Annotated in this window: 96 protein-coding genes (1 of these 96 cut by a window edge); 39 read left to right on the top strand and 57 right to left on the bottom strand. The window is 39.2% G+C overall.

The features are described from left to right. Positions 1–298 precede the first annotated feature (298 nt). Positions 299–1,912, top strand: a complete 1,614-nt coding sequence (locus tag KIT27_00935; GenBank protein ID MCW5588203.1) for an ATP-binding protein — start codon at positions 299–301, stop codon at positions 1,910–1,912. 283 nt (positions 1,913–2,195) lie between these two features. Here the strand turns inward: KIT27_00935 and KIT27_00930 are convergent, their stop codons facing one another. Further along, positions 2,196–3,371 (bottom strand): flagellar hook-basal body complex protein, encoded by a 1,176-nt coding sequence (locus KIT27_00930; GenBank protein ID MCW5588202.1) that lies wholly within the window; start codon positions 3,369–3,371, stop codon positions 2,196–2,198. A 239-nt stretch (positions 3,372–3,610) separates the two neighbouring features. Then, positions 3,611–3,883 (bottom strand): hypothetical protein, encoded by a 273-nt coding sequence (locus KIT27_00925; protein MCW5588201.1) that lies wholly within the window; start codon positions 3,881–3,883, stop codon positions 3,611–3,613. Positions 3,884–4,401: 518 nt separating this feature from the next. Here KIT27_00925 and KIT27_00920 point away from each other — a divergent pair. Both KIT27_00920 and fliD read left to right on the top strand, forming a co-directional pair. Further along, positions 4,402–5,919 carry a flagellin gene (locus KIT27_00920; GenBank protein MCW5588200.1) on the top strand — a complete coding sequence of 506 codons (1,518 nt, stop codon included), beginning with the start codon at positions 4,402–4,404 and terminating at the stop codon, positions 5,917–5,919. Between the two features lie 100 nt (positions 5,920–6,019). After that, the gene (gene fliD, locus KIT27_00915) at positions 6,020–7,723 is read left to right on the top strand and encodes a flagellar filament capping protein FliD (GenBank protein ID MCW5588199.1); all 1,704 of its coding nucleotides are present in this window, start codon (positions 6,020–6,022) and stop codon (positions 7,721–7,723) included. A gap of 41 nt (positions 7,724–7,764) precedes the next feature. On the opposite strand, the gene KIT27_00910 is transcribed toward fliD, so the two are convergent. Together KIT27_00910 and KIT27_00905 are read right to left on the bottom strand one after the other, a co-directional pair. Next, positions 7,765–9,867, bottom strand: a complete 2,103-nt coding sequence (locus tag KIT27_00910; GenBank protein MCW5588198.1) for an EAL domain-containing protein — start codon at positions 9,865–9,867, stop codon at positions 7,765–7,767. Between the two features lie 362 nt (positions 9,868–10,229). After that, entirely contained in the window at positions 10,230–11,258 is a 1,029-nt protein-coding gene (locus tag KIT27_00905; protein ID MCW5588197.1) for a sigma-54-dependent Fis family transcriptional regulator, read from the bottom strand. A gap of 170 nt (positions 11,259–11,428) precedes the next feature. Here KIT27_00905 and flgA point away from each other — a divergent pair, with 170 nt between their 5' ends. The 24 genes from flgA (at position 11,429) to KIT27_00785 (ending at position 32,926) form a co-directional block, all read left to right on the top strand. Beyond that, positions 11,429–12,133, top strand: a complete 705-nt coding sequence (flgA, locus tag KIT27_00900; GenBank protein ID MCW5588196.1) for a flagellar basal body P-ring formation protein FlgA — start codon at positions 11,429–11,431, stop codon at positions 12,131–12,133. 176 nt (positions 12,134–12,309) lie between these two features. Then, complete coding sequence (gene flgM, locus KIT27_00895; protein ID MCW5588195.1) at positions 12,310–12,648, top strand: flagellar biosynthesis anti-sigma factor FlgM; 339 nt, start codon at positions 12,310–12,312, stop codon at positions 12,646–12,648. Next, complete coding sequence (locus KIT27_00890; protein ID MCW5588194.1) at positions 12,629–13,084, top strand: flagellar protein FlgN; 456 nt, start codon at positions 12,629–12,631, stop codon at positions 13,082–13,084. Before flgM ends, KIT27_00890 begins: the two co-directional genes overlap by 20 nt. 161 nt (positions 13,085–13,245) lie before the next feature. Beyond that, complete coding sequence (locus KIT27_00885) at positions 13,246–14,202, top strand: FliM/FliN family flagellar motor switch protein (GenBank protein MCW5588193.1); 957 nt, start codon at positions 13,246–13,248, stop codon at positions 14,200–14,202. An 11-nt stretch (positions 14,203–14,213) separates the two neighbouring features. Next, positions 14,214–14,549, top strand: a complete 336-nt coding sequence (gene fliN / locus KIT27_00880) for a flagellar motor switch protein FliN (protein MCW5588192.1) — start codon at positions 14,214–14,216, stop codon at positions 14,547–14,549. Between the two features lie 7 nt (positions 14,550–14,556). Continuing rightward, positions 14,557–14,907, top strand: coding sequence for a flagellar biosynthetic protein FliO (gene fliO, locus KIT27_00875; GenBank protein MCW5588191.1), 351 nt, complete (start codon positions 14,557–14,559; stop codon positions 14,905–14,907). 48 nt (positions 14,908–14,955) lie between these two features. Further along, a complete protein-coding gene (gene fliP, locus KIT27_00870; protein MCW5588190.1) occupies positions 14,956–15,702 on the top strand; it encodes a flagellar type III secretion system pore protein FliP in 747 nt (248 codons plus the stop codon). Between the two features lie 598 nt (positions 15,703–16,300). Then, a complete protein-coding gene (locus tag KIT27_00865) occupies positions 16,301–17,617 on the top strand; it encodes a sigma-54-dependent Fis family transcriptional regulator (GenBank protein MCW5588189.1) in 1,317 nt (438 codons plus the stop codon). 5 nt (positions 17,618–17,622) lie between these two features. Beyond that, on the top strand, positions 17,623–17,994 hold the full coding sequence (gene fliE / locus KIT27_00860; GenBank protein MCW5588188.1) for a flagellar hook-basal body complex protein FliE: 372 nt from the start codon (positions 17,623–17,625) through the stop codon (positions 17,992–17,994). 14 nt (positions 17,995–18,008) lie between these two features. Further along, positions 18,009–19,622 (top strand): flagellar M-ring protein FliF, encoded by a 1,614-nt coding sequence (gene fliF / locus KIT27_00855; protein MCW5588187.1) that lies wholly within the window; start codon positions 18,009–18,011, stop codon positions 19,620–19,622. Beyond that, a complete protein-coding gene (gene fliG, locus KIT27_00850) occupies positions 19,622–20,623 on the top strand; it encodes a flagellar motor switch protein FliG (protein MCW5588186.1) in 1,002 nt (333 codons plus the stop codon). The genes fliF and fliG overlap by 1 nt, the downstream gene beginning before the upstream one ends. A gap of 60 nt (positions 20,624–20,683) precedes the next feature. After that, positions 20,684–21,379, top strand: coding sequence for a hypothetical protein (locus KIT27_00845; GenBank protein ID MCW5588185.1), 696 nt, complete (start codon positions 20,684–20,686; stop codon positions 21,377–21,379). Next, on the top strand, positions 21,366–22,796 hold the full coding sequence (locus KIT27_00840; GenBank protein ID MCW5588184.1) for a FliI/YscN family ATPase: 1,431 nt from the start codon (positions 21,366–21,368) through the stop codon (positions 22,794–22,796). The genes KIT27_00845 and KIT27_00840 overlap by 14 nt, the downstream gene beginning before the upstream one ends. Further along, positions 22,793–23,254 carry a flagellar FliJ family protein gene (locus KIT27_00835; GenBank protein MCW5588183.1) on the top strand — a complete coding sequence of 154 codons (462 nt, stop codon included), beginning with the start codon at positions 22,793–22,795 and terminating at the stop codon, positions 23,252–23,254. The genes KIT27_00840 and KIT27_00835 overlap by 4 nt, the downstream gene beginning before the upstream one ends. 1 nt (position 23,255) lies before the next feature. Continuing rightward, positions 23,256–23,525: a flagellar biosynthesis protein FliQ gene (gene fliQ / locus KIT27_00830; GenBank protein ID MCW5588182.1), complete on the top strand. Its 270-nt coding sequence runs from the start codon at positions 23,256–23,258 to the stop codon at positions 23,523–23,525. A gap of 3 nt (positions 23,526–23,528) precedes the next feature. Beyond that, positions 23,529–24,302 carry a flagellar biosynthetic protein FliR gene (gene fliR, locus KIT27_00825; protein ID MCW5588181.1) on the top strand — a complete coding sequence of 258 codons (774 nt, stop codon included), beginning with the start codon at positions 23,529–23,531 and terminating at the stop codon, positions 24,300–24,302. A 4-nt stretch (positions 24,303–24,306) separates the two neighbouring features. Beyond that, positions 24,307–25,446, top strand: a complete 1,140-nt coding sequence (flhB, locus tag KIT27_00820; protein ID MCW5588180.1) for a flagellar biosynthesis protein FlhB — start codon at positions 24,307–24,309, stop codon at positions 25,444–25,446. Positions 25,447–25,458: 12 nt separating this feature from the next. Continuing rightward, on the top strand, positions 25,459–27,603 hold the full coding sequence (flhA, locus tag KIT27_00815) for a flagellar biosynthesis protein FlhA (protein ID MCW5588179.1): 2,145 nt from the start codon (positions 25,459–25,461) through the stop codon (positions 27,601–27,603). A 2-nt stretch (positions 27,604–27,605) separates the two neighbouring features. Continuing rightward, positions 27,606–28,850 (top strand): flagellar biosynthesis protein FlhF, encoded by a 1,245-nt coding sequence (gene flhF / locus KIT27_00810; protein MCW5588178.1) that lies wholly within the window; start codon positions 27,606–27,608, stop codon positions 28,848–28,850. Next, entirely contained in the window at positions 28,837–29,709 is an 873-nt protein-coding gene (locus KIT27_00805) for a P-loop NTPase (GenBank protein MCW5588177.1), read from the top strand. The genes flhF and KIT27_00805 overlap by 14 nt, the downstream gene beginning before the upstream one ends. Then, the gene (locus KIT27_00800; protein ID MCW5588176.1) at positions 29,706–30,434 is read left to right on the top strand and encodes an RNA polymerase sigma factor FliA; all 729 of its coding nucleotides are present in this window, start codon (positions 29,706–29,708) and stop codon (positions 30,432–30,434) included. Before KIT27_00805 ends, KIT27_00800 begins: the two co-directional genes overlap by 4 nt. 5 nt (positions 30,435–30,439) lie before the next feature. Continuing rightward, a complete protein-coding gene (locus tag KIT27_00795; GenBank protein ID MCW5588175.1) occupies positions 30,440–30,937 on the top strand; it encodes a hypothetical protein in 498 nt (165 codons plus the stop codon). 1 nt (position 30,938) lies between these two features. Next, positions 30,939–31,496 (top strand): hypothetical protein, encoded by a 558-nt coding sequence (locus KIT27_00790; protein MCW5588174.1) that lies wholly within the window; start codon positions 30,939–30,941, stop codon positions 31,494–31,496. Between the two features lie 20 nt (positions 31,497–31,516). Then, complete coding sequence (locus KIT27_00785) at positions 31,517–32,926, top strand: hypothetical protein (protein ID MCW5588173.1); 1,410 nt, start codon at positions 31,517–31,519, stop codon at positions 32,924–32,926. Between the two features lie 136 nt (positions 32,927–33,062). Here the strand turns inward: KIT27_00785 and KIT27_00780 are convergent, their stop codons facing one another. Next, entirely contained in the window at positions 33,063–33,929 is an 867-nt protein-coding gene (locus KIT27_00780; protein ID MCW5588172.1) for an MFS transporter, read from the bottom strand. A gap of 433 nt (positions 33,930–34,362) precedes the next feature. On the opposite strand from KIT27_00780, the gene KIT27_00775 reads away from it, so the two are divergent. Further along, positions 34,363–35,076 carry a hypothetical protein gene (locus KIT27_00775; GenBank protein ID MCW5588171.1) on the top strand — a complete coding sequence of 238 codons (714 nt, stop codon included), beginning with the start codon at positions 34,363–34,365 and terminating at the stop codon, positions 35,074–35,076. A 201-nt stretch (positions 35,077–35,277) separates the two neighbouring features. Here KIT27_00775 and KIT27_00770 read toward each other — a convergent pair whose 3' ends face one another. From KIT27_00770 to KIT27_00760, 3 genes are read right to left on the bottom strand one after another with little or no spacing between them, the layout of a single operon-like run. Then, complete coding sequence (locus KIT27_00770) at positions 35,278–35,862, bottom strand: GNAT family N-acetyltransferase (GenBank protein ID MCW5588170.1); 585 nt, start codon at positions 35,860–35,862, stop codon at positions 35,278–35,280. A gap of 25 nt (positions 35,863–35,887) precedes the next feature. Then, positions 35,888–36,706: a glutamate racemase gene (locus KIT27_00765; GenBank protein ID MCW5588169.1), complete on the bottom strand. Its 819-nt coding sequence runs from the start codon at positions 36,704–36,706 to the stop codon at positions 35,888–35,890. Positions 36,707–36,709: 3 nt separating this feature from the next. After that, on the bottom strand, positions 36,710–37,069 hold the full coding sequence (locus KIT27_00760) for a hypothetical protein (GenBank protein ID MCW5588168.1): 360 nt from the start codon (positions 37,067–37,069) through the stop codon (positions 36,710–36,712). A gap of 136 nt (positions 37,070–37,205) precedes the next feature. Between KIT27_00760 and KIT27_00755 the strand changes: the two genes are divergently transcribed. From KIT27_00755 to KIT27_00740, 4 genes are all read left to right on the top strand, one after another. Then, entirely contained in the window at positions 37,206–38,486 is a 1,281-nt protein-coding gene (locus KIT27_00755; protein ID MCW5588167.1) for an MFS transporter, read from the top strand. 1 nt (position 38,487) lies between these two features. Beyond that, positions 38,488–39,726: a site-specific integrase gene (locus KIT27_00750; protein MCW5588166.1), complete on the top strand. Its 1,239-nt coding sequence runs from the start codon at positions 38,488–38,490 to the stop codon at positions 39,724–39,726. Between the two features lie 176 nt (positions 39,727–39,902). Then, complete coding sequence (locus KIT27_00745; protein MCW5588165.1) at positions 39,903–41,480, top strand: FMN-binding glutamate synthase family protein; 1,578 nt, start codon at positions 39,903–39,905, stop codon at positions 41,478–41,480. A gap of 92 nt (positions 41,481–41,572) precedes the next feature. Beyond that, positions 41,573–42,037 carry a hypothetical protein gene (locus KIT27_00740; protein MCW5588164.1) on the top strand — a complete coding sequence of 155 codons (465 nt, stop codon included), beginning with the start codon at positions 41,573–41,575 and terminating at the stop codon, positions 42,035–42,037. 7 nt (positions 42,038–42,044) lie between these two features. Here KIT27_00740 and KIT27_00735 read toward each other — a convergent pair whose 3' ends face one another. The 4 genes from KIT27_00735 to KIT27_00720 are packed head-to-tail and all read right to left on the bottom strand — an operon-like array spanning position 42,045 to position 45,846. Further along, positions 42,045–42,917: a DUF1853 family protein gene (locus KIT27_00735; protein MCW5588163.1), complete on the bottom strand. Its 873-nt coding sequence runs from the start codon at positions 42,915–42,917 to the stop codon at positions 42,045–42,047. Positions 42,918–42,927: 10 nt separating this feature from the next. Continuing rightward, complete coding sequence (gene tsaB / locus KIT27_00730; protein ID MCW5588162.1) at positions 42,928–43,596, bottom strand: tRNA (adenosine(37)-N6)-threonylcarbamoyltransferase complex dimerization subunit type 1 TsaB; 669 nt, start codon at positions 43,594–43,596, stop codon at positions 42,928–42,930. Then, the gene (locus tag KIT27_00725; GenBank protein ID MCW5588161.1) at positions 43,586–45,523 is read right to left on the bottom strand and encodes an ATP-dependent DNA helicase; all 1,938 of its coding nucleotides are present in this window, start codon (positions 45,521–45,523) and stop codon (positions 43,586–43,588) included. The genes tsaB and KIT27_00725 overlap by 11 nt, the downstream gene beginning before the upstream one ends. Next, positions 45,523–45,846, bottom strand: a complete 324-nt coding sequence (locus KIT27_00720) for a ferredoxin family protein (GenBank protein MCW5588160.1) — start codon at positions 45,844–45,846, stop codon at positions 45,523–45,525. Before KIT27_00720 ends, KIT27_00725 begins: the two co-directional genes overlap by 1 nt. 171 nt (positions 45,847–46,017) lie before the next feature. Here KIT27_00720 and KIT27_00715 point away from each other — a divergent pair, with 171 nt between their 5' ends. Together KIT27_00715 and KIT27_00710 are read left to right on the top strand one after the other, a co-directional pair. After that, positions 46,018–47,043 carry a glycosyltransferase family 4 protein gene (locus KIT27_00715; GenBank protein ID MCW5588159.1) on the top strand — a complete coding sequence of 342 codons (1,026 nt, stop codon included), beginning with the start codon at positions 46,018–46,020 and terminating at the stop codon, positions 47,041–47,043. Between the two features lie 192 nt (positions 47,044–47,235). Next, entirely contained in the window at positions 47,236–59,238 is a 12,003-nt protein-coding gene (locus KIT27_00710) for an RHS repeat protein (protein MCW5588158.1), read from the top strand. A 145-nt stretch (positions 59,239–59,383) separates the two neighbouring features. Here KIT27_00710 and KIT27_00705 read toward each other — a convergent pair whose 3' ends face one another. Further along, positions 59,384–59,515 carry a DUF4160 domain-containing protein gene (locus KIT27_00705; GenBank protein ID MCW5588157.1) on the bottom strand — a complete coding sequence of 44 codons (132 nt, stop codon included), beginning with the start codon at positions 59,513–59,515 and terminating at the stop codon, positions 59,384–59,386. Between the two features lie 23 nt (positions 59,516–59,538). On the opposite strand from KIT27_00705, the gene KIT27_00700 reads away from it, so the two are divergent. Then, the gene (locus KIT27_00700; GenBank protein ID MCW5588156.1) at positions 59,539–61,479 is read left to right on the top strand and encodes a response regulator; all 1,941 of its coding nucleotides are present in this window, start codon (positions 59,539–59,541) and stop codon (positions 61,477–61,479) included. 22 nt (positions 61,480–61,501) lie between these two features. Here KIT27_00700 and KIT27_00695 read toward each other — a convergent pair whose 3' ends face one another. From KIT27_00695 to KIT27_00675, 5 genes are all read right to left on the bottom strand, one after another. Then, a complete protein-coding gene (locus tag KIT27_00695; GenBank protein ID MCW5588155.1) occupies positions 61,502–62,077 on the bottom strand; it encodes an aminodeoxychorismate/anthranilate synthase component II in 576 nt (191 codons plus the stop codon). Next, a complete protein-coding gene (gene pabB / locus KIT27_00690) occupies positions 62,061–63,530 on the bottom strand; it encodes an aminodeoxychorismate synthase component I (protein ID MCW5588154.1) in 1,470 nt (489 codons plus the stop codon). Before pabB ends, KIT27_00695 begins: the two co-directional genes overlap by 17 nt. Further along, on the bottom strand, positions 63,515–63,805 hold the full coding sequence (locus tag KIT27_00685; GenBank protein ID MCW5588153.1) for a nucleotidyltransferase domain-containing protein: 291 nt from the start codon (positions 63,803–63,805) through the stop codon (positions 63,515–63,517). Before KIT27_00685 ends, pabB begins: the two co-directional genes overlap by 16 nt. Beyond that, positions 63,798–64,205: a nucleotidyltransferase substrate binding protein gene (locus tag KIT27_00680; protein MCW5588152.1), complete on the bottom strand. Its 408-nt coding sequence runs from the start codon at positions 64,203–64,205 to the stop codon at positions 63,798–63,800. The genes KIT27_00685 and KIT27_00680 overlap by 8 nt, the downstream gene beginning before the upstream one ends. Before the next feature lie 172 nt (positions 64,206–64,377). Next, the gene (locus KIT27_00675; protein ID MCW5588151.1) at positions 64,378–64,836 is read right to left on the bottom strand and encodes an SRPBCC domain-containing protein; all 459 of its coding nucleotides are present in this window, start codon (positions 64,834–64,836) and stop codon (positions 64,378–64,380) included. Between the two features lie 491 nt (positions 64,837–65,327). Between KIT27_00675 and KIT27_00670 the strand changes: the two genes are divergently transcribed. Then, a complete protein-coding gene (locus KIT27_00670) occupies positions 65,328–65,963 on the top strand; it encodes a hypothetical protein (protein MCW5588150.1) in 636 nt (211 codons plus the stop codon). Further along, a complete protein-coding gene (locus KIT27_00665) occupies positions 65,960–66,811 on the top strand; it encodes a nucleotidyl transferase AbiEii/AbiGii toxin family protein (protein ID MCW5588149.1) in 852 nt (283 codons plus the stop codon). Before KIT27_00670 ends, KIT27_00665 begins: the two co-directional genes overlap by 4 nt. 428 nt (positions 66,812–67,239) lie before the next feature. Here KIT27_00665 and KIT27_00660 read toward each other — a convergent pair whose 3' ends face one another. The 12 genes from KIT27_00660 to KIT27_00605 form a co-directional block, all read right to left on the bottom strand. After that, positions 67,240–68,385: a phage integrase Arm DNA-binding domain-containing protein gene (locus tag KIT27_00660; GenBank protein ID MCW5588148.1), complete on the bottom strand. Its 1,146-nt coding sequence runs from the start codon at positions 68,383–68,385 to the stop codon at positions 67,240–67,242. A gap of 331 nt (positions 68,386–68,716) precedes the next feature. Next, complete coding sequence (locus tag KIT27_00655) at positions 68,717–69,862, bottom strand: DNA adenine methylase (protein ID MCW5588147.1); 1,146 nt, start codon at positions 69,860–69,862, stop codon at positions 68,717–68,719. 122 nt (positions 69,863–69,984) lie between these two features. Continuing rightward, positions 69,985–71,058 carry an SAM-dependent DNA methyltransferase gene (locus KIT27_00650; protein ID MCW5588146.1) on the bottom strand — a complete coding sequence of 358 codons (1,074 nt, stop codon included), beginning with the start codon at positions 71,056–71,058 and terminating at the stop codon, positions 69,985–69,987. 152 nt (positions 71,059–71,210) lie between these two features. Then, on the bottom strand, positions 71,211–72,011 hold the full coding sequence (locus tag KIT27_00645; protein MCW5588145.1) for a DUF3560 domain-containing protein: 801 nt from the start codon (positions 72,009–72,011) through the stop codon (positions 71,211–71,213). A 100-nt stretch (positions 72,012–72,111) separates the two neighbouring features. Beyond that, positions 72,112–72,651 carry a DNA repair protein RadC gene (gene radC / locus KIT27_00640; protein ID MCW5588144.1) on the bottom strand — a complete coding sequence of 180 codons (540 nt, stop codon included), beginning with the start codon at positions 72,649–72,651 and terminating at the stop codon, positions 72,112–72,114. Between the two features lie 289 nt (positions 72,652–72,940). After that, a complete protein-coding gene (locus KIT27_00635; protein MCW5588143.1) occupies positions 72,941–73,531 on the bottom strand; it encodes a hypothetical protein in 591 nt (196 codons plus the stop codon). Between the two features lie 103 nt (positions 73,532–73,634). After that, positions 73,635–74,114, bottom strand: coding sequence for a hypothetical protein (locus KIT27_00630; GenBank protein MCW5588142.1), 480 nt, complete (start codon positions 74,112–74,114; stop codon positions 73,635–73,637). Between the two features lie 257 nt (positions 74,115–74,371). Further along, complete coding sequence (locus tag KIT27_00625; GenBank protein ID MCW5588141.1) at positions 74,372–75,154, bottom strand: TIGR03761 family integrating conjugative element protein; 783 nt, start codon at positions 75,152–75,154, stop codon at positions 74,372–74,374. A gap of 46 nt (positions 75,155–75,200) precedes the next feature. Continuing rightward, positions 75,201–76,448 (bottom strand): TraI domain-containing protein, encoded by a 1,248-nt coding sequence (locus KIT27_00620; GenBank protein ID MCW5588140.1) that lies wholly within the window; start codon positions 76,446–76,448, stop codon positions 75,201–75,203. Then, a complete protein-coding gene (locus KIT27_00615) occupies positions 76,381–77,034 on the bottom strand; it encodes a thioredoxin domain-containing protein (GenBank protein MCW5588139.1) in 654 nt (217 codons plus the stop codon). The genes KIT27_00620 and KIT27_00615 overlap by 68 nt, the downstream gene beginning before the upstream one ends. Before the next feature lie 28 nt (positions 77,035–77,062). Beyond that, positions 77,063–79,060, bottom strand: a complete 1,998-nt coding sequence (locus tag KIT27_00610) for a DNA topoisomerase III (GenBank protein MCW5588138.1) — start codon at positions 79,058–79,060, stop codon at positions 77,063–77,065. A gap of 25 nt (positions 79,061–79,085) precedes the next feature. Continuing rightward, entirely contained in the window at positions 79,086–79,421 is a 336-nt protein-coding gene (locus tag KIT27_00605; protein MCW5588137.1) for a hypothetical protein, read from the bottom strand. A gap of 45 nt (positions 79,422–79,466) precedes the next feature. On the opposite strand from KIT27_00605, the gene KIT27_00600 reads away from it, so the two are divergent. Continuing rightward, positions 79,467–79,991, top strand: coding sequence for a hypothetical protein (locus KIT27_00600; protein MCW5588136.1), 525 nt, complete (start codon positions 79,467–79,469; stop codon positions 79,989–79,991). Here KIT27_00600 and KIT27_00595 read toward each other — a convergent pair. From KIT27_00595 to KIT27_00480, 24 genes are all read right to left on the bottom strand, one after another. Then, entirely contained in the window at positions 79,988–81,547 is a 1,560-nt protein-coding gene (locus KIT27_00595) for a conjugal transfer protein TraG N-terminal domain-containing protein (protein ID MCW5588135.1), read from the bottom strand. The genes KIT27_00600 and KIT27_00595 overlap by 4 nt on opposite strands. A gap of 80 nt (positions 81,548–81,627) precedes the next feature. Further along, positions 81,628–83,070, bottom strand: a complete 1,443-nt coding sequence (locus KIT27_00590; protein ID MCW5588134.1) for an integrating conjugative element protein — start codon at positions 83,068–83,070, stop codon at positions 81,628–81,630. Between the two features lie 52 nt (positions 83,071–83,122). Further along, positions 83,123–84,121, bottom strand: coding sequence for a TIGR03756 family integrating conjugative element protein (locus tag KIT27_00585; protein ID MCW5588133.1), 999 nt, complete (start codon positions 84,119–84,121; stop codon positions 83,123–83,125). A 24-nt stretch (positions 84,122–84,145) separates the two neighbouring features. Continuing rightward, positions 84,146–84,898, bottom strand: a complete 753-nt coding sequence (locus KIT27_00580) for a hypothetical protein (GenBank protein ID MCW5588132.1) — start codon at positions 84,896–84,898, stop codon at positions 84,146–84,148. Between the two features lie 91 nt (positions 84,899–84,989). Next, the gene (locus KIT27_00575) at positions 84,990–87,776 is read right to left on the bottom strand and encodes a conjugative transfer ATPase (GenBank protein MCW5588131.1); all 2,787 of its coding nucleotides are present in this window, start codon (positions 87,774–87,776) and stop codon (positions 84,990–84,992) included. 67 nt (positions 87,777–87,843) lie between these two features. Continuing rightward, complete coding sequence (locus tag KIT27_00570) at positions 87,844–88,266, bottom strand: TIGR03751 family conjugal transfer lipoprotein (protein MCW5588130.1); 423 nt, start codon at positions 88,264–88,266, stop codon at positions 87,844–87,846. Further along, positions 88,226–89,542 carry a TIGR03752 family integrating conjugative element protein gene (locus KIT27_00565; GenBank protein MCW5588129.1) on the bottom strand — a complete coding sequence of 439 codons (1,317 nt, stop codon included), beginning with the start codon at positions 89,540–89,542 and terminating at the stop codon, positions 88,226–88,228. The genes KIT27_00570 and KIT27_00565 overlap by 41 nt, the downstream gene beginning before the upstream one ends. Before the next feature lie 24 nt (positions 89,543–89,566). Further along, positions 89,567–90,400: a TIGR03749 family integrating conjugative element protein gene (locus KIT27_00560; protein ID MCW5588128.1), complete on the bottom strand. Its 834-nt coding sequence runs from the start codon at positions 90,398–90,400 to the stop codon at positions 89,567–89,569. 54 nt (positions 90,401–90,454) lie between these two features. Then, positions 90,455–91,084, bottom strand: a complete 630-nt coding sequence (locus KIT27_00555) for a TIGR03746 family integrating conjugative element protein (protein MCW5588127.1) — start codon at positions 91,082–91,084, stop codon at positions 90,455–90,457. A 62-nt stretch (positions 91,085–91,146) separates the two neighbouring features. Next, complete coding sequence (locus tag KIT27_00550; GenBank protein ID MCW5588126.1) at positions 91,147–91,500, bottom strand: DUF3487 family protein; 354 nt, start codon at positions 91,498–91,500, stop codon at positions 91,147–91,149. 36 nt (positions 91,501–91,536) lie between these two features. Further along, a complete protein-coding gene (locus KIT27_00545) occupies positions 91,537–91,920 on the bottom strand; it encodes a hypothetical protein (GenBank protein MCW5588125.1) in 384 nt (127 codons plus the stop codon). A 111-nt stretch (positions 91,921–92,031) separates the two neighbouring features. Then, positions 92,032–92,268, bottom strand: coding sequence for a hypothetical protein (locus tag KIT27_00540; protein ID MCW5588124.1), 237 nt, complete (start codon positions 92,266–92,268; stop codon positions 92,032–92,034). Beyond that, entirely contained in the window at positions 92,265–92,630 is a 366-nt protein-coding gene (locus KIT27_00535) for an RAQPRD family integrative conjugative element protein (GenBank protein ID MCW5588123.1), read from the bottom strand. The genes KIT27_00540 and KIT27_00535 overlap by 4 nt, the downstream gene beginning before the upstream one ends. Further along, entirely contained in the window at positions 92,617–93,294 is a 678-nt protein-coding gene (locus tag KIT27_00530) for a hypothetical protein (protein MCW5588122.1), read from the bottom strand. The genes KIT27_00535 and KIT27_00530 overlap by 14 nt, the downstream gene beginning before the upstream one ends. A gap of 31 nt (positions 93,295–93,325) precedes the next feature. Beyond that, positions 93,326–93,982 (bottom strand): DUF4400 domain-containing protein, encoded by a 657-nt coding sequence (locus tag KIT27_00525; GenBank protein ID MCW5588121.1) that lies wholly within the window; start codon positions 93,980–93,982, stop codon positions 93,326–93,328. A gap of 26 nt (positions 93,983–94,008) precedes the next feature. Continuing rightward, positions 94,009–96,021: a type IV conjugative transfer system coupling protein TraD gene (gene traD, locus KIT27_00520; protein ID MCW5588120.1), complete on the bottom strand. Its 2,013-nt coding sequence runs from the start codon at positions 96,019–96,021 to the stop codon at positions 94,009–94,011. 5 nt (positions 96,022–96,026) lie between these two features. Then, positions 96,027–96,659 (bottom strand): integrating conjugative element protein, encoded by a 633-nt coding sequence (locus tag KIT27_00515; GenBank protein ID MCW5588119.1) that lies wholly within the window; start codon positions 96,657–96,659, stop codon positions 96,027–96,029. A 45-nt stretch (positions 96,660–96,704) separates the two neighbouring features. Then, the gene (locus KIT27_00510) at positions 96,705–97,400 is read right to left on the bottom strand and encodes a murein L,D-transpeptidase catalytic domain family protein (GenBank protein ID MCW5588118.1); all 696 of its coding nucleotides are present in this window, start codon (positions 97,398–97,400) and stop codon (positions 96,705–96,707) included. An 88-nt stretch (positions 97,401–97,488) separates the two neighbouring features. Next, positions 97,489–98,310 (bottom strand): TIGR03759 family integrating conjugative element protein, encoded by an 822-nt coding sequence (locus tag KIT27_00505; protein MCW5588117.1) that lies wholly within the window; start codon positions 98,308–98,310, stop codon positions 97,489–97,491. Beyond that, entirely contained in the window at positions 98,273–98,461 is a 189-nt protein-coding gene (locus tag KIT27_00500) for a hypothetical protein (GenBank protein ID MCW5588116.1), read from the bottom strand. The genes KIT27_00505 and KIT27_00500 overlap by 38 nt, the downstream gene beginning before the upstream one ends. Positions 98,462–98,570: 109 nt before the next feature. Then, entirely contained in the window at positions 98,571–99,347 is a 777-nt protein-coding gene (locus KIT27_00495) for a hypothetical protein (protein MCW5588115.1), read from the bottom strand. Positions 99,348–99,389: 42 nt separating this feature from the next. Then, entirely contained in the window at positions 99,390–99,707 is a 318-nt protein-coding gene (locus tag KIT27_00490) for a hypothetical protein (protein MCW5588114.1), read from the bottom strand. After that, positions 99,673–100,185: a hypothetical protein gene (locus KIT27_00485; protein ID MCW5588113.1), complete on the bottom strand. Its 513-nt coding sequence runs from the start codon at positions 100,183–100,185 to the stop codon at positions 99,673–99,675. Before KIT27_00485 ends, KIT27_00490 begins: the two co-directional genes overlap by 35 nt. Before the next feature lie 475 nt (positions 100,186–100,660). After that, on the bottom strand, positions 100,661–101,059 hold the full coding sequence (locus KIT27_00480; GenBank protein MCW5588112.1) for a hypothetical protein: 399 nt from the start codon (positions 101,057–101,059) through the stop codon (positions 100,661–100,663). A 105-nt stretch (positions 101,060–101,164) separates the two neighbouring features. Between KIT27_00480 and KIT27_00475 the strand changes: the two genes are divergently transcribed. Further along, positions 101,165–101,686, top strand: coding sequence for a hypothetical protein (locus KIT27_00475; GenBank protein ID MCW5588111.1), 522 nt, complete (start codon positions 101,165–101,167; stop codon positions 101,684–101,686). 25 nt (positions 101,687–101,711) lie between these two features. On the opposite strand, the gene KIT27_00470 is transcribed toward KIT27_00475, so the two are convergent. The 3 genes in view from KIT27_00470 to KIT27_00460 are tightly spaced (at most 6 nt apart) and all read right to left on the bottom strand, a layout consistent with a single transcriptional unit that may run on beyond the window. Further along, positions 101,712–102,908: a beta-lactamase family protein gene (locus KIT27_00470; protein MCW5588110.1), complete on the bottom strand. Its 1,197-nt coding sequence runs from the start codon at positions 102,906–102,908 to the stop codon at positions 101,712–101,714. Then, positions 102,887–104,128: an MFS transporter gene (locus tag KIT27_00465; GenBank protein MCW5588109.1), complete on the bottom strand. Its 1,242-nt coding sequence runs from the start codon at positions 104,126–104,128 to the stop codon at positions 102,887–102,889. Before KIT27_00465 ends, KIT27_00470 begins: the two co-directional genes overlap by 22 nt. Positions 104,129–104,134: 6 nt before the next feature. After that, positions 104,135–107,147, bottom strand: the end of a protein-coding gene (locus KIT27_00460; GenBank protein ID MCW5588108.1) for an amino acid adenylation domain-containing protein. It continues 3,707 nt past the right edge of the window; only the last 3,013 of its 6,720 coding nucleotides appear in the window; its start codon lies beyond the right edge, outside the window; it ends in the stop codon at positions 104,135–104,137.

Below are 107,147 nucleotides of genomic sequence, written 5' to 3'. Positions count from 1 at the left end.
AAAGCCATAGCGAATTGTCAACACGCCCTAACATCATGCGGATCTCAGTAGCATTGTTGTGTAGATTGGGCTGAGTTTTGCTCAATCCAATATGCTGAATAGGTTTAATGTTGGGTTTGGCGAAGCTCAACCAACCTACAGTTTATTACTTCAAAATGTGAAAAATATAAAACGCCATCCCGTGGGATGATGTGGTATGAAGAACCCGCATCTTCGTTGGCGAGAATTATATACACTAATATAACAGATTAGTTAATATATACTTGTATTATTTTCAGAGAATAGCTATACTTTTCCTATGAAAATAGCAAAAGACGAACTTATCAAAGTACTTTCCCAATTTAACCCGTGGTGGCGTGGAGAGAGCATTGCTGATCTGCCACTGTGGTACCGTGCATCTTTTCAAGAGCTATTTGCTTGGGTAACTGATCCACCGGCTCCACGAGCGGTGTTGTTATCAGGAGCGCGTCAAGTAGGTAAAACCACACTGCTTTCACAAGTGATTGATGGATTGCTTAATAAGCAGGGAGTTCCTGCAGCCAACATCCTTTATGCGACATTTGATCATCCGTTAATAAAAATTGCAGGTATTGATGCAGTGCTTGAAGCATGGCGCGAACGCGAACCAAAAACGGATGGACCTGAATATTTATTTCTTGATGAAGCTCAATTCATACGAGAATGGGGCACGTGGATCAAACATCAAGTTGATTTTGAAAAAAATCGACGAATTATTTTTACAGGTTCAGCAATGCCACTGATTTACAAACATCAGGAATCGGGTGTAGGAAGATGGCATACGATTAAATTAAGTACTCTTTCTTTTTATGAATATCTCCAATTAAAAGATTCTCAAAAATCCAAAAATCCTTCTCAGAAATGGGTCGAGCCTGAAAAGCTTCAAAAGGAACTACGAGAAAAAATACAAGATTTTTCTTTGCAGCTACAGAAACAAATAAATTTGCTTGACCCATTAGAAATGAATTTAGATCTCTCTCATATAAATTTCTCTAAAAGTCCCTTTCCTAAACTTCCGGAATTAAAAAGATTAAAAGATTTATTTTTATGGTCAAAACACGAATTTCAGCGTACTGCTGAATTAATAACTCCTCTGGTTGGCCATTTTCACGAATATCTCGTTAGAGGTGGATTTCCACAATTAGTGCAAGTTGATAGTATTAATCAATCTCAAAAATTATTACGAGAAGATATTATCGACAAAGTATTAAAACGTGACATGACCGCATTGTTTGGTGTTCGTCGTGTATTGGATCTTGAGCAAACTTTTCTCTATCTTTGCATGCATGATGGTGGATTGCTGGATATGGTTGAACTCTGTGAAAATCTAGAAGTTAAACGACCAACAGCGCAACATTATATTGAATTACTTGAGGCAACACATCTAATTTATAGATTACAACCATTTGGTTATGGTAAAGATATATTAAGAGGAAAATATAAAATCTATCTAGCCGATGCAGCCATTGCTTCTGCAGTATTACTCAAAGGAAAAAATATTTTAGAAAACACCTCTGCTTTAGGAGTAGCAACAGAGACAGCCGTTTTCAAACATTTATTTGCACATTATTATCCCCAAGATGTTCGTTTTAGTCATTGGCGCGGTCATAAAGATCACGAGGTAGAACTCGTTGCAGAAATTGGCGAGCAAATTATTCCATTTGAAGTAAAATATCGCGAAAAAAAAACTGGCGAGCGAGAATTAAAAGGCTTAATAGAATTATGTCAAAAGAAATCCATTGAACATGCGTATGTTATTACAAAATCGTTGAATGATTTTGGGCCATTAGAAAGCAAATTTGTAGACAATACTAAAATCATGCGGATCCCAGCAGCATTGTTGTGTTATTGGATGGGCGCGTCGGAGTTGTCTCAAACAAATTTATTGATTTAACGTTAGAAAAATTTACTATTTAAAATGGCTAGATTCTCCGCCTTCGCGGAGAATGACAACAATCAAAAATCTTTCAATCCCGCATTTTGAAGTGCGATGGATATATACTCAAAACAATTGGATTTTAGGCGAGGCGTCGAGTTAAAGATGCGAAGGAGTGTATACTGAATACAATCCCTCCGTAGCTTTAGCTCGACAACAAAGCCTAAAATTCAAGTGTGAAGAGTATAGAAGCGACAAAAAATGCGGGTCATCAAGCCTACTAGTATTTTCCAAAATAATCTTACGTTTTAATATCAATCAAGGTTCCAAGCATATTTCGCTCTGTGCCTAAGACTTTAGCATTGGCCTGTATACTTCTTAACGCACGAATTAATTCAAAGACTTGTTGGCCTTCATCGACATTCGATAATTCCAATCGACCGGAAGTAAAAGCATTACGACTATTATTAGCTTGAATTAGCGGCGCACCGGAACCCACTGTTTCGCGAAACGATCCGCCGCCGTTAACTTGCAGTGCTTGAGGAGCGCTAAATTGCGCCACCGCAATTTGTCCCACTACTTGCGAGGTGCCATTATCATAATTTGCCGAAATATTACCGTCACTATCAATGGAAGTTCCAATAATATTGCCAGGGCTTGCTCCATTTTGAGAAAAGCTATTTAAACTATTGGGTAAGGCCAGTTGAGTCGAGTTGCTTAAATTTAAGGAAAAATTTTGTGGAGTGACAGCACCCGTGGTGGGTACAAAACTTAATCCAGTTAAATTGGTTTGGCTGGTGATATTTCCACTAGTATCAAAAATAACGTTGCCTGTCGTAATGGTGGTATTATCCACATTCACTATCACATCATAATGATTATTCGCCGTTTTGCGAAAAAAAGTATTCACTTGATGTTCGCTGCCTAAGCTATCAAAAATCGTTCCGCTAATTTTAAAGTTATAACTCGATGTATCATTGGCCTGAAATGGATTGGTAATCACTTTATCGCGAGCATCTAAATTCACTTGCACTTGAATATTACTGGTGGCCGCAGGACTGCTGGCATTGGTGGTGACCATCAATGCGGTTAAGGCGGAAGAAGTATTACCGCTACTCACCCGCCCATAACCTAACAAACGTAAACCGCTGTCTTGAACGATATAACCGAGAGCACTAATGGAAAAGCGACCACTACGAGAAAACACGCGCTCGCCGGAGAGCGCGTTTTGTAATACAAAAAACGATTGACTGTCTTTTAAGCTTAAATCAAACTCACGCCCAGTAAAATTTGAGGCACCGACGCTGATATCAAGCCCCATATCACGCATCCCCACTCCACCAGGAGAGAGTTCGATGGGTTGGCTTAAGCGTTGCTTGAATCCAGGCGTATACTGATTCGCAATGTTATGACTCACATTACGAGTGGAAAACAAAGCAGCACTAATACCACTTAGGGCTTCGCCACTGATTGGCATAACAAGTAACTCCGGCGTTAAATAAATTACCTCATATGTATAAAGTATAGCCGATATGCAACCGTTGGCAAGTTTTGCCAGGCAAGATGGATGATAAAATAATGTTTAAAGATAACGTGTAACGGCTTGAATTAAATAAATTTCAAGTTAAAGATAGTCACTTTTAAGCATACATTATGCCATAAAATTCCTCTATACCTAACCAGGAGTCGAAGCGTAAGTGTGGACGTTAGCTACACTTAAATTAACTCGTTTTGCCACAGCAAATCCAAAAAATCGCGCCATGGATAAATCGTAATAATGGTTTTAGCATTAATCTGTATTTGACGAGGCTTACTATCTTGGGAAACGACTATTGCTCGAGTATTGGGGTGCTCTTCGCAAAAGGCAATTAATCCTTTTAAATCTTGTTGATGGACTTGGGTGCTAATTTTCGCTTCAATCGCCAGCTTGCCATCACCCAATAATGAGTTTTTAAATACGACGATTTTCCAGTTTGCCTTGCGCCCCATAAGAATGCAGATTGTCGAGGGGGTAATTGTAAAGACAACTTGCGGACGTACATGTTTCTAACCATTTGCGTTGTTCTTGACAAATAGTATTACTATTTGCTGATTGATGCAACAAAAAGTTAAAGTAGTCTGGGTTGAGTAAAGCCTGTAGCCGGAGTGGAGTGCCGCAAAGATCCGGGGTTGAGGCAGAATAAAACGTGATCTCATAACCTGGATTGATCTTTGCTTGATAGATGACCGCATTTAATAAAAATCGTTTAATTTTTTAAAAGCGCTTTTTTGTAATGTTGGATTGGGGTTTTTTTAGGTTTCAATCCCGGATCTTCGCTGCGCTACGTTCCGGGTTACGGGTTACGGTAAGCAACTTTTTTGCCGATTGTGTGAATTTTTGTTAAAGAAAAAAAAGGGACTACCGATAATCAATGTAAGCCGGCATGCATTTGCAACCGTGCCAAAACCAAAAAGCCCATTGTAACTAACTACAGGGCTTACGATGAGTCGATATAGGAGAGCACATTATGGCATCAGTCGTTAACACAAATATCTTTTCGCTAACCGCGCAGAGAAATTTAAGCAAATCGCAAAACGAATTAGGTGTGGCCTTGCAACGTTTGTCATCCGGTTTACGGATTAATAGTGCAAAAGATGACGCAGCAGGTCTCGGTATTTCAACACGTATGACCGCACAAATTAACGGGATTAACCAAGCGGCTCGTAACGCTAATGACGCGATTTCGCTGGCGCAAACCACCGGTGGTGCGTTAGATGAAATGACCAGCAACTTACAACGGATCCGTGAACTCGCTGTGCAAGCCTCGAACGCGTCCAACTCATCAGCCGACCGCGCTTCGTTAGATGCGGAAGTGCAACAACGGATTGCGGAAATCAGCCGGATTGCCTCGCAAACCTCGTTTAATGGTCAAAAAGTATTAAATGGAAATTTTGGTACCGCACAATTTCAAGTAGGTGCGAATGTTGGCGAATCGATCAGTATTTCGTTAAATCAAAATTTTGCAGCTAGTCAAATTGGTCGCACGGCTGACTATGTAAGTGATACCGCACAGTATACATCGGCTAGAAATATTGGATCACAAGGAGAAGGGGTAGATCAAGGCAATGCTTTAGCTGGCGCTAACTTAACTATCCGTGTTGGTTCAGGGGACGCTGTTGCAATTGGTGCATCAAGCGCGACAACAGGCGTTACAGGAAAAGAAGCTGGAAGTGCTTTTGCTAAAAAGCAAGCCATTGATGCTGCAGGGGTTGCTGGATTAACAGTTCAAGCTGATACTACTGTTACCTTAGGATTTGCTGCTACTGATGCAGGAAATAGTGCTTTAACTTTATCCATTAATGGAGTTAGCATTTTTAATGCTTATAACGCCGATGTTACTGGCGCAGAATATGCTGCGGCTATTAACGAAAACTCATCTGCAACCGGTGTTACTGCCACTTTCGATGGTACTAATATGATACTGAGAGCTGAAGATGGTAGAAGTATTGTTATCAGTGAAACTGCAGCGGCTAATGAAGGTCTCTTAACAGGAGTAGGAGCAGGTATAAGTAATAATGCAGAGAACGCTACATTAGACTTTAGCGGTGGTGGACCTGCATCAGATACCGCTGTTGGAACAATCAGACTTACCGCTGGTGAAAATATTACATTGGCTGGCGCTGAAGCGGCATTTATAGGTTACGGCGCAGCTTCATTAGGTCTGGGTGGTGGGTCGCTTCATGCCTCCGATGTCACCACGGTCGCTAATGCCGAAACCACCATCACACGTGTGGATGCGGCAATTGAAACCGTGAATACCCTGCAAGGTACCCTCGGTGCGGTGCAAAACCGGTTTGATTCGGTGATTGCAAACCTCCAAGGTACGGCAGAAAATCTCTCGGCTGCCCGAAGCCGCGTGTTAGACGCCGACTTTGCCGCAGAAACTGCGAAGTTAACCAAAGCGCAAATCTTGCAACAGGCTGGTATCACCATTCTGGCGCAAGCGAACCAACAACCTCAATCGGTTCTTGGATTATTACAATAACGTTCTTAAGACCATGCAGAGTAGCAATATTCTGCATGGTCTATACTTATTTCTAAGCGATCAAACAATCACAACAGGGTAACGCAATGAGGAGTCGATAATGTTTGTTGGCAGTAGTACTATCGCATCACCCGGCGTCGGTTCTGGAATTAACGTCAATGACTTAGTGACATCCTTGGTGAATGCCGAAATTCAACCCGCTAGCAGTCGCTTAGACTTTAAAGAAGCAAGCGTGCAAGCAAAAATCAGTGCGGTTGGCAATGTCAGTAGTGCGTTATCGAGTTTATCTTCTTCGTTAAGTGAATTAACCACGATTGCCAATTTTAATAAACGTGCCGCAACCTCCAGTGACACCAAAGTATTAAGTGCCACTGCACTCAATACTGCGAGTGCAGGTAGTTATAATATTTTAGTCCAGCATTTAGCTCAAGCCCATAGCGTGGCGTCCTCGGCATTTACTTCAACCACCGAAGTCATTGGCACCGGCGAAATTCGCATTGATTTTGGTACTTATAGTGCTGGCAATACCGTATTCACCCCCAATGCCGATAAACCGGCTAAAACGCTGACAATTAATAGTGGCGAGCAAACCGTGGAAGGCATTAAAAATGCCATTAATAAATCGAATTTAGGCGTGAGTGCGTCGATTATTACCGATGCCTCGGGGCCTCGATTGGTCATCACCAGTAATGATACCGGTGAAAAAAGCGCATTAAAAATTACCGTCACCGACAGTGATGGCAATCACACCAATAATTCGGGATTATCACGTTTAGTCTTTGATCCCTCTAATGCCGTGCCCGTTACCAATTTAACTCAAACCAATGAAGCCAAAAATAGCTTAATTACTGTGAATGGTATTGATTTAAGTAACGCTACTAATACTGTGGCGGGCGCGATTAGCGGCGTGACGTTAAATTTACAATCGACAAGTGCTTCCACCATTAAACTCGATATTAGTAACGATAAAACCGCGGTGCAAACTGCGATAAATAAATTTGTGACGTCATTTAATGAAACCATGGAATTATTAGACGCTGTCTCAAAATATGATAGCAAAACTCAAACCGCCGCAATTTTAAATGGTGATTCGACCATTCGTAATTTAAAATCCAGTTTGCGCGGAGTGATTGCCAATTCATTTTCGTCTGAAGTCAATCCAAATTTACGCTCGTTAGCCACTATTGGAATTACCACCAACGCCAGTGGTCAATTAGAAGTGGATAGCACAAAATTATCAAGCGCCATCGATAAACATTTCGATGAAGTCGGGCGTTTATTTGCGCGCAGCGGGGTAGTGAGTGATTCGCAATTGCAAGTCACGTCGTTTGGCGCAAGCTCACCAAAAGCTGGGCGCTATGCAATTAATTTAACCGCATTAAATTTAGGCACCAGTATTGAAGGAACGATAGGCGGTTTAGCATTAACTTCCACTGATGGCCGCACTATAACAGGAACGGGAAATTTAACCCCAATATCATTGCAAGTTATCGGTGGAAGCACCGGCAATCGCGGGAGTTTAGTGATTTCTGAAGGGGCGGCGGTGAATATCCGCAGTGTGATCGATCAATATTTGGGAAGTAGTGGATTGCTGACGCAAAAAAATAATGGTCTCACTCAACAAGTCACCGATATTAATACTGAACGCGAAAAATTAGCGTTACGCAGCCAATCGCTCACTCGACGTTATTTAACGCAATTTAATGCCATGGATTCGTTGGTGTCGAGTTTGCAATCCACCGGCTCCTATTTAACCAGCACACTGGCCAATTTACCTGGAGCGGTGAGCAATAATTCAAAATAACAGGAGTAGCGCTCTGAAAGTGCGAGACTCTTGAATAATTTTTAGCGTTGACTTTGGTACCACACTAAAAATTCTTGCGCGTTCAATGGTGGGCAAAAATAATCACCTTGAAATTCATCACACCCGAGTTGTTTTAATAATTCAAATTGAGAGTGATGCTCAATACCCACCGCAGTGCAATGTAAGTTTAGGCCTTTGCTTAAGAGTAAAATACTTTCGACAATGGCTTTATCTCCAGAATCATTAAACATGTTTTGCACATAAGAACTATCGAGCTTAATTCTGGCAATGGGAAATTTGCGCAAATGATTAAAAAACGTCAGTCCGGTACCAAAATTACCTATCGCTAAAGGTATACCAAGACGATGAATTTTATCTAAGCATGCGTAGACTTGCTCAATATGTTTTATGACTTGCGTTTCATTGATTTCAAGTTCCAAAAGATTAGGATTAATTGCAGTTTCATTTAAGATGGAAGTCATTTTCTCGAAGAGGTCATTATGTTGAAATTGTTTAATTGAAATATTAACGCTTAAACGCAAGTGTTGCAGACCTTGTTGTTGCCAAATGGCAAATTGACGACAGGCTCGTTCTAAAATCCATTCGCCTAAGGGCGCAATTAAACCGCAATCTTCGGCAACTTGAATAAATTCTGCGGCTGGAATTTCTCCCCGGGAGGGGTGTCGCCATCGCAGCAATACTTCAACACCGGTTAATTGTTGGCTTTTACCGTCAAATTGCGGTTGATACACTAAATAAAACTGCTGTTGTTGAAAGGCTGTGCGCAATTCATCTTCGATTAATTTACTGGCGTTAATTTCTTCATCCATCGCCGAATGGTAAAATTGATAACTTCCTCGACCATCGGATTTAGCTTCATATAACGCTAAATCGGCTTTTCGCACCAGCTCTTCCACGGAAGTACCATCTTGCGGGCAAAAGCTCAGCCCAAGACTCACGCCAATAATTAAGCGATTACCGTTAATTAAATAAGGTTCGCTAATTTTTTCAATAATGCGCCGCGCAGGAATTTTTATGGACTCTTGATCGGCAATTTGAGTTAAAATCACAGCAAATTCATCTCCGCCGAGGCGGGCAATGGTATCGTGTTTGCGCACACAAACACTTAAACGTTCAGAAACGTGTTTTAATAATTCATCGCCTAACGGGTGACCATAGGTATCATTGACTGCTTTAAATTGATCGAGATCTAATAATATCAAACAACTCAAAAAACCTGTTTCTACGGCTTCTTGGATAGCCCTTTCCAGGCGTTCACGAAATAAATTACGATTAGCAATGCCCGTGAGAGAGTCGTTTAACGCTAAGTGTTTAATGGTTTCTTCGACTTTTTTGCGATCGGTTACATCGGTGTAGGTGGTCACTAATCCACCGCCTTGCAAACGCGTGCCACGCACTTCAACATAAGTCCCATTGCTGCGTAAGCGTTCATAACAATGCGGTTCAATATCGGGGGAATGATAAATTTCTGTTAATCGTGCTGCGGCAATTTGCTCGGGGTCGCCTGCGCCATATTCACCGCGTTTAGCATTAAAACGAATAATATCTTGAATATTACGAGGACTATTAAAAAAATCAGGTGGGTATTCTAGCATTTCAATAAATCGTTGATTCCAGCAAATGAGATTAAATTTTTTATCAAATACGCTGACCCCTTGCGAAACACTATTAATAATATTTTCCAGTAAAATAGTCCCTTCAAGTAAGGCATGTTTGGTCTTATGTAAATCAATCGATTTTTCGATACAATATTGTAAAAACTGATCGTTTAAATGGCGTTTATCGACATAATCAAAAATACCTTGGCGCATTAATTGCGTGGTATTGTGTTTTTTAATATTTTCCGAGAGCAATAACAAGGGTAAATTGGGTAAATTAGCTTCATTTTTTAATAAATTTAAAAAATGTGTATAATCATAGGATTGGATTTTGTCGGTTAATAAAATACAATGCAGTAAAATACAATGTGTTGTAGAATGCGTTTTTAAAATTTGTAGCCCTTGTTCGTAACTATTGGCATCGTAGATGTGATAATGATAATCGGTATTGGTTGTTAAATATTGATGATAGCGGTTTCGTTCTTGTCTATTGTCTTCAATAATCAAAATATTAATCGTCGACATTACGGATAACCACGCCAAAATAAAATCCCATACTTGAGTATAGAACAGATTTCAAAATATCCCAGTCTAGGAAAAACTTGCCCCGTAGTCTAGGAGTAGCCTGGAACGGAGCGAGCATGTAGCCTGGAACGGAGCGCAGCGGAGATCCAGGAAAGTCCAGTGAAAATTAATCCTATTTTTACCCTAAGAGATCCAGGAAAAACCATTAAAAAATTAATAATATTATCTATCAAAGATTGAACGGAATTAAGAAAAAGTTTTTTCTGTCGTCTCAGAATATTCGATATTTTCTAGGTGGGATCCTGGATCTTCGCTGCGCTCCGTTCCAGGCTACATGCTCGCTCCGTTCCAGGCTACGGCTGCTACGTGCTACATTGATAACGAATGCCGTGTTTGCGCATTTTTTCGATTAAGGTGGTGCGGCCGATTTCTAAATATTTAGCAGCAGTAGAGACATTCCCACCACATTCTTCTAGGGCTTGATGAATTAACGTTAATTCCGTTTCCAATAAACAATCTTTTAAATTTTTATGGGAAAATGTGAGTGGTAAAGTGGGCGAATTCGCTGAGAGGTGAGATGCTATATTATTATTCGCTGTCTTGGCACGATAGCGCGCGGGGATCTGCTGCTTCGAAATTACTTGCTGCGGATAGAGCACCGACATTTGCTCGATTAAATTACTCAGCTCGCGGATATTGCCTGGCCAAGCATAATCTTGCAATAATTCAATTGCACTCTGGTCAAATTCAACGACTGCAGTAGACTGATGAGAGAGTTTATGAATTAAATGATTCATTAAGAGCGGCAAATCTTCTAACCGTTCGCGCAAGGGTTTTAAATAGATCGGAAAAACATTCAGGCGATAAAATAAATCTTCACGAAATTGATTTTCAGCAATTGCCTGTTCTAAATTTTGGTGAGTGGCAGCAATAATTCTTACATCGACAACGAGACTTTTATTACTGCCAATTCGTTCAAAACAGCGTTCTTGTAATACGCGCAATAATTTAACTTGCATGGGTAGGGGCATATCGCCGATTTCATCTAAAAATAAACTGCCGCGATTGGCTAATTCAAAACGCCCTTGGCGGCGATTGATTGCGCCGGTAAAAGCACCTTTTTCATGACCGAATAATTCACTTTCCATTAAATCGGCGGGAATTGCCCCACAATTGACGGGCACGAAGGGATGGCTATTGCGTTTGGATAAACGATGAATACTCGAGGCGACCAATTCTTTTCCCGTACCCGATTCACCGAGAATTAAGACACTGGAGTCACTTTCGGCAACGCGTTTAATGGTGTCGCGTAATTCCTGCATCACACGAGAATCACCGACTAATTCGTCTAACATCAATTGAATGGTTGGTGTCATCCTTGTTACCCTCATACCTGGCGATTTTATTGTAGGATTCTAAATATACACTGTCAAATTTACGGACATTATAAAAATAATTTTGTCAAAAATCCGAAGCCTTGAATTAATTATAGTTGATTTTTCGCATTTTCAAGTGGATTTGGTATATACTGAACAAAGAAGAAGGCGAAAAGGGATTGACTATGTTTTACCGCTGGCTAAGTTGCACTCTGTTATTATTAATCGTTAATCTAGTGCACGCCCAAGAATTGCAAAGTCATGGATCCATTCAACAACAAGTCACGACCTTTCTTAAACAGCATATTAAAATTAATCCGCAACAAAAAATGACAATTGAACCGCAGGCAATTGATACCCGCTTACAATTACCGCACTGCAAAGAACGCTTACATATTTTTTTACCTTCCAGTTATCAACAAAATCAAGCCGTAAGAACGGTGGGTGTAAGTTGCAAACATCCCAAACCGTGGAGTATTTATATTTCTGTAAAAATAGCGATTACCTCACCTGTGGTGGTGTTAAAACGCAGTATTAATCGCGGAGAAAAAATCACAGAAGCCGATGTTATGCTGCAAGATTATGATATTAACCAATTACGTTTTGGCTATTTTAGCTCGCTCAACGCCGTTGACGGTATGATAGCCAAGCAAGCCATTTCCACGAATAGTGTGGTATTACCCCAACAAGTCGAAGCCGCTAAAATCATTAAACGTGGTCAATCTGTCATTATTGAAGCGCATGGTAATTCAGGCATTCACGTGGAAATGCGCGGTAAAGCCTTAGAAGATGGCGCGCTCAATCAACGAATACCAGTAATGAATCAGTCTTCAAAACGTACCATTGAAGCGGTTGTGGTCAATAAAAATCGGGTTCGCGTGCCCTTGTAAGCTGAAAAAAATCGCTATACTTAAATTTTGCGATCCATCAAAATAAAGTATTAAGGAATTGAACATTATTGCCGATAATTAAAATAGAGCACATAGACTTAAAACGATTGAATTTCATCGGCAACCAAGCCTAATAAAGAGTAGGCATCAACGAGGGTATAAGTGAGGATAATAGTATGGTGGATAGAATAAATCGCACAGGGGCTAATCCCCCGATATTTAATCATCCCAAGGGGACCAAAGAAGCGGGGTCAAATCCCACCTCGTCAACACCGATGCAGCGCACTGAAAAGGGCGAGCAAGTCGATGTTTCCGACAGATTGCAAACGGTGATCACCAAATTAATTGCAGAAGCACCACCCGCGGAAGATGTGGCTAAAATTAAGGAAATTCGTCAGGCCCTCGCCGATGGCACCTATGAAGTCGATCACGATAAAATCGCTTCAGAATTATTAATGGAATATTTTACCTCGGATGTTACAGAAGGTAGTGATCATGAGTCTAAATCATCCTGATTTATTGGCCCTATTCGATACGATTAAAGTGGCCACGGAAAATATGAATCAAGTACTAGCCGATGAAACCGAGGCTATCCGTAAAGCCGATTTAGACGCCATGACCGAGGTCACGGAAATCAAAAAATCGCATTTAGATACCTTGCAACAAGCGCAGCAAGCCTTATATCAAGCAATTAATTTTGATGATCAACAAAATATTTCCGTCACCGTAGCCATTGAACACGTTATCAACCAAGCAGCACCCGCTGAACGCAGCCGTTTATTTGCGAGATGGAACGATGTTCGTCAACTCTTAGCTAATTGTTATCGGCAAAATGCCATTAATGGCAATGCAATTAATGTCAATTTAAATCACATGTATGCTATCATGCGTAGTATTCGTCGCGTCGATGAAAATAGCTTAACCTATAACGGCTTAGGAAAATTAGGTTAACGTCTTTCTCGGCATCTTCTGTCGTTTTCTTTTCGGATAATTGATTGTTTTTATTTATAATCACGGTAAAATGATTGCAGACTTAACCTAATTTGGCATAAGCTTTGCATATTCAAATAGAGTACGCAATCACGATGGATTGATCATTTGAGTGATAATAAATGGATGACTTACTATCGAACGAAGAAATTGATGCCTTAACGGCGAACAACGACGGTGATTCTCTTGTCCGTGGTGGCGTCGAAGATAATTTCGAATTAGTTGATTTCACCAATGCTCATAATAAAACTCTAATGAGTTTTCCAGGGTTTAATTCCTTAAACGAAGTATTTGCCTTGGAAGCAGGCACCGCGTTATCAAAATTCCTGCGTCGTCCGTTAACGGTTACTGCACGTGCGCCGAAGCTTATGACCTACAGCGACTATATTGCCAGCATTGAATATCCCACCTCATTTAATTTAATTGAATTTTCCAATCAACACAGCATGGCATTTGTTCAAGTCAGCGCCGGCATGTTGGCTATTTTTATTAATTATTTATTTGGTGGCATGTATGCCGATGAAGTGAAAGTGTCTAAACAATTTGGCAAAATGGAAGAGCGGATCACTTGCCGAATTATTAATACGATTTTAGATATGTTTGTGGCGGTTTGGCGCGATATTGAACCTTTTGTTTATACGATATTGCAACCCATGCTCAAACCCAATCCCATTAATTTATTAAACGAAACCGATCGCTTACTGATCTGTGGTTACACCATTCGCCTTGAACAAAAACAATTGTATTTTGAACTGGCTTTAGAAGCTTCATTATTAGAACGTTTAAAACCTGCCATTCGTAACAGCAGTTTGCGCAATATTAACGTCAAAGAAGAACGCGTCTGGCGAAAAAAATTATATGAAAATGTTTTAGACATAGAATTTGAATTATTAACTCGTTTTCCTTACATGAAAATTAAATTCGAAGAATTAGTGAATTTAAAAGTAGGGGATGTGATTGCGCTGGATAATCCCACTTTTGTCAATGTATTTTTAGACGATATGAAAGTTTATCATGCCAGTTGTGGTTCGGCGAACGGGTCACGGGTTATTGAAATTCTTGAACAAATTAAACTTTAAAGGGTAGCGTTATGGCAAATGAAGGCAAACTCGATTCAGGTGATGGCAGTGAAGTGTTATCTGCCGATGAATTGCAAAATTTAAATATTGACATGTTCTTAGATGTGAACATGACTCTTTCCGCAGAAGTCGGGCGTACGCGAATTAAATTAAAAGATTTATTAAGTCTATCGAAAGGTTCTGTGGTCGAATTAAACAAATTATCGGGCGATCCGATTGATATAATGGCCAATGGAAAATTAATTGCCTATGGTGAAGTCGTTTCGGTGGGAGGGAAATACGGTATTCGCATTACCTCCATTGCGAGCAAGCGTGATCGCATTAAACAATTTAAAGATGATTACTGAGGATAATATGAAATCGTTTTTTTTATTAACCGTATTATTTATCACCGAGCAGGTTTATGCGAGTGAGCCTAAATTAAATTTAGCCTCTACGGATTTTGGCGCAGGTAAAATTATTCAAGCATTTATTATGCTGATTTTTATTATAGCCTTAATTTTAATTTTAGCCTTTTTTTTAAAACGTTCGGTACTATATCGTGGTGCTGCCACCGGTAATTTAAAAATTATTTCTACGTTGCCATTAGGAACCAAAGAACGCATAGTCTTAATTCAAACTCAAGAAAATAAACTGTTAGTGGGGGTCACAGCCCACTCTATACGCACGTTACACGTATTTAATCAAAAACAGGATGTGGAGTAAGAGGTGAAAAAGCTCAGTTTGTTTCTGTGTAAACGCCCAGCACGGCCGATGCTCATCGCAATTTTGATCAGTGTCACTGCGTTATTACTGATATCTCAGAGCTTTGCTGCCATCCCCGATGTCACAGCACTTACCGTTAAAACAGCCAGTGATGGAGGCACCACGTATTCTGTTAGCCTTAAAATCTTAGGATTAATGACATTACTGATGGTCTTGCCCGCCTTACTAATGACCATGACGTCTTTTACTCGTATCATTATCGTTTTATCCATTTTACGCCAAGCCTTAGGCATGCCGAGCGTGCCCACCAATCAAATTTTAATTGGCTTGGCTTTATTTTTAACCTTATTTGTGATGTCGCCGATTTTTACCCAAGTCAATCAACAAGCGATTCAACCGCTGATGCAAAATCAAATTTCAGAACAACAAGCCTTAGATCGTGCACTAATGCCTTTTCGAAAATTTATGTCCGCGCAAACCCGCAGCGATGATTTAAAATTATTTTTAGATCTCTCTCGTCAAGGTCCCGTCAAAAATATTAATGAAGTACCATTTTACGTACTCATGCCAGCCTTTTTAACCAGTGAATTAAAAACCGCGTTTCAAATTGGCTTTATTTTATTTATTCCTTTTTTAATTATCGATTTAGTGGTGGCCAGTGTCTTGATGTCGATGGGGATGATGATGCTAGCACCACCGATTGTGTCACTTCCCTTTAAAGTGATGCTATTTGTCATGGTTAATGGTTGGGTATTAATCATTGGTACGCTGGCGCGAAGTTTTGGGCCAACCTAATATACCGCTCGCCAATGAAGATGCGGGGAGTCGGAGACTAAGTCGCAGGCGAGCGGTATAAGTGCGTTCGCTAAGCTTTCGCAAAAAAAGAGGAAAAATAGGGCGTGTTGACAATTCGCTATGCTGAGACGTAGCTTGTTGATTTTTGAGCACTAGCGCGCAGTTTACACGAAGTAAATGAGCAGCGGAGCACAAAAAATCAACGAGATACGGCCAGCAGAGTAGAATTGTCAACACGCCCTAGGTGTTTATTAGGATAACTCGCTTCGATAATCAGTGAAAATTTCTAACCCTAGATTTTGACTTCAGCCGCATCTTGACGTGCGTTGGGTATAGCTCCTTCAAAATCTCCAATATTTATTATCAACAACCGATTTTTTGATGCAAGCGCTGTCAAAAAACCACACAGTGAAAACCCAGTCGTCAAAATCTCAATCATCAAATCGACGAACACGCCTAGAAAATTGACAGGCAAGTTTATACACTGACTCTAAGTTACGCATTCTAGGTGGAAATTTTTTACCGAAAAAATTTGCTTATTGGCGTAATTATTGCTTTATTTATAGATAGGGTAACCAATTTAATAAGGATATCAACGATGAAACATAGGGATGTATTGATTATTGACAATGATTTATCATTTGTGAACGATTTGACAGTGAACCTCAACCAAGTGGGGCTTGCGCCACAACATGTCAAAACTCTGAATCTCGCTCTCGAGTTAATTCAACAAGAAACACCGGAGATTATTATCAGTCTCGATGAAATCGACGGTAATTCTATTCAAGACTTAATTCACAAAATTAAACGCGCAGCACCTGAGTCGAGTTTATTACTAGTAGGGCACAGTGCAACACCAGAAGCTTCCGTGCAACAAGCTGTGATGGCGATTAAGCAAGGGGCGCATCAATATTTTTTGAAAGAACATGCCAGCAAACAATTAATAGAACATATTCAACAACTGATTAAAGAACGTCAACAATCGAGTATTCTTGTTGATCCTAATAATCGCGATGTGTTAGCACAAGCACAAGCCATCGCCAAGCGCAAAGAGCCTATTTTAATTCAAGGTGAAGATCTGAAAAGTAATACGATTTTAGCGCAATACATTCATGACTATTCAGCGCATTCATCACATCCTTTAATTATCTGTAATTGTTCGCTGCATTCTGAAGAGGATCTCAAGGAGTTATTGCTAGGCAATCCGTCCACGCCTAATTCTACTAATTTAATTACCAATGCCAAAAATGGTACGTTAGTCTTTGAAGCCATCGATGCATTACCCATGGGGATGCAAAAAGAATTAATTATTATGTTGAATAAATCGAATCACGATTTACCTCGCATCATCGCCACAACCACCACAACGCTAAAAGAAAAAGTCGCAAAAAAAGAATTTAATGAAGATCTTTATTATTATTTGAATGTATTAACGATTAATAGCTTACCGTTAAGCGAAAGACCTTTAGATATTATCCCGCTAGCCGAATATTTGCTAAAAAGTTTAGCGAAATCGCAGCACACCACTTGGTCACGTTTAACGCCAGCCGCTCAACAAAAATTAATGCAATATCAATGGCCAGGTAATGCTAAAGAACTGGAAAATACTCTACAGCGTGCTATGTTATTAAGTGATTCTGAGCTAATTGATGAAAAACACATTACCATTGAAAATTATAAACTCAATGAAAATATTCAATTTTCTTTAACATTGGATATTAAACAACATGAGTATCAACTCATTTTAAGCACGTTAGAAAAAACTCAAGGAAGTCGCAAGCAAACTTCGCAATTACTGAATATTAGCCCAAGAACCTTGCGTTATAAATTAGCGAGAATGCGCGAAGAAGGTTTTAATATTCCCTTATCAAAACGCCAAGCATCGATTAATCCACAGCTGAATGCAATGGAGTAAATGCCATGAGTGCTATCGATTCACAAATTTCATCGACTGCATTTAAAAGCGCCAGGGATGATATGTTGAATGAAGCGCGGCAAATGGTGGAAAAAATGCGGCGAATTTCCGGTAGTCATGAACAAGGAGTTTCACCCATCAGTGAAACTCCTACCGGTGAATTTGCCAAAGTATTTAAAGATGCAATTGGTGAAGTGAATACCAGCCAAACCACATCAACGAATTTAATCAAAGCGTATGAACTTGGTGACAAGAATGTCTCTCTAACAGAAGTAATCCTAGCTGTGCAAAAAGCCCGTGTGGCATCACAGCTCACTTTAACCGTGCGTAATCATTTGATTGAAGCCTATCAAACAATCATGAATATGCCAGTTTAACATGAGGTGAAGTGATGGCAGAAAATCCAGGTAATTTAACCAACATGGCGCGAGGCTTTAATATGCTGCCGTTTTTGCGTCAGGTGGGATTATTGCTGGGATTAGCCGCCAGTATTGCCCTTGGTTTTGCCATGGTATTGTGGTTGCAAGAACCAGATTACCGCCCGCTCTACAGCAATTTAAGCTTAGCCAGAACCGGCGAAGTCGTCGAAACACTGCAAGCCTCTAAAATTCGCTATCGTCTTGATCCTGAAAATGGCACGGTCTTTGTGCCTGCCGATAAATTGGCAGAAGCGCGCTTGAAATTAGCCTCGGCGGGATTATCAGAAGGCGGTGGATTAGGATTTGAATTACTCGATAAAGCCAGTGGTATCGGCATTAGTCGATTCATGGAAAACGCCCAATACAAAAGAGCACTGGAAGGTGAACTTGCAAAAACCATCGCCACAATTAAAGGGGTACGATCAGCGCGAGTTCATTTGGCCATCCCCACACAATCGGCATTTTTAACAGAACAAGTGCAACCGAAAGCCTCAGTGATGATTAATCTCGCTGCCGGCTATCGCATGGAAAAAGAGCAGGTGGACGCCATAGTGCGCATGGTCGCATCCAGCATTACCGGTTTGAATCCGTCACAAGTCACTGTCGCCGATCAATTTGGGCGATTATTAACGCTAGACGATGGATCGCAACTCGCACAAACGCGTGCGCAATTTGAATATCAACAACAATTACAACGCGATTATGAACGAAAAATTGAAACTCTCTTAACACCCTTGGTCGGTGCCGGAAAAATCCAAGCCAAAGTGGCCGCAGAAATTGATTTTAAACATCAGGAAATCACCAAAGAATCCATTAATCCTAATGATAAAGCTGTCTTAAGTGAGCAAACGGTTTCAGAAAAATCATCAGGCTCAGGAGCAGGTGGTGTGCCAGGCGCCCTGGCAAATGCCGCTCCGCAAGGAGGTGCTGGTGCTGCCGGTGGTGCTGAACAAAATAGTCGTAATCAATCGATTAAAAATTATGAAGTAGGAAAATCCATCGAATATTCTAAAGATCATAGCAGTAATATTAAACGATTAACTATTGCAGTCGTTATCGATGAAGCCGTTAAAGTGGATAAAGATGGCAAAGAAACACGCACACCACTCGATAAAGAACAATTAGAAAAAATCAGTGATCTTATTAAATATGCGATTGGTTTTAGTGAAGAACGGGGCGATAAATTAAGCGTGGTCAATAGTGCATTTCAACCACCAGAAAAATTTGCAGAAGTACCACCGCTACCGTTTTGGGAACAAGCTTGGTTTTGGGATATTGTGAAAAAATCATTGGGCGCATTATTCGTATTAATTTTAGCACTTACTATTTTGCGCCCGATATTAAAATCGCTCGCTAAAAAAGGTGCTGAATTACCGCCGCTGCCACCAGCGGGTAATCGCATGAATATTCCGCCGACCATGCAAGGCATGATGCAAAATCCATATGATGGTTTTAATCTCGACACCATGAATTCCGCAGAATTAATGCGATTAAAAGGGGAGCAAATTAATTCTATTAAAAATATGGTAGGCCAAGATCCTTCGCGAGTGGCAGCGGTCATGCAAAATTGGATTGGAGATAAATAATGGCATCCGATGATAAAATGGCTCATCAAGCAGCGATTTTACTCATGAGCATGGGCAAGGAAGGTGCGTCTGAAGTATTAAAAATGCTCACGCCCAAACAAGTTGAAAAAGTGATTGCCGCCATGCAAGCGCTAGAAGATGTCAGCGAAAAAGATATGGTCGAAACTTTAAATAATTTTCTCACTGAGTCGAATGATAAAACTGGCATGGCACTGAATGCTAAAACCTATATTAAAGACGCTTTAGTCGATGCCGTAGGCGAAAGAAAAGCCAGTTCACTCTTAGATAAATCTCGTTTAGAAGAAAAAGCAGAAGTGTTAGACTCGTTAAATTGGCAACCGGCACAAGTCATTGCTGATTTACTACAACATGAACATCCCCAAGTCATTACCATTATTTTTACTTATTTAGATGAAGAAAAAGCCGCCAATGTATTAGAATTTTTACCACGTGGTTTAACCTCTGAAGTAGTAAAACGTTTATCGCATATTGGACCCATTTCTCCGATTGCCCTAGATGAATTAGAAAAAATGCTGGAATCGGTGATGCTTAATAGTGTGAATTTCCGTGAACTGCCACTCGGTGGCGTCGATACCGCCGCAAAAATTATTAATCATTTAAATAGTGATTTAGAAAATGAAGTCATGAGTCATATTAATGAATTTGATCAACAACTTTCTGAAAAAATTCGCGATAGGATGTTCCCATTCGATAAATTAACTGCCATCGATGATCGCAGTTTGCAAACTTTATTACGCGAAATTTCAAGTGACGTCTTAGCGGTGGCATTAAAAGGTGTGGATGAAAAAGGCCGCGAAGTATTTTTGCGCAATATGTCTGGGCGTGCCGCTGATATGTTACGCGATGATCTCGAAGCCATGGGGCCTGTACAGTTAAGCAAAGTAGAAGCCGCGCAAAAAGAAATTGTCAATATCGCGCAAAAATTAGGTAAAGAGGGCACCATCATGTTGAATTCTGATTCGGGCGATATGGTGATGTAAAAAATTAAGCCGATATAAATTGGCAGTAACGATGATAAACACTACGGGTATGAGGGTAACATGAAAGTCATTCTCAGTGAAAATTTAGCGGATATTGAACGTTGGGTGTATCCTGATTTAACCAGTCGTGGCAAACTATTTGAACGCACGGATAAAACCACGCGCACATTATCCAATGCCGAATTAAATGGCGATCAAACGGTGCAAGTCGAGTATGGAAAAGAAGTTTTCGATCGCGCGCAAAAAGATGGTAGGGAGGCGGGTTATCAACAAGGGATTAAGCTTGCTAAAGAAGAAGCTTACGCGCAAGCGTTAATGGAAGCCAATGCTAAATATGAAAGCGCTTGGCAAGAAAAAATAAAAATATTAAATCATTTATTAGAAAAATTAGCCGAACCTTTAAAATTAATTGATGAAGAAGTTGAAAATAATTTACTCGCACTGGTAATTGAATTAACGAGACGTCTTTATTTAAACGAACTGCAAATTAAACCCGAACAAATTTTAACGATCATTCGTAAAGCTGCTAGTGCTTTACCCATCACGGCAACCAATATTAAGCTTTATGTTAATCCTGACGATATGGCTTTAATAAAAGAAGTATTAAAAGGCGAACAGTATCAACATATCGAAGCCGATGCTAATTTAGCGCGCGGCGATTGCCGTTTTAAAGCCGAGGGTGCCGAAGTGGATGCCACCTTTGAAAAACGCTTAGATAATATTACTCAGCAGGTATTTAAAGATGTCAATTCATAAAAAAACCGTAAATCTTGCCGAACGTCTGGCAGCGTATACCAAACAACTGAATGAAGTTGAAGATGTTCGTATCGAAGGAACGCTAACAAGAGTCGTGGGTTTAAAATTAGAAGCCATTGGTTTTTCAGCACCACTCGGATCAAAATGTTTAATTCAGACGGTGAATAAAAAATATTTAGAAGCTGAAGTGGTGGGATTTTCTGACAACATTATTTATTTAATGACATCTGATACCACTCATGGTGTTTCACCCGGTGCGAAAGTCATACCAACGGGCAATATTACCCAAGTTGCAGTGAGTGAAGAATTATTAGGACGAGTATTAGATGGTAGCGGTAATCCTTTAGACGGTGGTAGCGACATTAGAGCCATTGCCCATTATCCCTTAATGGGTGAAGTGATGAATCCTCTACAACGTCACATGATCGAAAATCCTTTAAATGTGGGTATTCGAGCCATTAATGCCTTATTAACGATTGGGCTTGGACAACGCATCGGCTTATTTGCAACCAGTGGTGTGGGTAAAAGTATGTTATTAGGTATGATGACCAAATATACCTCGGCTGATGTGATTGTGGTGGGATTAATTGGTGAACGTGGACGCGAAGTAAAAGAATTTATTGAACATATTTTAGGTGCAGAAGGTATGAAGCGCGCAGTGGTCATCACCGCACCTGCCGATACCTCACCACTGATGCGCGTGCATGGCGCACTACGCGCCACGGCAGTGGCAGAATATTTTCGCGACCAAGGTTATCAAGTATTATTATTACTCGATTCACTCACCCGTTTTGCTCAAGCCCAGCGAGAATTATCATTATCGATTGGCGAACCTCCGGCAACACGCGGGTACACGCCTTCGGTATTTGCTAAATTATCGCAATTAGTGGAACGCGCAGGAACCGCAGCCAAAGGTCATGGCTCAATTACCGCATTTTATACGGTACTCACTGAAGGTGATATGGAAAACGATCCGGTGGCGGAATCCGCCCGTGCGATTTTAGATGGGCATATTGTCTTATCAAAAGAATTAGCCGATTCAGGGCATTATCCTGCAATCAACATTGAAACGTCAATAAGCCGCGTCATGCAAAATGTCACTAACGAACAACATCGGCAAGCCGCAATCGTCTTTAAATCACTGTATTCGCGCTATATGCAAAATCGCGACTTAATTAAAATGGGCGCCTATGCAGCTGGATCGGACCCAGAATTAGAAATTGCGATTAAATTATTCCCGAAATTAACCGATTTTTTAACTCAAGGATTTCAAGAAAGTGTGAATTTTGCCGATAGCTTGCAACAGCTCTTAACCTTAATCAACAGTCTACCTTCTAAGAGTGATCCTTCATCCTTAAATCCACTACAAACTCATTACGGTTATGGTAAAGCGAATAATGAGGTATCAACATCATGAAAACGGATCATAAACGCAAATTGGAACGCATTAATAAAGTAATAGACTTAGCTCGGCGCAAAGAGCAAGAGCAAGCTAAAGTAGTGCAACGTATTGCTAAACATTATGAACAAGAGTTACAAAAATTAAATCAATTACGCCAGTATCAAGCGGACTATACCAGTCCGCAGGCTCGACAAAAAGTTAATCGTAGTCAAATTGGCATGTTTCAAAATTATCAAGCATTTGTCGGCAAGATTAATTCAACCATTGTTTCGCAAGAAGCGAAACTCACCGATATTGAACAACGACTCGCCAAACAACGCCATATTTTAGCAAAACTGAATTTAAAAACGGCTTCATATCAAAATCATTATCAAAAACAAAAGCAAATTATTGAGCAAAAAATCGAAAATCATGAACAATTTCTTGCAGATGAATTATACTCAGCCAGTCGACGCAACCACAAGGATAGATAAAATGGATTCAGGTGTAATTATTGATGTCTTCCGACAAATGTTGTATTTGGTGGTCATGGGAGTCAGTATTATTGTTATCCCCGGGCTGATTGTGGGTTTAATTGTCGCCATTTTTCAAGCAGCGACACAGATTAACGAAATGACCTTAAGCTTTTTGCCAAAACTGGTCATCACCATTATGGTCATAGCCTTCTTAGCCCCGTGGTTAGTGCATTATTTAAGTGAATATATTGAAACCCTCATTTCAGATATTCCCTATATGATTAGGTGAGGCATGCAAGAATATTTAATTTTAATGTTAACCTTACTACCCACCTTCTTTTTAGCGTTGGTGCGGGTGAGCAGTTTTATTTTTGCGTCGCCTTTTTTCTCCAATACTGCCATTCCTGCGCGCATTCGCGCATTATTATCCCTCTTGATTACTGTTGTCATTTTGCCATTTATTCCTCCTATTCAAGATCTCAATTTAGCCTCAATTGACGGATTTATTTTAATTAGCGAACAAATTATTTTAGGATTAGCCGTGGGTTTTACCTTGCGAGTAGTGTTTGAAATTTTAATTTTAAGTGGGCAAATTATTGCGTATCAAACGGGGTTAGGCTTTGCCACCATCATCAATCCATTAAGCGATATTTCGGTACCCATGGTCAGTCAAATTTACATTCTTGCCACTACTTTAATATTTATTGCCTTAAATGGTCATTTGATGATTATTAAACTGCTTGCCAGTAGTTTTCATACCATCCCCTTAACCAATAGTGGTTTATCGGCGTTGCAATTTGAAACTCTGATAAACTTTACCAAAATTCTATATGCCAGTGCTGTTTCCATTTCTTTACCAGCAATTATTTCGATTTTAGTGGTTAATTTTGCTTTTGCGGTGATGACCAGTACTGCGCCACAATTAAATATTTTCAATATTGGTTTTCCCATTACGCTTATCATGGGCTTATTTATTATTTATGTTAGCTTTAGTGGTGTAATGGATCATTCACAAGAATTAATTCAAGAAAGTTTTACTACCGTTAACATCCTTTTACATAGGTAAATCCATGGCAGAGAGTGACGATAGCGAAGAAAAAACACAGGAGGCGACACCCAAGCGCAAACAAGAGTTGCGCGAAAAAGGTGAGGTGCCGCGATCGCGCGATTTAAATCGCATCATTGTGCTATTCGTAGGCGCTGCTTGTTTATGGTTAGTGAGTAATAATTTTTATTCAGCTTTCCAAGAAGTCGCGGTAAAAACATTTGATTTAACGCCGCAAGAAATGTTCGATCCGAGCATCATGTTAACACGGTTTGCTAGTTGTCTTTATATTTTAGGTATGAGCTTATTACCCTTTTTTGCTATTTTATTTGTTATTGTTATTTTTTCACCTGCATTATTAGGAGGCTGGGTATTTAGTGCTAAATCTCTAGCATTTAAAGGCGAACGCTTAGATCCTATCAAAGGCATAGGCCGAATATTTTCATTAAGAAGTTTGGTTGAGCTATTAAAATCCATTGCAAAATTTATAGTGATTGCAGGAGGAGGAATTTTAGTTCTCTATATTTATTTTCATTCAATGATTAATCTCGATAAATTACCTGTTGAGCAGGGTATTACTCAAGGAATGGAATTATTATTTCAAGGGTTTATATTAATTTCTGCAACTTTAGTGATTATTGTGTTATTTGATGTGCCTTATCAAATTTGGGAATATTTGCGTAAGTCAAAAATGTCGATAAAAGAATTAAAAGATGAATCGAAAGAAACTGAAGGTAATCCTCAGCTTAAACAAAAAATTCGCGAAACCCAACAACGCATGTCCGAAAAACGGATGATGCAAGCGCTGCCCAAAGCTAATGTCGTCATCACCAACCCTAACCACTATGCCGTTGCATTAATGTATGATCAAGATAAAGAAGGTGCACCTAAAGTGGTGGCAAAAGGGGTTGATTTTCTAGCAGAGAAAATTAAGGAAGTTGCCAAAGAACATAAAATTACCATTGTTAGTATTCCACCGCTGGCGCGGGCGATTTATTATAGTACGGATCTAGACGCAGAAATTCCTCAAGGGTTATATTTAGCAGTCGCCAAAGTTTTGGCTTATGTTTATCAGTTGAAACATTATGTGGCGGGTTTTAGTGCAAAACCCCAGGCGCCCAAAGCCAGTGAGTTAAAAATTCCGCAAGAATTGCAACGCGAATAACGTAGGGAAATTATGGAAGAAGGGATAATCGATAAATTTAAAGTAATTGCGCAGGGAAACTTAGGAACGCCCTTGCTGATTATTGTTATGTTACTTACGATGATTTTACCCGTTCCAACTTTTATGTTGGATATGCTGTTTACCTTTAATATTACGCTATCATTAATCATTATTACCACCTGTATTTATATCACGCGCCCGTTGGATTTTAGTATTTTTCCCACGGTCATTTTAATCGCCACGTTATTACGGTTAACTCTCAATATTGCCTCGACTCGTGTCGTCTTACTCCATGGTCATGAAGGTCCCGATGCGGCAGGGCAGGTGATCCATGCCTTTGGCACGGTATTAATTGGCGGAAATTTCACCGTTGGTATAGTAGTATTTGCGATTTTAGTCATTATCAATTTCGTGGTGGTGACAAAAGGTGGTAGCCGTATTTCAGAAGTCAGCGCACGCTTCACCTTGGATGCTATGCCGGGTAAACAAATGGCAATTGACGCGGATTTAAGTGCGGGTTTAATTTCGCAAGATGAAGCGAAACAACGTCGTGCTGAAGTGTCACAAGAGGCCGATTTTTATGGGGCGATGGATGGTGCCAGTAAATTTGTACGTGGTGATGCAGTTGCTGGCATATTAATTTTATTTATCAATATTATTGGTGGGCTGGCTATTGGGATTGCCGATCATGGTATGCCATTTAAGAGTGCCTTAGAAACCTATGCCTTATTAACCGTGGGTGATGGTTTGGTTGCGCAAATTCCTTCGTTACTCTTATCTACAGCAGCGGCCATGATGGTGACACGCGTTTCATCTAAACAAGACATGTCCAGTCAAGTTGTTCGTGAACTCATCACCAATCCCAAGCCCTTAGCAATTTCTGCTGGCGTATTAGGCTTATTAGCAATCATTCCTGGCATGCCACATATTGTATTTGCCTTACTCAGTTTAATTTCAGGAGCAGGTGCTTATTATCTTTCGCGGCAAAATGAAATTAAAGCCTTTCGTGAGCAATTAATGGAAGCTAATAAAGAAAATCAACAGCAACAACAAATAAATGAAAAGCAACAACCTCCAGAAGAAAAAGAATTAGATTGGAAAGATGTGAGCACCATCGATATGATCCGTTTGGAAATTGGTTATCGATTAATTAATTTAATTGGTGCAAAAAAAGATGGGCCATTAGTCTCACGAGTAAAAGGCGTGAGAAAAAAACTTTCACAAGATTTAGGATTTTTAATTCCAACCATTCATATAAAAGATAATTTAGATTTACCCCCTACTAATTATCGTATTATCGTATTAGGTGTAAATTATGGAGAAGCTGAAATTATGGTCGATAGGCTTCTCGCCATCAACCCAGGTCAAGTGTTTGGCAAAATTGAGGGAAAAATAACCCGTGATCCCACCTTTAATTTAGAAGCGATATGGATCCGCGAAAGTCAACGTAACGAAGCGCAAAGTTTAGGGTATACCGTCGTTGATCCTGGTACAGTGATAGCCACGCATTTAAATCAAATTTTACAAGAAAATGCGGCTGAATTATTAGGACACGAAGAAGTGCAAAAACTATTAGATCGCTTAGAAACAGTCGCACCCAAATTAGTAGAAGCCTTGACTCCCGCCGGTGGAATTTCTTTGAGTACGATTGTGAAAGTCCTCAAAGAATTATTGCGGGCCAACATTCCCATTGTTGATATTCGTTCTATTTGTGAAGCGATTATTGCAGCCAGTCAACGCACGCAAAATGTTAAAGAGATTACCGCTTCCGTGCGTGTAGCCTTAAAGCGCATGATCTATCAACGTTTATTTGGCAGTGAAAAAACTGCCGATATTATTACGCTCGATCCTGGGTTAGAACAAATTATGTTGCAATCGGCAAAAATTAATGATCCCAGTGAAGATTTATCGGCAAATAATTTAGGGCTGGAGCCAAATCTTGCGGAGCGCGTTTTTGTCGAATTAGCCCACACCGAACAACAATTATCAACTCAAAGCAAACCTGCTGTACTCGTGGTTTCACCAATTTTACGAGAAAAACTAGAATCCTTTACTAAGCACAGTATTCCAGGTTTAACGGTTTTATCGTATCAGGAAATTCCCGACGATAAACAAATTAATGTCCTTGCTGTGATTGGACAACCAACAGGAAGATGAAGATGAAAACGAAAACTTTTTTTGCGGCTAGCATGCGTGAAGCACTGAATAAAGTAAAAGAAGAATTTGGTAGTGAAGCCATTTTGTTGGAACAACAGGAAGTTCCTGGCGGTATTGAATTAAAAGCCGGAATACATGAAGCCACTGTGACTGAGAATCATGAAGAGCTCTATCATCCTGCTAAAATTATTGCGAGCGATGAAAGCCCCAGTGATGATCCTATTGAAGTGCGCGATTTTATTTTAAAACATACTAAGTTGACACCTATCGAACCAGAAATACTCGTGGAAAATAAACCATCTTCAGCCGATCCACAATTAATCACTGAAATTTTTAATGAGTTAAAAGAATTGCGTTATGCACTACAGTATCAAACCTCACAATTTGTTACGCAACAAAATTTTGAGCGTAATCCTTATCACGGATTATTGTATCGAAAATTATTTCATTTAGGCTTTCATCGTAAAGTGTGTCGTCAAATTTGTGCCGGTATTAATTACGAACAAAATTTTCAAAACGTTTGGGAAGACGCATTACAACATCTAGAAAATTTGATCAGTATTGATGATATTGATTTATTAGAGAAGGGCGGAGTGGTGGCATTAATTGGTCCCACAGGGGTAGGAAAAACCACGACAATTGCTAAATTAGCCACACGTTTTTGCTTAGAACATCATCCCAATGATTTAGTATTAATTACCACCGACTCTTATCGCGTTGCAGGACGAGAACAATTATTTACTTATGGTCGTTTATTAGGTGTGCCAGTGGAGGTGGTCAATGATGGACGTGAATTAAATCAAATACTCAATCACTATCGCGAAAAAAAATTAATTCTAATTGATACTGCTGGAGTCAGTCAGCGTGATAATATTAATCTGGCTAAAAACATTGAATTATTATCAAGCACTGAACACACTATTCGAGCTTATTTAACGCTAACAGCCACGAGTCAAATTAATGTGTTAAATGAAATCGTTGATGCGTTTAATACCACCAATTTGGCGGGATTAATGGTAACCAAACTGGATGAAAGCACTCAGCTTGGCGCTATTATCAGCGCGGCCATTTTACATCATTTAAATTTAACCTATTTTAGTACAGGTCAGCATGTACCAGAAGACTTACAACAGTTTTCAAAATCACAACTTATTAAACTTCTCGTACAATCTAGTGAAGCCCCAGAAGGTGAACAACCCGAAGAGAATTTTTTAATTGCTGGAGAAGATTATTATGAATCAAAATAATGAATTCGATATACTTTCTCCGGCGCGGAGTGCTGAATTAAAGCCGGTAAAAGTCATTGCCATTTCTGGCGGCAAAGGTGGTATTGGTAAAACCAATATTGCCTTGAATTTATCAATAGCACTGTCGCAATTAAAACAACAAGTCTTATTATTAGATGCAGATTTAGCCTTATCGAATGTCGATGTTTTGCTAGGGATTAAAGTTCGGCGTAATTTACAAGATGTTTTAAGTGGGCGTGCGCAATTAGAAGATATTATTATTCGTGGTCCTCATGGTGTGTTAATTGCGCCTGCAACCACGGGAATTTCAGCTATGGCAGAATTAAGTTTAACAGAACAAGCCAGTATCATTCATGCCTTTTCTACTTTACGCTACGATGTCGATGTTATGTTGATTGATACTGCGGCAGGAATTTCCGCTAGCGTCTTAAATTTTACTCACGCCGCGCAAGAAGTCGTGGTAGTGGTGTGTAACGAACCCACTTCAATTACGGATGCTTATGCCCTCATTAAAGTGTTGTCACGACAATATGGAATTCAACAATTTCAAATTTTATCGAATATGACGCATCAATCCGATGAGGGAAAAATGATCTATAATAAATTACGGAAGGTCAGCGATGAATTTTTACAAGTAAGCTTGCAATATCTTGGTGCGATACCCTATGATGATCATGTGCGTTTAGCCGTGCGACATCAACGTCCATTCTTGGATGAATTTCCAACCTGTCGCGCCGCACTGGCGCTTCGCCATATTGCAAAACAAATTTATGACTGGAAAACACCGCTTAATGCAACGGGACGAATGAGTTTTTTCTTTGAGCGGTTACTACAAACGGGAACGCAGGTGGTACGATGACGGATATTGAGTTATATAAAAAAACAGCTCAACCAGCCATAAATATCGAAGATTACGTCGAAAAATATGCCTATATCGTAAAACGCAATGCCTATCATTTATTATCTCGTCTCCCCAAAAGCGTGCAAGTCGAAGATTTAATTCAAGCAGGAATGATTGGATTAATTGAAGCAGCGCAACGTTTTGATCCCAGCAAACAAGTGACTTTTGAAACCTATGCCAATATTCGTATTCGCGGTACGATGTTGGATGATTTACGTAAATCCAGTTGGATGCCACGCTCAGTTCATCATAACATGCGTAAAATTGCTGAGGCGATCCACAAAATTGAAAATGAAACGGGACAAGAAGCTCAAACCAAAGACATTATTAAAGAATTAGGTGTTGATATCGATACCTATTCTGAAATGGCGGGAGCAGCACAGGCTAATGAATTATTCAGTTTTGAAGATTTGCATGAAGATAATTTAAATTTCGAGCAGGATTCTGCTGATCCGTATGAGGAAACCCAAAAATTGGAAATACATGGACATTTAAAAGATATTTTAAAAACGTTACCCGATCGCGAGCAAGCCGTATTGAGTTTTTATTATAGCGATCGCTTACGTTTTAAAGAAATAGGCGATGTCTTAGGCATTGGTGAAGCACGGGTGTGCCAAATACACGGACAAGCATTGGCGCGTTTACAATCACGCTTAAAAAAATATGTTCAGCAACGAGAGTAGAAATCATGGAATGGATTAACAGTGTCTTTTATTACTGGCTAAATATTGGAGCGTTCAGCCAATTTATTTTTGATTTTTTAATGATAGCCAGTATCGTTTTATTATTAGTCATGTTAGTCACCTTATTATTATCTCAACATGCTAAGCAATTATCACTCCACCAACAACAAACCGAACTTCTCCAGCATCTCCAAGAACAAAGCCAACGTCAACAAGAAGCGATCACTAAATTACATAAACGATTTAATTTAACTGAAATGGCATTAACCGATTATCAACAAAGTATCGCCAATATTGAACGTTCACTCTACAAACGCTCTGCTCCAGCGCTGCAAGAAGATAAGGATGAGCAAGTCACTTATCAGTTTGCGATGAAATTATTACAATCAGGCAAATCGATTAATGAAGTGATTCAATATTGCAATTTAAGTGCAGGTGAGGCCGATGTCTTAAAGGCACTCTATTTGAAAAATCGCAAAACCTCGACTGCTACTGAGGTTTAAGATGAAATTAGCGCCCAGCTTAATCACGGAATTATTTTTTTTATTATTCACGCTTGGCGTTTATGCCCAGTCACCCACTCTGCAAATTTTAACCTGGCAAGGATCGCAAGCACCTGGCAAGGATATCCGCTATTCAACCCAGCAAAAATCCCTGCAACATCCGATGCAAAGTTTATGCGTGCAAAGCGGAAAAATGGCCGAAATTAATTTTGGTGCAGCAGTACCTATTCAGGTAATTAGCGTGGGTTGGCAGCAAACCGAGATTAAGCAAGATTACCAACCTGTGCAATCCTCTTTTGCCGTGCGCGCAGAGGCGCACCGCAATTATGCTGAAATAAAAATTTATCGACAAGCTCAACAGTTTGCTAATAATTCATTAGCGATCAATACGCAAAATGTTTTGACAACACTCAATGTTCCTTATAATCGCTGGGTAAAATTTGCTGGTAATGAAAATAATTTTAATTCCGTTACCTATAATACACAGCGCTCAAATCGAGTGGATGATAATTTTTATCTTAAAGTAATTTTATTGGCGCCAGGACAATACTGCCAATAAATTAAACTAAGGAGAGTTTTATGTTAAAACCCACGTTAACGACAACGCAAAAAGCGTTAGCGATTAATATTGATAAAAATAATTATGGTTCGATTGCAGAAATTGGAGCAGGGCAAGAAACCGTGGGATTTTTTTTTCATGCTGGAGGTGCTGCGGGTACTGTCGCGCGAAGCATGTCGGCGTATGATATGGCGATCAGTGATTCAATTTATGGACGCGAAGCAAAAGGTCGATATGTTTGTTATTCGCGTTTGTTGAGTATGCTCGATCACGAATACGCATTAGTTCGAGAAATTTTAGCTGAAAAGCATAAAGCACAAACTAAATTATTTTCATTTGCTAATACCGTCACTACCTGTAGTTTTTCTCGCCCGAATGCCGAAGCTCATGGTTGGCTTGGCATGCGTTTTCAACATGAAGCTGGATGCAGTGAGCCCAGTGATGTGATTATTCACATTCGTTTACTTAAAGGCGATTTTTTGAGTCAACAAGAAATGGTGGGAGTGGTTGGTGTTAATTTAATTTATGCGATGTTTTATTTAATGGATAATGCTGAAAAAGCAGTGGAATCACTGGTCGAAAATATTTCACCCGGTGCTGTAGAAATTGATTTCGTCGAATTTAAAGGACCCATTGCTAAAAATATTAATCATCATTTAATTTGTTTGCATTTGGTTAAATCGAATTTAACCCACGCAATTTTGTTTGATAAAAATGGGAAAATTAAACAACCGGCTGAAGTATTGTATAAACATCCGACCTTAATTCAACGTGGCAGTTTTCGCCCCATTACTCATGTTAATATGGATATGCAGCAATGTGCTGTTCAACAGTTTATGCAAGAGTCAGAAGTCCAAAATGGCACACCAGAAATTTTAATGGAAATTACGATGAGTAATTTGGCTGCGGATGGCACCATTACCGAGCAAGATTTTCTCGATCGAATTAATTTATTAACCTTGATGGGATATTCAGTATTAATCACGAATTTCCCTGAGCATTATTTATTTGCAAATTATCTATCGCGCAATTCTCGCTCTATGTTTGCGATTGTTGTCGGAATATCGAATTTACGAGAAGTTTTTAAAGAAAAATATTATGAAAAACTCGAAGGAGGGATCTTAGAAGCATGCGGAAAATTGTTTAATCGTGGTAGTAAGTTATACATTTATCCCGAATACGATCCCGTCACTCAAACTTTACACAATGCTGCAAATTTAGAAGTCGATAGACAAGTTTATCATTTATATCAATATTTATTAGCCAATGGCTCGATTGTCGATTTGAAAAATGCCGATATCACTAAATTAAATATTTATTCACGAAAAATATTGGAAATGATCCAAACTGGACAATCGGGCTGGGAAGAGTTTGTCCCGCAACAAGTGGTGGAAGTCATTAAAACGAATCATCTATGGGGCGCCAGGTAGCCTGAAACGGAGCACTTGTAGCCTGGAACGAAGCGCAGCGAAGATCCAGGATCTTACCATCTTTATACTCTGATCCTGGATCTTCGCTGCGCTTCGTTCCAGGCTACAAGCGCTTCGTTCCAGGCTACGCGTTGCGCTATGCAAGGAATTTCATTAACAAGGCTGAAAATAATAATCCAATCGTCGTGATAACCATGGGCAAATAAATATTAATATTAGCAAGCATTCCGACTACCGCACCATTTAATCCAAATGCAAAAGCCATAATGGCACCAGTAATGCCCATTACCCAACCTTGTGCGGTCTCATCAACTTGATTTGAAAATAATGTAAGTAAAGTTGAGTAAGCCAGTGCTGCGGCAGCACCCGTTGGCGCGACATAAAGCCAAATAAAAATGGGGGAGGGTGCGGTAATGATGAGTAGGGTAAATAAAGCAGTAAGCGCAGAACCTCCCACCACACACGTTTTTAATTTAAAATATTTCACGCAAGGATCGACTAAAATTCCCGTACCAATTCCAAATCCAGCGCCTAATAAACCCATATAACAACCAATGGTCATAGCATTATATTGGTATATTTTTAGTAAAAACATCGAAATAAATGAATAAAATCCTGCCCAACCAAAGATAAAAATTAATAAGACCAGGGAAAGTTCACGGACTTTTTCGTGCGTAAAGGCGGAAATAAAAATATAAATAGCGTGATGCAGTTTTAATTTTATGGTTTTTACGGGTAAAAACGTTTCTTTATAAATGAATTGTAATAATAAGGCATTAAGCAGTGAAATGAACGCTGCGAAATAAAAGGGTGTTTCGTAATTAAAGTACGTTGAAAGATGGTGATCAGATAAAAGACCGCCTGCTAAAGGCCCCACAATAAATCCCAGTGCAATCACGAATAACATTATTCCTAAATTTCGTGCTTTGTGTTCATGGCTGCTAATATCCACAATGCTGGCTTGAGCGATAGACTGACTGCCTGCGGTGAAACCTGCAATCAAACGGCCGATGAGTAATAGTATGTAAGAGTGGAAAAACCAACCCTAAACCCATGCTATCGATGAATAATACTAAAAAAAGTGGGGCAGCCATCACTAAAAATGAAGGTGCTGAGTTACTTAATAAATGTTGATTTTCCATAGTTGCTCGCTCAGTTATTCCGGCGCAATTGCACTGGGGCGGTGGATGTTAATTAATAATCAAAAGATTGGGCGGTAGTTGTTGATTGAATCGAAGAAATTAATTCATGAGGGCTTACTAAGATTTCATAAAACACCCGCTATTCTAGCGAATGAATTTTGGTAGTCAATACTTGCTTGATATGAAGTACAAAAAGCATTACAATCCGCCTGACTTATAAAATTGAGATATACCCACGCCCTTCAATCTGCATCTTCATTGGCAAGCGGTATAGTTATCGAGGAACATGAAATTATGGCTGAGCAACCCAACTCCAATCTAGGCGATCTCCGAAAAACAAATATTATTTATCAACTCTGTCAGATCCCTGTCGCACGCAGAGATGAAGCTTGGTCGCAACATTTTTTAACGCATGTTGCTGCCGCAAGTTTTCGCTGTGGTGAGCCACAGGTTATCACCGGACCCGATGGATTTCCCTATTTTCAATTATTGCTGCCAGAGCCTGGAAAACATTTTGAGTGTTTTGTCATTGAAAAAATGGTGGATGATTTTTTATTGGCAAATGGGCTGGGAATTGTCATCAATCCGAGCGGGGATCAACCCGATTGGGTATTTACGTATGGGGATATTCTTAATTTCAAACTCAATAAAGAATTTTATTCACCGCACGAATTATTCAATATAAAAAATCATGATGAAGTATTTCCCTCAGGCACGCATTTAGTGGTTGGTGAACCTGCTCAATCAGTTTTGCCGGATGTAACAAGAAATATTCTCCGGGAATTCTTTAAAGGAAATGGAATATTATCTCCAAAAGTGTCACTCATCATGGAAAAAACCCATGATGGCATCCAAAAAGATTTGGCATTTAATATCACGCCACAAGATTTTAAAAATGAACCCGAGTTTCGACAGTTTTTGCAAGCATTAGGCTGGTATTTTCCAAGGCATTATTCCATTATGGGCAAAGCGGAAAATCCCTCAGCAAGTGATTTTAAACCCTTATAGGGCGGGGCGTTATGTTGCTAATTGGCAAATGATTGCTGCTTCCCTCAGCTTTATTTGGACAGTACCATGGCGTTATATGGTATTAACAAAGTGGTATCTTCATCTTGCGGCTAAAATTTCATCTTAGAAGAACGAAGACCTGGATCTCCGCTGCGTTACGTTCCAGGCTACAATACTTCCGATAATCTTTATTATCGGAAGTTAAGATTGTAGTTTCCACAGTAAATTATGCTTTACCCCTGGCCATTCACTTTTAACAATACTGTAAGCACAGTCATCCGATATAATACCATTTTTTAAAATTCGTTGATTGCGTAATATGCCATCTAGTTTTGCGCCTAAACGTTCAACCGCTTTTCGACTCGCCTGATTAAAAAAATTAACCCGAAACCCCACCACGTTACAGTGCAGTTTTTCGAAGGCATGGGTTAATAATAATTTACATTCGGTATTAACGGGGGTCTGTTGTTTGTTTTTTTGATACCAAGTCCAGCCGATTTCAACCCGTTTGTGCTTTTCATCCAAATTGTAGTAAGTCGTCATACCAATAGGTTGCTGGGTTTGATTTTCAATAACCGTAAAAGGTAGCATCGTGCCCTTTTCTTGCAAATTTAAGCGACGTTGAATTTCGGCTAGCATATTGTCAGGGGAAGGCACAGTTGCAAACCATAATTTCCATAATTCGCCATCCTCAACGGCTTTCGCTAATGCGGGAGCATGCTCTATGGCTAAAGGTTGTAAGCTAACATACTCACCTTGCATCATACTGGGGATCGACCAACTCATGGGATTTTCCTTCTAAAATCAGTAATTATAAATCAATCCACTGTACTTGTTCTACGCGCAAGGCACGGCCTAAAAAGCGCTCGCTGATTTTGGCAAAACGTTCTGGAGAATCGGTTACAAAAAATTGTGAATGTTCTAGTTGATTTTGCTGATGGGGGTGTTGTAACTGATGTTGTTTTAATAATTCAGCAACCGTTTGAGCGGTGACTTCTGCGGAATCGATTAATTGCACATCGCTAGATAAGACGTGATTAATGGCGGGTTTCAGTAACGGAAAATGCGTGCAGCCTAAGACTAAGGTATCAATCGCATTATCCTCTGCAAACATCGGTTCTAAATATTTTTTGGCGACAGCAATACTCACCTCATCAAAATGCCAACCTTCCTCAGCTAGAGCAACGAGCATTCCACAACTACACGTATTGATCACAGCCTGTGGATTATGGTTTAAAATTTCGCGTTGATACCCGCCGGCGCGAATAGTCGCTTCGGTTGCTAAAATTCCTAAATGATGACTGCGAGATTGTTGAGCCGCATACAAAGCGCCAGGTTTTACCACACCCACAATCATTAAATCTGGAAATTGATGTTGTAAATAGTCTAAGGCTAAACTCGATGCCGTATTACAGGCGATGACCAACAGTTTAATCTGATGTTGTAATAAAAAACGAGTGATTTGTTCACTATAAACTTGTACGGTGTGTTCGCTTTTAATGCCATAAGGTAAGCGTGCCGTATCACCCAAATAAATAAATTTTTCACAGGGAAGTGTGGCTTCCAGCGCTTTTAACACGGTTAGTCCACCTACTCCTGAATCAAACACACCAATCGGTGCTAGTGACATAGCTTATTCCTCGATTTCATGAATTTCAATTTCAAGCTGAGTGCTTAATTGTTGTAAAACAGACTCAGAAACTTGGTAAAGTTGGAGAAAATAACTAGTAGTACCATCATAATCGGTGCCATAAAAAAAATCTTCGTCTCCAAAAGGACCCACAACAGCAGACGTTACGTCTTTACCTAACAACTGTAAAATCGCATCTTTGAATTCTGTCGTAAGATTACCCTTTTCATCCTCCAGTAATTTTAATTCATTTAACTGATGGTTATCGCCCAAATATTTTGTTAAACAGGATTCTTGTGGCTGCCATTCCCAAACACCGCTTAGGAATTGTTCGGCAAGTAAGCTATAGTCTATGCTTGACATGACGTTATTCTCGCAATCAATTCATTGAGCCACAGTCTAGCGACTATTACTCTTTAAGGGAAGTCACTAAAAAAATTTTCTTGTAAGGCAAGTTACGCGTATAATACGGTTTTTGAGTTTACCACTGCAAAAGCCTATGCGAGCAAATCAACGCTACCCGTTAGCCATTTATACCATTTTAACGTGTAGTATTATATTTTATTGCTTGGATTATTTTTTTCGCATTTCCCCAAGCCTAGTGGTAGTAGCGCTCATGCAGCAATATCACACCACGCCTTTTGGTATTGGAGCCATGGGTTCAGCTTTTTATGTCGGCTATGTCATCATGCAAATTCCCGCAGGAATTTTGCTGGATCGTTACGATTTTATTACTATTTTTTGTCTATCTATTTTAGCGTGTACTATGTTCTTTTCATTATTTACGTTTAGCCAGCAAGCGTGGTTAGCGTTGTTATGGCGATTTTTTATTGGTGCTTTTTCGGCATTTTCGTTTATTGGTGTACTCTATTTTGCTAAATGTTATTTGCATGAGCGTTATTTTACTACCATTGCCGCTATTACCATCGCACTGGGTACGCTCACTGCTGCCAGCATGCAAATGATTACTGCTTATATAATGCATTATATTCCCTGGCATTTTATTTATGGTGCTATTGCTTTATTTTGTTTATTACTGGTCATCGTATTGCTCATTTCGTCTCGGTTATTATTGCACAGAGCACAAGAAAAAAGTTTAATTAAATTAGAGTTTATCAGGATTTATCAACAATTAATTCAATTATTTAATCTCAATAAAACCTTATTTTCCCGCTGGAATCCACTACGTTATTTGCGTCAGGGCGTTGTTTTAAATGGTATTGTAGGCAGTTTATATTATTTGCCCACTTCAATTTTTGCAGGACTCTGGGGCATTAGTTTTTTACAGCAAACTTATCACCTAACCCGTCGACAAAGTTCTTGGGGCATTTTACTCTTATTTTTGGGCTGGGCAATTGGCTCACCATTCATCGGCTGGATAGCCGATCGGATCCACTGGTACCGTCGGTTAATTTTTTTCTTTTCACTTTTTGCTGCGGCAAACGCAATAATATTAATTTATTTTCCCAGCCATATTAACCATAATGTTTTTTTTTCATTATTTTTATTTGGTATATTTTCAAGTGCACAAGTCGTGGTGTGGAAAATTTTTAATGAATTAGTACCTAAGAATATTGCTGGTACGGGTGTCGCTGTTACCAATATGATCATTACTTTAAGTGCGGCCATTTTTCATTTAATTGTCGGAGCACTACTGTCTGAATCGAGTCCCGCCACCATGAATTTTACTCATGCATTGAGTATTATTCCCCTCGCCTTTTTACTATCGGCGCTCATTAGTCTATTGATTAAAATTCCTAAGAGGGGTAATCATCATTAATATGAACGAAATAGTGCTCACTCCGCTTTTTGATTCCTTGCAATTTTTTACGCGTCATCCCGAAAATATTCCTTCTTTGGCGCAATTCTATAGGCGTGAATTTCAATTAGCCTTAGATTTTTTACATGCCTATCGCGGCAGCGAGGCCACGTTTAACGCCTATCGTCGCGATCTCGAACGTTTGCTGCAATGGGCATGGGTGATTCGACAACAGTCGATATTAACGTTAAAACGCAGTGATATCGAAGCGTTTATAGAATTTTGCCAACATCCACCGCTCAGCTGGATCACCGCTAAACACGTCTCGCGATTTATTGATGACGCGGGAAATCGCCTGCCGAATCCTCAGTGGCGACCCTTTGTTGCGAGTATTAGTAAAGTAGAAGCTCGCCAGGGTTTGCAGGCCAACATTACCCAATATCAATTTTCCCAAAAAGCCTTACAAGCGCTGTTTGCGGTGCTTAGCAGTTTTTATCAATTTTTAATTCAAGAAGATGCTATCACCGCGAATCCTGTGGCTCAAATTCGCCAAAAAAGTAAATTTATTCGCAAACAACACGCGCAATCACCCATTCGTCGTTTATCGGAATTACAATGGATTTATGTGATTGAAACCGCAGAAAAATTAGCGCACGACAACCCTCAACAACATGAGCGCACTTTATTTATTATGAATGCGTTATACAGTTTATATTTGCGAATTTCAGAATTAGCTGCCAGTGCGCGATGGCAACCGACCATGGGCGATTTTTATCAAGACAGCGATCAGCATTGGTGGTTTAAAACCGTGGGTAAAGGCAATAAAGAACGTAGTATTGTGGTGAGTGATGCGATGTTGGCAGCGTTAAAACGTTATCGTCAAAGTTTAGGACTTCCACCCTATCCTAGCATCGCCGAAAATACCCCACTCTTATTTAAGCAACGTGGTGGTGGTGGTCCTATCACCAGCACCCGACAAATTCGCAGTATCGTACAATATTGTTTTGATTGCAGTATAGAGCAATTACGCGCTGATGGTTTTATCGACGACGCTAATCAATTAACGGCTGCAACGGTGCATTGGCTACGCCATACTGGAATTTCAGAGGATGTTAAAATTCGTCCGCGTGAACATGTGCGCGATGATGCCGGACATGGATCAAGTGCAATAACGGATAAATATATCGATGTTGAAAGACGCGCTCGTCATGCCTCGGGAAAGCATAAAATTGTAAATCCTAATGCAGAACCGACAAAATAATTAGGATACTTTTTTGAGTTCAACGATATAATCTAAATTATTGCGCTGCAAGTCCTCTCTGTAATGAAAAAATTATTTAGTTATTTCAGTGAATTTTTGTGCCACAATAACCGCATTTTAAAAAGTTTTATTCACAGCAAGAAAGTTGTTGCAGGTTATCAGCAGGAGATTACATCATGTATCGCAAACTATTTTGGCTCTACAGTTTCATTATTTTTGCTGGCGTGTTGAGTGTTGCTTATTTCTGGCAAGGTATCCTTTATTCTTTAATGGTACTCATCCCACTTTTTTGTTTGGGCATTTATGATATTTTACAAGTTGAACGAAATATTCTGCGCAATTATCCGGTACTCGGTCATTTTCGCTATTTATTAATTCGCGTGCGTCCGCAAATCCAACAATATTTTATTGAAACCAATCAAAGTGGCACGCCCTTTAGCGATGAAATCCGTAATTTGATTTACCAACGTTCCGAAGGAATTACCGATACCTTACCATTTGGCACTCAACGTAATGTCTATAGTGATGGCTATGAATCGGTAAATCATTCCTTGGCTCCGCAAAAAGTCGATCGCAGTGAAGCACGGATCATGATTGGTAATCACCAATGCTCACAACCCTACTCGGCGTCGCGCTTAAATATTTCTGCGATGAGTTTTGGCGCAATCAGTAAAAATGCCGTGCGTGCATTAAATCGGGGAGCTAAGCTCGGTAATTTTGCTCACAACACCGGTGAAGGCGGTTTAAGCCCATACCATTTGCAAGAAGGTGGCGATATTATTTGGCAAATTGGTACAGGATATTTCGGTTGTCGTGGGGCAAATGGCCAATTTGATTTAGCAAAATTTAGCGAAAAATCTCAACATCCCGCGGTTAAAATGATTGAAATTAAATTGTCTCAAGGTGCTAAACCGGCTCATGGCGGCATTTTACCAGCAGCAAAAGTTTCTCAAGAAATTGCAGAAATTCGTGGCCTTGCCGCCCATGAAGATGCTATTTCTCCACCAGCACATTCGACATTTTCTTCGCCACGCGGATTATTGGAATTCGTACAAACCTTGCGAGAAGCAGCAACAGGAAAACCTGTAGGATTTAAATTATGTATAGGACATCGTCGGGAATTTATCGCAATTTGTAAAGCCATGCTCGAAACCCAAATTTTTCCCGACTTCATTACCATCGATGGCTCTGAAGGTGGAACGGGTGCTGCCCCCGTGGAATTTGTCGATTTTATTGGAACGCCTTTAAACGATGCCTTAGTGTTTGCGCAAAATTGTTTAGTCGGCATGAATTTACGCGATAAATTAAAAATTATTTGTAGCGGAAAAATTACCTCAGGGTTTGATATGCTCAGCAAAATAGCCATGGGTGCGGATTTATGCAATGCCGCACGCGCCATGTTATTTTCGTTAGGCTGTGTGCAATCATTACGATGCAACAGTAATCGTTGCCCGACGGGTATCACCACCCAAGATCCTAAATTAATGTACGCGTTAGATATTGATGACAAAGCCCCGAAAGTAGCGAATTATCATCGCCAAACAATCGAGAGTTTTTTAGAAGTGCTCGGTGCCACTGGCTGTAAAACCGTAAAAGAAATGCATCCGGGTTATGTCTATCGTCGCCTTGATCATTCTACGGTTAAACATTTTGATGAAATTTATCAATTTCTTCAGCCCGGTGAATTGATCGCAGGAAATATTCCCGAGTCAATGCGTCGCGCCTGGCAAGAAGCTAATATTGAGCGGTTTTAAGTACGCTAAGACTGGAATTTTTGTCTGAGTAGACTAATCTTAAAGTAGGTCAATCTTTACTTTAAACATATCATTTAGATGGGATTAGTATCATGAGAACAATAAAAGCGATAATGATACCTATGTTGATAGTGAGCACACTGATGTTTCAAAATACCCTTGCTGCCCAACTAACGCTGCAATGCCCATCGTTTCAAAAATTAGTCGCATTTAGTGTCACGGAACCGACATTTATTGGTGATGAGCAGTGGTTAGTCGAGCCTTTTTCATCACCTAAAAAAGAAGATCCTCAAGAATTATTTAATCAGTCGGTGAAACAAGCTCAACAATATTCAAGTGTGAGTGCCATGATTTCTAATGATGTTCCCGGTCTTGGAGTGAATGTGCAAATAAGTTGTGATTTCCCTCGTTCCGATTCAGCCGGAAAATTAACCATCGTTGGTGCTGCTGGAACTAGTGTGAAAAACTGCAAATTTAATGATAATCAAAACCTAAACGCCACAACTTGGGTATATTGTGAAAATCCAAATAATTGCATTATAACCTGTGATGAATGAATGACGTCTACCACTGCTTGGGAACAATAAAGTGTAAACGCGATGAAAGTATTTCACATAATAATACCGGTTCTTGATAATCCTGTAGCCATTGTTTTACCTGCTCTGCAATAATATCCGCAGAAAAATACGGTGTTTCATCTGTGAGATAAAAAGGCGTCAACCATTCCAAACGGTTTAACACACACCAACATGAGGATGATAGCGTTTCCCATGGCATGCTATCCTGCTGAAAACGATACCAAGTCGCCTGTGAGTGTTGAGGATTAATCAATAGAGATCGTTTGGGAAAACGATTTTGATGATAAAATAAATAACCTTTTAATAAAATTTTAGAGTGAAATATTTCTGCTTCGGGATAAAAGCGAATAAAGGGTAATTGTTGTTTCAGTAAATGCGATAATTTTTTTTGCAGTGTATCTTTTTTAGCGGGACCGATAAAATATCGCAATTGTCCCGTTTTTCCGTGATGTAAATAATATTTCACCGCCGTTTCGACATGGTAATATTGTCGATCTCGATGATCGAACCATAAAAAATCTAACTCTCCTAAGGTTTTTCCCTGATAATGATATTGCCAGTGCTGATTGATTAACGTAAAACACGATAACTGTTGAAGCAGAAAATGCAGTAAATTTTCAAAATATAATCCCAAGCGTTGAGTGGGATATTGATTTAAAAAATTAATAAGTAAGCCCGGATCGCGATCGAGTTGTTGTAACCACACTTTATTTTCATAAAAAATTGTTTCACCCCAGCGTTGCGGTAAAATTACTGAGTGGCGCGTGTCATCTAATAAATTAGGGCTGATTAACAGCCAAACTAAATCCCGTACAATCTTATGATTAAATTGCGCTAATTGAGATAATAGCGTTTCCACTTAAGATGTCCTAATCGGTCACTTTATTTCGCAAATAAACGGGTTGTGCGTTTGCAGGATCACCCGCCTCCCCTCGAATAATTTTTTCTAACGCAATTTTAGCCACGTCTTGCGCATGAGGATAACAGTCAGGATGATAAATCAACTGTGGGTTTGGTGTGAGCAGTTGTGGTTGATAATGATCAAAGCCACTTCCTACTACATGCCAGGTTTGACTCGTATCTATCGCCGGCAATTGTGGGGCAGATAAAATTTCTTCTGTAATAAAATTCATCTGTTGATTGTTTTCCTGAAACTGGGCTAAATAAATTTCCCCCTTGCGCGCATCAATCGCAGCAAGGGTATTTTTAGCTTGAAATTCACGATAAGCCAATCGCGCTAAGGCCTGTAAACTTGATACACCTATCACGGGAAGAGTTAATCCAAACGCTAGGCCCTGTGCTATTCCTGCGCCTAACCGTAAGCCCGTAAAACTCCCAGGTCCACGTCCAAATGCAATAGCATCTAATTGTTGGCGAGTTACTTTTGTGCGTTTTAATAATTCTTCGATTAGCGGTAAGATAATTTTTGCATGTTGTTGTGGAGCAAGATTAAATATTTCCTGAATGTCATGTCCTTGCGCCAGTGCCACAGAGCAGGCATCTGTGGACGTTTCGATGGCTAAAATATTAAGCTTCATGCGTAGTCTCTTGAAAAAATTGTTTCACATCTTCAATTTTGCGCGTGCGTGGAATCGTAGGTAAACTGTTTAAAAAAGCTTTGCCGTACCATTGAGTCACAATTCGCACATCCGCTATCATAAAAATACCGCGATCGGTGGCATCACGAATTAAGCGCCCAAATCCTTGCTTAAATTGGATCACCGCTTGTGGCAACTGCTGTTCGTGAAAAGGTTGCTTTCCTTGAGCCTCCAAGGCATTTAATTTTGCTTGCAACAGCGGATCGCCAGGTGAGGCAAACGGTAATTTTTCAATGATGACACAACTTAAGGCATCGCCACGCACATCCACGCCATGCCAAAAACTATAAGTTCCCAGCAAAACACCATTTTTTGAGTGAATAAATTCATTTAGTAATTCTGCTTTAGGTAATTGACCTTGCACAAATAAAGGAAAAGAAATCGTTAATTTTAATTTTTTCGCCACATACTGCAAAGAGTCATGACTGGTGAATAATACAAAGGCACGTCCGCGTGAAATATTGACGACTTCTTTAATGTGTTGAATAAAATAATCTAAAAAATGCGGCGAACGCGGTTCAGGAATATTGCTTGGTATATAACACAAAACTTGTTTCGCATAGGGATATGGACTGTTTAATAATAAGGTGGGCGCATGTTCAATGCCAAGTTGCTGTTGGAAATGATTAAAATTATGTTTAACACTCAGGGTTGCGGAAGTAAAGATCCAAGTCGCATTTAAGCTGGACTTTAACTGTTGAAATGCTGTGGCAATGGTGAGTGGTGAGGCGTGCAAGTGAAAAGTACGTTGAAAATTTTCCATCCATAAAATTATCCCCTCGCTGACTTTGTCAAAAAAACGCTGCAAAAGATTTTTTTGTTGACTGACACGTTGAGTTAATTGATGAAATATGGCACTGCGAGCAGCAACCTTTTCTAACTGTTGATGCAAAACAGTTACGTTATCGAGAAGACGTTGAAATCCTGACTGTAATGCTTGGTCTTTTAAAATATCTCGCCACGGTTTGCGATACGATTGCGTGCCTAACTGTTGCCGCAAGTGAATAATGGCTTGTGAAAGTTGTTCAACCGCCTGTGCCAGAGATTGTTGATCGCGAGCCTGCAGTTGATATTCTTTCAAGGTATCTTGGATGATTTCTTGAATTTGCCATGAACTTAAACGTTCACCAAAAAATTGATTGGCAATATCGGGTAAATGATGCGCTTCATCAACAATAATCACATCTGCTCCAGGCAACAATTCACCAAAACCTTCATCACGTAACACCAAATCGGCGCATAATAAATGTTGATTAATCACCACCACATCGGCAGCTAATGCTTGGCGACGCGCTTTTAACACACAACATTGCTGAAAAAATTCACATTCTTGACCAAGACAATTATCACTGTTGCTGGTGATCAATGGCCAAACGCTATCATTCGGCTCAACCAGACGACACATACTTAAATCACCATCGCGACTGGTTAACGCCCATTGTTCGATGGCTTGCAATTTCGGTAAATGATCTTGGATTAAAAAATCGCGATCGTGTTTAAATTGTTTTAATCGCTGATGGCATAAATAATTATTACGACCTTTTAGTAACGCAATTTTTATCGGACGCCCTACTACTCTTAATATTTTCGGTAAATCGCGAAAAAATAATTGATCTTGTAAATTTTTACTTGCGGTAGCAACCACTATTTTTTTTTGCGCGAGCAAAGCAGGTACGAGATAAGCAAAGGTTTTGCCAATGCCAGTTCCTGCTTCACACACCAAATCGGTTTTTGTGGTAATGGTTTTTGCAATAGCAAGTGCCATTTGGCTTTGTTCTGCGCGCGGCGTATAAAAATCTAATTTCGTCGCTAACAAACCCTGAGGACTAAACGCATCCTGGCATTGTTGAACATAATGATTATCCATTATTCCTCAAGAAATTGACGTTTATCTTTGACATCGCGCCAATCATCGGCATCAGGCAGTGGATCTTTTTGCGCAGTGATATTCGGCCACTGTTGGGCGAGACGTTCATTAATCGCTAAAAACTCACGTTGTTCTTCGGGAAGATCGTCCTCTGAATAAATGGCTTTTACTGGACACTCTGGCTCGCATAATCCGCAATCAATACATTCTTCGGGATTAATGACTAAAAAATTAGGCCCTTCGTAAAAGCAATCGACGGGACATACTTCCACACAATCGGTGAGTTTACAGCGAATACAGGATTCGGTCACCACAAAAGTCATGTCTAGGTTTCCTCCAAGCGAATTTAATAGGGCTAGAATTATACGCGCTCAGTTAGCAAGATGCGAATTATTTAATTAGCCAGTAGTCCTGAAATTTACTGTCCACTTAAGCCCTTCAATCGAGTTAAGCCCTGCTATATACTGCGATTTTTGAGTCAGAGAATTGCTATTATGAAAGTTGCGCTTATTCACCATGCCTATTCCCACGGTGGCGGCATGGAGTCGTATTTATTTACCCTCCTCCAGGGATTTTTAGCCGCAGGACATCGGGTGGATGTTCATGTAATGCGAGCTGATAATAAAGCTACACGCTTTGCCAACGCCAGAGTATTGAGCTATTTTACCGGGAAATTGCCCATTCCTCATCGCCTGCGTAAATTTTGTTTTATTCATCAGCACGCCAAGCAATTTCGTCGTGAAGATTATGATCTATCCATTGCACTGACGTTAACACATCATCAAGATATGATTGCCTGTGGGGGTATTCATCAAGCCAGCATCGAGCGTTTGAATCTGCAAAAATCAGGGTTTAGTCGCTGGAAAGACGAATATGAAATTCAATTAGAGCGAAAAGCTTATGAAAAAACCCCACATATTTTAGCGTGCTCGCAATTAATTCAGCGAGAAATTTTACAGTATCATCCCCATATTCCACGTGAAAAAATTCACGTAGCCTATCCACCGATTAATGAAAAACGTTTTCAACCTTTGTCGGCGGAGATAATTTTTAAAGTTCAACAACAGTATCATATCAATCCCGAAAAATTAAATGTTTTCTTTCCCTCACTCGGACATCATCTGAAAGGCTTTCAGGAATTATTAGCGGCTTTTTCACAATTAAATCCAAAAAAATATCACTTGTGGATCGCCGGCAGAAATCCCAAATTAAAATTACCGCAAAATGTCAGTTTTTTGGGACATTTGAATACGATTGAAAAACTCTATCCTGTGATGGATTTTACGGTGCTACCTTCACGCTACGAAGCTTTTGGCCTGGTAGTGATCGAATCGTTACAATGCGGAACACCGGTAATTATCAGTAAACATGTCGGTGCGGGTGAGTTAGTAGGAACGGGTGAGGGAATTATTTTGAACGAAGTCACCCCAGAAGCCATTTATACGACGTTAAGATCATTGAACAAACACCTAACCACCCAGCAACACATTGATGATTTGATCATGAAATCCGGAAAATAACCCTTAATTATTCGATATTTATACAAAAATTGATTAAAAAATTTACAATTTAATCTTTTAGGTAATTTTTCTATGCGTTTATATTGACTCTACCTATTTCAAACTGTTAGTATTTGCTCGAACCTACTATAAGGTCAATTGATGCTTTCACTTGGATGAAAGAAATTAACTAAATATAAGGAAAATAGTGTAATGCCTTTATTTTATCCGTTTGTTGTCGTTTCTGGAAAATCACGTGGTGAAAAACGTTCAACCCAAGATTTACTAACTCCTTTTCAAAAAGCACAATCGTTGGGCCAGGCCAAACTTGATATCAATTTAAATGTCACCCAGGGTAATTTGGGGGTCAATAATTATTCTCCCACTGTGCAAGATAATGGTTTTGCATTTTCATTGGGTTCACACTACAACTCGCAAGACCCTCAACAACCATGGCGTTTATCATGTCTCCGTTCCTTTAACCCACCAGCAGAGCCAAATATTTTTCTTTCTGAAATCATCATTAACGAAGGAGATGGCTCAGAAACTCATTATCGCTATGATAATGCATTAGGTTGTTATGTCGCGCGCGGTTTAAGGGAAGGTCAATGCCAATTAAAATATTCTGCGGAACTTGGGTGGCAACACGTTGAATTATTAACAGGTACCCAAGAAAGTTTTAATCAAAAGGGTCAGCTAACCTCAAAAAAATTAGCCAATGGTAAAACCCTACAATTTCATTATGAAAATAATCGCCTAACACAATTGGATTGTCCCTCGGGTGAGCGCTACACATTTACCTGGCAAAATAAGCAATTGCAGATTACACAAGTTACCGCAGAAAAAAGCTCACTACTTATTTCACATACTTTTGCGGATGAAACTTATTCGTTTATCATCGATACCAGTATTCCTTTGGATAATACAACACCGTATAAAATTCATTTTGATTATGATCCGCTAACGCATCAATTAATCGACATTAAGCAAAGTGATGGCACAAGCCAACATTTTCATTACGATGAACAACAGCGCGTAGATATCATTCAAGCAGGAGAAGATAAATCGAGCTGCTACCATATTATTTACGAAAATAATCAAACTAAAATCACCAATCCGAATCTACACTCAAGTATATATGTTCTAGATGAAGTTGGTCGTATTCATCGTCTCAGTTCTGAATTTTCCAACACAATAACGGATTTATGTGACTACGTTTATCAAAATGACACGCCGCTAATCACTGAAATTCATTATGCCAATGGCGAAGTAAGTCATGTGGCGTATGATAATTTCGATGCAGTAACTACTCGCGATGATCATAACATTAATCAGCAACACTATTATCGCGATCCTAATTCAGGACTTTTACTCACTCAAACGATTTATGGTACGACTGCTGATGCCCAATCTAATCAGCCTTTTACTAAACGTTTTGTCTATAACGATAAACGTCAGTGTGTATTCGAAATTGATCCACAAGGTATAGTGAAGGAGCATCGTTTTGATGAAAATGAAAACTTGGCTTCGACACGCATTTATCTAGATAACACTTATAATTTAACTGGACTGTCACTCACCACCGCAATTGGATTAGAAGAAATTACACAATGGGTAGCCACACAAGCTCCAGACCATATTCATTTGCAACAATTTGGTTATGATCAACGTGGACAGTTGAAGCTTTTACAAGGGTGTATACATGTCGATGAACATGGAAACGGTATGGTGGATGATAACTGTCAAGAGCAACAATTTGAATATGATGCATTCTCTCATTGCTTGACTCATCGCACGAAAGTTAATACAGAAGGTAATTTTTCCATTATCACTAAAAAATTTGATGGTCTTGGTCGATTAGTATCACATACCGATCCATTGCAATGTACGACGCTTACAGAATATCAAGACACAAAACAATGCCTAAAAATTACTTATCCCAATAAAAAGCAAATAACTCGTTATTGGAATACTCGCGGTCTTATCACCAAACAACAAATTCAAGTTGAGTCGATCCTCCGCACCACACAATACAGCTATGACAATACCGGTAATCGCATTTTAATCACTCATCCTGATAATAATCAAACTCATAAAGTCGTAGATGAACGCTCTCGTCTAATCGCTAGCCTTAATGCACTTAATATTTTGACCGAATATCGCTATGATGAACGCAATCGTCAAATTGCTATCATTAAATACAGCAAACGCGTAAACGATTTAATTTTATTAACACAGCCCTCACAATGGCAAATACAATTAAGCAATCCCGAAACTGATCGTGCTCAATTTTTCCGCTATGATGCGGCAAATCGTCAAACGCATTATTATCGCCCCGATCGAAGTTTAGTGATGTATCAACTTGATAATCAAGGTCGTAAGCTCAATAAAACGGAATTTGCTACTCGCTTAAGTGATGAACAATGGCTAAATGTATATCAGCAACAAACAATTATTCCTAATAACGATCCTGCTCACGATCATTTTCACCAGTTTTTTTACGATAAAAATAATAATATAATTGCGCAAATCAAAGCTGCAAAATTTATTAATAACACGGTTCAAGGCTTTTTAATTGAAACCGAATACGATAAATTAAATCATGCTACTCAAGTTACTCGATACATTGATCTATGTGCGTTAAATAATAATTTAACTAACATTAAATCTCTCGTAACAAATAAAATCAGTGTTACTCGTTTCCGATATGACAACTTAGGAAGAAGAATTGCAACCCTAGATCCAGAAGGATATTTAACAACACGTTCCTATAAACCTAATAATTATATCGCATCCACCCGCGCTTATTACCTACCTGTTGCCGATATTCAACATGCGCCATTTCAAGCACCTAACCCTCATCCTAGTGATCATAAAATTACTCGAAAATATGACTTAAATAATCATATTATTTCGATCCTGGATTCTCACACTCAGTGCTGCACCGAATTTGAATATGATTCCATGGGCTTAATCGTTCGCAAACTTAAAACCGATCAAGCCTTATCCAGCAAAGTATTACAATCCGTGCAAACACAACCTGGTTATGTTGGTGAATCAGCGGCAGTAATTGAAGAACAATTTATTTATGATGGATTTTCACAATTAATTGCCTATTATAATCCCAGTGTTTGCGCGAAAATTAAGCTGGATGCAAATCTTAAGGGTGAACAACACCAATATGATGATATTGGTTTACGCATCCAGACTACCGATGCAGATGGGTATAGTACCTATTTTTATTACGATGCATTACATCGCTTAGTCTATAGCATCAATGCTAAAGGAGGTATTTGTGCGATAACCTATAGCCCATTTGATAATGAAGTGACCTCTAACACCATATTGGATCAATTATTGCCAAATAATTTACTCAATAATTTAAGTGGTGGTTTGGCAAAGACTGAATTTATAAAACAAATTACCGAGCTTAGTGATCCCGCTCGTGATCGTATCACTCGTTATCAGCAAGACACACGCGGCAATATCTGTAAAATTATCAATCCGATTGGGGCAATTACTCAACGCCAATACAATCCCTTTAACCAAGAAATACAACGAATCGATCCATTAAGTAGCGGGCAGAGTATCACCATAATTCAAGAATATGATTTACGTAATTTAATGATTCAACAAACTCGCACCAGCCAAGATGGTAATCTAAGTTTGGCTCAGCAATGGGATTATAATTTTTTAGGCCAAACAGAAAAACATATTAATGAAATGGGCGTATTTACCAAATTTATCTACAGTTTGCGCGGCGATTTACAACAAATTATCGCACCATTAAATCGAACAACCCATCACGTATCCGATGCGTTTCATCGTTGTGTGCAAATTAAATCACCGGCTGGGCGGATAACCACCATTGAGTTTAACGCAGTGGATCGGAGTAAGACTACATTTTATCCTGATAACACTAAAGAAATTGAATGGCACGATGCGTTTAATAATTTATTAGTGCACCAAGATCGTGATGGCATGCAAACGGGTTTTCAGTGGGATGGGAATAGTCGTTGTGTATTAACTCATTTGTCAGATGGCAGTATTTCTACCCAGCAGTTTTCACTGGCGGGACGTGAACAACAAGAATTAGCAGAACATGATCCGAATAATCCAAGTGACGCTCTGATTACGCTGAATCAATATAATTTAGCCGGTGAACATAATATCACAATTCTTGATCCCGATCATGCTACCTATAAAACGCAGGTATCGCTAAACAGTCATGGTGATACTATCACCTCGAAAGATCCAAGAGGATTTCAAACTATCACCGTGCGAGATCAAATGGGTCGTGCTCGCGTTATTTTTACAGATCCTGAACCAGAAAAAGATTTAAATGAATTAAGTACAAAATTATTCCATCAACATTTATCGCATTCAAACTCATCGACTGCTAGTAACGAAGATTTTATTCTCGTTGATGATCCAGAAGAAGACGCCTGCTCTGAAGAAAATTTTGTCTTGATAGATTCTGAAGAAAATGAAAGTAATGATGCAGAAACCCATTTAAATATTCACCATCTCACTACTTATAATTTTCAGGATCAAGTTGTCGATGAAATAATTGGCGATCCCAATATGCCAATACAATATTATCTACATCATGACTATGATGGATTGGGTCGACTGCAGCAAAGTATTATTGATCCCATTTCAGTCAATCGCCCAGATGCGCTTAACTTAATTACTCGTTATGAACATGACAGATTAGGACGTTGTGTCGTAGAATACAACGCACTAAAACAACCGACATTTCACATTTTTGATGCAGTGGGAAATGAATGTTATACGGTTTTTGCAGATGGCGCTACTCAAGGCTTTATTTTTGATGCCGATGATTTACTCACGTCACATACTATTTTTGCGAATCGCATCGATATTAGTAAAATAAACAGTGCAACAACTGTAGATGATCTTAGTAAATTAGTTGTTACTGACTCTAATGACAGTATTAGTATTTATTTCTATGATGGTACTATTTATCCTTGTTATGAAGTGCAATATATTGATGAAAATAACGCACGTGTGAGCGAATTTCATCGTCTTGCTTCCGGACATATTTATTATCAACGACAATACCAAACACCGCTCCCAGTAAGCTCAGCATTACTTGAAACAAACAGCATTGATGTCGTAAGAAAGTTTTGCTTGGCTCATCAAATTGATTCCGATCGTCAACGTTGGGATTTAGTCGATAATCGCGGACGCCCTCGTTTTAGCATAACGGCAGAAGGTGAAGTGTCAGAAAAACGTTATGATAAACGTGGAAATTGCATTTTCGATTGCCATTATTCACAACCGGTAGCCATTAGCTCACTCACGCCCTCCCTAACCATTGACTCGATTACTAATACGCTAAAAACCTCTGATTTAGATCGTCAACAATATCACTGTTTCGATATATTGAATCGTGAAGTGTATTGCTTGCGCAGTGATTTTGAACAAGGGAAGGTGATCTATTACGTAACCGAATTTCGATATGATGAAAACGATAATCTTGTGGATGAGATTCAATATGCTACCCCATTGCATCAAGTTCCTGAACCGCTCAATCTAAGCACCATTGCTAGCACAATCACTCACGATGAAAATGCCGATAGACATCATACGAAAATCTATGATGCACGTGATTTAGTCGAAATGAGTGCTGATCCACTTGGTGGTCGTGAAAAATTTACCTATAACGCACTAAAAAAACAAACGCGACGCATCGATAAACGAGGTAATGCCTGGGAAACTCAATATGATATTGCTCAACGCCAGTTGCAAACGCTAACACCGGAACACGATTATCTTGAAACTACGCTCGATCCGACGACCGGCCAAATTAATGCCGTTCATCAAACTGGACCGCAAATACAACGCTACGAATATGATGATGCTTCTCAGATCAGTGAAATTGTCACTGGTTATAATTCTCATCAATCTCGAACTATTGGCTTTGCCTATACCCCGCGCGGATCACGTTGTGGCAGTACCGTAGAAAATGTTCCTCTAGATGATCCAACTAAAGCGATCACCTCATTAAACGACTACCCTGCAACCAATGCTGTAACGTCAACCTTGCAAGTATTCAATACTCGCAATCAAGTTATTATGGAGTCTGATCTAAATTCAGTACGTTTTACTCAATACGATAGATTAGGCAGAAAGCGCTTTTGTTTGGATAAAAACCAGTATTTAACAGAATGGATTTATAGCACAACCTTTGAAGATGCCGAGGCTACTTGTGTTAAACGTTATCTCACTCGAGTCAATGATGATTTAGGTGCTTATCGGAATACTGCATTAACGTTAAGTCAGATGCAAGCATTTGCCACAAAATTAGCCCCAGGCGGGGTGCGCCAATTCTTCAGAGAAGTAGATCGATGCGGACGAAAAGTGAGATATACCTCAGATCCTGTGTTAGCATTCATTCCTTCATCCACGATAGGTGACACTGCCGCAAGGGGTAAGTTAGTCAAAATAAACCGTGAAACACTCTGGACCTACAATGCTTTTGGTGAAGAAATATTAAAAAAAGAATTGGTTGATCCTGTCAATAACGTTTATCGCATTAAACGAACTTGGCGAAATCATGCGGGAGAGGCAGTAGGTGTATTGCAGGATGATCAATTATCCCTCACCTTTACTAATGCTTTTGGTAAAATCATCGGTCATTACCTTTATCACAGCCCCACACCCGCAATTATTCCCATTGCACCCTCGAGCACTCAAACTGCGCCAGCTTATGGATGCGCTTTAGAAGCAGTGATTGCTGCAACACCAGTCGATATCAAAAAAGATCATTCACGAAGTTTCATTCGTGATCGAAATGGAAAAATTGAGCGGATGATGCAGGCGAGTATTACTTATCAAACACTAACTCAATTAGCAAATGGTCATTATGACGTTGCCGATCAAACCCAGGATCTCACTACGGATATTAAATTAAGTCCCACGGGTAAAAAAATTAAAGTCACCGATATTAATGGTTACTCACGCTTTTATTATTACGACAAGCTCGATAGGCTATACGCGTATACGTTAATCCCCAGAGAAAATGCCATAACGGCTAGCACCACCTATACGCCTTTAGTTATCTTAGACTATAATATTCACGGAGATATTGTTGCCAAACATCATTACAGTCATTGTTTAAATCCCTCTGAGCAAAGTTTTCAAATCGATCCTAATGCAGAGTGTCGAACAGTTTTAATGGCCATGGATCTGCGTGGATTGGAAATTGCGAGACAAGATCCGATGAACGCTGTTTCACTTACCACCTATACAGCGAATCGAAAAAAAGCACGCCAATGGATTTGGCGTGAGCAAGCCTCTGTTCTTTCCCAAACAGGAGAGATAACGCAACAACTTTTATTGCATTCAAAACAATACGACTTGGAAGATCGTATCACCAAGGAAACCAGAGCTCAGCCAGAAAATAATGAACAGCACACGCTAACGCAAACATGGGATGCAGATTTTCTGGTAGCGCAACAGCATGATGATAATCCGCCTATTCAATATACACGAGATAGTCTGGGATTTGCGTGGCAGCATAATAGTAATAACGGTGTTGCCCAAATTGAATTAACAAATGGTGTGGGCGATGTGACACTCGTGTTGCAGTCGGCCAGCCAAGATTTAATGAAAATAACGCTTGATAACCTTCCTGCCCTTTTTAATACTTCTTACCGTTATGTTATGCAAACCATTTTATACCGCGATTTACAAGGTCGTGTCATTACTCAACAACGTCCCACCTTTGATTATGTAGAACCACGCACACCAGAATTATTATCAGCCCGTTATTGGTCAGGAAATGCTAGTAGCCAATCTGCTGAACAAGTATTTTGTTGGGATAAACCGAATGAACCTTACTTAGAGCCTATTTTAACTTTAAGACAGTATGGGCAAGAGAGTATTATTCAACGTTATAATAAAAGCCAATTAGAAAATACCAATATTCCGAATGTTTACGGCATAAAAGTTGGCACTCTACCCTCCGATTTATATCAAGGCACCATTGAATATTATTTCCGAGATCCTATTAGCAAAGAACTCGAGGTTCACCCCACTTACCGAGATGTGGTGATTATTCCCGTGAAAACTAATGTAGCAGGTACCTCTTATAACGTCGTCATCGAACAGACCAGCCCTAAAACGCTCTCAATATCAGGCAATCATGCCGATGTTAGTGCGATCGCATTTAAAATCGATGGCGTGTTAACTCATACCAAAACGGTGAGCAATGGTGTTGTCGATATCAGCGATATGCCATCAGGCCGTTATCAAATATCGCCAATTCGCTCAAGCAGTACAATGCTTAATGAAACCTCTGTTATCGACACTTCCCTGGAAGCAGATTATAAACTGAATGCGAGTGAACCCACCGACTTTGAGCAAATCATGGATATTTATACGCCAAACCGGGCAATAAAAACCGTGGTGCGGGAAGTGATGATGACGAATCTTCGCATAGATTTGAGTGGAACCGTTGTTAACCTCAGTTTAGAGTGGTTAACGGCTAAACTCTCTTGGACACTACCACCCCAACTCCAAGGCTGTAGAACTAATATAGTATTCACCACTCATGTGACTTTGCAAGTGACTGCAGATGGGTATGAAAGCGACGTGCAATCCTATAATTTTTCAAAAGAAATTGATACAACAGAATATAGTTTGGCAATTCCACATTATGCAACCGACATTGGGCTTTCTTACCAACATCATGATAACTATAGTTGGAGCACGGTGATAAATCAGATTAGCCCAGTGCCCATGGCCTATTTAGGACCCCAGGGAAGTTATGGCGATAGAGTTGTCATGAATACTCATTCATCACTGAGAGTCACGCTTTATTTGCCAGGTAGCTCTGGCAGTTTTCCCGTTGAAATTTACAGTGGAAATATTCCTAATTTAGTTACAGTTAATCACATTGAACCCTCTTGCATATTATCAAGCAGTCAAAACAAACTACTGGTGTATCCGATCCCCAAAGATACCGCCACAGCCAGCATGCATTATTTAAGCGATGCAGATTGGCAACTGCTGAAACATTATCCGCGTTCTACTCAAGAATGGCCTTATTTTGAAAATATTCATGTTGATGCTAACTATGGCATGCTAACCATACCTTCGCCAGGTTTAGCTCATCGAGGCCGCTATCATTACATTTTAAATTTTTGCGATAGTCATAAAAAAACCATTTCTGCATCCTCTTTGGGACCAACCAACAAAGATGGTAATATCGTAAGTTGTTTTGATTACACCGACGGCATGCTCAGCATATGGTTCCCAACATCCGTTTATAATCCTTATCAAGCGGCTACTCCTGTCGCAAGACAAGAATACGATCGTTTTTCACGAACGTCTCTCACCTTACCGAATGGCGATCGCTACGATTTTACAACCAATAAAATGGGCAAACAAACGTCGGTCACGGAGCCTGAACGTCGCGTCGTAAGTCTTACCAATAGTCAAGGCAGCAAAGTTCGACCCAAACGGATAACGGGTTATAACCCATCAGGGCATTTAATTGTGAAGCAATCAGCATCTGGGGCGAATCAAGTTTATTTGCTCAATGCCGTAGGTGATGTCTTAAGTGCGATCGATCGCGATTTAGTAGCTATTCGATACAGAGTTTCTGCGTATGGTGAAATTCTTTATCGCGATATTAATGGCGCCATGGCAATCACAATGGCTCGCGATCCCCGGGGTAATTTAGTCACCACGACCGATATGTGCAATAACATCACTCATCACCAATGTAATGCGCTAGGATTAGAAATAAGGTTAAACGATTATTTTTTACGCACATTTTCTTTCGACGCAATGGGTCGTCAAAATGGAGAATTTATTGCTGGAAAAATGCAATCGATTACTGCGTATCACTACCCTAGCGGTCAACCTATTTCCATTCAATATCCGAATGGTACCGCATTGACTTGGAAACGGGCGTTTTCAGGAGAGGCCATGACCCATACGGATTTAAGCGGTGTAATCACAACTTCCGAATTAAATCGCATGCAACAAGTCATCTCACGCAAAAGCACAAAACCTAGCGCACCCAATCAAGTTTATCCGAGTATTCATGGCACCAGTTTAGCCATAGAAAGTAACGATCCGACTCCAACGCCAATGCTTGCCGAGCAGTTTATTTACAATGCCAATGGCTCACCATTGTTCCATTTTAACGATGTTGAGCAACAACGTGTTTGGACAATGCAAGATTTAAATGGACGAGAATATCGTCAGCAAATAACCGGTCAACACGGCCAATTACTGGTGGATAGATGGACTACTTTTTCTGGTAAGGTATTGGATACCTTGCGCGATACAGTTTATGCTGGCGAACACGGTTATGATATCGATGGCTACCTGATGTGGTCAAATAACATTGTTGTTTTGTGCCAATGTATCACGATTGACGGCGTGAGTGTCTGGGGAAGTGATGATCCCAGAGTGTCGCAAGTGAATTACTATAAACGCACACCTGCCGGACGCATTCTAATTGCCAAGGGTGTTTATCAAGATAATCAAATTATTCGCACGGCGAAACAAGGCTATGAAATCCAGTATGATCCTAAAACGGGTTTACGAGTCACGGTGTTATACCCTTCAACGGATAACAACTTGCAAGGTAATTACGATACGCTCTCGTATTATCCGAATGGTATTTTACAAAAGATAGCCAATAATCATGGCGAGTCGTGGGAGTGGACATTTTTTCACGGACAATACATTCATCAAATCACCCATAATAATGTGGGTACTCGTCCTTCAATCTTGAATGATTGGTTTCATCATAATCCTCTGCCCGCAGAAGCGGATGTAAAACGCGCTGCGGCAAGTCAACCGCGAAGTGAGGTCACGACCTTAAGCTATAACGATACCGCTGCTTTAGACCATCAAGAAGTGGTAACCGTATCTGCAGACGGTCGTACGGTGACGACATCTCAAACTCAGTTTCAGTTAGACAATGCGAATGTGGTGACAGGACAAACACGAGATGAAACGTTAACCTACGATGGTAATGCCGTGCCGGAAGATACGTTACATGATACTATCACCCACCAACAAGCAGGATTTGATGAACCGACCATCGTGGTGGCGAGTGGTACGCGAACCCGCAACAATCAAGCCAATACGGCTTTTGGCACCGTGGTTGAATATGTCGACTCTTATGGCATGCCGATTGTTAAGATGGGTGGGTATCCCGGCTCGCACGTTCCACCGGTGACGATGCGATTTTTAAATACACCCACAGGGCAGCGTGTATTAGCCATGCAGCACGTCGATACCCATTGGTATTTCGAGCATTTCTTTTATTATCAACAGCAGTTGATTGGACGTGCGGGCAACTTATTATCACTCTCACCCGACGCTCAAGTGGCAATGACTAGCCTATTCCGTCAAACACCCATGGCCTTAATTCCACTACAATCCCCGGTATTGGAGACAGCCCCCTTACCCCCCGTCTCATTTGATGAAGATATTCATCTCTCAGCCGAAACTGGGAATTTACCGACTCAATCCAATATTACGATTGCAGCCGAGCAAGGAGATTCGCTAGAGCCGATTGCATCTCGGTATTTGGGCGATCCTACTCGCGCGAGTGATGTTGCCAATGGATTTCCATTAAGTCAAACCTTCGCAGAAGCCGGCACGCATTTACTAATTTCACCAGCCGAGCAATTAACCAACGCTCAACAAAGCACGGCAGTAGATGATGAACAAGTGGAATTATTCGGCAGCTTTTATCCCAATATGCCTATTCCCGTGTTACAAGAGCATCATCCTCATCATAAATGGTGGGCTATTGTCGCAATGGCGGTGATTGATGTGGTGGCAGCGGTCGTAACCGATGGATTAGCCTCAGCCTTATATGCCGACATGCTTGGCTCGGCCAATGCGGCAGCGGGCACAGCGATAGGCTCGCTCACCCTACCCGACTTAATGACACTGGCAGCGGAAGATGCCGCGATGGGTGCTGCTGTGGCGACCGCAGCGGATATTGCAACTCAAGGCGTAAGCTTTTTAGATCATACTGAACATCATTTTCAATGGCATGAATTAGGCAAAGCAGCCCTTCAAGGCGGTGAGCAAGCGACATTGATGGCGTTTCAGTCCATTCCCGGCCAAGATGATTTTTTCAGTCGCTTAACACGCAATGAAACCTATACCACCGCACTGAATGTCTTAGAAAAAGTAACCGGCGTGCAATGAAGTGGCTTCACTTTAGCTAACCGCCAGGGAGGCGTACAAACTTTTTCAGCGGGGATATTTTTTTTGGGTGATTGATATATTTCGCATAATTTCCAATCCTCTAGTAATTCTATTCTGTGATCAGATGCCCATTCCAGTATCAACATTAAGGGTCCTTTGCCATAGATCCTTGTATCACCTCAAGCATTTTAATATCGATAAGCGCTTCATATTCAGCATATAAAGCATGAAAATGGGGTGGCGCGTGATCATCCCAATCTTGTAGAATAAGCGGCAGTACTCATTTACTCTAGGATGATTATGGGTCCATTTTCAGACTCAGTACAACAATTAAAATCGCTGTTCGCTCTTCTCGGTGAACATCAAGATTGTGTGTATTGGTTAAGTAATCCTGATTTAAGTCAGTTTATTTATGTCAGCCCCGCGTTTGAAAAAATTTGGGGGATACCCAATGCGGAAGTTTATCAGCATCCGCAGATTTGGTGTGATGCTATCATGCGCGATGAATTAGCAGAAGACACACTCAAAAAAATTCAAGCCTATCAACAAGGGGATTTTTCGGCGCAGTATAAACATTTTCATATTAAACGCCCCGATGGGGAAATTCGCTTATTAGCCGACCATAGCTTTCCGTTACGCGACGAGCAGCAACATTGCATCGGTCATTGCGGTATGACGTTTGACTTAAGCCAATCTAACTTTATGAATTATTTTAGCCAACGGCAACAGGCACTTGAAAATAAAAATCGAGCGATGAGCGATTTATTGGGAAATACCAGTCATGATATTAAAGCCCCACTGCACGCTATTTTGGGCATGGCAGAAATTTTGAATGCTCGCCGCCATTATCCCGATCAAAATGAATACATTCACGGTATTTTAGAATCTGGGCAACTCATTTTAAAATTGGTGGATGAATTATTAAATTTTTCAATTATCGAGGCTGGAAAACTTTCCGCTAAATATGAAATATTTGACTTAAAATTACTGATTGAAAATATTATTAAATCGATTGCAAATCGTGCACAAGGAAAAAAATTAAAGATTATTTTAAATTATGATCACAGTATCCCACGCCGCATTGAGAGCGATCCACAAATTATTCGCCGTATTATTTTAAATCTAATTTCAAATGCGGTGAAATTTACCGATAAAGGCTATGTATTAATCAACGTCGAAACCAAACCCTATCTTGCAGATAGCCTAGAATTTCATCTCACGGTAAAAGATACCGGCAAAGGGATGCCTAGCGATCAATTAAATTATATTTTTGAGCGATTTTATCAAATCCCCAACCAAGAACATGCCAGCTTAGGATCGGGTATTGGTTTATCGATTGCTAAACAAATGGCAAAAATTTTGGGTGGCGATCTGAGCGTCAGCAGCCAAATCAATAAAGGTTCCGTTTTTACTTTAACCTTACACGCCAAAATTCATCCAGAATTACCTAAATCATTTTTTCAACATAGCGTAAAAGAAGTGATGCGCATTTTAGTGATTGATGATAATCCCGAACGGGGTGAAATTTTGTGTCGTCATTTATATCCGCAAAAAGCGCACTTAAGCACCAGTAAACAAGCAATAACCATGATTAATCGTGCTAAACAACAGCAATTACCCTATTCATTAGTGATTGTGGATGATGAAGTCGATAATAATGATTTATTAACTTACGTTTTGGCTTTAACGACCAGTGTTGAAAATAATCAAACACATTTTATTATTTTATTACAACCACAACATGATTATTTAAAAGAAACATTGCAGACTCTAAATCTTCACTACACAATTTCAAAACCATTAAGTCCAAGCGTCATGGTAGATGAAATTATTCGGTTGTGGCAATTGATTGATAATCCAAAAATCAATCCAAGCCCGCTCTCCTCTTTACACGTTTTATTAGTGGAGGATGATCATTTTTCTCAAAAAGTTGCCAGAGTGATATTAGAAAATTTACAATGTAAAATTGATATTGCAGATTCAATTCAACAGGCCATCAGCCTTATTCAACAGCATCAATATCATTTAATTTTTCTTGACCTAGGATTACCCGATAGTAAAGGTGCAATGAGCATTGAAAAAATTCGCGAACTTACCTCCACTCCGATTTGCGTACTAACCGCGAATAGCAGCTTTCCCGATCCAAACTTAATACTTAATGCCGGCGCCAATTATTTTTTAGCCAAACCCGCTTCTCAAGAAGATTTTAAAATGATTGTGGAAAAGGTGATTGCAGGTTAAATTCAAATAACATCATCAATATTTATCTTTTACCAATATAAGCTAAAAAATTACCCAATATTTCATACCCCAATTCCGTATTCACCGATTCAGGATGAAATTGTAAGCCCACAACAGGAAAGTGCTTATGTTCAATCGCCATGATTTCACCTTCCTCTGTCTCTGCTGTAATCATTAACATACTAGGCAAGCTGGCTTTTTCAATAATTAATGAATGATAGCGACCCACGGATAATGGGGATGGCAAACCCGCAAATACGCCTGCTTGATTATGAATAATTGTCGAGGCTTTGCCATGCATCGGTTTTTTTGCGCGGATGATATTGCCACCCAATGCTTGACCTATAGTTTGATGACCTAAGCAAATACCCAGTAGAGGAATAGATTGATAAAAGTGTTTCACCACTGCCAGTGAAATTCCTGCTTGATTGGGAGCACACGGACCTGGAGAAATAATAATTTTAGCTGGTGCTAATTTTTCAATATCATCGAGTGTAATCCGATCATTTCTGACAACGGTAATTTCTTCGCCTAGTTGAATAATATAGCGACCTAAGTTATAAACAAATGAATCGTAATTATCAATTAACAGGATCATGATCATTTCCCGATAATTGCCCTTGCAGAATCGTTTTAAGGATCTTAGATTTAGTAAGACTTTCCTCATATTCATCAAGACAACTAGAATCAGCGACAATACCACCACCCGCTTGAAACCATACATTTTCACTTTTAAGTGTGTATGTCCGAATTGAAATAGAGGTATCCATATTGCCATTAAAACCTATATAGCCAATACTTCCACAATAAACGCCGCGCGTGTGTTGCTCGAGCCTTGAGATGATTTCCATGGCTTTGACCTTTGGCGCACCGGTTATCGAACCACCTGGAAAAGTTGCCATTAATAAATCAATTGCGTCAAATTGAGGATGTAATTTTCCTATAATTGAGGATACGAGATGGTGAACAGTTTCATACGATTCGACCTCGCATAATTTTTCAACCCTCACAGAATCTGGTTCACAGACCCGCGATAAATCATTACGCATTAGATCAACGATCATAATATTTTCAGCTCGATCTTTTTCGCTTTGGGAGAGTGCTATTCTTAATAAATTATCATGTTGAAGATTATTGCCTCGCGGTTTCGTGCCTTTGATCGGGCGAGTTTCAACCATACCATGGTCTAATTTTAAAAATCGTTCAGGAGAGGCAGAAACGATTTGCACCTTATCAAAATTCAACCAGGCTGAAAACGGCGCAGGATTTTTTTCTCGGGTGATGAGAAATAAATCAAAGGCGCTTACTCCTCTCGGCAACTTGCCCGAAAATAGTTGAGTAAAATTTGCTTGAAAGATATCGCCGGCATGTATGTGCTCAATAATTTTTTTTACGTTATTTAGATAGGAAGATTTGGAAAAATTTGACGTGATCTTGTTTTCATTGTTAAACCACCAGGATGCTCTATGATGCATTTCTTTATTTTTTGCTAAATAAAGAATATTCTCAAGCCATTGCATTCTCGCTAAAGCTCTTTTATATCGTTTAGTCATTTCTAGCTCAGGAAAACCGTGGGAAAAAATCCAAACCTCTTTTTCAAAATGATCCCAAACTATGACACAGTCATAAAAGCCCATGGTCATATCAGGCACATCTAGTTTATCAAAAGCTGGGTAAGGTATATTTTCTAAGTAATGTAGTAGTTCATAAGCAAAATAACCCATTGCGCCACCTGTAAATGGCGGTAAGTTTTTATTATTATTGTCTTTTATAGCTTGCTGAAATGGCTTAATCATTTTTTTTAATTCATGAAAAGGATTTTCGCCGATCTGATCTCTAGCAGAAAGCACTTTGCCTTGCTTTATTGAGTAAGTAGCAAAAGGATCAATTCCTAAAAAGCTATATCTCCCCTGCTCTATATGCTTTTTCGCACTATCAAGAAAACATAAATTATTAACCTCTTGAAGCGAAAGAAGTACATGGACGGGGTTAATATAGTTTACTTTTTTAATTAACGGAAATGAGTATTTATTATTTATAGGGTTATACATTCTGCCTCGATTGCTTGCTGAAATTCTGTGGAAATATCATGCCAATCGACTAAGTCAATCATGATGGGCAATTGTGAATTGGAAAACGCCAGTTTTAATTCATTCATTTGTGAAACTGGAATAGCGCATTTATCGATTAATAATAAATCTAAATCTGAAAATGGCTGAGCAGTTCCCTTAACCCGCGATCCAAATGCTTTTACTGTGACTCCAGGTGCGTATTCTTGAAGAATAGCTTTAATTTCAAGTAAATGTTGAGGATTGATATCAAGCATTGGCTTGCTCTAATTTTTGCAATAAATATTTTGCAGAGGCTAAAAATTTAAGCGCAATCTTATAAACATATTGCGCTTTTTTTTCATTATAAGTATGTGCCACATTATTTCTGGCTTCTGCGAATTCAAACCAATCTTCAGGATTATCAATTAATTTTTTTTGGGCGGCTAATCTAAATAAATCTTTTTTAGTTCGGGGATCGGCTTCTTCTGGGCTTACATTAATGCTTAACCAGCGTTGCAATAATTTCCAACTTAATTCATAGCTATACTCAAAACGTTGAATGACAGAGTCGCGGACTATATCGGCTTTGATATTAGTGGGAAGATGTAAGGAATACTGAATAGCCTCCTCAAGCGAGTTAATTGCGTTTTTTAATGCACTTAAATCTAGCAGCATAAAAGAGCCTCCCCTCGAAAGGTGATTGGTGCCCGGGGCCGGAGTGAAACCGGCACGGGGGTTAACCCCCGAGGGATGTTAAGTCCCTTGCACAGATTGCGCAAAAAAATAAGGAAACAACTTAATGTCATTTCTACATAGTCCCTTTTAATCGTTTGGAATAAAGTCTTAATCATATGCTGTTTGGCACCTCACAAAATGACTCTGATTTTTGCTTTATCGCTTGATTGAATTGCAGAAATCCTTGTTTGGTTTCCTTTAACAAACCAAACCATGAAAAAATAGGCGTCAATAATCCAGTAAAGTGTTCGCCATGTATAAATAGTATTTCATGTTCATTTAATTGATCAAGTAAAAAATAATGCTCACCCTGAAACAAAAAACGCGAGATAAATTTACCGCGCCAACGTAATTCTTTATCCTTATTCAGTGCGATTATATTTGGAGTAAAATTCATCGGTTTGCCACCTGGCGGCGAAATAGTAATTGCCAGTTTACCACCTATTTTTAATTCACCGGCAATATGACTAAAAAATCGATTCCAACTTGGATAGTCAGCAAACTCAGTCAACACTTGCCAAACCTTTTGAGCATTCGCGTTAATCAAAATTTCTGTTTTTATTTCACTCATTTTTTCTCACCTTCTTTTAAAAATTAGGTTCATTGCCAAGTAGGCTTGATGTTTCTACTATGATTAGTAACACCAATATGAGCATTAGCAATAGAATGCCTGACAACCATAATACAGGTCACGCATTATAACAATTGAAATTTTTCCGTTTTGTGATGTCTAATAAATGGGTATAGGCAGCACCAAATGCGAAGATAGATCGAGCATTCATGACAGTTACCCAGAAGTTACATCACCAGAAAATACATAATAAACCCAACACTCCAAAAGCAAGATCTGCCATAAAGAAATGTCCAACAGAAGTTTTGCCTAAGTGCGAAACTCCTGTCCAATATAGGCAAAAATGGTCAGTTAATACCCATCCTGGCAAAGCCACATTTAACCCCAACCCACTTCCGCAAAATTCTCGCCACAGTATTTTGGACTAAAATTTGATATTTATTAGATAGTGTCATATAGTGACACTATCTAATAAATATTGTGATTAATCTATGAACTCAACTCTCCTGCAACAACTCGTCAACTGGTCTCGCTACTTCATCTCCGGCACTGAGCTGAAAGCGATACTGACTGGCACTGAAGATGCCAGAAAAGCAATTATCAAACGCGCGGTAGATGAGGGTTATCTTCAGCGACTTAGGCGCGATTATTACCTCATTCGTCATATCACTAATAAACCCTTAATCAACTCTTTTGAATTGGCCCAGTTTATTTATGGCCCCTCTTACATTAGCTTCGAATCCGCATTGAGTTATCACGGATGGATTCCCGAAAGAGTGTCTGTGACTTGTAGCGCCACAGTAAAACAAACTAAATCATTCAACACACCAGTCGGAGAATTTAGCTTTGAAAAAATTCCGAATGACTCATTTAAACTGGGGGTTGCTTACATCAAAGAAAATGATGCAAGGTACTTAATGGCCGATCCTTGGAAAGCCATTGCGGATATGATTTACTGCCGAAAAAAAAAGTGGGAATCAATCAACGATCTTATGTTTGATTTACGTATTGAAGAAGAGTGTATTAAAAACCATAAATTAGGCATGTTAGCTGAGCTCAGCAAAACATATCCTCATAAACTCACAAGAAAAACAGTACAGTTTTTTTTCAAGGAATTAAAACAATGACCATCGATATTATTACCGATCGCCTTAACACTTATACCATTGAGACAAAGCAAGCTGAACTCAATGCCCTTAAAGAAATTAGCCAAGAAGTGGCTTTAGCAGGCCTTGCGCGTGCTGGTTTTTTTAAACACGCCATGTTTCAAGGTGGAACTTGCCTTCGCATTATTCATGGTTTAACAAGATTTTCTGAGGATCTTGACTTCATTCTTAATGCGCCTGATCAATCATTCAAATGGGAGCTCTATTTAGCGGCAATTAAAACAGAATTTGAAGCTTTTGGGTTATCGCTTTCTGTCATCGATCGAAGCAAAGCTTCTGATACGGTAAAAAAAGCCTTTCTCAAAGAAAACTCTTTTGGGAAAGTATTAAACTTACACTATGAGAGAACGCATTTTGATACACAAACTATCAATATTAAATTAGAAATAGATACTAACCCACCTGCAGGATCAACCCCCGAAACACATGTTTTGGATTATCCTTATCCTTTGCCCATTATCACGCAAGATCTACCTAGCTTATTTGCCGGAAAATGCCATGCGCTATTATGCAGAAAATATATCAAAGGAAGAGACTGGTTTGACTTCACTTGGTATATCCAACAAAAAATTCAGCCAAATTACACTTTGTTAAAAAATGCGCTCAAACAATGCGGTCCTTACGAAGACCAAACGATTGATATTTCACATGAATGGCTAAGCAACGCGCTTGCCAAAAGAATTGAATCTTTAAATTGGGAAGCAGTTGCAAATGATGTAAAGCCATTTTTGCCAAGCAAGCTTACTCATACCGTAGATGCTTGGAGTAAAGATTTATTTTTGGGATTGCTCAGAAAACTAAATCAATAAAATGGTGCCCGGGGCCGGAGTCGAACCGGCACGGGGGTTACCCCCCGAGGGATTTTAAGATAGGAGCACATAAAAATGCAACTTTTTGTTTTATAAAGAAAAGCACCTCAAACGCTTTTTGCATTTCATGCACTTTCAGGTCGTTTAGAATCAGTTAGTTACAGCGTTATTTTCCACCCTGAGATATTGCACTTTTGTGCTGTTTCAGGTTACTTAAAGTCATTTAGGGGAACCCTAATCTGCCAGTTTTTCACCAAACTCGCGCTTACCTTCAATGCCCATAGGCCAGCTTATACACCGTGGTATCTTACAGTTTCTAAATACGAGAAGATGAGGACAGTAGAAACGAGAGGCCGGTGTAAATTTGGTTGCTTGAATAGACAGCACTCATTCTGCGAAATATATGAGCAGCGATTCTGAGCTAAATTTTAGTCACCATCAACATCAGCAGCTTCTGCATATGTCCATTCTATTTCATGCCCCGCTTTATAAGCTTCAGTCATTTGTCGGGTGGTATGCCCTGCTAATGCCTGCGCATCAAAGCCTCGGTCTTCATGAAGCTTAATCGCCAATGAGCGCATCTCATGGAAAGTCGGCTTCTGCTTCTTGTTTAAATGATCGTATAATCCAGTTTTATCCCGCAAATCAGCAAATGCTCGACTCAATTGATCCGGTAAAAGTTGTGTATGGTGCCCACGATCTTTAGCAATACCTTTTCTATTAGGAATTCTTTTAGGCATATAATGTATAATGAATGGAGAGTTAATACCCGTATTTTTTTGCTTTTCGATAAATTGCTCAAGCACTTCATTAACGATAATTTTAATATGCGCGCTTGCACCATGCTTTTCCGTTTTACGTTGTATCACTCGCATTATTTTTCTTTTCTTGCCTTTAATTTCCTCAACACTGATATCTGAAAATTTAGCACTCGAAATTTCTTCTCGCCTTTGTAAGGTTATTAAATTTAGCTCCATAGCAGCCTGAAACCATGCCATGTTTTCTTTACCCGCCATTTCGTAAATAGCTTTAAAACCTTCATAACTTAAACGTTTGCGTTGTGTCTTTGCGTTTCTTTTCAAAGTATCACTGGCTGGATTAGTAATGATATATCCCTCACCTTTTGCATATTGGAAAATCATAGCTAGCAAACCTCGATATTTATTGTACTGGCGCGAACCATTAATTTTAGATAAAAATTCGCTAATAAGCTTTATTGAAATTCCATAAACTGGATAACCGCCTAGCTCTTTGTGGATATGCTTCAATTGCCTCATATAGCCCTTTAAGGTGTTTTCACTAAGTTCTCGCTCAGGTAAATGTATGGGCACAAAATTTTCATTGATATATTGACTTAAAGTTTTTCCATTCGATGTCACTTTTGCGACAAGGTCTTCTCCTGCCATATATATACTATTCAGTTTTTTAGCTGCTGCAAAAGCTTTTGCCTTATCTTTTCCTAAAGATGTTTTTTTACCTGTATCTGGCCTACGATAACGATATATTTTTTTTGTTGTCTCAAAATATAAATTAGGTGGTAATAATTTATTTTTTCTTAACCTTGCTCTTGCCATAATATTTTCTTTTCATTTATTGTAGAATAGTGTCTACTAGGTTATTACCCGTTAGCTTGCTTTCTTTGTCGATATCGATATAGTAAAACTTGCCTTGTTTCACACCAGGTATCCCCCCCTCTCTAATTAATTTAATTATTTGCCTTTCGCTTGGACGAGAAAACTCTGTGTATCGAGATTCTCGATATTCTTTAACGCTCATTAATTTCATATACACCTCCAAATTAATAACTCTCCCCAGCCTAAACATCCAGTCCTTTTTAAGGTTTTTTGAAGAAAAGTACGATAATTGGGTTACTCAGGACGAACACCTGGAGAGAGTGCTTCTAGGTTAACTAAGTGCTTGAAAACGACTTCGAATTGACTTAGGGACTGTGACGGACACAACATTTGCCAAGCAAGGTAGACGATCCTTCCGAGGCTTCAGACAATACAGACGCTCCTCGACGAATTCCCGCCGATTTACCTGCATATCAGCTCGTCGTATTGTGTTATAGCGTTTTAATGTTTTTCGATAGACATTAACGTCACCATACTGTTGAAATAATTGTATTAAAGTCTCATGTGGTACGATGCCATCGCTGCTATAACTCATCAATAAGCATTTGTAGCAGTTACTTTCCAAGATATGTTTGATTGCAGCAACCGCTTCACGCTTACTACTTAAAGGCGAGTATAAATTTTTTATGTCACGCTTTCCCGAAACACCATGTAACGTTGGAAAATCCCAACGTGCAATAGTTTCCAACAAATGATATGAAGCAGCATATTGGTTTGTTGTGTATGGTGGATCGATATATAGAATATCCACCTCAAGCTGCTCAAGTAAATCAAAGCTATCACCAAAATACACGTTATGAGAATGTTTACTGAATACAATTTCTGGCAACTTGAGCCACACTTTCTGTAGTGATTTGCGCGAATAATGTTTTAAAAAACTACTCATGGTGCCTGTGGTATTCGCACACCGTGATGCTTCATTGAGTAACGCATAAAGCAAAATAAAGAATTCATCTTCATTAATCAATTTTAATTGTTTCCACGCTTCAACGCTTTCTCGAATGATATCAATCTTTTTCGCGTTATGATCCGTATAATAAAGTCGAGTGACCAATTGGTTTTGCGTTCCTTCTTCTGAATAATGTCGATAAATAAATCCTGGAACTCCCTCCAGTTGGTTCAAATAATCAATAATGGCTTGCGCGTAATAATCTGAGTGCTGCTTTGGTAAATCTAAATGATTAGCTAACCGTTCAAAACGTGGCATTTGATTCATCGAAACTTTTACTCGCTGCATCACATAAGAGGTATAAAGAAGATCACTAGAAATGATTCTATAGCCCTGTTGCTTAAAATAATGACCAACAGTAGCTGTACCCGCAAATAAATCACAAAACGTGTTACCGTCAATATTATTTTTAATAATGGTTTCATGAATAAACGACAATAATCGCCGTTTGCAACCGACATAGCGCATATTATGTTGCCCCTATTTATTATTGGTTTTTAAAAACAGAAAAGCCGCTTAATGCGGCTTTTCTGTTTTAGAGAATGATTTAAGCTTTACGTGTGGAATTGAAATTACTGTATGATGACTGGCTACACTGTATTCAGTAGTTGCGGCAATCGTTGTTGGACCATCTCAATAGAACCTTTACAGCACAAACCTCGCCTGGGTCGATCTTCAAAATATGAATATGCCTCATAAGTGCTTAACTCACCAAGAATATGTTTAGGATGCTTGGTAAAATAATCGGATAGATAAGATGTTTTTTTATCGTGAAGTTTAATCAAGCTGGTATTTAACCATTCGGTATTGGGATTAGATTTTCTTTGGAAAATGACAATATCAACTGTTGTTTTTGCATCATCAAACAAATTTTCTGGCAGTCGATAAGCAGAAACCAATTCTGCCACTTCACTAATTTGCTTGCGTAAATGCCGCTTTGGGTTATCTAAAATATAACAGGGTACAACCATGGCTAATAATCCGTTTTCCTTTAATAAACGAACACTTTTCGCCACAAAATAATGATGAATCATTTCATCGCAGAGATCAGGATGTTTTTTATCAAATACCGTGAAGCTCGCGTAAGGTGGGTTACCAATAATTAAATCAAACTCATTATCATGAAAATGCTGGAAACCTTTATTTACTATTTTAATATCAGGATACAATGCTTTGGCGATGCTAGCGCCTAATGGTTCCAACTCAATACCCGTAATTTGGCTATTTTTACGCATGGCTTTTGGCATACGCTCAAAAAAAGCACCTGCACCGCAAGCCGGTTCTAAAATTTTTCCGTGTGTGAAGCCTAGTTTTTGAATAATCGCATAAATAAAATCTATAATGAGAGGCGGTGTAAAATAACCCGTGCTGGTGCTTTTTTTGAGTCGATCAATTTCATCGGGTGATAAAAAGGTTGAGAGGTTATTGACTATGGCTTCATCTTTAAAAGCCTTCCGCAATCCACCAAATCCGCTGTATTGTTTAAGAGAGGTCAGGTTGCCTTCTTTAAATTGGCGCAATACCTCAATATTTCTTTTGGCGCGCTCTTCGTTAAAATGAGTTTTAACTGGCTCAAGGATTGGTAGCGTATTGTTTTCTTGTTGATTGGGTATCATTATGTTACTCCGAAAATTAATAGGTTGATCGGTTTGAAATTTCTTCATTTGCGAAAAAAATCCCCACACAAAACAGCTCACCTATTTAATGAGCTGTTTTGTGTGGGGAAATAAAAAATTAAGTGATAGGACAAATTAAAGTAGCAACCCGCAAAACTACTTATTTGTAGTTTTGCGGGCGCTGAGTTGAATGAAAGTGACTAACTTTCTATAGCATTATTGAGTTCATCAATCACGCGATTAGCTGCCCAACGACCATTTTGATTGAGCATCCTGACCCAAGCATTGCGATTGGGACTCCACTTAAAACCATTGCGTTTTAATAGGGTTCGTATTGCTTCACAGGGTTTATCATCAAAAATAAATAAGATGCGATTGTCGCTCTTATCTTCTTTGAGAACATAACCGTTGCCTTGAATAGGCTTGTGCTCAGGTTCAGTTTGCCTGGATTTAAGCAACGCAATTCGTTTTTGGGTATTACGAATAGCTTGGTTGTTGTTGCTCAACACGTAACTCGGAAAAGGTACTAAGTTTTTGGTAACAGAAAAAGTTGCTGCGTTACGCAAGTTAATGATAACCGCTTCTTTTTCATCACCCATTAGCTTATCTAAGTAAGCTTGACCTTCTTTCCTGTAGTGCTTGTTAATTTCTTTCATCCGATTTTGAGCGTCGATCAGCTTTTCAAGCTTTAATTCAAGCTTGCTAATCGCATCTTCATCATCGGAGGAAATAACGTTGGACACCGTATTCACTTTTTCTTCGTAATAATCTGCCTTTTTTGATAATTCATGTGATTTATCATATAAACGGCAGTATTTTTTACGGAAGCTGCGATCACGGCTTTCGCTATGATGCCCAATTAATATGGGTTGCCCAAACGGAATGCTTTTTGCCATGCTGCTTGCTTGCTCATATACTTCATTTGATTCTTGACGAAGCTTTTTTGCTTTTGCCGCATAGTACGCTTTTTTATCCGCTTGTTTTTTCTCATAGTCGTTCATGGTTTAGTTCTCCTTTGTTGATAGTAAATACCAAAGGAGAAACCGCCAAAGACAGTATCGCCTTTGGCAGTTGCGTTAAAAAGACAGGGAAGTTAAGGCGCTACAGGTTGCTATGTACAGCAAAACTATAGGCTTGATCGCCTGCCACAATTAAATGATCCACCACCTCAATATCCATCAACTTAAAAGCTGATTTAATCGACGTGGTTAACCATTCATCTGCTCTACTGGGTGTACAATCTCCTGACGGATGATTGTGTACCAAGATAATTGCCGCGGCATTGAGTTCAAATGCGCGCTTGACAATTTCGCGTGGATAAACAGCGGTCTGATTAATCGTGCCTTGAAATAATTTTTCAAAGCGAATTAATTTATGCTGGTTATCCAAAAACATCACACAGAAACATTCCGACTTCATCTCCGCTAGCCTAAACACAGCTAATTGCTTTGCCAGGTTAACGTTATTTAAGACTAAGGGGGATGTTTGACATTGCTGTGCGAGAATGGATTGCGCAGCAGTCATGATGTCAGTCACCGTAATCTTGTCACGCACGCGATAAGTATTGTTTTCACACAATACAAATGCTGGTGGCAAGTTGGTCGCTTCATTAAGACTGTCTTTAAAAGTTAATTTCTTCATTGAATTTCTCCCTTGAATTAAAACCAAGAGAGAAACCGCCAAGAGCAATTTCGCTCTTGGCGGTTAGTAGAAAATTAAATACGACTAAAAAAACCCTTTGGTTGAGCGTCATGGATGACACTACGGCGGCGCGGATGGCCGTCTCCAAAGGGTTTCAGTAGTAAAATAAACATTAAGTAGTCAATGTAAGACTGACAGGTTATGACTCAGTCGTTCATTACATTGATTGAGTAGTAAATCAAAAAAGAGGACATCACCCTAAGTAGGTAATATCCTCTCGTTGTTTCGCTTAGTTCATTACAGAATGTGTTGGAAATAAAGGGTAATCTTGCGCTTGAATCTGCGTCAATTTACCCACCAACGTTGCTTGACAAGTGGTGACAATATCATTGTAGTAGTGTTGAAACGCACTAAAATGACAATAATGCATGTCATCTGCCAATGAATAGCTGTCATTATTTTCTAAATAGGTTTCAGAAAATTCTGCATATTCATAGCAGCTTGCATCTGCCGCAGCGATTAAAATTGCATCTTCATTAATGCAACTCTGGCAAATAGCCAACAGCCAATCGACCAGCTCAGAACTGGTGACGGGCCATAATGCTGTATTGGAACCATCTAACCGCAATTGCGATTTAAGTGCTGGTTGATTCAACCAATGCCTTAAATAATTCAACTGAGTCTTCAGATGATTCATGCTAGGTTTTGCCGGATTGTCAGGCAGGTCGTTATTTCGTATACGCTCTGCTAACCCTATAAAAGCCAATTCAATGCACTGCACTTCATGATAATTGAGTTCAACATGGGTGAGCACACCAAGTGGCTTTTGCATAGGAATCACTTGAGTTTGAAGTGGTGCTTGTAATGCTGTTTGATACATAATGAATACTCCTGATGTGTAAAAACAAAAAAGCCCTTAACTGAAAATCAATCAAGGGCTTGGCATAGTTCGATTAAGAACGCAAATAGTCGCTCTAAAAAAGTTACTTTTTTCGGCGAGACCGCGTATTGCGAACACGATCATTATCACCATTAGTTTCACTTTTCTGATTAGACTGTCTTGCTTTCTTTTCTCCAGGGACGTGCCTCACACTCAGCGTGTTAGCCACAAACGTTGGATTGACTCGAAGCTCATTTGTTTTAGTGTCGATGCCTAAGTTCCAGGTGACATCGTCATACGTAAAGTTAACGAAATACCCTTTTTTAAGTTGTTCAACATCGTCTAATAAGTCTTCGTTGAACACTCGCACATAGGCAATGAGCGGAATATCATTTGTATCAGTCTCTTTGCTGCGATGACTTTTTTTATTATCATCATTAGCATCAATGGCTTTACAATAAATAGCAAATCGAGCGTATTCATCACCCTTTTTTGTGTCAGCAAAAGTGGGATCAGCCGCTAAAGTGCCAGTAACGCCATATTCATTACTGAAGTGATATTGAGTTAAGTGTTTTAAGCTCATGATAGTTCTCCTTTAAAGTTTAAAAAACCCAAAGAGAACAATGAGCCTCTCCCAATGGGAAATGTCATTATTCCCGTTGGGATCAGTTAAAAAATTACCCTAAAAAAATAGGATAATTTCAAGTAAACTGCTTAACCGTGAAAATCACGATTAAACACGATTGGCACCGCATAATGAGTATTATGCAGGTGGGATTTCATGCCTACCCACGCATCACAAAGTTTTAGGCCGATTGTGATCACGGCACCGTAAAATCGTTAAGTCTTATTATTAGCTTTAGCTTCCTCCTCTGTATTTGCAGTGATCGACTTAATAGCCGGTGCAAATGGTGAACGTAAGGTGAGTAATAAAATAGGTTCCGGTAATTGTCCCATTTTTTCTTGCGCTATTTTCGCTTGGTCACTATTATTTTTAATGTCAGCGCGTGTCACCGACAATGGTTTCCATTTGAATGGCAGTCGAAATAGCGCTAACAGTTGATCTAACCAAGTTTGTCGAATGTCTTTCTCTGGTTTATCCAACAGTATGCCGACACGATTAGCCGTGAGTATGGTTCGCATAAGCTCATCAAAGTGTGCTATTAAGCTTGCTGCCATATAACCATACTGCGTTCTAAACCACAGTGATTCGACAACGGGTTGCTGTGATTCAAAGGGATTGATCGTTAAATTCACTAACTGATTAGCTTCCTTTAATTTAGCTTGGTACTCCTTTATTTCACCACTGAGTTGTTTCTGTAATTTCATTAAAAGATCATAGACTTTTAATAAATACCAATCGGCATAGGGATCATCTCGTTCAGCGGCATCCCAAATTTGCGTCATTCGACCACCAAACTGTAATAAATTAATGGATCGCTTATCCGGTCGAAACCCTAAAAATAATTTTTGCGCATAGGCGGTGTGCAGTGTTAAATGGACTTCTCCCTTTAAACGCCCTGGTTTTTTATAGGTTGCATGATGATGCGTTGCATCCGTTTTAGGGTTATTTTCATTGCTGGGTAGCACATCTGCTGGTTTTTCTTGATTGTGAGACATCATTCACCTCATTGGGATTAGTTTGATTGGGCGTGTACCCAAGGTTTTACTACACAGAATCCAGTGGATCAGGTGTTAATTGCGTATTGATGGGGATTGGTTGGTCATCCGTCGTTAAACATTCCTGCGCAATCACGATACCGGACACCGTTTGCCGATCTTCCCATTTTCCAACACAATAAACATGAATGCGTGACCCTCGGGTATTTTTAATTAATTGCTCATGCTTTTTAATTTGCTTGGTTAAATCAGGTCGCTGTTGAAGGATTAATTCATTGGGTACGGTATCATGCTTTTCTTCTTTAGTATTGAGAAATGCATTAATGGCTTCTGGAATTTGTATCAATATGCCGAGATCAGCACCGTGTATAAAACTAGTGGTTTTATTCCAGGTAACCTTTTTTTTATGGATATTACGCTTTAACCAATGCCAAAAATCATCTGCCTTAAAATTAGGGATATTCGGTTGATTCATTATTTTAGATTCAGGTACAGTTGTTACATTATTTTCTGCGTTATCCGTTTTGCTTGCTTTACTCGTGGAATTTGATAACGCTGTTAAATCAATTTCTTTAATTTCTTTAATCTCAGTCATGTTACTGTTTGAAGTAACATGAGATTCAACGTTTAAATCAACTGGTGTACTTTCTATTGCATGGCTCACGTCATCTTGTTTGATTGCTAAAGGTTGCTGTAAATTTTCATTTTGTTGCGTCTCAGTGGCCGAATTAAGTTTTTGCTTCACCTCAATTTCTCGTTTACTAGCCTCAATTTGAGGTGCTTCATGAATATTTTTGATCAATTCAGCAAAGACATTATTGGTTACATTACTTTTTAAATAGCGCTCCCATAATAAAAATAACTGCGTGTTACGATGAAGCCAAGCGTACGCTTGATGTGGTAACAACGCCTTTATCACCGCAGAACGGACTATGACATCGATGGAATCCCCTAATGCAGCCACAAATACAGCAAACGTCCATTCTTCACGTTGACGAAAAGCGATTTCACTGTCAGCGCCTAAAGGTAACAAATAACCTTGCCGTTTTTTTAAAGCCAGTATCACTCGATTGAGTGCTTCTACAGCAGTTTGAGTATTAAGCGGCTCATTGGGCATACTGATATAATCAATAAAATGATCAATGGTTTTAACATAAAGCGATTGAAAATCACCTTGTGTCACACCGGACAACGATTGTATTTTTTTAATGAGTCTTTGCAGTGTCACATCAGGATAAAGTGCTGACGATTTTTTTATTGTCTGATGAGCGTTTTTTGTTTTTAACCAATTGAACATGAGCATCATGACCTAATTGTTGCACAATAGCAGACAGTAAGGCATAGGGTTGTTCTCCCGTGAGTACAATAGGCTGGCCTTCTCCATTGCTTTGACCAAACACTAAAATAGGCAAATAAATGCCGCCATCAACCGCATGCGTATTGGCTAATTGAATATTTTTAGCAATCTGTTGTTGTACTTTTTTGCTTTGCATGGTGCCTAATATTTTTGGGATATTAAGGCTTAAATTTTTGGCGATTATTTCTGCATCCCTTAGCGTTGGCGCGGCAAATGAAGTCATCAGTTGTTGGTGCACTGCTTGCCATTTTCCTTGCGACTCGCTTGCCAATGCAAAACTCGCAACAGGACGAGATGCCGGTGTCAGTAATGGCGTCACTCGGTGCATTATTTTTAAATTGGAGTATTGTTCCTGTAGTTTATCGATCACGGGCTCCATCCGGCGACAATGCGGACATTCGTAGTCATAATATTCTATTAATGTGACATTACCTGTTGGATTTCCGGTTATTGGTGCCGCAAACCCTATTTGCAGATTGAATAAACACAAAATACTGAGCAATAACTTATATAAAATTGATTTCATGGCATTACCTTTACAGTCTGCAAAGCAATTACAAGCTGGGCTTTTTATTTTTTTCCCAAGTCGTAAAGTGACAATTGGGGTATTGAGTACAACCCCAAAAAAATTTAGATTTTTTATTTTTTAGCCGCCTTAAGGCGGCTGAGCACTTTGGACAACAATACACTTTGCTATTTTGAGTTTCCGATTGAAGTTGCAACCGTGATGCTTCTTGACGTGTCCCTTCACTTTGAAGTTGTTCTAACATTTCTTTTAGCAATGCCGCTTGCGAATGAACAAACGAGTCCAAATGACCTTTACCTTCCGCAATGTGTTCTAATTGTTGTTCCCATTGTGCTGTTAACACAGGGTTTTTGACTAAGTCAGGCGCGATATCAATCAAAGCGCGCCCTTTATCGGTTGATAACACGTGCTTTGATTGGCGTTGAAGATAGCCCCGCTTAAATAAAAGTTCAATGATATTCGCGCGAGTGGCTTCCGTACCGATGCCCTGATTATCTTTTAATGTTTTTTTGAGCTGCTCATCTTCTACCCATTTACCTACCGTTTTCATCGCCTCAATGAGTGTGCCTTCCGTAAAGTGCGCAGGCGGTTTGGTTTGTTTACTTTCAACTACGGTTTTCTGATTATCAACGTGTTGTCCTGTTTTTAATAAAGGTACGGTATTATTTTCAGATTCATGATTAGCGGCAAGTTCTTTTGCATTAAAGGCGTGCTTCCAAGCTAACGTAACGGGTGTATTGCCAGTTGCAACAAAGCTTTCACCCGCGCAATGAATTTCAACCGTTCTTTGCAAATATTCATAATCACCCATCAGTTGCGCCAGATATTGTCGCCTGATGAGATCATAAATATTGAACTCTTCTTCAGACATGGCACTGATATCCACGCGATCATTCATTGTGGGGATAATCGCGTGGTGAGCGGTTATTTTTTTGTTATTCCACACCGACGATCGAAAAGAGTTATCGCAATGCGCCAACAATGGCTTTAATGTAGGATCAGTGCTTGCGATAGCCTCTAACACTTTGCTCACCTCATGGAATTGATCTTCGGGTAAATAACCACAATCGGTTCTCGGATACGTAGTTGCTTTGTGTTTTTCATACAAGGCTTGGGCGAGTGCTAAGACTTGTTTAGCCGAATAACCGAATGCACTGGAGGCTTTTTTTTGTAACGCCGATAATGAAAAACACAGCGGTGCTTTTTGTGTCTTTTTGCTTTCTTTGAAAGAAGCAACAACACCTGGCTCTTCATCCACTTTTGCGGCAATACTGTCAACAAGCTGCTGATCGAGGCAATGTCCTTCTATATCTAGCACTGAATCCGGTGCTTTCCAGGTTGTCCAGATTGGTTTATCCTCATCACCTGAGAACAGCGCTTTCAAAACAAAGTAATCTTGTGGTTTAAATGCTTCAATCGCTCGATCTCGATCCACCACGATTTTTAGTGTCGGTGTTTGAACACGTCCGATGGATAACACACTATTTACACCGTATAAAGCACTGGCACCCATGGTGAGATTCATGCCAATAGCGTAATCACTGCGCGATCGGGCCTGTGCGGCGTAATACAGATTTTCACTGTCTTTGCCTGGCCGGATATTTTTTAATGCTTTTTGAATTGAAATGTCGTCAAGTGCGTTTAACCATAAACGTTCTATTTTTCCTGTATAATTGCATTCATCCAGTATTTCTCTCACGATGCATTCGCCTTCGCGATCAGGATCACTTGCGATTACCACATGATGGGCATTTTTTAATAATTGTTTGATGATGTTAAATTGTTTTTTGGTTTTTGCTGATACCAGCATTTTCCATTCGCTTGGAATTACGGGTAATTTCTCAATGCGCCAAGGCTTAATATCAGGTCGATAATATTCTGGTGGCGCTAATTCGAGTAAATGCCCAACACACCAGGTGATAATAGTACCATTACCTTGCAAGTAGCCATCTTTACGTTCAGTGGCTTTTAACTGGCGTGCAATATCCCGTGCCTGTGATGGTTTTTCACAAATGAATAAAATCATAATACCCTCATCGATGAATAATTTTTTATAGCCAACTGAATAAATGACCAAGAAGGTTGTAAACAAAATATGCCTCAATAAATACAAATAATCCTAATAATTTAAGGCGTTGATTAGATAAATAAACGATTGTTTGTGCGTGCCATTTTTGCCTAACACCCACTTTTTCGATAAAATATGGCCACAATATAAGCACTAATGCGTATAGCCCATAACGCCATATAGTAAATACGAGGTGATACTGTTGAATGACTTGCGATAGCGTTTTAGCAGAGTTAAGCTCCATTAAGTAGTGGCTGATTAGGAATAATCCCGCAGCGAAAATTAATACAATAAGCAATAATCGGAGTAATGTTTTCATGAACCTAACCTCTATCAACATAATGAATACCAGGACATAACAACCATGAGTGCCGTTGAATGGCTACCCTTTATTTCACCGTTTGTTTGGATTCTGCTAGTCATTAACGGCTTAGCATTATTACCTTTAAAATTAAAAGTACGATTACCTGCTCGTGTTAAATTAACATTGGTTTTCTGTATGATTACACTCATAGGTTGGTTGCTTGCATTAATTACCGTTCACGTGATGACACCTGCTATTCGTGTTAATTTGCTTGCGTTTAGCAAGTTATTATTGATTCCTAGTCTGATTCTGCTTGGCATCACATTGATACGTCACTTAATGCAAGGTAATAATTTATTAGTGACTTTGTTAAAAATAGCAGGAAAAGGATTAAGGCCAATTTTACATTTTATAGCGCTAATTTCTCCAGCCATCTTACATATTATTACTGGCGCATACTCTAAATATGCGAATGAAAAATACGAAGATGACCGGAGAGAAGGAGAATGCAAAAAATCAGTACATCATCACATAAACAGCGAAGGTGAATATGCGCCTTACGATGATATTAATTATAAATTCTAAAGTTTATTTATCTTTGAAATCACGATATCAAGCGCCTTTTTCCCTAAATTGCCAGCTTCTTTCCCAGCAGATTCGCTGACTTGTTGAGTGCCTGATAAAGTGCCCATAATTGCGTTGCTTACCTTTAATCCTGCCCACGACATTAAAATTAGAAATAGCATAGGTAAAGCAATATAAAGCGTACCAATTATAAAATCGACCAGCGTTTTATTTAATCCGCCGTTATTATGCAACCACTGTTCTAATGCTATTGATCCACCACCTTGTGGATAGAGAGAAGCAATTAACGAATTATCAACATACAACACTAAATGCCATAAATAACTCCAAAATGTAATGGCAAAAATAACGGCTGCACCTGTGATGATAAAATGCAGTCGATAATTTGAGAACGGTATTACCAATGCTAGTAAGGCATAAATCGACATGAGTAATAGTGCTTGAATCACAGGGAGCGAATTAATCAGTAAAGTAAGTTTTGGATAGTAAGTCATTTGCTCCATACCAATACCAATACTCGAACCGATATAATCACTCATCCAATTACCGTGTATCTGATCATCTAATGATTCATAACCTCTCGAAATCTCACCAAAGGTCATGCCAGGATCGAAAGAATGTTGTATTAAATTTCGAATGCCAAGATCAGCAAGTTCTTTTGGATTATCCCCAATATGGGTAATCTTAGTCAGAAAATCAGTGGGTAAGGCTTTTTCTAAATTGGCCTGCAAGCCATTTTGTGAATCCGTCCACCAAGCTTGGCAATTTGGCTCTCCCCACTGAGAATGATTACCCACTTGTCCTTCAAATTGATCACGTGTTGAATCAAATAAAAACCCTGGAATCGGTTCTTGCGCTGACAATGAATCATAAAAACCAGGGGTGTGTAAAAAAGCTTGCGATCCAATCCAGCCTAAATCATTTTTTCCATATTGATTTTGATACTGTTGAATATCTGCTTTTTGTGACGTCGTCAAGTCACCGGACATATATTTGCTGTAAGCCGGCACATAACAATCATTATAAAATGCAATCGTTTCTTTTTTAACTTGAGGGTTAGTGATATGCGTTACATCTAACTGTGTTTGTAGTTCGCGGTAGTTAATAGGCGAACAACTTAATCCTTCCGTGGCCGCATGCGTAAACCCATTGGAAATCGCCATGACTAAATACCAGATAACGGGTACTTTAACACCGGTGGCTGCCTTAAATTGATTATCATAGGTCGTGCCAGTATGACCAGGTGTCGCAACTTGAGCGCTGGCGACACATGCTGGTTCATAGTGTAATACCTTTGGATCAAGTGGCACGGTGGGCACACAACAAAACTCAATCACTAATAGTGCGCCTACAATCTGTATCATGAGTCGTCGCAATGCAATAACCGCCGCACTTTTCGGTTCTTGCGATTCAAAAGGCTCTAAAAAACATTTCATCACAATACCAATAAAGGGAATAAACACCAATCCGGTGCCCACCATTAATATCCATAAGTTTTGGTATTGTTGCCAACCGATTAATGTGGTGTATAAGGCCAAATAACCTGTCACACTCATAATGATTACCTCATGATTCTCTCAGAGAACAAGGCGCACCATGATGCGCCTTTGATAGTTGTGTTATCGAATGAAGCTCACTACCACGCTGATTTTGTGGTGGAGTCATTCGTTTTATTGGCGATCGCCCCATTTGTCATCATGGGTGCATTGGGTTTCGGCATCGCAATCGCCGTATTTTCTGCATCAACCGAACTGCCTGCTTGGGTGATCGTAGAGAGCATGTTTGACATCAGCGTTTGTCTTGCTTTGACAAAGAGCAAAATATCTTGCACGTCTTGCTGCAATAATGAAATCGAGTGCTGAATATTTTGCTGTGCGGCTTTGTTGCTATAAATTGCTGGAATACGTCCACCCGATTGTAATATTCGCATTGCAAGCCGTGCTTTATTGATGACATTTATCGCGGCAATATTTTGCGCGAGCTTATCAACAATAATGCTTTGTATCACTTTGGGTTGTTTGCGGATATCACGAATGATTTCAGGCGATAATGCCATCCCATTCGGTGATATTGTTTGTAGATTCTCAATGGTCAACTCTGTTGAACCTGTGACTAACGCTTGCAATTTTGGCAAGATCTGCCCTGTCTGATATTGAATATCGGAATACAAACCGACACCTGGTTTTGAGCTTTTTTGGCCGCCATTGTAAGTGGTAATGGTTTCATCACCAACTACATTGGTCACCCAATCGGCCGCGTCTTTTGCGGTTGGGAAAATCCGTGAGAGTTCAGAGGGTGAGTCACCGAATACATTATTTTTATTGAGATGTGATGCGCTATCACTGACGATAACATCGTAACCCGACATGGCGGTATCATGAATGACCTGAATCGGTGGTTGATTTTCGCCACCTGCATTACGTGTTTGAACGCCATTGCTGTCAACGGTTGAATCAGGATTTACCCAGGGGACACCACTTTTACCCGCATCGCGTGACACATCTTGACGAGCTTGATTAATATCACCATCGCCTGAGATTTCAGCCGATCCAATTTCTTGCTGCCAACGATTCCCTAGAGAAATCTGTCCCCAATGCGCATAAGGATTTTGCCCTGCCGCAATTTGTGACTGCATCACCTCACAGGATTTGGTAGACACGGCCATGTCTTGTTTTGCGCCCGCCATCGCGTTGGTGATTAAATTATAGAGATTGGGATCAGCGCGTGAGAGTTCATATAATGGGAACTCGGTTACTGCACCGGTTGCATTATTTAGCACTTGTTGCTCAACATTCAGCGCACTGTCTTTAATTTGATTCAATGAATTTTTAATAGAGGCGATAGGATTAAATGCGCCACAATCAAATCCCAATCCCACATCACCTTCTGCATTTAAGGGAATGGTGGACGTATTATAAAATGCCGGTAATGGCACATCATCACCACCACCCATTTGGTAATAGAAATTGCTTTTAACAGCAGGAATCAAACCACCCGATGCAGCATAGGTCATCTGATTTAAGCTCATGATTGAAATAAGACTCGCTGCTAATGCAAGTGATAAGGATCTTGTTTTCATAGCAAATAACCTCAAACATTATTTTTTAAGGAAAGGAATGCATTTTAATAAATTAAAAATTGATAGAGCCTAAATACGTTGCTCCATGATCAGGAATGCATCCATGATAATGTCGCCAGAGCACCCAGACATAACGATCATCCCCTTTGGTGGAAGCATCAGCTTCCCAAGGACGTAAGCTGGTGATATCACTGCCACCGAATACCGTGCATTGATCTTCTGCTTTGGGGTAAATCATTTGGTACTGTGCATCTTTACTGTTTTCTTTCACAGGATCAGCACTACAGTGTTCACCGCAGGTATTCGATAACGTCCTATAAACATGTGGTTGGCCAACCGCCGTGATAATGGTAGAGGCTCTTAAGGCATCGACTGCCCCCGCTTTGGCATCGTCCGGTTGATTCACGTAACCATTGCGTGGATAAACAGGCCCCCAGTCATGTAAAACTAGCGTACCCACTTCGTGAATGCCTGGTATGATGCTACCTGGATAAAATTTTTCTAATGCTGGGAAACGCCAGGCATACGCATCCATTAGCGAAGAATAATAAGGCGTATAAGGGGTTGCGGTACTGGGTAATATCAACCCATAGCCGCTCAAGAGACTTAACGCTGGATTTCCAATAATATCGACTTCATGGAATTTATTATTGAGATCACGGTGTGAGTTATCATGCTCATTACCTGAACCCATATTAAAATGCGCAAACTGCTTAATTTGGACTTTTCCAGCTTGGTAAAAGACAGGGTCTTCAATATGCTGTGCAAACCACCAGGGATTATTATCCGGTTGGGTAAAGCTACTCACGACCGCATCGGGAAGATAATGATCCACTTTTAGGGTAGTTTCGATATGACAGCCAATCGGTGAACATCGCAACCAAAAACATAAGCCTACAATGCGATAATGTAGGCAATGTGATAATCCTTTTATTGTATCCTCGACGATAGCTAGCGAATTAATGGTATCGCTGGCATAAGCGTTGTAAAGCGGCAGCAAACAGGCAACGACAAGCAACAGTCTGGTTGCCAATTTTTTTATTGTGTTCATGATAATTAACCTAATGCGTTACACTTATTTTTTTAAAATAATTACGAATTGATTAATAATGTTTGGGACATACGTGCTGGGATAGCCGTAAGCCGTGAGTGCGTTACTATCTTGAATGACATTAATCAATCCTTGCAACCTTAATTGCGTCTCTTTTAATATGTGAATCAAATCAGAATGGCGAGCATAATAATGACCTTGATATCGTTGATCCGAAATTATTAATGCCATATAGCCATTAGTCACCAGTTTATTTTTGTATTTTGACAGGTTGTTTTTTATTTCTTCCAAGTGGTTTTGATAACTGATAATGGATTTTTTAAAATTAAATAACGGTATTTCTGTGAGTAGAAAATTAACCGATTGGTTTTTTATCTGTCCCAAAACATTAACATCGCTTTCTTTATCAAACAATTGATACGGCTTTTCTTGTAAGTGATAATCCAGATGTTCAATCGCTTGATGTTTTTCTTGATCTGTTTCAGCAATTCCAATAAATTGACAATCCGCCTGCAAGGCAGCCGCTAAGGTATCGCCATGCTGTAAATTGGGATCAAACACGATTTGGCCTTTTTGCGTAAAGAGTTCAATCAATTTGACGCGCGTTTCATCGAGTGGTCGATAAGTCATAAATTTGGTTTTATATTTTTTTCGTTTCATTAAAAAAGTGGAATACTCAGATAATTTTACTTTGTCACTCCAAGACAATAGTTTTTGCGTAATCCACACACTTTTAGATAACTTAATCCATGCCTTGCCGTTTAAGTTATTGAGCATCTGAATAATCCTGGTTAGCATTTGATAATGAAAGGTCAAGACACCTAATCCCTGGCTACTTTGATAACGAAGTATTTAGGTGCCTTGCTGGTTATCCTTCCATGCTTTTTGCAATCCACTTTGCCGCTTCCAATTCAGAAATATGGTATTTATTCATCAATTGTCTGCGTTCTGCTTTTTCATGTTTTTCTGTCATCGCTAGCGCCAAACTTAATCGTGGCGGTACGTTACGAAATAATCCTTTAACACGGTTACAAAGCAGGACACCTTCCACGTATTTTTTAGCGGCTTTACGTACCGAACGAAATAGTTCGCGTTCTTCTTCGTTAAGTTTTCTAAATTCTTCTACGGATTTCATTTCGACTTCACTCATCCCCAAACAAATCCAAAACTCCATCATGCTGAGAATTTTTCTGGCTTCCTTCGGAAAGTCAGCAACGTTTTGTGTCGCCAGCCACAACCATAAACCGAATTTACGTGACATTTTGGCGCATTTCGTTAAATAAACGACCGTCAGTAAATTTTTAGTAATGGTGTGAATTTCATCGCCAAAAAATACCGTAAAACGTTCCTCAAACTGGCGTTCTTCCGCTTTGGCCATGGTGCGTGACATCAATCCCATAAACGCCAACGCATTATGCGCTTCATAACCTTCGTCTTTAAAAAGACCTTGTTCAAACAAAGTAATGTCGGCATCCGGCCATGGTTTTCCTCTGCGATTAAAGACAAGATTGGCAATTGTATCCTTGGTGAAAAAAGCCATACTGTCTGCCATTGCCCGCAAGCGTGCTTGTTTTTCGGGTTCTTTTGCATTTGACTCCAACTCCCTTGCCATCTCACGCAACGCATCCACCACATCGGATGGAATCATTTGATCAAAACCCTGAGCACGTGCTGCGCGAGCGGCACGAATTAACGCATCCAAAATCAACATGCGATCTTGCCGCGTTAGATTCTCTTGCTCTTTGGCTTCACCACCGGTAATCATGAGTTGGGCAGCCAATGCCATTTCACCCATATAATCCCGCTGGGCTTCATTATCTTCGTACTCATGATTTGTTTTCTCAGACTCTGACGCGTTACGATGATCCGCTGCTTCAAAATCTTCCTCTAAACGATTTTCAAGCTTTGCTAATGCCTGTTCTGGCAATGTGCATTCCATCGCGTCGATTTGCGCCAGCATTTTGGCGCTATCCACAAAGGGGTTTAGAATAGGCGGGTTATCTAATGTCACCGCCACATGGTGCACCGATAGCCCTTCCTGTTTAAAGTAGTCCTTCAGTAAATGAAATGAATTACCGGCATCGACCATCACCAAATAAGGGCGATAGGTTCCCATCGTTTTAATTAATAAATCAGTACTGGTGGCTGACTTACCGGCACCTGTAGAACCGAGCATTAATAAATGACTGTTTTGGTCTTTGTCATCAGGGTTGAAAGGATCAATCGTAAAACTTTCCCCACCTCGATTAAGGAATTGCAATAAGGGGTGGCCCGTTCCTCGTTCGCGGCCATAGAGTGGGAGTAGATTCGCTAACTGCTTCCCAAATACATAACCACTGCGATATAGGTTTTGCTTATCGAATTGATAACTGTAGCAAAAAGGTAAATTGTTTAAATAGCTATGAATGGGTACAAGATCGTGATCACCTTTTAACACATGAAGCCCGTTATTAATGAGCAATGATTCTAAGTCCGTTTCTTTCTCAGCGAGATCTCTCAAATCATTACCACGCAAATATACGCCCATTGAAGCCGGAAACAAAAAATTACCTTTTTCAATCGCCGTTTTAGCCATTTGGCAGTCTTCAAAGGTGACACTCGCTGCCGTGGTATTGCTTTTTCGAGCACTTTCTTCAATACGATCCAAATGGTTTTTGACAATTTCTTGTGATTGAATCACCACCGTCATGACAAAGGTAGCGCCTTCAGGAAAATTATCAAATAAACCATAACGAAAATTACCGAATGCGCGATCTCGTGTGAGATGCCCCACATCAGGGACTTTGGTTAAGTGTTGAATCGTCACATAACGATGCGGTAATCCATCAAAGTACCAAACGCCATCTTTTTCTTTAGATTCTGGTACTGAATAAAACAATTGCTCGGAAAAATCATAGCCAAACGGTTTAGCTTCATCTTTTTCTGGATAAGCCAACAAATCAAGTAATTGATCAGAATTGCCTTTGGTCACACCAGGTGCTGGATTAAACCAACGAATCAACCAATCACGAAAATCTTTACCCTGTAAGCGTCTTGCCTCAATACCGACACCTTTTAATTTAGAAACAAAACTGGTAGCAACCTGATTTAAATCTTGCAAAGCGGTGCGTCCGCGCCGTAGCGCCATTTTTTTATGGTATTGACGATAGAACGCCACACGAACTTTACGCTGTCCACCGTGAAAGGCACTATCAGTCACCTTATCATCATAAAAAACACCGCCTGGCTTTCCTAGCCACTCCGAATACGCTTTCATTAGCGCTAAATAAGACGCTTTAAACGGGCTATCTTGCGCCGTTGGTTTAATGTATTGTGCAATCAACTGATACAGATAGGCCATGCTTAGCTCATCATGCACATAAAACTGCAATATCCACGGTGATTCCTCATCGCGATATTGAGGGAAGGTATCTTGAAAAATGCCTTGTAAACCATCGCGCAAATTAGCTAAGTAGTGTTCTGTTTTGGCTTCACTCGGTATTAAATTCAACTCAAAAGCCGCGCCCACGGTGGTATCCTGCAAGAGCACGCTTTGGCTTTCATCATCAAATTCAACCCAAGGTAATTGCATTAAAATGGATGGCGGCAACTGATAATTTTTTTTCGCAAGTTTAACCGTTAATGCTTCTTCATTTTTGTGTTGACGTAATAACATAATTAATCTCCGCTCATCAGCGCGATATAAGATAGCTATTTAAAAAGTTGTTGAGTTTATTTTTGGATTATTGCGTGTCGACTTCACCTGGCATCGCATAATAGACATGCGTATACATAGGAAAAACCGTTGAATAGCCAGGAACGGGACTTAGGTTATCGCCTGACCCCGCTTCATGAGGATACACATACATCACGATACTGGGATTCGGCAGTTGTGGAAATTGCGCATTAATTTCGTTTTCTTGTGAGCGGGTATAAGCACTGTAGTTTGGTGGTCGCGCTCGCAGATCCGATACGCTGGCTCGTACTTGTTTTAATGAATTTCCACTGGCTCCAGACGATCCGTTAATCGCATCATTATAGGCTTGTTGCATGGTGACGCTACCTTTCGGCATTTGGCTTGACATCATGCTAGAGCATCCCGTCAGGCTTGCCGCACCCATGAGGCTAATCAAGCTCACGGTGATCAGTTTGCAATGCATCTTCATAACTCACTTTCCTCGCTGATACGTCGTAGTTAATGGGAATTTGTTGAGTGATATTGACCACTACTTTCGTTGGCTTTCCGGTTTGGTGATCGATATTAGGCACATACACATAATCAAACGAATTTTGTACGCGGCGATTCCACCAGGTCTGCGCCGCTTGGCTTGCGGCAGAAGCACCCTGACCCAGGGCAGCCTTATTGGCGCTGCCAATCAATGTGCTAAACGTGGCACCTTCTGCCGTCGTCGAGTTCCTATATTGTGCGCTGGATAAGGCATTGGCATAACCTTCGGCAGCACTCAACCCCATCTGTGCACCTAAAAATAAACCCGCATCAGAATGAAAACTACCGGCAATACAGGGATTGCCGGTTTGACTCGAGATATAGCCTAATGAGTTGTCATTGCCTTTAGCTTTGGTGGTACTAATCGTGCCATCATTAAAGATAAAGGTAATGCTATGGATATCACCTCTCGCACAGTGGCCTAGCATATCACCACTGGCGATACCACTCATGACAGCACCCTTAACACCCGACAAAGGATAACCGTTGGCCGTTAAGTTGTTGGCTGATAGCACCAATTTAAAATGATACGGTGATGGCAGCTTGCCATCGATAGGGACTCGCCCAACCAAGGGTGTCATTAACGTCGCACCGGTTAAGGTGGCATTCATGGGAATGGTGTAAATCGGTTTTGCTGGATTTTTCTTTTGTGCGTTTCTTGATTCAGCATTATTGTCATGCAAAAGTGACTCGGTATTATCATTTAAGTCAAATAATCCATTGCCAGTTTTAGTGATAGCACTTGTTTTTTTCTGGGCGGTTTTTGACAAGTCAGAAATCCAGATAAAAGAGCCGCTATCACTTGTCCCATTAATGGGGTAATCTTCGGCATTCGTTTTTATTTTTTGCTTTAAACTCTCTTCAAACGCTTGTTGTTTTTCTTCGTTTTGGTTCTGTATTTTTTCTAAAGCCGTCTGCACTTGATCGGAGAGTGACTTTTTTAAATCGCTGATGGCATTTTTATTCTGTGCTTGTAAGTGTTGAACCGTTTGCTCTAATTGTTTATTTTTATTTTCGACATTGAGCAAATCAGCCGTCATCGTTTTCAAGGCTTCCACTTTATTATCAGCCGATGCGTTATCGTTAACATAGTGAGCTGGTTGTTCTTTGGGTGTTTCATTACCTACAATAGAGATAACAATAACCAGAATGACAAACACCGCAGCAATTAAGCCACCAAATAACTGGGTTGTTTTACTTAAATTTTTAAACATGCTGATTTCCTCACGTTGCGACTTTTAGGTTTGTGGTGCGCATGCTTGTATCGCTTGTGCAAAGGGTTGGCTTGAGACAACAAACAAAATGGATGTATCTCGGTTAATGGGTGTGCCATGAGGCGCCAAAGTTGTTTGTGGATAGAAACTGGCAGCAAGCCAGGTGCCACATAAAAGCCTTGGGTCAAGGCGTAATGATTGACTCAACACATTCTTAATCAATAACGCCGTTACATATAAATTCCCGCCTCGCCAGCTTGCTAATGGCATGGCAGTTGCACTTCCATCATAAAATAATGGCACAACATGCGCTGTTTCCATCGGAAATCGCGTGATATTGATTGACTGCTTTAATAATCGTTCAGGTGCGTAAATTTGTTGTATGGCATAACGGGTTAACGTGACATAATTAACACTTGCTGCACTGAACTGACTTTGTGTTGTTGAAGAAACAGGGGTTGATTTTGGTAACACAATATCTACGGGATTATCATTAGCATGCGCTTTAGCGTTAATATCCAATAAAATAATTTCACCACTGGCAAGCTTTGCTTCCACCCTTTCTGTGCTAAAGGGTTTTTTAGCGAACAAATAAAGTGTGCGATTGTCATTTTCAACACGAAGCACAGAAGAAGGTAGGAAACTTGTGTTATAGCCAAATTGCACCTTTGTGGGAAATGTCACAAAACGCTCGACACCCACCGGCAGCGTGATTTGAATGGGTTCACGTTTCCAAACGACATGTTGATCCGATTGATTCCGAGTCAATGGTTGAGACTCTGCAAAACCAATAGATGCTGTTCCTAAACTTAAAGTAAAAATGCTCGCTAAACAGCATAATTGAATAATACGATTCATAACGAACCTCTTGATGAAAAGTAATCTAATCAATGAAATAAAAAGTGATTTTGATTAAATGATAGTTTTGATGCGTTCAGGACTTTCTTCAAAACCGGCAATCGCTAAGCCCCAAGGATTTTGTTCGGCATCGACGTCGTAGCGTACGATTTTTAGGGTGTAATTCATCTGAACGTCTTTCACAATTTTAGCATTGGTATTCATCATTTCGGTTAAATGCATTTTTAGATGAACAATCCAGGTACCATGCCCCATATATTTCACATCGTGTGGGGAATATTCACTACCAGAGATGCCTTGCATCAGCCGAAGCCGATCTTGTAATTCCCCTTCGTTCAATAAATAATTATAATTCTGAATCAATTTTAATTTAAAACTGGGCGTTAAAAACGGTGAAAACTGCGTAATTTGAGCCTTATAGTTTTGCATACCATTTTGAGACCAATGATTGATACTTTGCCAAACATAGAACGCAAAACTATACACGGTTGTTGGTGGCACTTCGCCTTGCGTAATAGTAAGTCCACTTACTGGAATTTGGCGTGGTACTTCAATTTTAATTTTGGATTGTGAATGCATCCAACCCAATAACGCCAATGCGTTAACCAGAAATAATAAGATAATCACACTCCAAAGTGTGCGAACATGCTTTTTCGCCTGCTCTAGTGCATTTAAAAATTTCATGAAATAAATCTCCAGCGAAACATTCTTGGTGAATAGTCCTTAAATCAGAATACCGAGAGAAATTAGCGGCGTACTTGCCATTTGCCACTGTATCGAATAAAAGGTGATGGCTTGATGCCTTGAGAATCAAGCCACAACAAAAATTGCTGTTTCACGTAACCTTTGGGTTTTCCATCTTTGAGTTTTTGCATAACGGTTGCAAAAATCCAACCGACAGGAATAGCGGCTGGAAAGCTCAATCCTAAACCGATTAAAAACAGGCCAAAAAGCAGTTTCGTGAGCAACCCTAGCACTGACACGGTAAAGATCAAGCTCATGACACCGATCAGAATCATTTCTTTTCGGGTATTCCCACGGAAGGAGACAACGTCAAAGTTCAATCGGGAAGCCAAGATATCCGGTAGATGGTTTTGCATTTTTAAATACCCATTTATTCAATACTTGTGGCGGAATTAGGTGGGTTGATAACTCGCCGCACTCCAACCAATCGCAATCAAAATAATGCCGACCGTAATCGCCAATCCTGAAATCACCAGCGTGGTGAGGAAGCTTCCTGTTTCTTTATTACTGGAATCCTCACGTAATCGATGCATAATCACGCCAATACCCACCAACATCATAATAATACCGCCACCAATCATGGCGTATTTCATGCTGGTTTCCATGTGTGTGCCGACAGCTTTAACCACATCACCGCCTTGCACATCAATCGTAGGGAATGGATTATCACCTGGAGCAGCAAACGCTGAACCACTTAACCAAAGTATGAAAAATCCCATAAAAAATTCATATTTTTCTTTGAGGATACTCCCTATTTTGTGCAATAGTTTCATCATAAAAGCCTCCGCTATGAAGCAAGTTAAAATAACTGGAAGAAGTTATTCAGCGCTAATCGTTCGATTAGCAGTGATTGAAATAAATGTTTTTTCAATAAAAGACGTTACCGACTAAGCGACAACAAAGCTAAAAAACACCATGAGTAGGCTGGCTAAACTGAATAAATACAGCATAAAGCGTAAGCGATCTTGTATTTGGCCATCTTCGAGTAATTTAATCAGACCAATCAATATAAAAATGCTGACAACGATAATGAGTAAACCGGCGCTCAAGCGCAACAGAAAATTTAAGCTGTCGGCATGGATGCCGCTTGCCATGTAAAAGGATTGTTGTTGTGCTGGAGTCATGGTGTTGAATCCTCACTGTTAAGCGACGGTTGCTTTTTTAATACCGACTCAGACATAGGCAAATAGTCGCCAGACAGTGGTTTAATGACCCTAGATTGTATTGAAACACGATTAATCGCTTGAGCGATGCCCGATTGAATTTTAGCAACATCATAACGTAACCCATCAAATTGGAATTTAACCCTAGCATTGGGGTCTTGTTGTTTTTCAGCCAAATTAATTAACGGATTCACCTGATTTAACAGCCGACTGATACGAGCCAATGTGGCATTCATTTGTTCAGTATTAGCAAAACTAACACCGCTCATCAGAAACAATGCAAGGCAACTGATTAATAAACTGTATTTTTTAATGAATTTCATTGTGCTTGACCTCGTGTTGTTGTTTTAACTGTTGCCAAATTTTAGGAAACCGTTTGGGGAAATTGTGTAATGCCTTTAATGTCTGCCAAGCCAGGTTATTTTGGTGATCAAAAGCCAGTAAATTTTTAGCCCCAAAGACCAATGGTTCTTTGAATAACGGAATATCATGTACACTATGATGAATGAGGTAGTTTTTGTTAGATTGTCTAGCGGTAATGTGTCGACCCGCTAAATAGGTCACTAGAAAATGCTGACCAAATAAGACACTGGCCATTTTTAAATGATGCTGTGTTTTCTCATCTTTTACTTTTAAAGGTATTTCAATGCCACTAGGAATCAGTGAGCAATAGTTTTCTTGACCAAAGAATAATTGTATATAAGGGATTCTGGCTTCATGTAAACTGTTTTCTGTTTGGTAACAATCCCAAAAAGCACACAGTGTAACAATAGCAGGATGTCCCTCGCTATGCGCATAATGCCATGCCCAACGATTGATATTTTTATTTTGTGCAAGGCAGATAGCATCATAAACAAGCCCCGTTTGTTTTACATAGGCGCACGCATTTCGTTGATGCTGATCAAAACGATTTTGATACACTTGACTAGAAATTTCATTTTCTCCAAGCAAATCATCTCTACTGTTATTCTGTTGAACTAATAACATACTATTTCTCCGTTTAAATCGGGATTATCGATTAAAGATATTTTTTGAAGCTTTTTGTGGTGATTTGTATCGCCAAACCAAAAGTCATTGCAGATGTCATCACTATCCATTCTGTGTGTATGATGGATACCGGTAGCATTAAAACCATAAAAATGCCAAGAATAAGACTCAGCATGATTAACGGTTTTGCATGATGATAAATGAAAGCGCTTTCTCGACCAGCCGCCATACGTCGAATATAACGTCTACCTAATCCATCGATTAAACCGACAACCCCGAGTATTACAAACAGTATCGACCAGCGTAGAAGTAGGTATAAACGAATGAGTAATAACTTCGCCCCACCCAGTGTCGCATGAATAAAAGGTAATAACTGAAGCCATAGTTTATGCTGATAATCACTATTTATGACAGGCAAATGAATATTAGGCTGAGTTATCGATTCAGGAATAGCTTGTATCCATTGAGACACCCAAACAGTATGATTATTAGTCATATTGCTTATGACAGTGTGATAGTCATTTTGCTCCAATTGGTTTAGCGTATAAATTCCTGCTTGCCCATGCAAATTAATCATTACCATGCATACGACTATGCAACCTAAACAACCCATAAAAAGCCAGCCAATGATTCTTGTAACCAACCAAAACCATAATTCCAATACTGTTGGAGCGCGTTGTTGTTTCATAGCTAACTCAATTTAATATTCATCGGTTACGGTTGCATAGAATGAACGAGTGCTTCTACGCTCTCTGGCATGGCTTCCATATCATTTTTAGGTAATGGAAAACGCACTTTATAGAGTTGACCACCCTCTAATAAACAAAAGGCTTGTCCTTTGGGTAATTGCATCAAATCATCAGACGAGATCAAAGGCACTTCTGTAGTTGTGATACGATCCTCCGTATGACTTGAAAAATGAGCACCTTCTGTTAAGGTTGATGCATCACTTGCTCCAGACGATTGCACCATATCCTTCACCTGAACTCGCTGCGGCAATTTATCGGTGAGTAAACGAGCGGTGCTTTCTTCAAGCACTCGCAAACAAATCAGACTATTGAAATTACCAAATACTTGGTTTGCTTTAGCTTGACTACCTAGTCTAGCGAGCACATCGGATCCCGTTTGTGTTGCTACGGTAAGTTGTAAACCAGCGCCACCGCCTTTATTCGCAAGGGGAATAAATTCATCACCCGCAAGCTCGTTAAACTCATCACTGTAAACATTCACCTTATTGAGAGTTTTTTTATGTTCAGCTTCTGCAATACCGTCTTGCACGCCAAATTTATAGATTTGACCGACAGTAGAACACAAATCGGCGAACATACTATTACCTACAGCAGAGCTTACAGTGCTATCCGACAACGCATCTAATCCTACATAAACGATCTTCTTGCCTCTAATGACTTGCAACCAATCAAAGATCGGTCTCTCATCATTCAGATCACAGTAATCAGGTGATATCAGCTCTGAAATTCGGCCTGTTGTTAATTTTGAAAATAAGGGCGATAGTGATGCCGTAATTTTTTGAAAATAGGTTTGATCATAATTAAAAATAGCTTTTAGTCCATCATAGATAACATTATCGAGCTTTAATGTATCGACAAATCGAACCAATGCAATCATAAACGGACTGCGAGCCTTTAAATGAAACGGCAAATTTTTGACGTCAATGCTCTTGGCTTGTTGTTCGACTTTTTGCTTCCACTCGGAATCAATACTAGGTAACCATCGTTCGCAATATTCTAGTAATAACGGATCAATATTTAAAATATATTTATCCATATCTTTGTAGCTAGGTTTTTTTCCTAACGCAACCAACGCATTAGCAATGATATTGACAAACCGCCACGCAAACTCTTTGAATGCAGCCGATTCACCCGAACTGGGTAATTGATTAGCTACACGATTAGCTACTTCTGTAATACGTGCAAAATTACCAATCGGATTATAGCGGGCAGACACACTTGGGTAGCCCAGATGAAAAACAATCACATCGTTTTCTCGATCGACTTCTTTAGCTTCATAACAAATACGTTTTAATAATTCTGTATCACCTTTAGGATCAAATACAATGACGGCGGAATCTTGTCGACGAATATCACTGGCAATCATGAGTTCTAAAAGTCGAGTTTTACCGACGCGTGTTGTGCCTAATATCATGGTATGACCGACCCGTTCCGACAAATTTAAGAAAACATCTTTTTCTAAAGGTTCAATACCATGTATAGCAGGATTGCCGCCTACCGGTGGCAACGGTCGTACAGGGTTAAACACGCTTTGGCTCGATAAAAAACGACTTAATGAATTATTGTCATGTTCATGTTTGCATTCAAATCGTCTTGCCCATTGATAGGCTTTACCAGGTTTTAAATAACGCTCACGACCATTTTGCTTTAAATCACGTAACCGTTGTGTATGTTTGGCTTCCCATTTAAAGCCCTTGCCTAAAAATAATGTCTGATGGCTGATCGGTAATTCAGTCGAGCTTAGACTATAAAACGGTAAACGTTTTAAGTTTTTTTGATAGCGAAATACCTTTAGCCCTTGAAAAAAACGCCACAGTCCTATCGCAAATAATGTTACTCCTAAGCTTTCACTCACATAATGACTTAACAATAATTGGCTGGACATATTTAATATGAACAAACCAGCTAAAATGCAGATTACGCTCGACCACCATTCAATAGGTGCTCTTAATAAACTTTCTAATGCGTGTGTTTTCATTATAGTTACTGTTCAATTAAATTATTTGAAATTAAAGCTGGATAATGTTTAAGCCCTAAATTCTTAGCGATGGAATCGCCTGGTATTGCCATGAGTGATAAATGGCTAAAAGCAGCCGTTAAAGCCTGCATAGCTTCTTTTGAAGATACATTCACCACATATCCTTTCGCACGCAGTTTTGCCAAACGTTGCTGATACTGTCTTAACCATGCTTTTGACATGGCATCATCACCGACGATAAAAATTGGTTGTGGCAATGTCACGTGAATAGGCTTTGACATGACTTTACCTGGTGTCAGCGCAGGCGAACGCACAGGGAAGACTTTAGGCAATACTGCATTTTTCGGTTGAGTTTTCGCAATTTTCTCTGCTAATGTCTCATTCGACAATTGTTGTAATTGGTCAAGCGCAACAATTGTGTCATCTTGTGTTTGTTCAACTGCCTCGATGTCTGCTGGATGTGCTTTTAAATAATCTCGAATAAGGTGCGTTGCATGAGCCCCATTGGCGATAACAGCAGTGCTTGCTGGTTTGGCTAATAGAATGGTTGGAAAGGAGACTAAAACAACCAAAAAGGCTACAACCCAAAAGCCTAAAAGGAATCGCCAACTTTTGATTATATTATTTAATAAACCCATGCAACGCATAACGCTTTACCTCAACTCGATTATTAAAAATAGGATCTATAACAGTTGCTCATATTGAGATGAGGCCAGCCACTTTTCACTAGGGTAATAAGCCACCATCACCGTGCCATCTTTAATTGTAGAAATAATTTTTTGAGCGATTGCTTTACTAATGCCAAAACATCCATAGGTGCGACCGATTCGTCCATATTGTTCAGCAAAAGTTTGGGAAACATACCAAGCTGGATGCATGACGATATCGCGTGTAAATGCATTACTGTTAAAACCTTTATCCAGACCACGTAATCGCATGGAGTGACCACCTCTCCCGTAGTAAGTTTTACCGGTCAGATACACACCAATGCTACTTTCGTGTGAATTAGGTCGATTAGAAAAATGTTTTGCAACGTTTAAACCTGAATTTTGTCCATGAGCCACATAGGTAAAATACTCTGTGTTGCCGTTTTTCATGTTGATAACCCATAGTCGTTTCTCATTTGACGGTCGATTAAAATTAACAATAGTTAATTGTTGTTGTTTGTCTTTGCCTTGTAATCGCAAATGATCATAAGCGCGAACACCCGCTAAAAGCGCAGCGATGCTTAATTGTGGATTATCTTTTTCAATTTTTTGTATGATTGACCTGGGTGTTGCACTGGCTGTTGCAGTAGGAGCTGCGAAAACAGCATTATGGGCTGAAAGACCCGTAGCTAAAACGATACTAACAACAGCAACATTCAATGGAATGGCCATAGCATAAACCTCATTTTGTTGTTGAAAAAAAGAAAGCTTTGATCTCGCGCTATTTAAGCGAGGCAGTGGCTTTTATTCAGAAATGAATTTAGAGAACAGACGATAGTGTGATCGGCTGAAAATGCGAGTTATGAACAACGCCGACGAAAGGCAGGTTTCCCTTTTTGCCTTTGGATATGCTTTCAAATCGACTATTGCCATAATTTAATGTGACTTGTTTGTTCACAATATCAGGGGGTATGCCAATATTGGCAGCCCATGTTTCAATGCTCTTTTGATTAACGTGTTTACCGACAAAATAGATATCAAGAACGGTATCGGGTGTTGCTTGAATCGTTTTTATTAGATGCTGATAAGCAAAGCGACCTAATGGTGTATGAATACCGACAAATAGCCAAACTCGATCACCGGCTTGTAATGCGCTACTCTGCAAATTCATTGAGCCAGGTGTCATGATGGGTTTTTCATTGGGATATAATTTTTTATAAGCTTTCGAATAAATACTATTAAACGCTAGCTCTCTCGTGACACGCGCATGCATGTTATGCGCTTGAATCTTAGCGTATTGCATCATGTCATTGGGATCTTTAGCATTGAGTGCTAATACTTCAGTCGGATCTAAGTCTTTATACCAATAACCGCTGGGCGTATTTTTCATCAACCACAAATAGTGTTTAAATGCTTCCGTTGTAAGCCCCCACATCTTGGCTTGATCTTTTAAGCTATCTTGTATTGGTAGACTCTGAACAATTTGATCTTGAGTTTGTTGTGTTTGCACCAATTGGAGAGTATCGGCCAATGCAGGAAGTGTAGTAAAACTTAAAAACCAAAATATAAAACCTGACAATAATGGTAACGGGTTACAAATGTGTTTATGCTGATTTTGGTTTTTGTACTTGAGCTTGTTCATGACCATTGATCTCCGAACAGTTACGACCATCGGGCAACTGATATTGCCTTTGATAGTCGTCTTTTTTTAAGTTGGTAATTAATACGGGTGCTATTAAGCAAGCTTTAGAATGCGAGGGTTGTATGGGCATATAACCTAGTCGATGCATCATGTTAGCGCAGCCTGTAAGCAAGCTGGTTCCTATCACAATAGCTCCCATGACACTGATTAGTTTTATATGCCGCATGGATGGTGTGAGATAATTTTTCATAGGGTCCTCATTAATTTGCTCGTAATTTCACATAAAGGATTTGATTGCCTACTTGTTTTGAAAAAATGGCACTCTGCTGAGAAAAGTTCATACTTTGCAGTGCCCATCCTCTGCAAGCCGGACAAATTTGCTCAACACTTAAGGTGGTTTGGTTACCATCGACATCGATGATGGTACGCATGCCATCGCTAAACCCTTGGACAGCTACTAACCTAAAATAGCGTTCCACCGATTGAGGCGTTACCCAAGTCTTTTTTTCAGTTTGTTTGATGATTTTCTGCACCGAACTTTGAAGGCTATTAACCTTTCCGAGCAGTTGCTCATCAGGTGCTGAAACATTTTGCTTTAATTGCTGTACATCTTGCTGAGAGGCCAGTGAAGACATACTGGATTGAATAGATTGAAGTTGATTTTTTACAGCAGCATATTGAGCACTGGAGATAGCCTTTAATTGATCTAACTGCGCCTGAAACTTTGCGTTATTAGCAGCTATGATGCTATTTTCTGGATTAACGGTTTTATTTTGTTGTTTATTTAATGGCTGCGTTTCAAAGCGTACAGGATAACGGTTATTTGAAGTTGATTTTTTCGCTATATCAGAACCAGAACTTAACCCTATCACGATTAACAATAATATTATCAGCCCAACAACGATTGATAGAGCGATACGTTGTTGCTTATTAAGTTTTTGATAAGCAGTTTTAAAAAACTGATAAATTAAACGTGATTTTAATTTGATCTGATGCTTCAGCTTATTGATAGCATCTTTATTCAATGAAATTTTCATTTGGTTTTCCTCAATAATTAAAGGGAGAAACAAAGTTATAAATTAATGAAAGGTTGGCAGCGTGACTTCACGACGCCTAACAGGATAAAAGAACTGTGCATCTTCTAATTGTGCAAGAAATTCCTTAATAGGCAGTGCTGACATAAAACCTGGTAAATTGGATTGTGTTTCAAAATTTCTAATTCTTCTTTGAAGTTGCTCTTTGTTTTCATTGAGTTCACTGGATTTAAATACAATCCCATAAACTGAGCGAAGAATATAAACAAAAGTTTCAGGATCAACATGCGATTCGAGTGCTTTTAATCCTATTAAGTAATCGGCTTTTTTATTTGATTGTTCGATGAGTCTGCTTGTATTCATTTTTTGATCCTGTAATGTTCTTTGAAATGGTGTGTTTCACATAAAGTAGTTGATAAGGAATTTTAATTTTATAGGCGATTAATCGATGCACTGGATCAACTAATAAATAAAATGTTTCACCCGATAATGTTGTTAAACCTTGATCTAACGTCATGGGGCCAAATGATCTGTCCACTTCAGGGAGTAGCTGATTGAGCATTGCCAGCGCAGGCTTATTCATGACTTGATCATCAGCTAAGTGATAACCACTGAACTGCAAAATAAATTGGACTGCTTGTTTTATCGTTAATATGTTTTGTGGAAATTTGATTTGAATTTGCTGTTGTAATAATTGTGTCTGTGCACCTTGTGGTTTTTCAGCAACTGACAAATAACGCCCGATAGTTACATTATTGGCAAAGCTCGCTGATGTGCCAAACAAAATAGATAGGCACAGAAAACCACTCAAGACACAACGCTTGAGTTGATCTTTACGCATAGTAATAAAACCTCAATTATTTTTTTGATTTAAAATATTTGAAATGTAATTTAGATGAGAGAAGGAAAGTTTTTCTTCTGAAACAAAAAAGCCCCGAGAGATTTATTCTATCGGGGCTTTGTTTAAACTTTTTTGAAGTTACATGTGCATCTTACAAAAAAACAAATCAAGATGCAACTCTTTTTTCAAATAATTTTATTTTGATCGCTTTTTTGTTTTACATTTTTAGAAGTTATTTGAAGCGATTTGAAGTTTTCCGAAATTCTTTTAATGAAAATATTTTTTATAACTGAGACTTATTTTGAATTTTTTTGAATCTGTTATAAATTATTTTAAGAGTTTGGAAATGATTTGAGATTTTTTATTTATTTTAAAATAAATCAACCTGTTTCAGGGCGATTAAAAATAAAATAAAAAAGCGCCTGAAGTCAATCAAACGCTTTTGTTTTACTATCTGATAAAAATTTAATTGGTTTTAGTGAACGGTAATGTATTTCGATAACCAATTCTGTGCGTCTTTCAAGTAACGAAAGTAGGTGCTTCTTGGCAGGGAAGTGTATTGGATCCGCTCCTGAACATCTTTATCCGGCATGGTGTAGTGAATACGAATCACTTTCGCCCATTCTGCTTTGCCCTCCCCATCGGGTTGCTCTGCGGCTAGTTGCTCGATCAGATCATTGAGTTCTTCTGCCTGCTTATTCGTAGGTATCAGCATCTTAGTCGTGCCCCGAACGATCACCCCTCCTTCGGCTTGTAATTTGGCAATCAGAGACTGATTAGAATATCCCAGCCCCATGGTAATGATTTGATGGCACCAATGTCCCCATTGGGTTAAACGCTTTTTAGTGGTCAATAAGTCAGTCGAATAGGCCATAATAGTTACCTCCGAGTTCGATATAAAATACATTTGATTTCGACATAATTATGTCATATACTAACCTTGTAGTCAATGTTTGGACAACAACAGGGTGAAAAAACGATGAAACGAGACCATGCTCTTGGCGCAAGAATTAAGGCAGCCATGAAAGCTGCTGGATTTAAAACAGCTAAAGAATTTTGTGAACAGTATGATATACCTTACCTCACCTTTGCCCAGCATACCCAAGGGCGTCGCCACCCTACCTCTGATTTTCTAAAACTCTATAGTGAAGCATTTGGAGTCACTGCTCACTGGATTGAAACAGGGGAAGGCAGCCCTTTATCTAAGGCTAATCAGAAAAAGACAAAAGAAATATTAAAGCTTTCAGAGAAAGAGATTGATAAGCGTCTAAAGATTAATGAATTACTCCAAACTGCACTAGACACTTCATTACTATCAAAAATATTACAGCAGCTTTTTTCCAAGAAATTTCAACTTAAATCAAAAGATGCAGAAAAACTTGCTAAAGCTGCTGCTTATATTTATAGCGACATATCAAGTATGGACGAAGATCAATCCACCAAAGAAAAACTTGTGCAAGTCGCTGTTAATACATTTCTAAAAAATATCCAGGATGAATAAAACCAATATTAATACATATTTATGATTATTGTATCATCCAAGCATCTTTTAATTTTCCACTTGTAGGCCACTTATAAGCTTTAGCAATAGAATAAATTAAGTCTTGAGCAAGCTCTCTCCCATTATCAGAATTTGTCATAACAACTGCACCTTGTTTAGTATTAGGAAAACCGACAAGCCAACCTTGATAACCTGCATTCTGTCCTAACTTCATAAAATGCAATTTGCTGCCATAACCAGCAACTACAAATCCTAGCCCATATGGCGTGTTTTTTTGTTGAGTTAGCGCCTCCTGAGCTATACGCTGTGATAAAAAGGCATTCGGCTTACCCTCATAAGCTTTCATAACAGCTATAACAAATTTAGCGAAATCGCTAGAAGTACTCCATAATCCCCCAGCAGCGTACTCTGGTACAACTCGCCATTTGTATGGAAAGCTAGTTCCATTGCTACCTGTAGCCCAAGCGGCATTATCCATTAACTTTGGCGCTAATGGCTGATCATAATTACTATGCAGCATACCCAGCGGGGTTAATATAAATTTTTGAACGTTATCAGGAAAAGAATGTGAGGCTTGAGATTTAATAAGCAATTGAATAACTTCATACCCTCCTCCAGAATAAAAATATTTAGTACCAGGCTCATACGTTAATTTTACCCCTGAATTATTAGCAGGCTTTTCTCCTTTGAGAGTTTCAACTAAGGATGGCAATGCCTCTCCAGGTTCATAACCATAATAGCCTCCCACATCTAAGCCTGATGACATGCTTAATAGCTCCCTCAATGTCACTGAGGCATGCTTATACTTTTCTGGTTTATTAATTTTCCAAGAATTGAGTAATGGGTTTACTGGCTCATCAAGCTTTAATACACCCTTATCTACTAAAGCCAATGCGGTCATGCCTGCAACTGACTTAGACATAGAGCCTGCCTGAAATAAAGTTGTTGTGTTAACTTTTTTCGTCTTGTGTGAATTTGTATAGCCAAAAGCATCCGCCCAAATAATTTTGTTACCTTGAATGATTGCAAAGCTGATTGCTGGAACCTTAAAATGAGCCATTGCTTGTTGAAGGGTTAAAACTTTTTGCTGCCCTTTTTCGGTTACCAAGATATTGTTTAAAACTGTGGTACGAGCTTCTACTTCGTTAGCATAAGCAAAAGTAGCAGAAAAGAACAAAGACAAAAATAATATATTATATATCAAATAGTTACGGATTCGCATTCTGCCTCCCTTTTTAGTAATAAGCGCGCAAATAAAATCGCTATTGAAATTAGCACCGTAAAAAGTGCATATAGCTTAACAGAAATAGGCAGACCAAAAAACCTGACGGTTTGCCCAGAAAGAAATATTGCTAAAGGTGCAACTGATACTGAAATCAGGTTCACCAGAGACATGATAAGAGAAACATAGTTATGCTGAACTCTATTCTGATAATAAGTTATGGCAAAAACATTACCAACAGCCAAAAATACACCCATAAAAAATAATGAAACGATAGAGAAAAGCATATTAATTGACAGACCAAAACAAAAATAAGCAATTCCTGTAAATAAAAATGTGGTAAATAGTATTTTAATACTATCAAGGTGCCTTTTTATTCTGGATACAAATGCGGCACCAATAAATGAACCAAACCCAATCGATGCTTCAAACAAAGCGAACATATAACCTCCATGCAAATAAAAATTATTTTTAACATATAGAGGAATAAAGTATTGAATTGGGACAAAAACAATATTTATTAGAAAAAAACAAGCTAGCAAGTAAAATACATCAGGATATTTTTTTGAAGCACTAATAATAGAAATTTTTAAAGAATTTGACTCTGATCTGAACTGGTAACAATTTTTATTAACAATAAAATTATTTATTATTGGTAACAGGTAAATACCTACAATAATTAAGAAAACAAAAAGGAAATTTTTATATGAGATTAGTAAAAACAACGAGGAAAGCAAGGGGCCTAATATTACACTCAGTGATAATGACAAGCTTAAATAGGCAGTCATAGACTGTCTATCCAACTTATCTTGAGAAAGAAAAGTAGGCATAGCCATTGCTGCTGGATTAAAAAATGATGAACCCATATTTGCAAAAAATCCTATCATAGAAAGTAAAAAAACATTCAAGCTAACATGAAACAATATCAAAATAGACAAAATTAAATACAGTAGCAACTTAATTGAATCGGAAAATATAAATACTTTAACTGGCCCAAATTGATTATTTGCCTTATGTGATAATTTGATAAAAATCAGGTGTGGTATTAAGGAAAAACAAATAAAATAATTTAGGGAGTTTGGGCCATAATTTTTTATGACAAACCAAGATAAAAAAATAAAAGCCGCTCTATCAGCCACATTTGACATAAAATAGCTTGCCAGAACCCTAGTGAAAGCAGAACCAACATTTTTGTTGTTTTTTAAAATTAAATGCTTCATACGTTATCAACACTCAAGCAGTTTATTAATGTTCATAGCAAGTTCATCGGCTTTTTCATTCAATATAGTAAAATGCGATGCCTCAATATTAGTAATATTTATCTTGTCATAAACTTGCAACCAGCCATTATCTGCCAAGTTAGATAGTGAATTTATGTAATCTTTATATATATCAATTTTAGTAGAATACGAGTTAGATCCTTTGAATAAATAAATGCGAGAATCGTCCATAGGTGGTGGTGAAAAATCCATCAAAGCTTGTAATTCAGCCTTGGCTAGTTTGCGAAGCTGATCATCACCAATTTCGTAAAATTCTTGCAACTTTGTTCGTTCAGATACTTCACTGATAAAATAGTTATGTAACTTTTTCCATTGACTTTTCTGCGTATCATTCAAAAAGAAACTATCAATCATAAATAATCTATTTATATCGAAATTCCAATTCTTGCATTTATTCAGCATTGCAAGCGAAATTAATCCGCCAAGAGAAAATCCAGCAATAGAAAATTTTTTAACTTTAGAATGTTTTTTTATAAATGATAAATATAGATCGGCCAATTCATTTAGGTCAGTTATCAATGGTCGGTCATAAATAGCTTGGTTAAGATTGTAGGAATCTAAAGCAATAATAGGTCTTTTAAGTTTATTCACTAGAGAGCCAAAAACCTCATAACCACATAGTGAACCATGTACTAACACTAAAGGCTCAAGGCCACTATTTAAATCACCAAAAATCTTAATAAAATTATCCGAACAACTACTATTTACAATTTTGGACGAAGAGATTTTAACAGGCTTATAATTATTGCCTGAAAAAGAATGTAGTGTTGACAAATAATCAGATAAAAATAACTCAACTGTACTCCTGTCAAAAATATCTTCATCATACAATAAAACCAAAGCGGGATTATTTCCCCACTTTACTAGCAAACTTAAAGGTGAGTTTGTAATAGTTGAAAATTTAATTTTATTTTGACCATTTTGTTCATTCTCAAATGAATAAACGGTATTTATTAATTCATTATCAGATAAAGCAAGTTTACGCTCTAATTCATTGAGGCTTATTGAATCATGCTGCACAATATCGTGCATATCATTCTGAAGAATAGCTGCCTGTTGATCCAACTCTAAATCAGCAAATCGGATACGAACAGGAACGATATTCATAAACATACCAACGTATGATTTTGAATTTTTTAACCTAGCTCTGCCAGAACTTATAACACCAAAAGAAATATCTGATTGATTACATTTTTCTGAAAGAAAAAGTCCCCATGCTAGTTCAAAAATTACACTAGCACTTATTTTTAAATTTTTCGCCTTGTCTTTTATTGAAGAAACTAAATCGTTATTTAATTCACAATCAACCATACCCTCATTATCTACAGGTTTTTTTAAAGTCTGCCGAGATTTACAAAGAGGTAAGTTACCCATCCCTGAATAATTAGTAAGGTATTCATCCCAAAATCGACTATCTTCATTTTTAAGATATGGATTAATCGCCTTATAATAACTTTTATTACCATTAAATTTATAAATGTTCTTACCTGGCAGAGATGCACTTAAAATAGAGTCATCAAAAACGTTTTTTATTATCTGTATCGATTCACCATCAAGTAAAGCATGATGGTGATCCAACATTATTATCGAACAGTCCAAATACTGTAATGTTATACAACGAATGAGTGATTCCCTGCTCAAATTAAATTGCCTAGGAAATAGTTCGTCAATATAACTCAATGCGTCTTTTGCTGAATAGAGGCACTCTCTTTCATATTTGAAAAAATCCATCTCTCTTGGAATTGATTCAAGTTGATAATAAAATCCATCCTGCTCAACCAGATTAACGTTTAATCCTGAAAGTTCTGATCTTAACGATCTCCATATATTTTCAATCTCTACAGGGCTTATATCTTTGCCTACAGTCCAATATGCCTTGGACCTAAAGCCTTGTGACTCAGGGTTAGTTTTATATTGCGCAAGCATTGTCTCTTGTCCAGGCAATGCTCGATATACTTTCTTTACTGAACCAGAATTAACCTTCTCTAAAAACTTGTTCGTGTAAAAAGTAACATCAACAACTTTATTAAACTCACGCTCAGGGCAATCAATTAAAGCATCTATAAAATTTGTTATTTCTTGTTTGAACGAACAAACAAATTGTTCAGTTTCCGTTTTAGAAACTAAATGCTTCTTAAACTTTAAAGCCAATTTAAATGAATCAGCCTCATCCCAGCAGTTTAATTCAAAAAGAAAAGCATTATTATTACTGTGATTTTCCTTGGCTATCGGGTTTGGCAATGAATCCATAGGTAGTTCTTCCATGAGCCCATTAAATGTACTGCTTCCTGTTATATCACCTAAATAATTAAAGCATATCGGAGGAAGATCATTATAAGAATCATTCATATTCCTAACTCCCAGATCAGGAATAGCAGACCTTAAACCAGAAATTGCTTTAAGCAATGAAAGTATATTAAGTGTTTCATATGAATGAGGAATGGATAAAGGATAAAAGCAGGTAAACCAGCCAACAGTCTTAGTAAAATCATACTGAGGATCTATGTCAGCACGCCCATAGCTTTCTATAGTTAGAGGAACACCATTAAGACCGACGGTATAAGGAAGCATTGATTTATATAACGCAGCTAATAAAACATCACCCATGTTGATATTTAACCTACGTATTCTATTTTTTAATTCATCCTGGAGCATTGGGATACTAAACCCAAACTCACATGTGGTGACGGAATTTATAATCGCTTCATTTGAAAATATATCTCTTAACTTAACAGTGTCTTTTGTCTCAATATTTTCATTAACAGATAAAGCACTTGTGGACAAATAACGATTTAATGTATTTGACCAGCACTTGTAGCTGGCGCTTAAGTTAATCTCCTCATCATTGAGAATGCTAGCTAATTTTTCCTTAAGGATTGACCATGAATATGCATCAATAATCAAATGATGCATAATAAATAACAAAGTATCATTATTATCAGATTTAAAACGTATAACA

The organism is Legionellales bacterium (assembly GCA_026125385.1).
Lineage (GTDB): Bacteria > Pseudomonadota > Gammaproteobacteria > JAHCLG01 > JAHCLG01 > JAHCLG01.
The sequence above is the reverse complement of the archived record's forward strand: the minus strand, read 5'-3'. Positions and strand labels throughout refer to the sequence as shown.

Excerpts from the sequence above, each read along its gene's own strand:
- KIT27_00685 (MCW5588153.1), bottom strand. The coding sequence starts at position 63,805 with ATGCTTGATATCAATCCTCAACATTTACTTGAAATTAAAGCTATTCTT.
- KIT27_00925 (MCW5588201.1), bottom strand. The coding sequence starts at position 3,883 with ATGGGGCGCAAGGCAAACTGGAAAATCGTCGTATTTAAAAACTCATTA.
- KIT27_00675 (MCW5588151.1), bottom strand. The coding sequence starts at position 64,836 with ATGAGTGAAATAAAAACAGAAATTTTGATTAACGCGAATGCTCAAAAG.
- fliQ (MCW5588182.1), top strand. The coding sequence starts at position 23,256 with ATGGATTCAGGTGTAATTATTGATGTCTTCCGACAAATGTTGTATTTG.
- KIT27_00890 (MCW5588194.1), top strand. The coding sequence starts at position 12,629 with ATGAGTCTAAATCATCCTGATTTATTGGCCCTATTCGATACGATTAAA.
- KIT27_00550 (MCW5588126.1), bottom strand. The coding sequence starts at position 91,500 with ATGCAAAACCATCTACCGGATATCTTGGCTTCCCGATTGAACTTTGAC.
- fliP (MCW5588190.1), top strand. The coding sequence starts at position 14,956 with ATGCTCATCGCAATTTTGATCAGTGTCACTGCGTTATTACTGATATCT.
- KIT27_00905 (MCW5588197.1), bottom strand. The coding sequence starts at position 11,258 with ATGAGGGTAACAAGGATGACACCAACCATTCAATTGATGTTAGACGAA.
- KIT27_00530 (MCW5588122.1), bottom strand. The coding sequence starts at position 93,294 with ATGTTATTAGTTCAACAGAATAACAGTAGAGATGATTTGCTTGGAGAA.
- KIT27_00760 (MCW5588168.1), bottom strand. The coding sequence starts at position 37,069 with ATGTCAAGCATAGACTATAGCTTACTTGCCGAACAATTCCTAAGCGGT.
- KIT27_00910 (MCW5588198.1), bottom strand. The coding sequence starts at position 9,867 with ATGTCGACGATTAATATTTTGATTATTGAAGACAATAGACAAGAACGA.
- KIT27_00580 (MCW5588132.1), bottom strand. The coding sequence starts at position 84,898 with ATGCTCAATAACTTAAACGGCAAGGCATGGATTAAGTTATCTAAAAGT.
- KIT27_00585 (MCW5588133.1), bottom strand. The coding sequence starts at position 84,121 with ATGAACACAATAAAAAAATTGGCAACCAGACTGTTGCTTGTCGTTGCC.
- KIT27_00665 (MCW5588149.1), top strand. The coding sequence starts at position 65,960 with ATGACCATCGATATTATTACCGATCGCCTTAACACTTATACCATTGAG.
- KIT27_00525 (MCW5588121.1), bottom strand. The coding sequence starts at position 93,982 with ATGAAACAACAACGCGCTCCAACAGTATTGGAATTATGGTTTTGGTTG.
- KIT27_00480 (MCW5588112.1), bottom strand. The coding sequence starts at position 101,059 with ATGGCCTATTCGACTGACTTATTGACCACTAAAAAGCGTTTAACCCAA.
- flhB (MCW5588180.1), top strand. The coding sequence starts at position 24,307 with ATGGCAGAGAGTGACGATAGCGAAGAAAAAACACAGGAGGCGACACCC.
- KIT27_00930 (MCW5588202.1), bottom strand. The coding sequence starts at position 3,371 with ATGCCAATCAGTGGCGAAGCCCTAAGTGGTATTAGTGCTGCTTTGTTT.
- KIT27_00770 (MCW5588170.1), bottom strand. The coding sequence starts at position 35,862 with ATGAGTTGGTCGATCCCCAGTATGATGCAAGGTGAGTATGTTAGCTTA.
- KIT27_00885 (MCW5588193.1), top strand. The coding sequence starts at position 13,246 with ATGGATGACTTACTATCGAACGAAGAAATTGATGCCTTAACGGCGAAC.
- KIT27_00715 (MCW5588159.1), top strand. The coding sequence starts at position 46,018 with ATGAAAGTTGCGCTTATTCACCATGCCTATTCCCACGGTGGCGGCATG.
- KIT27_00625 (MCW5588141.1), bottom strand. The coding sequence starts at position 75,154 with ATGATGTCTCACAATCAAGAAAAACCAGCAGATGTGCTACCCAGCAAT.
- KIT27_00555 (MCW5588127.1), bottom strand. The coding sequence starts at position 91,084 with ATGAAATTTTTAAATGCACTAGAGCAGGCGAAAAAGCATGTTCGCACA.
- fliR (MCW5588181.1), top strand. The coding sequence starts at position 23,529 with ATGCAAGAATATTTAATTTTAATGTTAACCTTACTACCCACCTTCTTT.
- KIT27_00790 (MCW5588174.1), top strand. The coding sequence starts at position 30,939 with ATGAAATTAGCGCCCAGCTTAATCACGGAATTATTTTTTTTATTATTC.
- KIT27_00595 (MCW5588135.1), bottom strand. The coding sequence starts at position 81,547 with ATGAGTGTGACAGGTTATTTGGCCTTATACACCACATTAATCGGTTGG.
- KIT27_00515 (MCW5588119.1), bottom strand. The coding sequence starts at position 96,659 with ATGGGTTTATTAAATAATATAATCAAAAGTTGGCGATTCCTTTTAGGC.
- KIT27_00475 (MCW5588111.1), top strand. The coding sequence starts at position 101,165 with ATGAAACGAGACCATGCTCTTGGCGCAAGAATTAAGGCAGCCATGAAA.
- KIT27_00835 (MCW5588183.1), top strand. The coding sequence starts at position 22,793 with ATGAAAACGGATCATAAACGCAAATTGGAACGCATTAATAAAGTAATA.
- flgM (MCW5588195.1), top strand. The coding sequence starts at position 12,310 with ATGGTGGATAGAATAAATCGCACAGGGGCTAATCCCCCGATATTTAAT.
- KIT27_00565 (MCW5588129.1), bottom strand. The coding sequence starts at position 89,542 with ATGTTTAAAAATTTAAGTAAAACAACCCAGTTATTTGGTGGCTTAATT.
- KIT27_00655 (MCW5588147.1), bottom strand. The coding sequence starts at position 69,862 with ATGCGCTATGTCGGTTGCAAACGGCGATTATTGTCGTTTATTCATGAA.
- KIT27_00610 (MCW5588138.1), bottom strand. The coding sequence starts at position 79,060 with ATGATTTTATTCATTTGTGAAAAACCATCACAGGCACGGGATATTGCA.
- KIT27_00720 (MCW5588160.1), bottom strand. The coding sequence starts at position 45,846 with ATGACTTTTGTGGTGACCGAATCCTGTATTCGCTGTAAACTCACCGAT.
- KIT27_00490 (MCW5588114.1), bottom strand. The coding sequence starts at position 99,707 with ATGAATACAAGCAGACTCATCGAACAATCAAATAAAAAAGCCGATTAC.
- KIT27_00620 (MCW5588140.1), bottom strand. The coding sequence starts at position 76,448 with ATGTTCAATTGGTTAAAAACAAAAAACGCTCATCAGACAATAAAAAAA.
- KIT27_00645 (MCW5588145.1), bottom strand. The coding sequence starts at position 72,011 with ATGAACGACTATGAGAAAAAACAAGCGGATAAAAAAGCGTACTATGCG.
- KIT27_00865 (MCW5588189.1), top strand. The coding sequence starts at position 16,301 with ATGAAACATAGGGATGTATTGATTATTGACAATGATTTATCATTTGTG.
- fliG (MCW5588186.1), top strand. The coding sequence starts at position 19,622 with ATGGCATCCGATGATAAAATGGCTCATCAAGCAGCGATTTTACTCATG.
- KIT27_00485 (MCW5588113.1), bottom strand. The coding sequence starts at position 100,185 with ATGCGTAAAGATCAACTCAAGCGTTGTGTCTTGAGTGGTTTTCTGTGC.
- KIT27_00765 (MCW5588169.1), bottom strand. The coding sequence starts at position 36,706 with ATGTCACTAGCACCGATTGGTGTGTTTGATTCAGGAGTAGGTGGACTA.
- KIT27_00755 (MCW5588167.1), top strand. The coding sequence starts at position 37,206 with ATGCGAGCAAATCAACGCTACCCGTTAGCCATTTATACCATTTTAACG.
- KIT27_00615 (MCW5588139.1), bottom strand. The coding sequence starts at position 77,034 with ATGAAATCAATTTTATATAAGTTATTGCTCAGTATTTTGTGTTTATTC.
- flgA (MCW5588196.1), top strand. The coding sequence starts at position 11,429 with ATGTTTTACCGCTGGCTAAGTTGCACTCTGTTATTATTAATCGTTAAT.
- KIT27_00740 (MCW5588164.1), top strand. The coding sequence starts at position 41,573 with ATGAGAACAATAAAAGCGATAATGATACCTATGTTGATAGTGAGCACA.
- KIT27_00570 (MCW5588130.1), bottom strand. The coding sequence starts at position 88,266 with ATGAAGATGCATTGCAAACTGATCACCGTGAGCTTGATTAGCCTCATG.
- KIT27_00510 (MCW5588118.1), bottom strand. The coding sequence starts at position 97,400 with ATGGCCATTCCATTGAATGTTGCTGTTGTTAGTATCGTTTTAGCTACG.
- KIT27_00600 (MCW5588136.1), top strand. The coding sequence starts at position 79,467 with ATGAGTGCCGTTGAATGGCTACCCTTTATTTCACCGTTTGTTTGGATT.
- radC (MCW5588144.1), bottom strand. The coding sequence starts at position 72,651 with ATGAAGAAATTAACTTTTAAAGACAGTCTTAATGAAGCGACCAACTTG.
- fliO (MCW5588191.1), top strand. The coding sequence starts at position 14,557 with ATGAAATCGTTTTTTTTATTAACCGTATTATTTATCACCGAGCAGGTT.
- KIT27_00670 (MCW5588150.1), top strand. The coding sequence starts at position 65,328 with ATGAACTCAACTCTCCTGCAACAACTCGTCAACTGGTCTCGCTACTTC.
- flhA (MCW5588179.1), top strand. The coding sequence starts at position 25,459 with ATGGAAGAAGGGATAATCGATAAATTTAAAGTAATTGCGCAGGGAAAC.
- KIT27_00795 (MCW5588175.1), top strand. The coding sequence starts at position 30,440 with ATGGAATGGATTAACAGTGTCTTTTATTACTGGCTAAATATTGGAGCG.
- KIT27_00605 (MCW5588137.1), bottom strand. The coding sequence starts at position 79,421 with ATGAAAACATTACTCCGATTATTGCTTATTGTATTAATTTTCGCTGCG.
- flhF (MCW5588178.1), top strand. The coding sequence starts at position 27,606 with ATGAAAACGAAAACTTTTTTTGCGGCTAGCATGCGTGAAGCACTGAAT.
- KIT27_00745 (MCW5588165.1), top strand. The coding sequence starts at position 39,903 with ATGTATCGCAAACTATTTTGGCTCTACAGTTTCATTATTTTTGCTGGC.
- tsaB (MCW5588162.1), bottom strand. The coding sequence starts at position 43,596 with ATGAAGCTTAATATTTTAGCCATCGAAACGTCCACAGATGCCTGCTCT.
- KIT27_00650 (MCW5588146.1), bottom strand. The coding sequence starts at position 71,058 with ATGAAGAAATTTCAAACCGATCAACCTATTAATTTTCGGAGTAACATA.
- pabB (MCW5588154.1), bottom strand. The coding sequence starts at position 63,530 with ATGTATAACCCTATAAATAATAAATACTCATTTCCGTTAATTAAAAAA.
- KIT27_00545 (MCW5588125.1), bottom strand. The coding sequence starts at position 91,920 with ATGATGAAACTATTGCACAAAATAGGGAGTATCCTCAAAGAAAAATAT.
- KIT27_00470 (MCW5588110.1), bottom strand. The coding sequence starts at position 102,908 with ATGCGAATCCGTAACTATTTGATATATAATATATTATTTTTGTCTTTG.
- KIT27_00535 (MCW5588123.1), bottom strand. The coding sequence starts at position 92,630 with ATGAAATTCATTAAAAAATACAGTTTATTAATCAGTTGCCTTGCATTG.
- KIT27_00630 (MCW5588142.1), bottom strand. The coding sequence starts at position 74,114 with ATGAGCTTAAAACACTTAACTCAATATCACTTCAGTAATGAATATGGC.
- KIT27_00540 (MCW5588124.1), bottom strand. The coding sequence starts at position 92,268 with ATGACTCCAGCACAACAACAATCCTTTTACATGGCAAGCGGCATCCAT.
- KIT27_00710 (MCW5588158.1), top strand. The coding sequence starts at position 47,236 with ATGCCTTTATTTTATCCGTTTGTTGTCGTTTCTGGAAAATCACGTGGT.
- traD (MCW5588120.1), bottom strand. The coding sequence starts at position 96,021 with ATGAAAACACACGCATTAGAAAGTTTATTAAGAGCACCTATTGAATGG.
- KIT27_00635 (MCW5588143.1), bottom strand. The coding sequence starts at position 73,531 with ATGTATCAAACAGCATTACAAGCACCACTTCAAACTCAAGTGATTCCT.
- KIT27_00725 (MCW5588161.1), bottom strand. The coding sequence starts at position 45,523 with ATGGATAATCATTATGTTCAACAATGCCAGGATGCGTTTAGTCCTCAG.
- KIT27_00660 (MCW5588148.1), bottom strand. The coding sequence starts at position 68,385 with ATGGCAAGAGCAAGGTTAAGAAAAAATAAATTATTACCACCTAATTTA.
- KIT27_00695 (MCW5588155.1), bottom strand. The coding sequence starts at position 62,077 with ATGATCCTGTTAATTGATAATTACGATTCATTTGTTTATAACTTAGGT.
- KIT27_00575 (MCW5588131.1), bottom strand. The coding sequence starts at position 87,776 with ATGTTATTACGTCAACACAAAAATGAAGAAGCATTAACGGTTAAACTT.
- KIT27_00590 (MCW5588134.1), bottom strand. The coding sequence starts at position 83,070 with ATGAAAACAAGATCCTTATCACTTGCATTAGCAGCGAGTCTTATTTCA.
- KIT27_00775 (MCW5588171.1), top strand. The coding sequence starts at position 34,363 with ATGGCTGAGCAACCCAACTCCAATCTAGGCGATCTCCGAAAAACAAAT.
- KIT27_00800 (MCW5588176.1), top strand. The coding sequence starts at position 29,706 with ATGACGGATATTGAGTTATATAAAAAAACAGCTCAACCAGCCATAAAT.
- KIT27_00680 (MCW5588152.1), bottom strand. The coding sequence starts at position 64,205 with ATGCTGCTAGATTTAAGTGCATTAAAAAACGCAATTAACTCGCTTGAG.
- KIT27_00935 (MCW5588203.1), top strand. The coding sequence starts at position 299 with ATGAAAATAGCAAAAGACGAACTTATCAAAGTACTTTCCCAATTTAAC.
- KIT27_00465 (MCW5588109.1), bottom strand. The coding sequence starts at position 104,128 with ATGAAGCATTTAATTTTAAAAAACAACAAAAATGTTGGTTCTGCTTTC.
- KIT27_00560 (MCW5588128.1), bottom strand. The coding sequence starts at position 90,400 with ATGAATCGTATTATTCAATTATGCTGTTTAGCGAGCATTTTTACTTTA.
- KIT27_00805 (MCW5588177.1), top strand. The coding sequence starts at position 28,837 with ATGAATCAAAATAATGAATTCGATATACTTTCTCCGGCGCGGAGTGCT.
- KIT27_00920 (MCW5588200.1), top strand. The coding sequence starts at position 4,402 with ATGGCATCAGTCGTTAACACAAATATCTTTTCGCTAACCGCGCAGAGA.
- KIT27_00840 (MCW5588184.1), top strand. The coding sequence starts at position 21,366 with ATGTCAATTCATAAAAAAACCGTAAATCTTGCCGAACGTCTGGCAGCG.
- fliF (MCW5588187.1), top strand. The coding sequence starts at position 18,009 with ATGGCAGAAAATCCAGGTAATTTAACCAACATGGCGCGAGGCTTTAAT.
- KIT27_00785 (MCW5588173.1), top strand. The coding sequence starts at position 31,517 with ATGTTAAAACCCACGTTAACGACAACGCAAAAAGCGTTAGCGATTAAT.
- KIT27_00495 (MCW5588115.1), bottom strand. The coding sequence starts at position 99,347 with ATGAAAATTTCATTGAATAAAGATGCTATCAATAAGCTGAAGCATCAG.
- KIT27_00750 (MCW5588166.1), top strand. The coding sequence starts at position 38,488 with ATGAACGAAATAGTGCTCACTCCGCTTTTTGATTCCTTGCAATTTTTT.
- fliE (MCW5588188.1), top strand. The coding sequence starts at position 17,623 with ATGAGTGCTATCGATTCACAAATTTCATCGACTGCATTTAAAAGCGCC.
- KIT27_00500 (MCW5588116.1), bottom strand. The coding sequence starts at position 98,461 with ATGATGCATCGACTAGGTTATATGCCCATACAACCCTCGCATTCTAAA.
- KIT27_00700 (MCW5588156.1), top strand. The coding sequence starts at position 59,539 with ATGGGTCCATTTTCAGACTCAGTACAACAATTAAAATCGCTGTTCGCT.
- KIT27_00845 (MCW5588185.1), top strand. The coding sequence starts at position 20,684 with ATGAAAGTCATTCTCAGTGAAAATTTAGCGGATATTGAACGTTGGGTG.
- KIT27_00505 (MCW5588117.1), bottom strand. The coding sequence starts at position 98,310 with ATGAACAAGCTCAAGTACAAAAACCAAAATCAGCATAAACACATTTGT.
- fliN (MCW5588192.1), top strand. The coding sequence starts at position 14,214 with ATGGCAAATGAAGGCAAACTCGATTCAGGTGATGGCAGTGAAGTGTTA.
- fliD (MCW5588199.1), top strand. The coding sequence starts at position 6,020 with ATGTTTGTTGGCAGTAGTACTATCGCATCACCCGGCGTCGGTTCTGGA.